85 protein-coding genes and 1 pseudogene (1 of these 86 cut by a window edge) are annotated in these 115,343 nt (G+C 73.7%); 31 read left to right on the forward strand and 55 right to left on the reverse strand.

The annotated features are described in order from the left end of the window. Positions 1–79: 79 nt before the first annotated feature. The 3 genes from ACFVGO_RS02610 to hrcA all read right to left on the reverse strand — a co-directional run bounded on the left by ACFVGO_RS02610 (position 80) and on the right by hrcA (position 3,155). Entirely contained in the window at positions 80–829 is a 750-nt protein-coding gene (locus ACFVGO_RS02610) for a 16S rRNA (uracil(1498)-N(3))-methyltransferase (RefSeq protein WP_359903047.1), read from the reverse strand. A 75-nt stretch (positions 830–904) separates the two neighbouring features. Continuing rightward, positions 905–2,044: a molecular chaperone DnaJ gene (dnaJ, locus tag ACFVGO_RS02615; protein ID WP_359903050.1), complete on the reverse strand. Its 1,140-nt coding sequence runs from the start codon at positions 2,042–2,044 to the stop codon at positions 905–907. A 76-nt stretch (positions 2,045–2,120) separates the two neighbouring features. Continuing rightward, complete coding sequence (hrcA, locus tag ACFVGO_RS02620; protein WP_359903053.1) at positions 2,121–3,155, reverse strand: heat-inducible transcriptional repressor HrcA; 1,035 nt, start codon at positions 3,153–3,155, stop codon at positions 2,121–2,123. A gap of 289 nt (positions 3,156–3,444) precedes the next feature. Here hrcA and htpX point away from each other — a divergent pair, with 289 nt between their 5' ends. Genes htpX through ACFVGO_RS02635 form a run of 3 tightly spaced genes read left to right on the forward strand, consistent with a single transcriptional unit; the run spans position 3,445 to position 5,847 of the window. Next, positions 3,445–4,365 carry a zinc metalloprotease HtpX gene (gene htpX / locus ACFVGO_RS02625; RefSeq protein WP_359903055.1) on the forward strand — a complete coding sequence of 307 codons (921 nt, stop codon included), beginning with the start codon at positions 3,445–3,447 and terminating at the stop codon, positions 4,363–4,365. A gap of 32 nt (positions 4,366–4,397) precedes the next feature. After that, positions 4,398–4,982 carry a hypothetical protein gene (locus ACFVGO_RS02630; RefSeq protein WP_380630672.1) on the forward strand — a complete coding sequence of 195 codons (585 nt, stop codon included), beginning with the start codon at positions 4,398–4,400 and terminating at the stop codon, positions 4,980–4,982. A gap of 31 nt (positions 4,983–5,013) precedes the next feature. Beyond that, entirely contained in the window at positions 5,014–5,847 is an 834-nt protein-coding gene (locus ACFVGO_RS02635; protein ID WP_359903061.1) for a DUF3097 domain-containing protein, read from the forward strand. Here ACFVGO_RS02635 and ACFVGO_RS02640 read toward each other — a convergent pair. Genes ACFVGO_RS02640 through ACFVGO_RS02650 form a run of 3 tightly spaced genes read right to left on the reverse strand, consistent with a single transcriptional unit; the run spans position 5,838 to position 9,645 of the window. Next, on the reverse strand, positions 5,838–6,395 hold the full coding sequence (locus ACFVGO_RS02640) for a Uma2 family endonuclease (protein WP_359903064.1): 558 nt from the start codon (positions 6,393–6,395) through the stop codon (positions 5,838–5,840). The two genes, ACFVGO_RS02635 and ACFVGO_RS02640, sit on opposite strands and share 10 nt — an antisense overlap. 40 nt (positions 6,396–6,435) lie before the next feature. Continuing rightward, positions 6,436–7,665: a radical SAM family heme chaperone HemW gene (gene hemW, locus ACFVGO_RS02645; protein ID WP_359903067.1), complete on the reverse strand. Its 1,230-nt coding sequence runs from the start codon at positions 7,663–7,665 to the stop codon at positions 6,436–6,438. Positions 7,666–7,722: 57 nt separating this feature from the next. After that, positions 7,723–9,645 carry an AMP-dependent synthetase/ligase gene (locus ACFVGO_RS02650; RefSeq protein WP_380630673.1) on the reverse strand — a complete coding sequence of 641 codons (1,923 nt, stop codon included), beginning with the start codon at positions 9,643–9,645 and terminating at the stop codon, positions 7,723–7,725. A 306-nt stretch (positions 9,646–9,951) separates the two neighbouring features. On the opposite strand from ACFVGO_RS02650, the gene ACFVGO_RS02655 reads away from it, so the two are divergent. The 4 genes from ACFVGO_RS02655 (at position 9,952) to ACFVGO_RS02670 (ending at position 16,012) form a co-directional block, all read left to right on the forward strand. Beyond that, positions 9,952–11,685, forward strand: a complete 1,734-nt coding sequence (locus tag ACFVGO_RS02655) for an ABC transporter ATP-binding protein (RefSeq protein ID WP_359903072.1) — start codon at positions 9,952–9,954, stop codon at positions 11,683–11,685. Between the two features lie 170 nt (positions 11,686–11,855). Beyond that, positions 11,856–13,754 (forward strand): ABC transporter ATP-binding protein, encoded by a 1,899-nt coding sequence (locus ACFVGO_RS02660; protein ID WP_359903103.1) that lies wholly within the window; start codon positions 11,856–11,858, stop codon positions 13,752–13,754. A gap of 82 nt (positions 13,755–13,836) precedes the next feature. Next, positions 13,837–14,844: an RNA polymerase sigma factor SigJ gene (gene sigJ, locus ACFVGO_RS02665; protein ID WP_359903075.1), complete on the forward strand. Its 1,008-nt coding sequence runs from the start codon at positions 13,837–13,839 to the stop codon at positions 14,842–14,844. An 88-nt stretch (positions 14,845–14,932) separates the two neighbouring features. After that, a complete protein-coding gene (locus ACFVGO_RS02670) occupies positions 14,933–16,012 on the forward strand; it encodes an NAD(P)/FAD-dependent oxidoreductase (protein ID WP_380630674.1) in 1,080 nt (359 codons plus the stop codon). Between the two features lie 135 nt (positions 16,013–16,147). On the opposite strand, the gene lepA is transcribed toward ACFVGO_RS02670, so the two are convergent. Further along, positions 16,148–18,016, reverse strand: a complete 1,869-nt coding sequence (gene lepA / locus ACFVGO_RS02675; protein WP_380630675.1) for a translation elongation factor 4 — start codon at positions 18,014–18,016, stop codon at positions 16,148–16,150. 419 nt (positions 18,017–18,435) lie between these two features. Here lepA and rpsT point away from each other — a divergent pair, with 419 nt between their 5' ends. Together rpsT and ACFVGO_RS02685 are read left to right on the forward strand one after the other, a co-directional pair. Beyond that, complete coding sequence (gene rpsT, locus ACFVGO_RS02680; RefSeq protein WP_030309778.1) at positions 18,436–18,705, forward strand: 30S ribosomal protein S20; 270 nt, start codon at positions 18,436–18,438, stop codon at positions 18,703–18,705. Between the two features lie 277 nt (positions 18,706–18,982). Then, positions 18,983–19,798, forward strand: coding sequence for a hypothetical protein (locus ACFVGO_RS02685; protein ID WP_380348025.1), 816 nt, complete (start codon positions 18,983–18,985; stop codon positions 19,796–19,798). Between the two features lie 153 nt (positions 19,799–19,951). Here ACFVGO_RS02685 and holA read toward each other — a convergent pair whose 3' ends face one another. Then, on the reverse strand, positions 19,952–20,950 hold the full coding sequence (holA, locus tag ACFVGO_RS02690) for a DNA polymerase III subunit delta (RefSeq protein ID WP_380630676.1): 999 nt from the start codon (positions 20,948–20,950) through the stop codon (positions 19,952–19,954). A 74-nt stretch (positions 20,951–21,024) separates the two neighbouring features. Between holA and ACFVGO_RS02695 the strand changes: the two genes are divergently transcribed. After that, a complete protein-coding gene (locus ACFVGO_RS02695; RefSeq protein WP_359903089.1) occupies positions 21,025–21,318 on the forward strand; it encodes a hypothetical protein in 294 nt (97 codons plus the stop codon). A 619-nt stretch (positions 21,319–21,937) separates the two neighbouring features. Here the strand turns inward: ACFVGO_RS02695 and ACFVGO_RS02700 are convergent. The 4 genes from ACFVGO_RS02700 to ACFVGO_RS02715 all read right to left on the reverse strand — a co-directional run bounded on the left by ACFVGO_RS02700 (position 21,938) and on the right by ACFVGO_RS02715 (position 24,405). Continuing rightward, entirely contained in the window at positions 21,938–22,888 is a 951-nt protein-coding gene (locus ACFVGO_RS02700) for an ankyrin repeat domain-containing protein (protein ID WP_359915612.1), read from the reverse strand. Positions 22,889–22,971: 83 nt separating this feature from the next. Further along, positions 22,972–23,496, reverse strand: a complete 525-nt coding sequence (locus ACFVGO_RS02705) for a SitI3 family protein (RefSeq protein ID WP_380630677.1) — start codon at positions 23,494–23,496, stop codon at positions 22,972–22,974. After that, positions 23,474–24,103 (reverse strand): ArsR/SmtB family transcription factor, encoded by a 630-nt coding sequence (locus ACFVGO_RS02710; RefSeq protein WP_380630678.1) that lies wholly within the window; start codon positions 24,101–24,103, stop codon positions 23,474–23,476. Before ACFVGO_RS02710 ends, ACFVGO_RS02705 begins: the two co-directional genes overlap by 23 nt. 77 nt (positions 24,104–24,180) lie before the next feature. Further along, on the reverse strand, positions 24,181–24,405 hold the full coding sequence (locus ACFVGO_RS02715) for a hypothetical protein (protein WP_380630679.1): 225 nt from the start codon (positions 24,403–24,405) through the stop codon (positions 24,181–24,183). Between the two features lie 9 nt (positions 24,406–24,414). On the opposite strand from ACFVGO_RS02715, the gene ACFVGO_RS02720 reads away from it, so the two are divergent. Then, the gene (locus ACFVGO_RS02720; RefSeq protein ID WP_380630680.1) at positions 24,415–24,792 is read left to right on the forward strand and encodes a S41 family peptidase; all 378 of its coding nucleotides are present in this window, start codon (positions 24,415–24,417) and stop codon (positions 24,790–24,792) included. Positions 24,793–24,948: 156 nt separating this feature from the next. Then, positions 24,949–25,356 carry a hypothetical protein gene (locus ACFVGO_RS02725; RefSeq protein WP_380354133.1) on the forward strand — a complete coding sequence of 136 codons (408 nt, stop codon included), beginning with the start codon at positions 24,949–24,951 and terminating at the stop codon, positions 25,354–25,356. A gap of 102 nt (positions 25,357–25,458) precedes the next feature. Here ACFVGO_RS02725 and lspA read toward each other — a convergent pair whose 3' ends face one another. The 7 genes from lspA to ACFVGO_RS02760 form a co-directional block, all read right to left on the reverse strand. Continuing rightward, positions 25,459–25,974 carry a signal peptidase II gene (lspA, locus tag ACFVGO_RS02730; RefSeq protein ID WP_380630681.1) on the reverse strand — a complete coding sequence of 172 codons (516 nt, stop codon included), beginning with the start codon at positions 25,972–25,974 and terminating at the stop codon, positions 25,459–25,461. A 242-nt stretch (positions 25,975–26,216) separates the two neighbouring features. After that, on the reverse strand, positions 26,217–27,914 hold the full coding sequence (locus tag ACFVGO_RS02735; protein ID WP_380630715.1) for an ABC transporter ATP-binding protein: 1,698 nt from the start codon (positions 27,912–27,914) through the stop codon (positions 26,217–26,219). 101 nt (positions 27,915–28,015) lie between these two features. Further along, complete coding sequence (locus ACFVGO_RS02740; protein WP_359908179.1) at positions 28,016–29,005, reverse strand: ABC transporter permease; 990 nt, start codon at positions 29,003–29,005, stop codon at positions 28,016–28,018. Then, a complete protein-coding gene (locus ACFVGO_RS02745) occupies positions 29,002–30,069 on the reverse strand; it encodes an ABC transporter permease (protein ID WP_359908182.1) in 1,068 nt (355 codons plus the stop codon). Before ACFVGO_RS02745 ends, ACFVGO_RS02740 begins: the two co-directional genes overlap by 4 nt. 32 nt (positions 30,070–30,101) lie before the next feature. Next, complete coding sequence (locus ACFVGO_RS02750; protein ID WP_380354138.1) at positions 30,102–31,820, reverse strand: ABC transporter substrate-binding protein; 1,719 nt, start codon at positions 31,818–31,820, stop codon at positions 30,102–30,104. A gap of 146 nt (positions 31,821–31,966) precedes the next feature. Continuing rightward, the gene (locus tag ACFVGO_RS02755; RefSeq protein WP_317620150.1) at positions 31,967–32,059 is read right to left on the reverse strand and encodes an Ms4533A family Cys-rich leader peptide; all 93 of its coding nucleotides are present in this window, start codon (positions 32,057–32,059) and stop codon (positions 31,967–31,969) included. Positions 32,060–32,241: 182 nt separating this feature from the next. After that, a complete protein-coding gene (locus ACFVGO_RS02760) occupies positions 32,242–32,787 on the reverse strand; it encodes a GNAT family N-acetyltransferase (RefSeq protein WP_380630682.1) in 546 nt (181 codons plus the stop codon). A 292-nt stretch (positions 32,788–33,079) separates the two neighbouring features. Between ACFVGO_RS02760 and ACFVGO_RS02765 the strand changes: the two genes are divergently transcribed. Further along, positions 33,080–36,727, forward strand: a complete 3,648-nt coding sequence (locus ACFVGO_RS02765; protein WP_380630683.1) for a hypothetical protein — start codon at positions 33,080–33,082, stop codon at positions 36,725–36,727. A 301-nt stretch (positions 36,728–37,028) separates the two neighbouring features. Beyond that, on the forward strand, positions 37,029–37,397 hold the full coding sequence (locus ACFVGO_RS02770) for a hypothetical protein (protein WP_380354145.1): 369 nt from the start codon (positions 37,029–37,031) through the stop codon (positions 37,395–37,397). A gap of 138 nt (positions 37,398–37,535) precedes the next feature. On the opposite strand, the gene ACFVGO_RS02775 is transcribed toward ACFVGO_RS02770, so the two are convergent. Further along, positions 37,536–40,358 carry a hypothetical protein gene (locus ACFVGO_RS02775; protein WP_359908194.1) on the reverse strand — a complete coding sequence of 941 codons (2,823 nt, stop codon included), beginning with the start codon at positions 40,356–40,358 and terminating at the stop codon, positions 37,536–37,538. Positions 40,359–40,542: 184 nt separating this feature from the next. After that, a complete protein-coding gene (locus ACFVGO_RS02780; RefSeq protein ID WP_359908196.1) occupies positions 40,543–41,892 on the reverse strand; it encodes a hypothetical protein in 1,350 nt (449 codons plus the stop codon). Positions 41,893–42,712: 820 nt separating this feature from the next. Here ACFVGO_RS02780 and ACFVGO_RS02785 point away from each other — a divergent pair. From ACFVGO_RS02785 to ACFVGO_RS02795, 3 genes are all read left to right on the forward strand, one after another. Continuing rightward, complete coding sequence (locus ACFVGO_RS02785; protein ID WP_359908198.1) at positions 42,713–42,895, forward strand: thiazolylpeptide-type bacteriocin; 183 nt, start codon at positions 42,713–42,715, stop codon at positions 42,893–42,895. Between the two features lie 177 nt (positions 42,896–43,072). After that, positions 43,073–45,757, forward strand: coding sequence for a lantibiotic dehydratase (locus ACFVGO_RS02790; protein WP_380630685.1), 2,685 nt, complete (start codon positions 43,073–43,075; stop codon positions 45,755–45,757). Then, positions 45,754–46,965, forward strand: a complete 1,212-nt coding sequence (locus ACFVGO_RS02795; RefSeq protein ID WP_380630686.1) for a lantibiotic dehydratase C-terminal domain-containing protein — start codon at positions 45,754–45,756, stop codon at positions 46,963–46,965. Before ACFVGO_RS02790 ends, ACFVGO_RS02795 begins: the two co-directional genes overlap by 4 nt. A gap of 71 nt (positions 46,966–47,036) precedes the next feature. Here ACFVGO_RS02795 and ACFVGO_RS02800 read toward each other — a convergent pair whose 3' ends face one another. Then, positions 47,037–47,282, reverse strand: a complete 246-nt coding sequence (locus tag ACFVGO_RS02800) for a hypothetical protein (RefSeq protein ID WP_359908206.1) — start codon at positions 47,280–47,282, stop codon at positions 47,037–47,039. Next, positions 47,279–48,445, reverse strand: a complete 1,167-nt coding sequence (locus ACFVGO_RS02805) for an inorganic phosphate transporter (protein ID WP_359908209.1) — start codon at positions 48,443–48,445, stop codon at positions 47,279–47,281. Before ACFVGO_RS02805 ends, ACFVGO_RS02800 begins: the two co-directional genes overlap by 4 nt. 189 nt (positions 48,446–48,634) lie before the next feature. On the opposite strand from ACFVGO_RS02805, the gene ACFVGO_RS02810 reads away from it, so the two are divergent. Further along, positions 48,635–49,366 carry a hypothetical protein gene (locus ACFVGO_RS02810; protein ID WP_380630687.1) on the forward strand — a complete coding sequence of 244 codons (732 nt, stop codon included), beginning with the start codon at positions 48,635–48,637 and terminating at the stop codon, positions 49,364–49,366. Between the two features lie 468 nt (positions 49,367–49,834). On the opposite strand, the gene ACFVGO_RS02815 is transcribed toward ACFVGO_RS02810, so the two are convergent. Continuing rightward, a complete protein-coding gene (locus ACFVGO_RS02815) occupies positions 49,835–50,062 on the reverse strand; it encodes a hypothetical protein (protein WP_359908212.1) in 228 nt (75 codons plus the stop codon). 117 nt (positions 50,063–50,179) lie between these two features. Here ACFVGO_RS02815 and ACFVGO_RS02820 point away from each other — a divergent pair, with 117 nt between their 5' ends. After that, positions 50,180–51,271 (forward strand): DUF5937 family protein, encoded by a 1,092-nt coding sequence (locus tag ACFVGO_RS02820; protein WP_359908215.1) that lies wholly within the window; start codon positions 50,180–50,182, stop codon positions 51,269–51,271. Between the two features lie 104 nt (positions 51,272–51,375). Here the strand turns inward: ACFVGO_RS02820 and ACFVGO_RS02825 are convergent, their stop codons facing one another. Then, positions 51,376–52,047 (reverse strand): hypothetical protein, encoded by a 672-nt coding sequence (locus ACFVGO_RS02825; protein WP_380630688.1) that lies wholly within the window; start codon positions 52,045–52,047, stop codon positions 51,376–51,378. Positions 52,048–52,553: 506 nt separating this feature from the next. On the opposite strand from ACFVGO_RS02825, the gene ACFVGO_RS02830 reads away from it, so the two are divergent. The 3 genes from ACFVGO_RS02830 (at position 52,554) to ACFVGO_RS02840 (ending at position 53,881) form a co-directional block, all read left to right on the forward strand. After that, positions 52,554–52,748, forward strand: a complete 195-nt coding sequence (locus tag ACFVGO_RS02830) for a hypothetical protein (RefSeq protein WP_380630689.1) — start codon at positions 52,554–52,556, stop codon at positions 52,746–52,748. An 11-nt stretch (positions 52,749–52,759) separates the two neighbouring features. Beyond that, positions 52,760–52,918 (forward strand): hypothetical protein, encoded by a 159-nt coding sequence (locus tag ACFVGO_RS02835; protein WP_380630690.1) that lies wholly within the window; start codon positions 52,760–52,762, stop codon positions 52,916–52,918. Positions 52,919–53,056: 138 nt separating this feature from the next. After that, positions 53,057–53,881 carry a hypothetical protein gene (locus ACFVGO_RS02840; protein ID WP_380630691.1) on the forward strand — a complete coding sequence of 275 codons (825 nt, stop codon included), beginning with the start codon at positions 53,057–53,059 and terminating at the stop codon, positions 53,879–53,881. 68 nt (positions 53,882–53,949) lie between these two features. On the opposite strand, the gene hypE is transcribed toward ACFVGO_RS02840, so the two are convergent. From hypE to ACFVGO_RS02915, 15 genes are all read right to left on the reverse strand, one after another. Further along, on the reverse strand, positions 53,950–54,969 hold the full coding sequence (hypE, locus tag ACFVGO_RS02845) for a hydrogenase expression/formation protein HypE (RefSeq protein WP_359908271.1): 1,020 nt from the start codon (positions 54,967–54,969) through the stop codon (positions 53,950–53,952). Positions 54,970–55,090: 121 nt separating this feature from the next. Then, positions 55,091–56,245 (reverse strand): hydrogenase formation protein HypD, encoded by a 1,155-nt coding sequence (gene hypD, locus ACFVGO_RS02850; RefSeq protein WP_359908226.1) that lies wholly within the window; start codon positions 56,243–56,245, stop codon positions 55,091–55,093. Further along, positions 56,242–56,556, reverse strand: coding sequence for a HypC/HybG/HupF family hydrogenase formation chaperone (locus tag ACFVGO_RS02855; protein WP_359908229.1), 315 nt, complete (start codon positions 56,554–56,556; stop codon positions 56,242–56,244). The genes hypD and ACFVGO_RS02855 overlap by 4 nt, the downstream gene beginning before the upstream one ends. Before the next feature lie 6 nt (positions 56,557–56,562). Beyond that, positions 56,563–58,926, reverse strand: a complete 2,364-nt coding sequence (hypF, locus tag ACFVGO_RS02860) for a carbamoyltransferase HypF (RefSeq protein ID WP_380630692.1) — start codon at positions 58,924–58,926, stop codon at positions 56,563–56,565. Beyond that, complete coding sequence (gene hypB, locus ACFVGO_RS02865; RefSeq protein WP_380630693.1) at positions 58,923–59,699, reverse strand: hydrogenase nickel incorporation protein HypB; 777 nt, start codon at positions 59,697–59,699, stop codon at positions 58,923–58,925. The genes hypF and hypB overlap by 4 nt, the downstream gene beginning before the upstream one ends. Before the next feature lie 5 nt (positions 59,700–59,704). Further along, complete coding sequence (locus tag ACFVGO_RS02870) at positions 59,705–60,106, reverse strand: hydrogenase maturation nickel metallochaperone HypA (RefSeq protein WP_380542572.1); 402 nt, start codon at positions 60,104–60,106, stop codon at positions 59,705–59,707. Between the two features lie 164 nt (positions 60,107–60,270). Then, positions 60,271–60,375: a DUF6893 family small protein gene (locus tag ACFVGO_RS02875; RefSeq protein WP_380630694.1), complete on the reverse strand. Its 105-nt coding sequence runs from the start codon at positions 60,373–60,375 to the stop codon at positions 60,271–60,273. Then, entirely contained in the window at positions 60,369–60,881 is a 513-nt protein-coding gene (locus tag ACFVGO_RS02880; RefSeq protein WP_380630695.1) for a hydrogenase maturation protease, read from the reverse strand. The genes ACFVGO_RS02875 and ACFVGO_RS02880 overlap by 7 nt, the downstream gene beginning before the upstream one ends. Continuing rightward, a complete protein-coding gene (locus ACFVGO_RS02885) occupies positions 60,878–62,251 on the reverse strand; it encodes a hypothetical protein (protein WP_359908244.1) in 1,374 nt (457 codons plus the stop codon). Before ACFVGO_RS02885 ends, ACFVGO_RS02880 begins: the two co-directional genes overlap by 4 nt. Continuing rightward, the gene (locus ACFVGO_RS02890; protein ID WP_380630696.1) at positions 62,248–62,892 is read right to left on the reverse strand and encodes a DUF6084 family protein; all 645 of its coding nucleotides are present in this window, start codon (positions 62,890–62,892) and stop codon (positions 62,248–62,250) included. Before ACFVGO_RS02890 ends, ACFVGO_RS02885 begins: the two co-directional genes overlap by 4 nt. Further along, entirely contained in the window at positions 62,889–63,536 is a 648-nt protein-coding gene (locus tag ACFVGO_RS02895) for a DUF5947 family protein (RefSeq protein WP_359908250.1), read from the reverse strand. Before ACFVGO_RS02895 ends, ACFVGO_RS02890 begins: the two co-directional genes overlap by 4 nt. Continuing rightward, positions 63,533–64,000, reverse strand: a complete 468-nt coding sequence (locus ACFVGO_RS02900; RefSeq protein WP_380542589.1) for a thioredoxin — start codon at positions 63,998–64,000, stop codon at positions 63,533–63,535. Before ACFVGO_RS02900 ends, ACFVGO_RS02895 begins: the two co-directional genes overlap by 4 nt. Continuing rightward, positions 63,997–65,784, reverse strand: a complete 1,788-nt coding sequence (locus tag ACFVGO_RS02905; protein ID WP_359908256.1) for a nickel-dependent hydrogenase large subunit — start codon at positions 65,782–65,784, stop codon at positions 63,997–63,999. Before ACFVGO_RS02905 ends, ACFVGO_RS02900 begins: the two co-directional genes overlap by 4 nt. Positions 65,785–65,900: 116 nt before the next feature. Beyond that, complete coding sequence (locus ACFVGO_RS02910; protein WP_380630697.1) at positions 65,901–66,983, reverse strand: hydrogenase expression protein HypE; 1,083 nt, start codon at positions 66,981–66,983, stop codon at positions 65,901–65,903. A gap of 132 nt (positions 66,984–67,115) precedes the next feature. Continuing rightward, a complete protein-coding gene (locus tag ACFVGO_RS02915) occupies positions 67,116–68,804 on the reverse strand; it encodes an enoyl-CoA hydratase-related protein (protein WP_380630699.1) in 1,689 nt (562 codons plus the stop codon). Between the two features lie 146 nt (positions 68,805–68,950). Between ACFVGO_RS02915 and ACFVGO_RS02920 the strand changes: the two genes are divergently transcribed. Continuing rightward, positions 68,951–69,382, forward strand: coding sequence for a GNAT family N-acetyltransferase (locus ACFVGO_RS02920; protein WP_380630700.1), 432 nt, complete (start codon positions 68,951–68,953; stop codon positions 69,380–69,382). A gap of 76 nt (positions 69,383–69,458) precedes the next feature. Here ACFVGO_RS02920 and ACFVGO_RS02925 read toward each other — a convergent pair whose 3' ends face one another. From ACFVGO_RS02925 to ACFVGO_RS02940, 4 genes are all read right to left on the reverse strand, one after another. After that, positions 69,459–71,414: a PIG-L family deacetylase gene (locus tag ACFVGO_RS02925; RefSeq protein WP_380630701.1), complete on the reverse strand. Its 1,956-nt coding sequence runs from the start codon at positions 71,412–71,414 to the stop codon at positions 69,459–69,461. A gap of 126 nt (positions 71,415–71,540) precedes the next feature. Then, entirely contained in the window at positions 71,541–72,116 is a 576-nt protein-coding gene (locus ACFVGO_RS02930; RefSeq protein ID WP_359908266.1) for a TetR/AcrR family transcriptional regulator, read from the reverse strand. A gap of 88 nt (positions 72,117–72,204) precedes the next feature. After that, the gene (locus tag ACFVGO_RS02935) at positions 72,205–73,596 is read right to left on the reverse strand and encodes an amidase (protein WP_380630702.1); all 1,392 of its coding nucleotides are present in this window, start codon (positions 73,594–73,596) and stop codon (positions 72,205–72,207) included. After that, on the reverse strand, positions 73,583–73,810 hold the full coding sequence (locus tag ACFVGO_RS02940; RefSeq protein WP_359897817.1) for a hypothetical protein: 228 nt from the start codon (positions 73,808–73,810) through the stop codon (positions 73,583–73,585). Before ACFVGO_RS02940 ends, ACFVGO_RS02935 begins: the two co-directional genes overlap by 14 nt. Positions 73,811–73,958: 148 nt before the next feature. On the opposite strand from ACFVGO_RS02940, the gene ACFVGO_RS02945 reads away from it, so the two are divergent. Beyond that, positions 73,959–74,849 carry an MBL fold metallo-hydrolase gene (locus ACFVGO_RS02945; RefSeq protein WP_380630703.1) on the forward strand — a complete coding sequence of 297 codons (891 nt, stop codon included), beginning with the start codon at positions 73,959–73,961 and terminating at the stop codon, positions 74,847–74,849. 295 nt (positions 74,850–75,144) lie between these two features. Here the strand turns inward: ACFVGO_RS02945 and ACFVGO_RS02950 are convergent, their stop codons facing one another. Further along, complete coding sequence (locus tag ACFVGO_RS02950) at positions 75,145–76,266, reverse strand: PP2C family protein-serine/threonine phosphatase (RefSeq protein ID WP_359897819.1); 1,122 nt, start codon at positions 76,264–76,266, stop codon at positions 75,145–75,147. Between the two features lie 421 nt (positions 76,267–76,687). On the opposite strand from ACFVGO_RS02950, the gene ACFVGO_RS02955 reads away from it, so the two are divergent. Then, positions 76,688–77,179 (forward strand): signal peptide protein, encoded by a 492-nt coding sequence (locus tag ACFVGO_RS02955; RefSeq protein ID WP_359897820.1) that lies wholly within the window; start codon positions 76,688–76,690, stop codon positions 77,177–77,179. Positions 77,180–77,237: 58 nt separating this feature from the next. Here the strand turns inward: ACFVGO_RS02955 and ACFVGO_RS02960 are convergent. Beyond that, a pseudogene (locus ACFVGO_RS02960) lies at positions 77,238–77,417 on the reverse strand (cryptochrome/photolyase family protein); the annotation flags it as partial. 147 nt (positions 77,418–77,564) lie between these two features. Here ACFVGO_RS02960 and ACFVGO_RS02965 point away from each other — a divergent pair. The 4 genes from ACFVGO_RS02965 (at position 77,565) to ACFVGO_RS02980 (ending at position 81,829) form a co-directional block, all read left to right on the forward strand. Then, entirely contained in the window at positions 77,565–78,065 is a 501-nt protein-coding gene (locus ACFVGO_RS02965) for a hypothetical protein (protein WP_380630704.1), read from the forward strand. A gap of 689 nt (positions 78,066–78,754) precedes the next feature. Further along, positions 78,755–80,035, forward strand: coding sequence for a hypothetical protein (locus tag ACFVGO_RS02970; protein ID WP_380355447.1), 1,281 nt, complete (start codon positions 78,755–78,757; stop codon positions 80,033–80,035). A gap of 94 nt (positions 80,036–80,129) precedes the next feature. Then, complete coding sequence (locus tag ACFVGO_RS02975) at positions 80,130–81,314, forward strand: macrolide family glycosyltransferase (protein ID WP_380630705.1); 1,185 nt, start codon at positions 80,130–80,132, stop codon at positions 81,312–81,314. A gap of 86 nt (positions 81,315–81,400) precedes the next feature. After that, positions 81,401–81,829: a VOC family protein gene (locus ACFVGO_RS02980; RefSeq protein ID WP_359897824.1), complete on the forward strand. Its 429-nt coding sequence runs from the start codon at positions 81,401–81,403 to the stop codon at positions 81,827–81,829. Between the two features lie 398 nt (positions 81,830–82,227). On the opposite strand, the gene ACFVGO_RS02985 is transcribed toward ACFVGO_RS02980, so the two are convergent. Further along, the gene (locus ACFVGO_RS02985; RefSeq protein ID WP_380542633.1) at positions 82,228–82,452 is read right to left on the reverse strand and encodes a hypothetical protein; all 225 of its coding nucleotides are present in this window, start codon (positions 82,450–82,452) and stop codon (positions 82,228–82,230) included. A gap of 157 nt (positions 82,453–82,609) precedes the next feature. Further along, on the reverse strand, positions 82,610–83,371 hold the full coding sequence (locus tag ACFVGO_RS02990; protein ID WP_380630706.1) for a thioesterase II family protein: 762 nt from the start codon (positions 83,369–83,371) through the stop codon (positions 82,610–82,612). A gap of 694 nt (positions 83,372–84,065) precedes the next feature. Between ACFVGO_RS02990 and ACFVGO_RS02995 the strand changes: the two genes are divergently transcribed. Together ACFVGO_RS02995 and ACFVGO_RS03000 are read left to right on the forward strand one after the other, a co-directional pair. Then, positions 84,066–85,964 (forward strand): BTAD domain-containing putative transcriptional regulator, encoded by a 1,899-nt coding sequence (locus ACFVGO_RS02995; RefSeq protein WP_359897827.1) that lies wholly within the window; start codon positions 84,066–84,068, stop codon positions 85,962–85,964. A 110-nt stretch (positions 85,965–86,074) separates the two neighbouring features. Next, positions 86,075–86,737: a class I SAM-dependent methyltransferase gene (locus ACFVGO_RS03000; RefSeq protein WP_359897828.1), complete on the forward strand. Its 663-nt coding sequence runs from the start codon at positions 86,075–86,077 to the stop codon at positions 86,735–86,737. A gap of 45 nt (positions 86,738–86,782) precedes the next feature. Here ACFVGO_RS03000 and ACFVGO_RS03005 read toward each other — a convergent pair whose 3' ends face one another. The 7 genes from ACFVGO_RS03005 to ACFVGO_RS03035 all read right to left on the reverse strand — a co-directional run. Then, a complete protein-coding gene (locus tag ACFVGO_RS03005) occupies positions 86,783–87,883 on the reverse strand; it encodes an HAD-IIIC family phosphatase (RefSeq protein ID WP_359897829.1) in 1,101 nt (366 codons plus the stop codon). Between the two features lie 35 nt (positions 87,884–87,918). Further along, positions 87,919–89,034: an acyl-CoA dehydrogenase family protein gene (locus ACFVGO_RS03010; RefSeq protein WP_380630708.1), complete on the reverse strand. Its 1,116-nt coding sequence runs from the start codon at positions 89,032–89,034 to the stop codon at positions 87,919–87,921. Further along, a complete protein-coding gene (locus ACFVGO_RS03015) occupies positions 89,027–89,308 on the reverse strand; it encodes an acyl carrier protein (RefSeq protein WP_359897831.1) in 282 nt (93 codons plus the stop codon). The genes ACFVGO_RS03010 and ACFVGO_RS03015 overlap by 8 nt, the downstream gene beginning before the upstream one ends. Positions 89,309–89,330: 22 nt before the next feature. Then, a complete protein-coding gene (locus tag ACFVGO_RS03020; protein ID WP_359897832.1) occupies positions 89,331–90,200 on the reverse strand; it encodes a 3-hydroxyacyl-CoA dehydrogenase family protein in 870 nt (289 codons plus the stop codon). 17 nt (positions 90,201–90,217) lie between these two features. Beyond that, positions 90,218–96,517, reverse strand: a complete 6,300-nt coding sequence (locus ACFVGO_RS03025) for a type I polyketide synthase (protein WP_380630710.1) — start codon at positions 96,515–96,517, stop codon at positions 90,218–90,220. Between the two features lie 31 nt (positions 96,518–96,548). Beyond that, positions 96,549–106,739, reverse strand: a complete 10,191-nt coding sequence (locus tag ACFVGO_RS03030; protein WP_380630711.1) for a type I polyketide synthase — start codon at positions 106,737–106,739, stop codon at positions 96,549–96,551. Between the two features lie 94 nt (positions 106,740–106,833). Further along, positions 106,834–115,343: the 3' portion of an SDR family NAD(P)-dependent oxidoreductase gene (locus ACFVGO_RS03035; protein WP_380630712.1), read on the reverse strand. Its footprint extends 3,304 nt past the window's final position; 8,510 of the gene's 11,814 nt are visible here — the last part of the coding sequence; its start codon lies off the right edge, out of view — the gene reads right to left on this strand; it ends in the stop codon at positions 106,834–106,836.

Raw genomic sequence — 115,343 nt, forward strand, 5'->3', positions numbered from 1 at the left:
CCGGCGCCGCCCGCGGAGGGCTGTTACGCCCTCCCGGGAACCGCCCCGCGGGCCGCCCCGACCGCCTGCACGGCAGCCGTCACGACCAGCGGCCGGTGCGCCCGAGCAGCAGCGCGCCGGCGGCCACCCCGGCGGTCGAGGTGCGCAGCACCGAGGAGCCCAGCCGGTACGGCTTGGCGCCCGCCTCGGCGAAGGCGGCCAGCTCCTCCGGGGAGACCCCGCCCTCGGGGCCGACCACCAGCACGATGTCCCCGCCCTCCGGCAGCCCGGCGTGCGCCAGCGGCTCGGCGCCCTCCTCGTGCAGCACGGCGGCGAACGCGGCCCGCGCCAGCACCGGCGCCAGCTGCCGGGTGGTCATCGGCTCGCGGACCTCGGGGAAGCGCAGCCGGCGGGACTGCTTGCCCGCCTCCCGGGCGGTGGCCCGCCACTTGGCGAGCGCCTTGGCGCCGCGCTCGCCCTTCCACTGGGTGATGCAGCGCGAGGCGGACCACGGGATCACCACGTCCACGCCGACCTCGGTCATCGTCTCCACGGCCAGCTCGCCGCGGTCGCCCTTGGGCAGCGCCTGGACGACCACGATCCGCGGCGCGGGCTCCGGCTCCCGGCGCACGGCGGCGACCGTCACGTCGATCGCGTCCTTGCCGAGCACCTCGGCGACCGTGCCGTCCACCCCGAGTCCCAGCCCGTCGGCCAGGGTGACCGCCTCGCCCGGCTCCAGCCGCTTCACCGCGGCCGCGTGCCGCCCCTCCGGGCCGTCCAGGCGCACCACGGCCCCGGGCACGGCGGCGGCGATCCGCTCGGTCTCGACGACGAAGACGGGCGCGGTCATGACGGGGGAACCTCCAGGAGTGGGACGGGAACACGGAAGGGGTGCCGGGATCCCCCGGCACCCCTCCGCGGACGACTACCGGCCGTTGAAGGCGTCCTTCAGGCGGGAGAACAGGCCCTGCTGGCCCGGCGCGAACTGGCCGGACGGCTGTTCCTCGCCGCGCAGCACCGCGAGGCGGCGCAGCAGCTCCTCCTGCTCGGCGTCGAGCTTGGTGGGCGTCTTCACCTCGACGTGCACTATCAGGTCGCCCCGGCCGCCGCCGCGCAGGTGGGTGATGCCCCGGCCGTGCAGCGGGATCGACTGGCCGGACTGGGTGCCGGGCCGGATGTCGACCTCCTCCAGGCCGTCCAGGGTCTGCAGCGGCACCCGGGTGCCGAGCGAGGCCGCCGTCATCGGGATGGTGACGGTGCAGTGCAGGTCGTCCCCGCGCCGCTGGAAGATGGTGTGGGTGGTCTCGGCGATCTCGACGTACAGGTCGCCGGCCGGGCCGCCGCCGGGGCCGACCTCGCCCTCGCCGGCCAGCTGGATCCGGGTGCCGTTGTCGACGCCGGCCGGGATCTTGACGGTCAGGGTGCGGCGGGCGCGCACGCGGCCGTCGCCGGCGCACTCCGGGCACGGGGTCGGCACGACGGTGCCGAAGCCCTGGCACTGCGGGCAGGGGCGGGAGGTCATGACCTGGCCCAGGAAGGACCGGGTGACCTGGGAGACCTCGCCCTTGCCGCGACACATGTCACAGGTCTGCGCCGAGGTGCCGGGGGCCGCGCCCTCGCCGCTGCAGGTGGTGCAGGTGACGGCGGTGTCGACCTGGAGTTCCTTGGTGGTGCCGAACGCGGCCTCCTCCAGGGTGATCTCCAGCCGGATCATGGCGTCCTGGCCGCGGCGGGTGCGCGAGCGCGGGCCGCGCTGGCCGGCCGCGGCGCCGAAGAAGGCGTCCATGATGTCGGAGAAGCCGAAGCCCGCCGCGCCGGCGCCGAAGCCGCCGGCACCGCCGCCGCCCGGGGACAGCGGGTCCCCGCCGAGGTCGTAGACCTGACGCTTCTGCGGGTCGGAGAGCACCTCGTAGGCGGCGTTGATCTCCTTGAACCGCTCCTGCGTCTTCGGGTCCGGGTTGACGTCCGGGTGCAGTTCGCGTGCCAGGCGCCGGAACGCCTTCTTGATCTCGTCCTGCCCCGCATCCCGTCGGACGCCGAGTACCGCGTAGTAGTCCGTGGCCACCAAATGCTCCGCTTGTTCCGCCTGTAGTAGTGCTGCGACTGGACGCCACCGTTAAAAATTCTAACGGTGGCCCTTGCTAGGACTCGGCCAGGATCTGGCCCACGTACCGTGCCACCGCTCGCACCGCCCCCATTGTGCCGGGGTAGTCCATCCGGGTCGGACCGATCACACCCAGTTTCGCCACGCTCTCGTCGCCCGAACCGTAGCCGACCGAAACGATCGAGGTGGAATTCAGCCCTTCATAGGCGTTCTCCCGCCCGATCCGGACCGTCATCGCGGCGTCCGCGGTCTCACCCAGGAGGCGGAGCAGGATGACCTGCTCCTCCAGGGCCTCCAGCACCGGCTGGATGGTGAGCGGGAAGTCGTGCCCGAAGCGGGTCAGGTTGGCCGTGCCGGCCAGCATGATCCGCTCCTCGTTCTGCTCGGCGAGCGTCTCGAACAGGGTCGCCAGGACCGTGCTGACCGTCGGCCGGTCGGCCTGCTCGAACAGCGCCGGCAGTTCCTCCAGCAGCCCCGGGACCTCCGGGAGGCGCCGGCCGGCGGCTCTCGCGTTGATCCGGGCCCGCAGGTCCGCCAGCACCGTCTCGCCGACCGAGCCCGGGCAGTCGACCATCCGCTGCTCGACCCGGCCGGTGTTGGTGATCAGTACCAGCATCACCTTGGCCGGGGCCAGCGCCACCAGCTCGATGTGCCGGACGGTGGAGCGCGTCAGCGAGGGGTACTGCACCACCGCGACCTGCCGGGTCAGCTGGGCGAGCAGCCGCACGGTGCGGGCGACCACGTCGTCCAGGTCGACCGCGCCGTCCAGGAAGTGCCGGATGGCCCGGCGCTCGGGGGCGCTCATCGGCTTGATCTCGGCGAGCTTGTCGACGAAGAGGCGGTACCCCTTGTCGGTCGGGATGCGGCCGGCGCTGGTGTGCGGCTGGTGGATGTAGCCCTCCTCCTCCAGCGCCGCCATGTCGTTGCGGACGGTCGCCGGCGAGACCCCGAGGTTGTGCCGTTCCACCAGGGCCTTGGAGCCGACCGGCTCCTCGGTGCCCACGTAGTCCTGCACGATCGCGCGGAGTACGGCGAGCTTGCGTTCGTCCAGCTGGCGGACCTCACCGGCCATGGGGCACGCACCTCCGTCTTCGCACGTTGTCCGACTGTGTCCCTCACTGCTGCGGGCCGCTCCGGGAGGCCCCCGGTCTTGGCACTCTGAACGTACGAGTGCCAGAACCGTACCTGCCAGTGTAAGGCCCGGGTCCTACGGCAGGAACGGCCCGAGGGGCGTGATCCTCCCCGCAGTTCCGGACACGGCCCGCGGGGCCCCGGCGGTTCGATCCTCCCGGCACCGGGGTGGTGCCGGGAGGCCGTCCGGGTGGCAGCATCGAAAGCGACGGCGAACGGAGGAGCAAGCGATGTCGAGCTCGGGCCAGCACACCCGTTTCGCGCCCGACCGCGGCCTGACCGGCCGCATGGTCGCGACGATGTTCGTGATCGGGTTGCTGTACGTCGGTTTCACCGGCCTGCTGATCGCGCTGCTGCGCGGCGCCTGGCCACTGATCGTCCTGATCTCCGGCGGGCTGTTCGTGGCCCAGTTCTGGTTCAGCGACAAGATCACCGAACGGGCGATGGGTGCCCGCCAGGTGTCCCCGGAACAGTTCCCCCAACTCCACGGCACCGTCGACCGGCTCTGCGCCCTGGCCGACATGCCCAAACCGCGGGTGGCGGTCGCCGACAACGACATGCCGAACGCCTTCGCCACCGGCCGCAACCCGCAGAACGCGGTGATCTGCGTGACCACCGGGCTGCTGCGCCGGCTGGAACCGGAGGAGCTGGAGGGAGTCCTCGCGCACGAGCTGTCGCACGTCGCCCACCGGGACGTCGCGGTGATGACGATCGCCGGGTTCCTCGGCGTCCTCGCCGGGGCGATGACCCGGATCGCCGTGTACGGCGGGTTCATGGGCGGCGGGCGCAACAACAACGACCAGAACGCCGCCATCCTGGCGCTGATCATCCCGCTGGTGTCGATCGTCGTCTACGCGATCAGCTTCCTGCTCACCCGGCTGCTCTCCCGCTACCGCGAACTGGCCGCCGACCGGGCCGCCGCCCAGCTCACCGGCCGGCCCAGCGCCCTGGCCTCGGCGCTCACCAAGGTGACCGGGCAGATCGCGGCCATCCCCAGCAAGGACCTGCGCCAGGCGCAGCCGTACAACGCCTTCTACTTCGCCCCCGCGCTGAGCGCCCGGGAGGCCGCCTCGCAGCTGTTCTCCACCCACCCCAGCCTGGAGAAGCGGCTGGAGCAGCTGGCGAGGATCTCCGAGCAGCTCGGCCACTGAACCCGCCGAGCCCCTGACGCGAAAGGACCGCCGTGGGAATCCTGGACACCCTGTTCGGCCGCACCAAGCCCGTCAAGCCCGACCTCGACCAGCTGTTCGGCGTGCCGTCCGCCGCGCTCACCCTGGAGGCCGGGGCCGGGTTCACCCCCACCGGGCTCGGCTCGGTCTGCTTCGCGGCCGTCGAGGGCGCGGCCTTCGTCCAGGTCGAGCAGCAGGTCCGGGCCCTGCTGGACGCCGACACCGAGCGCGGCGGCGTCCCGGTGGAGGCCTCCAAGGACGACTACGGCTACTCCTGGCTGCTCGCCCGGCACCGGCCCGACGAACTGCCGGAGCTGGTCAACGACCTGCACGCGGTCAACAGCGAGCTGGAGGCGAACGGCTTCGGGCCGCAGCTGCTCTGCTCGCTGGTCGCCTTCCGCGATCCGCAGGGGCGGTCGCTGGCCCTGGTCTACCTCTACAAGCGCGGGACGTTCTATCCCTTCGCCCCGATGACCGGCGGCGGGGAGAAGCGCAACAGCCCGCTGGAGCTGCAGGTCAACGCGATGCTGGGGAACGACCTGCGGCTGGAGAAGGACCTGAGCCGCTGGTTCCCGGTCTGGGGCGCGCCGGGCCTCTGACACACCGTCCGCCGTCCCTATGATCACCCGTATGCGCAGCCGCCAGTACGGACCCGACCTGACCCCGCCGTGGAAGAAACAGCGGCCCGCCCCGGAGGTGCCCGCCGAGCGGGACCTGGTGGTCGAGGAGGCGGCGACCGGCTTCTGCGGGGCGGTGGTGCGCTGCGAGAAGACCGCCGAGGGGTTCACCGTCACCCTGGAGGACCGGTTCGGCAAGCACCGGGTGTTCCCGCTGGTGCCGCGCGGCTTCCTGCTGGAGGGCCGGGCCGTCACCCTGGTCCGCCCGGCCGGCCCGGCTCCCGCCCGGACGCCGGGCCGCACCGCCTCCGGCTCCGTCGCCGTCCCGAACGCCCGCGCCCGGGTCGCCCGCGAGTCCCGGATCTACGTCGAGGGCCGGCACGACGCCGAGCTGGTCGAGCGGGTCTGGGGCGACGACCTGCGGATCGAGGGCGTCGTCGTCGAGTACCTGCGCGGCATCGACGACCTGCCCGCGATCGTCGCCGACTTCGCGCCCGGCCCCGGCCGCCGCCTCGGCGTCCTGGTCGACCACCTGCTGCCGGGGACGAAGGAGCACCGCATCGCCGCCCGGGTCACCGGCGACTCGGTGCTGGTCGTCGGCCACCCCTACATCGACATCTGGCAGGCCGTGAAGCCCTCCAGCGTGGGCATCCCCGGCTGGCCCGCCGTCCCGCGGGGCGAGGACTGGAAGGAGGGCACCTGCCGCCGCCTCGGCTGGCCGGTGGACACCCCGGCGGCCTGGAAGCACATCCTGTCGAAGGTGGACAGCTACAAGGACCTGGAGCCCGAACTGCTGGGCCGGGTGGAGGAACTGATCGACTTTACGGCCCTGCCGGGTCAGGAGTAGGTCCGGAACTCCGAGGTGTCCAACGTGATGTCGAGCAGATCCAGCGGAATCGACTCGCCGAACTTCGCGGTCCGCTCGACCGCGTAGTCCGGCAGCCCGGAGGCCGCCGCTCGACTCGGCTCGGTGAGCAGCACACAGACACCCTTGATCGGGTCGACAATCAGATATGCGGGAATCTGGCCCTCTGCATAGAGCTCCCGTTTGGTCCGGTAGTCGCGAAGCACGCTGGTCTTCGAAACCACCTCGACCGCCAGGGTGACCGCAAGCGCGGGCAACAGCCGACCGCTCTCCTCCGCAGCCCCCCGCTCAAACACGACCAGGTCCGGCTGCGGCTCACTGGCCTCGCGGGGAAAGGCCACATCCTGCGTGGTCAGTGCATTCCACCGGGTGTACGGCGTCTGGTGCTGGATGGCCCGGATGATGAGGTTGTGGACCATGTCCGGCCCGGCCATCATCACGATTTCCCCCCTGATGAGCTCGGCTTTGAAGCCTTCGGGGACCTCCAGATTCTCGAAGATCCCCGTCACCCGGTCATCAATGGCGGTCATTGCGCGCTCCCTACGACGGCTGACACCACGTTAACGACACTCAGTCCACCAAGTCACGAACAACCGCGTCCGCCAGGAGGCGGCCCTGGAGGGTCAGTGCGGCGCGGCCCTGCTCGTAGGGCCCGGCGGCGAGGAGGCCGTCGGCGAGGTGCCGGTCCGCCGCCTTGCGGCCGGTGTCGGTGAGCAGGTCCAGGGGGATGCCGTCGACCAGGCGCAGCTCCAGGAGGATCCGCTCGACGCGGCGGTCCTCCTCGGCCAGCACCTCGCGGGCCAGCGCCGGGGTGCGCTGCTCGGCGAGGGCCTGCGCGTAGGCGGCGGGGTGCTTGGCGTTCCACCAGCGGACGCCGCCGACGTGGCTGTGGGCGCCGGGGCCCGCGCCCCACCAGTCGGCGCCGGTCCAGTACAGCTCGTTGTGGCGGCAGCGGCCCTCGGGGGCGGTGGCCCAGTTGGAGACCTCGTACCAGGAGTAGCCGGCGGCGGCGAGCGCCTCCTCGGCGATCAGGTAGCGGTCGGCGTGCACGTCGTCGTCGATCATCGGCAGTTCGCCGCGCTTGACCCGGGCGGCGAGCCGGGTGCCCTCCTCGACGATCAGCGAGTACGCGGAGACGTGGTCGGGCCCGGCGCCGATGGCGGCGTCCAGGGAGGCCCGCCAGTCGTCGTCGGACTCGCCGGGGGTGCCGTAGATGAGGTCGAGGTTGACGTGCTCGAAGCCGGCCGCGCGGGCCTCGGCCACGCAGGCCTCGGGGCGGCCCGGGGTGTGGTGGCGGTCGAGCAGCTTCAGGACGTGCGGGCGGGCGCTCTGCATGCCGAAGGAGAGCCGGTTGTAGCCGCCCTCGCGCAGTTCGGCCAGGTACGCCGGGTCGACCGACTCCGGGTTGGCCTCGGTGGTGACCTCGGCGTCCTCGGCGAGCCCGAACTCCTCGCGGATCGCGGCGAGCATCTTCACCAGGTCGCGGGCGGGCAGCAGGGTCGGGGTGCCGCCGCCGAGGAAGACGGTCCGCACCGGGAGGTCCGTGTCCCCCAGCACCTTCCGGGCGAGGCGGATCTCGGCGACCACGTTGTCCGCGTACGTGTCCTGCGAGGCGACCGCCCCGGAGGAGCGCAGCTCGGTGGCGGTGTAGGTGTTGAAGTCGCAGTAGCCGCAGCGGCTGGCGCAGTACGGCACGTGCAGGTAGAAGCCGAACGGCCGGTCGCCCAGCCCGTCGAGGGCGTGCGCGGGCAGGGAACCGTCGGACGGCACCGGATCGCCGTCGGGGAGTGCGGAGGGCATGAGCCCATTGTCCCGTACGGCGCACCCGTTCGGGTGAGCCGTACGGGGCGGGACGGCTCAGGCCTCGTTGGCGCCCGCGTACATGGCCGCCACGGCGTCCGCGTAGGTCCGCTCGACCACCGGCCGCTTGATCTTCAGGCTCGGGGTGAGCTCGCCGTGCTCGATGTCCAGGTCGCGCGGCAGCAGGTGGAACTTCTTGATCGTCTGCCAGCGCTGGAGGTCGGCGTTGACCCGCTTGACGAAGCCCTCGATCAGCTGGTGCACGGCCGGCTCGGCGGCCAGTTCGGCGTAGCTCCTGCCGGCCAGGCCGCGCTCGGCGGCCCACGGCAGGAGGACCGCCTCGTCCAGGCCGATCAGCGCGGTGCAGAAGTTGCGGCCGTTGCCGATCACGAGGATGTTGCTGACGAACGGGCAGACCGCCTTGAACTTGCCCTCGACCTCGCTGGGCGCCACGTACTTGCCGCCGGAGGTCTTGAACAGGTCCTTCTTGCGGTCGGTGATCCGCAGGAAGCCGTCCGGGGTGAGCTCGCCGATGTCCTCGGTGTGGAACCAGCCGTCCGGCTCCAGCACCTCGGCGGTCTTCTCCGGCAGGTTGTGGTAGCCGCGCATGACGCCCGGGCCGCGCAGCAGGATCTCGCCGTCCTCGGCGATCCGCACCTCGGTGCCGGGCAGCGGGCGGCCCACCGTGCCGATCCGCACGTCCTCCGCGCGGTTGACGCAGGAGCCGGCGCTGGTCTCGCTCAGGCCGTAGCCCTCCAGGATCGGCACCCCGGCGCCGATGAAGAAGTAGCCGATCTCCGGGGCGAGCGCGGCGCTGCCGGAGACCGCACCGCGCAGCCGGCCGCCGAAGGCCGCCCGGATCTTCGCGTACACCAGCTTGTCGGCGAGCGCGTGCTGCGCCCGCAGGCCCAGCGGGGCCGTCTCGGTGCCGGTGGCCACCCGGCTCTCCTGGACCGCCCGGGCGTGCTCGCGGGCGACCTTGGCCGCCCACAGGAAGATCTTGTACTTGGCGCCGCCCTCGGCCCGGGCCTTGCCCGCGATGCCGTTGTAGACCTTCTCGAAGATGCGCGGGGCCGAGGCCATGATGGTCGGCCGGATCACCGGCAGGTTGTGGATGATCCGGTCCACCCGGCCGTCCACCGCCATCACGTGCCCGGTGGCGATCTGCCCGGAGATCAGCGTCTTGCCGAACACGTGCGACAGCGGCAGCCACATGAACTGCACGTCGTCGGGGCCCAGCAGTCCGCTGGCCTCCTGCGCCCGGCCCTCGTACGCCCAGCAGTCGTGCACCAGGCGCACGCCCTTGGGGCGGCCGGTGGTGCCGGAGGTGTAGATGAGGGTGGCCAGCTGCTCCTTGTCGAGCCCGTCGACGGCCTTCTCCACCGCGTCCGGGTGCTCCGCCAGGTACCGGGCGCCGCGCTCCTCCAGCTCCGCGAGGGTGAGCAGCTCCAGGCCGGCGCTCTCGGGGGCCTCGGCGGGCGCGTCGAAGAGGATCACGGTGCGCAGCTCGGGCAGCTGGTCGAGCTGCTCGACGGCCTTGGCCAGCTGGGCCGCGTTCTCGGCGAACAACGCCCGGGAACCGGAGTCGGAGAGGATGAACGCCGTCTCGTCCGCGTTGGTGCTCGGGTAGACGGTGGTGATCGCGGCGCCCGCGCACATGGCGCCGAGGTCGGCGACGATCCATTCCAGCCGGGTCGAGGAGGCCAGGGCCACCCGGTCCTCGGGGTGGATGCCGAGTGCCATCAGGCCGGCGGCCACGGCCTTGACCCGGGTCGCGGTCTGCGCCCAGGTGAGCGAGCGCCACTGCTCGGCGCCGGGCGCGCCGTCGGCGGCCTGCTCGTCCACGGGCGAGGGGTAGCGGTAGGCCTCGGCGTTCGGGGTCAGGGCGACCCGCTCCAGGAACAGGTGGGCGACGGAGGCCGGACGCCCGGCGACGAGGTCGGACCTGCCGGAGCCGATCAGGGACTGCGCGGAACTCAACGAGGACCTCCGGGGGCGGGTGGCCGTCTGGATTGTCGCGGCGTCCGTGGGGGCGGTCGCCGGGCCCCGGTTCACCTGAACGGTACCGGTCAGTAACAAAGGGGCAATCAGCAGCCTAGGGGGAAACCGGTCATTCCGTAAGAGGGCAGCGCCCGACGGCACGCCCCCGCGCCACCGGTGCCGGACCCGTCCGTTCGGCAAAGGCCCGGCAAACCTCCGGCTCCCGCACGCCGAATGACCTGTACGACGCTACAGAACACGGAGAATTGGGGTGCGAACCCGACCGGCGACGACAAGAGTGTGCTAGTGCTGATCAGATTGCTGAGGGCGTACCTGCGCCCGTACTCCCGACCGATCACCCTGCTGGTACTGCTCCAGCTGGTGTCCACCCTCGCGGCGCTCTACCTGCCGACGCTCAACGCCGACATCATCGACGACGGCGTGGTCAAGGGCGACACCGGCTACATCCTGCGCGTCGGCGGGGTGATGATCGCCGTCACCGTCCTCCAGGCCCTGTGCTCGGTCGGCGCCGTCTTCATCGGCGCGCGCACCGCCATGGCCTTCGGCCGGGACGTCCGCGCCGCCGTCTTCGACCGGGTGCAGAGCTTCTCCGCCCGCGAGGTCGGCCAGTTCGGCGCCCCTTCGCTGATCACCCGGACCACCAACGACGTCCAGCAGGTCCAGATGCTCGCCCTGATGAGCTTCACGCTCATGGTCGCCGCGCCGATCATGTGCGTCGGCGGCATCATCATGGCGCTCAACCAGGACGTCCCGCTCTCCGGCCTGCTGCTCGCCGTCATCCCCGCGCTCGGCGTCGTCGTGGTCCTCCTGGTCCGCGCGCTGCGCCCCCGGTTCCGCAGCATGCAGGAACGGATCGACACCGTGAACCGGGTCCTGCGCGAGCAGATCACCGGCATCCGGGTCATCCGCGCCTTCGTCAAGGACGACCAGGAGCAGGCCCGCTTCGCCGACGCCAACGAGGACCTCACCCAGGTCGCCCGCCAGGTCGGCCGGCTGATGTCCATCATGTTCCCCGCCGTCATGCTGGTGGTGAACGTCTCCAGCGTCGCCGTGCTCTGGTTCGGCGCCCACCGCATCGACAGCGGCGCCATGGAGATCGGCGCGCTCACCGCGTTCCTCTCCTACCTGATGCAGATCCTGATGAGCGTCATGATGGCCACCTTCATGTTCATGATGGTGCCGCGCGCCGAGGTCTGCGCCGAGCGCATCGAGGAGGTCCTCGGCACCCACAGCAGCGTCGTCCCGCCCACCGACCCCGTCCGGAAGGTGCTGCGCCGCGGCAACCTGGAACTGCGCGACGTCGACTTCCGCTACCCCGGCGCCGAGGCCTCGGTGCTGCGCGCCATCGACCTCACCGCCCGCCCCGGCGAGACCACCGCGATCATCGGCTCCACCGGCAGCGGCAAGTCCACCCTGCTCGGCCTCGTCCCCCGGCTCTTCGACGCCACCTCCGGCCAGGTCCTGCTCGACGGCGTCGACGTCCGCGAACTCGCCCCCGCCGCGCTCGCCGAGAACGTCGGCATCGTCCCGCAGAAGCCCTACCTCTTCTCCGGCACCATCGCCAGCAACCTCCGCTACGGCCGGCCCGACGCCACCGACGAGGAGCTCTGGCACGCCCTGGAGATCGCCCAGGCCAAGGAGTTCGTCGAGAAGCTGCCCGAAGGCCTCGACGCCCCCATCGCCCAGGGCGGCGGCAACGTCTCCGGCGGCCAGCGCCAACGCCTGGCCATCGCCCGGACCCTGGTCCGCCGGCCATCCGTCTACCTCTTCGACGACTCCTTCTCCGCGCTCGACTACGCCACCGACGCCAAGCTCCGCAAGGCCCTCGCCCGCGAGACCTCCGACGCCACCGTCCTGATCGTCGCCCAGCGCGTGTCCACCATCCGCGACGCCGACCGGATCGTCGTCCTCGACGAGGGCGCCGTCGTCGGCACCGGAACCCACCACGAGCTGATGGCCGACAACCCGACGTACCGGGAGATCGTGCTCTCCCAGCTCACCGAGCAGGAGGCGGCGTGACCACGCCCGGAAAGCCCGACCTGGACAAGGGGCAGGCCCCCGGCGGCGCCCCCACGGACACCCTGAAGAAGAACGCCCCGCCGAAGGACACCCCGCCGAAGGACGCCGGACTGCCCAGCGACTCCCAGGCCGCCGCCGCCCGCCGCGGCCCCGCCGGCCCCGGCCGCTTCATGGGCGGCCAGGGCACCGAGAAGTCCATGGACTTCAAGGGCTCCGGCAAGCGCGTCCTCGGCCTGCTGCGCCCCGAACGCAACACCCTGATCGGCGTCCTGATCCTCGGCGTCATCGGCATCGGCTGCGCCGTCATCGGCCCCAAGATCCTCGGCGACGCCACCGACCTGATCTTCGCCGGCGTCGTCGGCGCCCGCTTCCAGGCCGGCACCTCCAAGGAACAGGTCGTCGACGGGCTGCGCGCCCACGGCGAGGGCGGCGTCGCCGACCTGCTCTCCTCCGTCGACTTCACCCCCGGCCAGGGCATGGACTTCGGCGCCATCGGCACCGTCCTGCTCTGGGTCCTCGGCATCTACGTCGCCTCCGCCGTCTTCGGGATCTTCCAGGGCCGGCTGGCCACCCGGGCCATCCAGGCCGCCGGCTACCGGCTGCGCCAGGACGTCGAGGCCAAGCTCTCCCGGCTGCCGCTCAGCTACTTCGACAAGCAGCCGCGCGGCGAGGTGCTCAGCCGGGTCACCAACGACATCGACAACATCGGCCAGTCCATGCAGCAGACCCTCGGACAGGTCGTCAACTCGCTGCTCACCGTGGTCGGCGTGCTCGCGATGATGTTCTGGATCTCCCCGCTGCTCGCCGTGATCGCACTGGTCTCGGTGCCCGCCTCGGTGGTCGTCGCCACCAAGGTCGGCAAGCGGGCCCAGCCGCAGTTCGTCCAGCAGTGGAAGTCCACCGGCCAGCTCAACGCCCACATCGAGGAGATGTACACCGGCCACACCCTGGTCAAGGTGTTCGGGCGCCAGCAGGAGTCCGCGGAGACCTTCCGCGAGCACAACGACGCGCTCTACCAGGCCAGCTACAAGGCCCAGTTCATCTCCGGCACCATCCAGCCCGCGATGATGCTGATCGGCAACCTCCAGTACGTGCTGGTCGCCGTCGTCGGCGGCCTGCGGGTGGCCAGCGGCTCGCTGTCCATCGGCGACGTCCAGGCGTTCATCCAGTACTCGCGGCAGTTCAGCCAGCCGCTCACCCAGGTCGCCAGCATGGCCAACCTGGTGCAGTCCGGCGTCGCCTCCGCCGAGCGCGTCTTCGAGCTGCTGGACGCGCCCGAGCAGAGCCCCGAACCGGCCATGCCCGAACGGCCCGACGTACTGCACGGCCGGGTCGCCTTCCAGGACGTGGCCTTCCGCTACGACCCCGAGAAGCCGCTCATCGAGGACCTCTCGCTCAAGGTCGAACCCGGGCAGACCGTCGCCATCGTCGGCCCCACCGGCGCCGGCAAGACCACCCTGGTCAACCTGCTGATGCGGTTCTACGAGGTCAGCTCCGGACGGATCACCCTCGACGGCGTGGACATCGCCGCGATGTCCCGCGAGGAACTGCGCTCCGGCATCGGCATGGTGCTCCAGGACACCTGGCTGTTCGGCGGCACCATCGCCGACAACATCGCCTACGGCGCCGAGTCGGCCACCCGCGAGCAGGTCGTCGAGGCCGCCAGGGCCGCCCACGTCGACCGCTTCGTGCGCACCCTGCCGGACGGCTACGACACCGTCATCGACGACGAGGGCACCAACGTCAGCACCGGCGAGAAGCAGCTGATCACCATCGCCCGGGCGTTCCTCGCCCAGCCGTCCATCCTGGTCCTGGACGAGGCGACCAGCTCCGTCGACACCCGCACCGAGGTGCTGATCCAGCGGGCCATGGCCCGGCTGCGCACCGGCCGCACCAGCTTCGTGATCGCCCACCGGCTCTCCACCATCCGGGACGCCGACGTGATCCTGGTGATGGAGAACGGCTCGATCGTCGAGCAGGGCTCGCACGACGAGCTGATCGCCGCCGACGGCGCCTACGCCCGGCTCTACCAGGCACAGTTCGCCGAGGCCGCGGTCGAGATGGACTGACGTCCGGCCGACCGGAGGGCCGGGGCGGGGACTTCCCGCCCCGGCCCTTCGCTTCGCGGACACCGCGCGCTACGTTGGGCCCGTGATCGACGACCAGGCCCCGGACCGCCCGGACACCCCTGCCGCGCCCGGCACCCCCGGAACCCCCGCTGCCTCCGGGACCCCCGCTGCCTCCGGAACCCCGCGGACGCCGGACGCCTTCGAGGCGAACCGCCGCTACCTGGGCTCGGTCGCCTACCGGCTGCTCGGCTCGTTCACCGACGCCGAGGACGTCCTCCAGGACGCCTGGCTGCGCTGGCGGGCCGCCGACCGCTCCGCCGTCGCCGACCCGCGCGCCTTCCTCACCACCGTCGTCACCCGGCTCTGCTACGACCAGCTGGGCTCCGCCCGGGCCCGCCGCGAGGCCTACTACGGCGAGTGGCTGCCCGAGCCCGCCGTCACCTACGCCGCCGGCCCCGACTCCCCCGCCGAACTGGCCGAACGCGGCGAGTCCGTCTCGCTCGCCCTGCTGGCCGTACTGGAACAGCTCACCCCCGCCGAACGGGCCGCCTTCGTACTGCACGACGTCTTCGCGGTCGGCTTCGAGGAGATCGCCGCCTCCCTGGAACGCACCCCCGACGCCGCCCGCCAGCTCGCCTCCCGGGCCCGCCGCCGGGTCCGCGACGGCAACCACGCACAGGACGCCGCCCGGCGCACCGGCGGGACCGACCGGGCCGAGCACCGCCAGGCCGTCGAGGCCTTCGCCGCCGCCAGCACCCGCGGCGACATCCTCGCCCTGATGGAGGTCCTCGACCCCGACGTGGTCTGGCACTCCGACGGCGGCGGCATCGTCCGCGCCGGAGTCCGCCCGATCCACGGCGCCGACCGGGTGGCCCGGATGGTGGCCGGCCTGGTCGCCAAGTGGTTCACCCCCGACACCGCCACCACCACCGCGGTGGTCAACGGCGAACCCGGACTGGTCTGGTACGACCGGGCCACCGGCACGGTCGGCGGCGTCCTCGCCTTCACCGTGGCCGACGGGCGGATCACCGAGGCGCACGTCGTGGTCAACCCCGAGAAGCTCGCCCGGGTCCCCGCCGTGGAGCTGTGACACGGGTCACCGTCACACCCCGGCCGGCCGCGTCGTCCCCTTCCCGAACAGCGCTCCACCGGAGCGCCCTCGCGAGGAGGCGGACGAGATGAGCAGCAGCACCACCGGGCAACGGATCGTCGTACTGGGCGCCGGGTACGCCGGGCTCACCGCGGCCAAGGGCGCCGGCCGGCACCACGACGTCACCCTGGTCGCCCCCGAGGAGCGGATCCTGCACCGCATCCGCCAGCACGAGACCGCGGCCGGCCGCGGCCGCGACTGGCCCACCATCGGCGAGCTCACCCGCGGCGGCCGGATCACCCACCGCCGGGCCCGGGCCGTCGGACTCGACCCGGCCGCGCGCGAGGTCCGGCTCGACGACGGCACCACCCTCGGGTACGACACCCTGGTCCACGCCCTCGGCAGCCGCACCGCCTGGCACGCCGTCCCCGGCGCCGAACAGCTCGCCTACCCGGCGGAACGCGCCGCCGAACTGCGCCGCCGGATCGACACGGCCGACCGGCCCGGCACCCTGGCCGTGGTCGGCGGCGGCGCCACCGGCATCGAGCTGGCCACCGAACTCGCCGAGGCCCACCCCTCCTGGCAGGTGCGGATCGTCGCCTCCGGCCTGGTCGGCGGCGTCTACTCGGCCAAGGGCCGGGCCCACGTCCGGCGCGTCCTCGCCCGGCTCGGCGCGAGCGTCCACGAGAACACCACCGTCACCGAGGTCACCCCGGACGGGCTGCGCACCACCGCCGGCCCGATCGAGGCCGACCTCGTCGTCTGGGCCGCCTCGCTGGAGCCGCACCCGCTGGCCGCCGAGGCCGGACTGGCCGTGGACGGGCGCGGCCGGGCCGTGGTGGACGACCACCTGCGGTCGGTCTCCCACCCTGACGTCCATGTGATCGGCGACGCCGCCGCGGTCACCGTCCCCGGCATCGGCACCCTGCGGATGGGCTGCGCCACCGCCCTGCCGCAGGGCCAGTACCTCGGCAGGCTGCTGGACGGGCGCACCGAGGGGCCGTTCTCGTTCCGGTACCAGGTGCAGTGCGTGAGCCTCGGCCGGCGGGACGGGCTGCTCCAGGTGGTCCGCCCGGACGACTCGATGCGGCCCACCGTGTTCACCGGCACCGCGGGGCGGCTGGCGAAGGCGGCGATCGTCGCCGTGGTCCTCAACAGCCTGAAGTAAGCCAGCCGTCCCCGCCGGCCGCTGCAGGAAGCGCCGGACGCGCCGGGGGCGGGGGCGAGGGGCGGGGGCTCCGGAAACGCCGGAAGGGCCCGGGCGGGTGCCCGGGCCCTTCCGGCGTTTGTCGCCGCCGTGCCGCTACTTCTTGTCCTTCGGCGTCTCGGCGTCGGTGGACAGCGCGGCGATGAAGGCCTCCTGCGGGACCTCCACGCTGCCGACCATCTTCATCCGCTTCTTGCCTTCCTTCTGCTTCTCCAGCAGCTTCCGCTTGCGGGAGATGTCACCGCCGTAGCACTTGGCGAGGACGTCCTTGCGGATCGCGCGGACCGTCTCACGGGCGATCACCCGGGAGCCGATGGCCGCCTGGATCGGCACCTCGAACTGCTGGCGGGGGATGAGCTTCTGGAGCTTGCCCGCCATCATCACGCCGTAGCTGTAGGCCTTGTCCTTGTGCACGATCGCGGAGAACGCGTCCACCGGGTCGCCGTGCAGCAGGATGTCGACCTTCACCAGCTGGGCGGCCTGCTCGCCGATGGGCTCGTAGTCCAGCGAGGCGTAGCCGCGGGTCTTGGACTTCAGCTGGTCGAAGAAGTCGAAGACGATCTCCGCGAGCGGCAGGGTGTAGCGCAGCTCGACGCGGTCCTCGGAGAGGTAGTCCATGCCCTGGAGGTTGCCGCGGCGGGACTGGCAGAGCTCCATGATCGCGCCGACGAACTCGTTGGGCGCCAGGATGGTGCCGCGCACGACCGGCTCGAACACCTCGGAGATCTTGCCGGTCGGGAACTCGCTCGGGTTGGTGACGGTGTGCTCGGTGCCGTCCTCCATCACCACCCGGTAGACCACGTTCGGGGCGGTGGAGATCAGGTCGAGGTTGAACTCGCGCTCCAGGCGCTCCCGGATGATCTCCAGGTGCAGCAGGCCGAGGAAGCCGCAGCGGTAGCCGAAGCCGAGCGCGACCGAGGTCTCCGGCTCGTACACCAGCGCGGCGTCGTTGAGGCGCAGCTTGTCCAGGGCGTCGCGCAGCAGCGGGTAGTCCGAGCCGTCCAACGGGTACAGGCCGGAGAACACCATCGGGCGCGGGTCCTTGTAGCCGCCGAGCGGCTCGGTGGCGCCCTTGTGCATCGAGGTGATCGTGTCACCGACCTTGGACTGCCGGACGTCCTTCACACCGGTGATGATGTAGCCCACCTCGCCGACGCCGAGGCCGTCCGCGACCTTCGGCTCGGGCGAGATGACGCCGATCTCCAGCAGCTCGTGGGTGGCGCCGGTGGACATCATCGCGATGCGCTCGCGCTTGGTGAGCTGGCCGTCCACGACACGGACGTAGGTGACCACGCCGCGGTAGGAGTCGTACACCGAGTCGAAGATCATCGCGCGGGCCGGGGCGTCCTTGACGCCGACCGGGGCCGGGACGGTGTTGACGATGTGGTCCAGCAGGTCCTCGACGCCCAGGCCGGTCTTGGCGCTGACCTGGAGCACGTCGGACGGGTCGCAGCCGATGATGTGGGCGATCTCGGCGGCGTACTTCTCCGGCTGGGCGGCCGGGAGGTCGATCTTGTTGAGGACCGGGACGATCGTGAGGTCGTTCTCCAGCGCCAGGTACAGGTTGGCGAGGGTCTGCGCCTCGATGCCCTGGGCCGCGTCGACCACCAGGATGGTGCCCTCGCACGCGGCGAGGGAACGGGACACCTCGTACGTGAAGTCCACGTGGCCGGGGGTGTCGATCATGTTGAGGATGTGGGTCGCCCCGGCGTTCGGGCCGGTCTTCGGCGCCCACGGGAGGCGGACCGCCTGCGACTTGATGGTGATGCCGCGCTCACGCTCGATGTCCATGCGGTCGAGGTACTGGGCACGCATCTGCCGGGGGTCGACGACGCCGGTGATCTGCAGCATCCGGTCTGCGAGCGTCGACTTGCCGTGGTCGATGTGGGCGATGATGCAGAAGTTGCGGATCATCGCCGGGTCGGTACGGCTGGGCTCTGGCACATTGCTGGGGGTCGCGGGCACCTTGGTCCGATTCTCCGTTGGTCCGGGGCCGGGGGTGTCCGGATCATCGCTGACCGGTTTCCCGGGGACCGGACAGTCTCGTCCGATCGAAATAGTTCCTCCCATCTTCCCACGACTGCGGCCCGGGGCACCGTCCGGGAGTCTCCCGGGCACCCGGGGCGGTCCCCGTGGGCGCCGGGGAAGCTCCTCGCGGGCGTCGGGGCGGCGCTCGCGAGCGTCCGGGCGCGGTCCTCGCACGGGCCCGGGGGCGGTCCTCGCGGGCGCCCGGGTGCGGTCCTCGCGAGCGCCCGGTTTGGGGCGGGCAGCGGGCCCCTGGTAACGTGGGCTGCTGCACCCGGCCTCGGCATGCCCTCTCAGCTGGACCGAAGGCCGCCGGTTGCAACCCCGTTCACAATCTTTAGACAGACTGAGGCTCCTTCGTGGCGAACATCAAGTCCCAGATCAAGCGCAACAAGACCAACGAGAAGGCGCGCCTGCGCAACAAGGCCGTCAAGTCCTCGCTGAAGACCGCTCTGCGCAAGGCCCGTGAGGCCGCTGCCGCCGGCGAGACCGAGAAGGCCACCGAGCTGGCCCGCGCCGCCTCCAAGGCGCTGGACAAGGCCGTGAGCAAGGGCGTCATCCACGCCAACCAGGCCGCCAACAAGAAGTCGGCCATCACCAAGCGCGTCAACACGGCCGTCCAGGCCTGACGCCCCCGGGGGCGGTGACCCCCATCGCTTCGGGACGACCCGGCCCTCTACCCGGACCCCCGAGGCGCGCGAGACTCGCACCGTACGCGGCCTGCGTTCGCCACGCGGGTGCGGTGCAACCAAGCAGTACGACAGGCGTCGCAGTCGGCCTCCTCCCCGGAGACCACTGCGGCGCCTGTCGCGTTCCGCGGTCCGGCCGCTATGGTCGGTCGGGTCCGTTCGACGTGCGGTTCGAGGTGCGGGGAGCACCCCGGCACCAGGTCCAGGGGGAACTTCCATGACGACGCCACCGCCGCCACCGGCACCGAACGGACCGGGGTACGGCTTCCCGCAGCAACCGGGCGGGGGCGCGCAGCCGGTACCGGGCGCCCCGGGGCCCGCGGGCGCGGGCGGCTTCGGACCGCCGCCGGGGCTGCCCACCGCGCCCGGCCTGCCCGCCGCCCCGGGCCCCGGACGGAGCGGGAACCTGCGGCGCAACGCCGTCTGGGCGTTCGTCGGAGCGGTGATCGTCTCGGTCGGCTGGGCCGCCGCCGTGATGACCGTCCCCGGCCTGGTCACCAGCCAGTCCTCCCCGCGCGACCTGCGCGGCTACCGGCTCTCCGACGACTTCTGCACCACCGGGAAGCCCACGAAGATCCTCCAGACGTACTCCGTCTCGGACACCTCCAAGTCGACCCACCACACCGACCGGCACCCGGCGCTGGACAGCATGAACTGCTCGATGTCGCTCAAGCGCACCGGCGGCACCAGCGACAGCGAGTACGCCAACCTCTACATGCGCGTCGACCTGCACAAGGCGGTCAACCCGGCGCCCGAGCTGGAGGCCAACAAGGAGCTCTACCGGGCGCGCGGCTACCAGGTCACCGACATCGCGGGGCTCGGCGAGGAGGCGTACTTCCTGTACAAGGACGACGGCTCGGACCAGTACCACAGCGTCTACGCCGAGCTGGACATCCGCGACGGCGGGATGACGTACTACGTCACCTACTCGGCCAGCTACACCGAGGGCAAGGGCAAGCCGCCGTCCAAGGACGAGCTGCGCGGCGCCCTCCAGTCCGACGGGCAGGACGCCCTCCGGGCCATGAAGAAGTAGGCCGGACCGCTCGCACCGCCGCCCCGCGCCGCCAGTGGACGGACCATCGGTGGGCGGGCCGTCAGTAGGCGGGCCATCGGTGGGCGGGCCGCCAGTAGGCGGGCCATCGGTGGACGGGCCCGTCCGTAGGCGGGCCCGTCGGTAGGCGGGCCGTCAGTAGGCGGGCCGGGAGCCGGCCCGGGATGCCCGGGCGACGGCGACCACCGCGCGCTCCAGGGCGAAGGCCGGGTCGTCCGATCCGCCCTTGACGGCGGCGTCGGCCTGGGCGATCGCGGTCAAAGCGGTGGCCACCCCGTCGCCCGTCCAGCCGCGCATCTGCTGGCGGACCCGGTCGACCTTCCACGGCGGCATGCCCAGCTCGCGGGCCAGGTCACCCGGGCGCATGTTCCGCCCGGCGCTCGCCAGCCGGCCGATGCTGCGCACCCCGGAGGCCAGCGCGTAGGTGATGCCGGTCGGCGGCTGGCCGACGGCCAGCGCCCAGCGCAGCCGCTCCAGCGCCTCCGCGGCCCGGCCGGTGACCGCCAGGTCCGCCACCTCGAAGCCGGTCGCCTCGGCCCGGCCGCTGTAGTAGCGGGCCACCACCGTCTCGTCGATCGCGCCCTCGACGTCCGAGGTCAGCTGGTGGCAGGCGGCGGCCAGCTCGCGCAGGTCGCTGCCGAGCGCGTCCAGCAGCGCCTGGCAGGCCTCCGGGGTCGCCGAGCGGCCCAGGGTGCGGAACTCGCCCTTGACGAAGGCCAGCCGCTCGCTCGCCTTGGCCAGCTTGGCGCAGGCCACCTCACGCCCGCCGGCCTTGCGCCCGGCGTCCAGCAGGCCCTTGCCCTTGGCGCCGCCGGCGTGCACCAGCACCATGATCACTTCCTCGGCCGGCGCCTCGATGTACGCCTTGACCTCCTTCACCGAGTCGGCGGAGAGGTCCTGTGCGGCCCGGACCACGATCACCTTGCGCTCGGCGAACAGCGACGGCGTGGTCAGCTCGGCAAGGCTGCCGGGCTGCAGGCCGCCGGGCGGCAGGTCCCGCACGTCGGCGTCCGGGTCCGCCGCCTTCGCCGCCGCCACCACCTGGGCGACCGCACGGTCCAGCAGCAGCTCCTCCTGGCCGACCGCGAGGGTCAGCGGGGCGAGCAGATCGTCGGGTGCACTCTTCCTGGCCATCGCCTACCAGCATCCCACGGGCCGCGGACACTCCCGCCCGACGGAGCGGGCGGCCCGACCTGGACAATGGCCCGGTGAGCGAGAACCAGACCACCGACCTCCCGGACGTCGACGACCCGTACGCCCGGCAGCTGCTCGTCCTGCCCGACCGCGACACCGCCCAGGAGGCGGCCGAGGAACTCGGCGCCACCCAGCCCGACCTCGGCGAGCTCGAAGTCGTCCGCGACGCGCTCGCGGGCGAGGACGACGCCGAGGACGCCCAGTGGCTGGTCGTCGCCGAGGCCCCGGAGAGCGGCTGGACCCCCGCCCTGCTGCACGCCCTCGACACCCTCGCGACCGGCTACGAGGGCTGGCGCGAGGAGGCCTGAGCCCTGAGGCCGGCACCCGGCACCCGGCACCCGGCACCCGGACATCTTCCGGGCCGGCTCGACCACTGCGGCGAGCCGGCCCCTGCCGTCGGCGCCCCTGCCCGCCCGGACCGGCCCGGCCGGATCAGAAGTGCGGGGAGCCGGAGGCGCCCCCCGGGCCGGAGGTCGCCGACGCCATCGAGGACCTTCTCCACCGAGGCGACGTGCCGGCCCGCGGTGATGACGTCGCGCAGCAGCGGTCGAGCGGGGTGCGCCCGGTGTAGATCGCGGCCGATCCCACGGCGCCGTACAGGAGTTGGACCGCCTCCCGGCAGGCCCGGTGCGCGGACCGGCGGGCCGGCGCGGCCGTGCCGCGCTCCGGCTTGCCCGGTGCGCGCCGCAACCCGCATTTCCAGGCCTTTGCGCGTTCCTGTGGCACCTTGCCGCGGGCCGCCCTCGCCTCCCCCTGAGCTTGTGGCATTTCTCCGGCGCGGTCCCCGTCCCGGCCCTGGCACGTCCAGACAGCTTTCCCTTCTCCCCTCCACCTCTCCCCCCCCCCCCCCCTCTTCCCTTTCCCCCCTCCCCCCTCCCCCTGCCGCGGCCCCCCGGGCAGGCGGCAGGCGGACGGCCTGCGGGCCGGTCAGTGCTCCCGCCGGCCGGGGTCGGGCAGCCGGATCCACGTGTCGGCGGGCCCGGTGACGGCGCGGGCGTCGACGGGTCGCAGGCCGGCGAAGGCACAGGCATGGGCGACGGCGTGGTGGTGGTAGAGGTAGCCGGCCAGCACCTCCTCGGGGGTGTCGCCCTGCCGGGGGCCGCCGCCGGGGTGGAGGTCCCATCCTTCGACGGCGCCGTCGCGGACGATGCCGCCCTGGTTGCCGCTCTTGGGGTTGGCGTAGAGGCCGTAGCCGACGGTGCCGGCGGTCAGACGGGTCATCGCATCGAGAGCGGACGGGGCGTGACCCCAGGGCTGGGTGACGACGCATCCGCCGGGAACGGTCGTGACGCCGGCGACGAGCAGCCTCTCGGCCATGCCGTACTCGTACGGGCAGTCGAGGAAGCGCTCCATGAACTCCTCGTCCGCGGGCGTCGCGTCCAGGCGGCGGATCGCCTCGGCGGCGTCGATGCCGGCGATGCAGGCGAGGCCGGTGCCCTCGTAGTGGAAGCGCCCCAGGGCCCGGAGGAGTTGCCGGCCGCGCTGGACGGCGGCCCGCTCGGCGGCCGTCAGGCCGGGTTCCCCGTCCGGGACGGGGAACAGGTCGGGGGTCGGGCCGGCCAGCGCGAGGCGGCCCGGCGACCAGCCGCCGAGCAGTGGCCGCCAGGGATCGGCACCCGCGGCCACGAGGGCCCGGGCATTGTCCGGCCGGTTGTCCATGACGGCCTCCCACAGCGCGGTCGTCCCGTCCTCCAACGCGTCCACGTCCGAGACGCGGCCCGCCAGTTCGGCCACCACCTCGGGGGATCCGCTCCCTGCCGCCCGGTGCAGCGGGCGCCCCGAGCCCCACGCATCCGGGTCGGCGCCCGCGTCGAACCGCTCGCGGATCTCGCCGTGGTCCCGCCGGCCCTCCCGGCTCACACCGGCCCAGCCCGTCATCGTGCCCCTCCGTCCTCCGCGCGCCGGCGCGGGCGTCAGTCCCTTCGCAGACGATCGCACGAGGGTCGGACAACCCGGTTCGGTCAGTCCTCGTGGACGAACTCGTACGTCCGGCGGCGGTAGGACCCCGAGACGGTGGCGAGGCGGTCCGGCGGCCAGCTGTCGGACCGCTCGCCGAGGATCAACTCGCCGTCCCGGCGCACCATCCAGACGTCCTCCTGGTCGAGGTGCAGAACCGCGTCACCGGGCACCCGCGCGAGGAGGGCGTCGGACAGCCGGATCATGTCGTCCTGCTGGCCGGAGACGTCGGTGGTCTTGCCGAGCCGGAAGGCGACCGAGACGGTCGGGGTGAAGACCCGGCCGCCGATCCGGGGATCTCCCCAGGGGGTGGGCTTGAGCGGGGTCACCCGGATCCAGGTGCCGTGCACCGTGAGCGCGCCGTCCGCGAGCAGCGTGTCGGCGGTCGCGGGGACGGTCGCGGGGGCGGTCGCGGGGGCGGTCGCGGGGACGACGAAGAGCCGCATCGGTCGGGCGACGTCGACGAGCCTCCGGGCGACCCGGACCGGGGCCCACGGGGTCACCAGCTCAAGACTGTAGGAAATCGCCATGGAATCCGTCCTTCTCCTCCACCACGGGTGGCGGAGGAGCATGGGCGCCGCGAGGCCGGGCGGCATCGGAGGTGCTGGTGGTGTCAACCGGCAGCGCCTGCTGATAGAGCGCCACCAGCACGCCGTGCAGGGGCTGGTCCTCCGCGTCCTCCTCGGCCTCGTCGACCAGTTCGGTGAGGGCCTCGCCGAGTTCTCTCGCCTTCGCGGGACCGAGACGCAGGTGGCGCAGTGTCAGGTGGGTCTCGGCGGGAGAGAGGTCCAGCTCCTGGGCGACCGCGGCGAACATCGCGGCGGTGCCCACCGCTTGAGGTTCGACGACGACCATGTGGCGGGCCGTGCGCTGGTAGTACTGCTCGGTGCCGCCGCGGACCTGGCGGGTCTCGACGACGCGGACCAGCCCGGCGTCGCGGAGCACCTTGAGGTGGTGGGCCACGTTGCCCTTCTTGGCGTCGAGCTGCGCCGCAAGCTGCCTGATGGTGGCAGGCCGGTGGCCCAGGGCGAAGAGCAGCCGCTGACGCAACGGGTGGGAGAGCGCCGCGAACTGCTCGGGCGCACCGATCTCCAGAACTTCCTCGGAAGGCGGCGGGCAGGACGGCTGATCACGCATACCGAAAGTGTCTGAACTCTTTGACGCTTTCGCAAGGGCAGTGCTCTACTCCCTGCCATGACGACTACGACGAAGCTTCAGCCGCCCCTGTCATCGACGAGACGGCCCGGCTGCTGACCGAGCACTACGTTTTCCCCGACATAGCCGAACAGCTCGCCGGCCTGCTGCGACGACGCCTCACCGAGGGCGCCCACGACGTCGACGGCGCCTAGGAGCTGGCCCGGCTGGTCACCGCGGACCTGCGATCCGTCAACGGCGACCGGCACCTGAGGCTGAAGCACCACGCCGAACCGGTCACCCACCTCAACACCATGCACTGGCACGGCGGCGGGCGCAGCGAGCAGTCCTGGAGCCTGCCGCACGTTCCCGGCGCGCGCTTCGGCGGCAGCAAGCCGTTGTACGTACTGTCCAGCGACAGCACCTTCTCCGCCGCCGAGGAGCTGGCGTACGACCTCCAGCAGCTCGGCCGCGCCGTGGTCGTCGGCAAGCGCACCCGCGGCGGCGCACATCCGTGCCAGGGCTGGACCGTGCACCCGCACCTGGAGGCCACCGTCCCCGTCGGCCGCGCCGTCAACCCCGTCTCCCGCACGAACTGGGAGGGCATCGGCGTGCAGCCGGACGTCCCTTGCGCCGCCGGCGACTCCCTCGACCGCGCTCACGCCCTGGCCCTCGCCCACCTGGCAGGCTGACCCGGCCCGGCGCATCGGCAGCACCACGCGCAGCGCCTCCCCTGGCCACGTCGGCGGGGGCGCCCGGATGAATACCGCTCCAACTTCGTCGGCGGGCCTGGCCGGTGCGCACCGCCGTTCGTAGCATGACAGGTAACCGACAACGAAGGGACCCTCATGAACGGCAGGATCGCGACCTGGCTCGGCGTCCCCGCACTGGCCGTGGGGATGCTGCTCGGCGCAGCTCCGGCGCACGCCGGCACCGGGGTGCGGATCGACGGCGCGACCGTCTCCGGCAGTTCTTCGACGACGGTGAACATCACCATCGCGTACTCCTGCGACCCCGGCGGCTTCGTCAGGTCCGCGACCGTGACCGCCGAGGACCGGCGCTCCGGTGCCCTCGGCGCCACCCGGTTCGCCCCCAGCTGCACGGGCGCGACCGTGAAGGCGGTCGTCCCGGTCACGACTCTGAACCGGAACAACTTCGCCGCGGGCAACCCGGCGGCCGCCCACCTCTCACTGCTCGACCTCGACGACACCGAGGAGCTCGGGACCATCGCCCAACTCACCATCGGCAACGGTTAGGAGGGCCCGGCGCCCCGGCCTGCCGGGCCCGGGCCATCGCGGCGCCGGGCCCGCGCCCAGGCCCGTACGGCAGCGGTACGGCTGGGCCGGAAGGCCCATTGCCTACCGGTCCCTCCCCTCGGCAGTCCGCTCCATTGCGCCCGCCTCGGCCGGCGCGTCGGACTCGCGCGTGCCGTTCAGGCGGATGCCTCGCATCGAGGCCCACATCACCAGGGCGCTGCCGCACACCACGCCACAGTCGGCGAGGTTGAAGACCGGCCAGTGCGGCAGTTGGATCCAGTCCACGACGCGCCCCTGCAACGGGGAGGGGGCCCGGAACAACCGGTCGACGAGATTTCCGGCTGCCCCGGCGATGACCAGCCCGAAGGAGACCGCCCAGACGGGGGTACGGATTCGCGGCGACACCACCAGCATGGCGACGACGACCACGATCTTCACCGTGGTGAAGAACCATGCCTCCCCCTCGCCGATGGAGAATGCTCCACCCGAGTTGAAGACCAGCGTGAATCTCAGAAGCCCACCGAGGGCCTCTGTCGGATCGCTCCCCGAGAAATGTGTCAGCGCTATCTGTTTGGTGACGAAATCCGCCGCCAGCAGCACGAGTGCTACGGCTGTCATGATTCCCGACCGTCGAGGCATGTCACCGGGCGAGGAAGCTCCTCGCGCAACCCATAGACGTAGTAAGCCAGTCATGGCCGCAGTGTAGGTGACGGCGGCCGGCGCCCCGGCGGGCCCGGGTTCCGCCGGAGCGTCCGTCCCGCCGCACCCGCACGGGCGGTGTCGTGGTGTGCGCCGGGTGCTCCGGCAACAAAGCCGGCCCGCACCCCGTGGGGTGCGGGCCGGGCCGGGGCCGGGGTCGGTCAGACGCCGGCGGTTGCCAGTCGGGCGTGGCGCCGGGCGGTCGCCTCGACCGGATCGAGCACGGGTACGGCGGCCAGCAGGCCCTTGGTGTAGGCGTGCTGGGGCGAGTCGTACACGGCGTCGGCGTCGCCCTGCTCCACGATCCTTCCGGCCCGCATCACGGCGACCCGGTCGCTGACCTGCCGGACCACGGCGAGGTCGTGGGCGATGAAGACCAGCGCGAGGCCGAGGTCGCGTTGCAACTCGCCCAGCAGCTCGACCACTTGGGCCTGGGTGGTGACGTCCAGCGCGGAGACCGGTTCGTCGCAGACGATCAGTCGCGGCTGGGGCGCGAGCGCCCGGGCGATGCCGACCCGCTGCCGCTGCCCGCCGGAGAACTCGTGCGGATAGCGGTGGTACCAGTCGGGGTCGAGCCCCACGCGTTCGAGGAGTTCGCCGACCCGGGCGCGGATGCGGCGCTCGTCGTTCTCGCCGGCGATGCGCAGCGGGTCGGCGACGGACTCCCCGATGGAGCGGCGCGGGTTGAGCGAGGACACCGGGTCCTGGAAGACCATCTGCAGTTCCCGCCGGAGCGGGCGCAGTTCCTTCTCCCCCAGCGCGCCGATGTCGCGGCCGCGGTAGTGGAGCCGGCCGCCGGTCGGTTCCAGCAGCCGGACGAGCATCCGTCCGAGCGTGGTCTTTCCGGAGCCGGACTCGCCGACGATGCCCAGGGTCTCGCCGGCCCGTACGGTGAGCGAGACGCCGTCCACGGCGGTGACGGGGGCGGCGCGCCGGGTGAGGCCGCCCCGGGTGGCGAACTCCCGGCGCAGGTCGGTGGCTTCGAGCAGGACCTCTCCCCCGACCGACTCGGCCGTCCCGGTCGGAGCGGTCGAGACGGTCGGAACGGTCGATGCGGTCGACACGTCCGGAGCGCCGGGCGCGTCGACCCGGGGCACCGCCGACAGCAGCGCGCGGGTGTACGGCTCGCGCGGAGCGCCCAGCACCTCGGTGACCGGGCCGTGTTCCACCGCCCGGCCGTCCTTCATCACCAGCACCCGGTCGACGCTTCCGGCGACCACGCCCAGGTCGTGGGTGACCAGGACCAGCCCGGCCCCGGTCTCCGCGCGCAACTCGTGGAGCAGGTCGAGGATCTGGGCCTGGACGGTGACGTCCAGCGCGGTCGTCGGCTCGTCGGCGACCAGCAGTCGCGGCTCGCAGGCGAGGGCCATCGCGATCAGCACCCGCTGGCGCATTCCGCCGCTGAACTCGTGCGGACGCGAGCGCGAGCGGCGGGCCGCGTCGGCGATGCCGACGCGGTCGAGCACCTCGACGGCCCGGGCCCTGGCGTCCCGGCGGGAGACGTCCCGGTGGACCCGGACGACCTCGGCGATCTGGTCGCCCACCGCGTAGTACGGGTCGAGCGCGGAGAGCGGGTCCTGGAACACCATGGCGGCCAGTCCGCCGCGCAGGCGCCGGAGTTCCGCGCCCTCGGCGGTGACGGCGTCCACGCCGGCGACCCGGACGGTGCCGCCGATCCGGGCTCCGGTCCCGCGGTGCAGGCCGAGCAGTCCGTAGGCGACGGTGCTCTTGCCGGAGCCGGACTCGCCGACGATGCCGAGTGCCTGTCCGGCCTCCAGGGTGAAGCCCACGCCGTCGACGGCGCGCACGTGGCCGTCGCCGACCGGGAAGTCGACGACCAGGTCCCGGACGTCGACCAGGGGTTCGGCACCCGGAGACTCGACACCCCGTGACTCGGCAGCCGGAGACTCGGCACCCGGAGACTTGGCGACCAGGCGCTCGGCGCCCAGCGGTTCGGCGCTCACGTCAGGACCACCCTTCGGTCGGACACCGCGTAGAGCACGTCCGCGATGACGTTGGCGAGGACCACGCAGAACCCGGTGACGAGGGTGAGGCCGACGACGGTCGGCAGGTCGATCAGGCCGACCGAGGTGACCAGCAGCTTGCCGAGCCCCGGGAGGCCGAAGAGCGACTCGGTCAGCACGGCGGACCCGAACATCGTCCCGAGGTCGATGGCGGTGAGCGCGATCACCGGGGTGAGCGCGCCGCGCAGCGCGTGCCGGGTCACCAGGCGCCGCTCGCTGACGCCGTACGCCCGGAAGGTCCGGATGTGGTCGTCGGCGAGGGCCTCCAGCATGGACGAGCGGGTCAGCCGGGCGTACTTGGCGGACTCGATCAGGGCGAGCGAGACCCAGGGCAGCAGCAGGCCCCAGAACCACTGCTGGGGGTCGTCGGTGAGCGGTACGTAGCTCGGGAACGGCAGCCACTGGAGCTGGGCGCACAGGACGATGAGCAGCACCAGGCCGATGATGAACACCGGGATGGAGCTGCCGGCCAGGGTCAGGCCGGTCAGCAGGCGCTCGCTGAGCCGGCCCCGGCGCAGCGCGGAGACCAGCCCGGTGCCGACCCCGAGGACGAGCCAGAGCACCATCGCGCCGAGCGCGAGCGAGGCCGTGACCGGCAGCCGGGCGGTGATCATGTCGGTGACCTGCTCGCCGCTGCGGTAGGAGACGCCCAGGCAGGGCGCCGGGCAGTGCAGCAGGCCCGTGCCGGCGCTGAAGTCGCGTCCGGCGACGATGCCCTGGAGGAAGTGGGCGTACTGCAGGTGGACGGGGGCGTCGAGGCCGAGCCGTTCGCGCACCTGGGCGACCTGGGCGGGGCTGCACTTCTCGCCGCAGGCCAGCTGGGCGGGGTCGCCGGGGGCGATGTAGAAGACCGCGTAGACGATCAGGGAGAGGGCGAGCAGGACGCCGAGCATGCCGACGGCCTTGCGGAGCAGGAAGCGGGTCATGCGGTGGCCTCCTCGGCGCCGCTCGAAGAACCGGCAGTCGAAGAACCGGCACTTGAGGAACCGGCAGTCGAGAGACCGCCGCTCGCCTCACCGGCGCCGCCCCGCGCCGTTCCGACCCGCAGCCGGGAGGCCGCGCGGGGGTCGAGCTCGGTGCGGACGGCGTCGCCGAGCACGGTGAAGGCGAGCACGGTGACGAACAGCAGCGCCGACGGCAGCAGCACGTACGTCGGGTCCGCGCGGAACCAGGTGGTCGCGCCGGAGAGCATCTGGCCCCAGGAGGAGGTCGGCGGCTTGACGCCGACGCCGAGGAAGGAGAGCCCGGCCTCGGCGATCACATTGGACGGGAGCAGCACCGCCGCGTAGGTGATGACCGGCGCCGCCAGGGAGGGCAGCAGTTCCCGGCGGGCGATGCGCCACCGGGTGGCGCCGGCGAGCCGGGCCGCGGCGACGTAGTCGAGCTGCCGGAGGCTGAGTGTCTGCGCCCGGACGATCCGCGAGGTGCCGGCCCAGCCCAGCAGCCCGATGACCAGGGTCAGCAGGAGCGGGCGGGGGAATCCGGAGGGCACGACCGCCATCAGCGAGATGGCGAAGACCAGCGAGGGCAGCGCGAGCATCACCTCGGTGGTGTTGCCGATCAGCTGGTCGAGCAGCCGGTTGCCGAGGCCTGCGGTGAGGCCGAGCAGGACGCCGATCGCGACCTGGACGAGGGTGGCGCCGACGGCGACGAGCAGCGAGATCCGGGCGCCGTGGACGAGCCGGGCGAACACGTCGCGCCCGGTGCCCGGTTCGACGCCCAGCCAGTGCTCGGCGCTGACGCCGCCGAAGGAGCCGGTGGGCACCCCGCCGGCCGCCGAGTCGAGCAGGTCGTTGTGGTAGCTGGTGGGGTCCTGGCCTTCGAGCGCGCTGAGCAGCGGTGCCGCCGCCGCGACGAGGGCGAGCAGGACGATGACGAGGCCGGCGGCGAGGGCGGCGCGGCGCGCGAGCAGCCGCCGCCAGACCTGCCGTCCCCCGGCGGCCGGGGAGGCCGCGCGGGCCTCCCCGGCGCTGGGTTCCTGTGGAGCCATGGTTGTCTGACCGATCCGTCCGTTCCCGACCGCTACTTGACCGCAACCTGGGAGATGTCGAGCACGCCGGTCCAGTCGCTGATGACGATGTTGCGGACGTCCTTGCCGGACAGCCGCTTGTAGACGGGGTGGAACAGCGGGACGGTGAGGGCCTGGTCACCGATGCGCTGGTCCAGGGCGCCCCAGCGCTTGGCTGCCTCGGCGTGGTCGGTGATCTTGTTGATCTGGTCGATCTCGTCGTTCACCGACGGGTCGTCCAGCTGTGCGGAGTTGAAGTTGTAGCCGTCGGTGACGATCTGCCGGCCGTCGAAGATGGGTGCGAGGAACGGGCCGCCGGACGGCCAGTCGGCGCCCCATCCGGAGAGGAAGAGGCCGGGCTCGGTGCTGACGGTGTGGATCGTCTTGGAGTACCTGGTGGAGTCCAGGGCCTCCAGCTGGACGGTGATCCCGGCGGCCTTCAGGCCGTCCTGGACGGCGGTGGCCAGGTCCGGGCCGTAGCCCTTGCCCACGGCGCTGGAGTGGGTGAGCGTGATGGTCAGGCCGTCCGGGTAACCGGCCTCCTTCAGCAGTTCCTTGGCCTTCTCCGGGTTGCCGGTGGCACCGGCCGGGAACGGGTCGTAGGGGGTGTACCCGAAGGTCTCCTGGGTGGGCAGGTAGGTGGTGGCGGCCTCGGCGAGCGAGGAGCCGCCGGCGGCGTTGACGACCGAGGTGCGGTTGATCGCGTAGGCGACGGCCTGCCGGACCTTGGGGTTGTCGAAGGGCTTGACCTTGGGGTTGAACGCCAGGTAGTTGACGTAGCCGAAGTGGCCGGTGCCGACGCGTGCGGCGAGGGCCTTGTCGTCCTTCACCTGGGCGAGTTCGGAGGGGCCGAGGTTGGTGTCGGTGGTGACGGCGGCCGCGTCGGCGCCGGTGCCGGCGGAGAGCCGCTGGTTGATCACCGCCGGGTCGAGACCGGACTGCACGTCGACGGTGTCGGGGTACGCCTTGCGCTGGTCGTCCGTCGCCGCCGACCAGTTGGGGTTGCGCTTGAGGACGAGGTGCGCGCCGTCGTTCTCGTTCTTGACCACCTGGTAGGGGCCGGAGGAGACGGGGTGGTCCTGGTACTTCGCCCCGGTGTCCTTGGCCTTCGGGACGGGTGCGAACTGCGTCTGGGTGGCCAGGTACGGGAAGTCGCCCTCGGGCTTGTTGAGGCGGAAGACGATGGTCTTCTCGTCCGGCGTCTCGATGGCATCCAGGGTGCGGCCGTCCTTGTACGGGCCCTGGTAGTCGGCGGCGCCGACCAGCCAGTCCCTCAGGAACGGTGCGCCACCGGAGAGTTCGGGGGCGAATGACCTTTCGATGCCGTACTTGATATCGGCGGTGGTGATCGGCGAGCCGTCCTCGAACTTCAGGCCGTCCTTGAGGTGGTACGTCCAGACGGTGGCGCCCTCGGAGGGGGTGCCGGTGTCGGTGGCGAGGTCCGGGACCACCTTGGTGCCGGCCGCGCCGTCGGCCCGGTTGCGGGTGGTGAGGGTGCGGAAGACGAGCGAGGGGACGTTGCCGCCGCCGGAGGTGTAGAGCCGTGCGGGGTCGAACTGGTCCTGCGGGTTCTGGTTGAGGACGGTGAGGGTGCCGCCCTGCTGCGGCGCGGCGTCCTTGCCGGTGCCACCACCGCCGTCGGCCTTCGGTCCGCACGCCGCCAGTCCGACGACGAGCGCGACGGTGACGGTCGCCGTGGCGAGGCGGCGAGGGGTGAAGGTGGTTCGAGACATCGGAAAGGGAGCCTTTCGCTACCGATGGTGTACGGAGGAAGGCGGGCGACAGTGAGGCTTCGGGAAGAGTGAGCGGCACCGCGCCCGCAGGGAGGGGCGACACCCCGATGCGGCGATCACCGCAAAACGCGTCGGGGCAGGCGGATTCAGCGACAGAGATTGTCGGAAACGCAGTGCGCGGCCACGCCGATCAGCGCCAGCTCGATGGCGGCGCACTCGATCGGGTGACGGTCAGACATGCCGAGAAGACTGTAGGAAGTTAAGCGGAATGTCAAAACTCCACTTATGACCTGCCCACCAGGTGGACACCGAAATGGATACCCCCGGACTTCCGGGGATTCCGGAGGCTCCCCGGCCCCGCACGGAGACCGACCGGGGTCGCACCGCACCGCCGCCCGGCGGGGCCCGAACGCCTCGGCGGTCAGAGCGGCGCGAGGATCATGAGGACCTCGTCGCGGGTGTCGTGGGGAGCGAGCCGGAGGGCTTCGGGCCAGCGTCCGATCTCGCGCCAGCCGAGCCGCCCGTAGAAGCCCTCCAGGCCCTCGCCGCCGCGCGCCGCCAGGCGCAGCTGTTCCAGGCCGAGCTCGTCGCGGGCGATCCTCCGGAGCTCGCGGACGAGGGCGGATCCGACTCCGCGGCCGCGGACGGCCGGGTGGGTCTGGAGGTGGTGGACGGTGCCCCAGTGCCCGACGAGCCGGTAGGGGTCGCGGTCGAGGACGACCCATCCGGCCAGGCCGCCGTCCAAGCGGGCGGTGAGGAGTCGACTCCGCCGCGGATCGAGACGGGCGAGGAGCCCGTCCGCGGCGGGCACGACGTCGTCGTGCCCCACCGGAGGGAACGGGAATCCCGCGGCGCCGCCGGTGTTGGTGACCGCGATCCAGCAGTCGATCAGCTGCTGCCGGAGTTCGGCGGTGACGTCCTGCGGGTCGGTCGTCTGGACGAGGTGGAGGGCGGCGTCGTACGGCATGGGGCGAAGGATGCCAGAGGGCTCCGACATCCCTCCCGGATGCAGGGAGTCTCCGCACGGGGCCGGGCCGAGCGATGAACACCCGTCAGGCCGGTTTCCGCCGCGCACGCCTGGGTGAATGCGTCCCCGTTCGGCGGCATTGACGCTATTTATCCGATTTTCAGACGCGATACTTCATTCGTACGGTCACCAAAGGTAGCGACCCCATTACCGCATTCACGGGCTCCGCCCCGTCACCACCACCGTCCGGCGCACCGTCAGACACCGGACCGTCCGATCGAAGGGAATCGTCATGAGGCGCTGTCCACCCACCAACGGACGCGAGCGAAGACGCCATGGACCGGTCGGGCTCCGCGGCCGCCTCACCCGGGCCGCGCTGCCCCTCCTCCTCGCGGCCGCGACGGCGTCCGCCTCCTTCGCCGCGCCCGCAGTGGCACACGCCACCCACCGCACCGCGCACGCCACGACCGCCGACGGCCCGGCCGGCGGCGCCCCGGTCGGCGGCGGCCAGAGCCGGCAAGGCGGCCGTCAGCAGCCCGTCACCCTCGCGAAGACCGGCACCGACCTCGCCACCGGCAGCACCACCCGGACCGCCCACGGCGACACCGTCCGCTGGGTGGTCTCCGCCACCAACCCGGACGGCACACCGGTCAGCACCACCGTCACCGACAAGATCCAGGGCGGCCCGGGCAGCACGCCGCAGACCCAGTCCTACGTGCCCGGGTCCCTCCAGGTGCCCCCCGGCTTCAACAGGCAGTGGTCCACCGACGGCGGGACGACCTTCTCGGGCACCGACGCGGGCGCGGCCACCAACGCCGTCCAGGCGACCAACCCGATGCTCGCCTCGCCGGCGACCGGTCAGGTGGTCCAGATCCCGCCGCCGTTCACCCCGATCAACACCGCCACCGGCGGCGACGGCTTCACCCCCATCCTCTACACCGCCACGATCAACGGCGTCCCCACGCCCGAGATCTGGAACATCTACCACCACGGGTTCTCCAACACGGCCAGCGTGGTCTGCACCGACCAGCTCACCAACGGGCCGTGTCCGACGCCGAACGGGGCCCCCGCCACCTGGCCCCAGCCGCTGAACTCCTCGGTGGCCGGAGCGACCACCGGCGACCTCGGCAGCACCCGCACCCCGACCTACGTCCTGCTCGGCTCCAAGCTGTACTACGCCGCGATCAGCCGGACCACCCTCGGGCTGATCGGCGTCGGCTGCATCGACCTCCAGGCCCAGTCCAGCTGCGGCTTCACCGCCCTCCAGACCGGCACCGGGCTGGTCGTGGGCGGTGTCGTCCAGGCACCGAACCAGCTGATCCACGCCGTCTCCGGCACCGGCGAGATCCTCTGCTACGACCCCGTCGCCAACGCCTCCTGCGGGACGTTCGGCATCGGCCTGCCGCCCAACGAGGGACAGGTCGCCTTCAGCGGCGACTACGCCGGCATCATGCGGGTCGTCAACGGCAAGATCTACGTCACCGACAACACCCCGGCCCCGCAGCCGACGGTGATGTCCTGCTTCGACCCGTCGACGAACGCCGCCTGCACCGGTTGGGCCACCCCCAGGACCGTGGTCACTCCCGTCGGCGGCGCCCCCGCCCGGGCCGACAACGTCTTCGAGATGTACGACCCGGCGGGCACCGTCACCGGCGTCTGCACGGTGGTCGGCGGCGTCTACCAGGAGGTCACCCCGCCGGTCGGCACCGTCGTCTGCTTCGACCTGACGGGCAACCCCGTCGCCGCGCCCCCCGGCCTCCAGGCCCTGGTCAGCACCAACGTCGCCCCCGGCGAGGCCAACTTCCAGGTGCCGCTGACCATCACCGCCCCCAACGGGCACCTGGAGACCGAGTTCCCGCTCTGGATCTACCAGGGCACCACGCCGACCCTCAACAGCACCGAGTACTGCTACGACTGGACCGTCCAGGGCCCCTGCACCCAGTACGGCACCAACGGCGTCGTCAACGGCCCGCCCGACGTCAACGGCGGCAACACCAGCCCGTACGGCTTCGCCTACGACGGCCAGTGCAAGTACAGCCTCGGCGACACCGGCTACCTGTTCTCGATCGACCCGGTCACCGGAGCCTCGCCCTGCCTGAAGACCAAGGCCCAGGGCACCATCAACCCCTCCGCGTACTACTGCGACGGAGCCACCGGGCACATCAGGTCCTACGGAACGGTCAGCCTCCTCGGCATCGATCCCACGACCGTCGACTTCGCCCACTCCTCGGTGACCGTGCTCGCGGCCGACGGAACCACCATCGGCACCTTCCCGTTCAACCCCGCCACCGGAACAGCGGACATCTCGTCCGTCCCGACCGGCGACTCGCCGATCCAGGTGATCGCCAACCTCACCCTGATCAACGGATCGTCCTTCACCCCCGACAATCACCCGCGGATGCAGGTGACCTTCGTCGGCGACGCACCGCAGATCTGCTTCGAGACCACGGTGGCGACCGACTGCTCCGTCACCGCCGTCTCCAACCAGGCGTCCGCCGTCACCAACGGCCAGCCGCCCGTCACCTCCAACACCGTCACCCTCCAGGTGACCCCCGGCGCCCAGTGCACACCGATGCTGACGATCAACAAGGAGGTCTGCACCTCCACGAGCGCTGCCGACTGCGTGGACGGCGGTAGCGGGCCGTGGGCGAAGAACGCGACGATTCCGTCCGGAAGCACGGCCTACTGGCGGATCACCGTGACCAACACCGGCACGGTCCCGGTCACCGGGATCACCCTGACCGACAGCGTGTCCCCGTCCTGCGTCACCGCAGCAGGGACGTTCGACCTGGCAGCCGGCGCATCCCATCAGGTCTTCTGCGACCTGACCGACGTCACCCAGCACACCGTGAACTCCGTGACCGCCACCTTCCCCGGCCCAGGCGGCACTCCGATCACCACGCCCCCCTCCGAGGCGACGGTGGACGTGACCCCGCCGGTCGTGCCGTCACTCAGCATCAACAAGGAGGTCTGCACCTCGACCAACCCGGCCGACTGCGGCCAGAACGGCCCCGGCCCGTGGGCCAAAACCGCCACCGTCGCCCAGGGTGCCACCGCCTACTGGCGCATCACCGTCACCAACACCGGCACCGTCGGCATCACCGGAATCACCCTCACCGACCCCGTCACACCCTCCTGCGCCACCACCGCCGGCACCTTCGACCTCGCGGCCGGCGCCACCCAGCACTTCTCCTGCAACCTCCCCGGCATCACCCGAACCACCACCAACGTCGTCACCGCCACCTTCCCCGGCCCCGGCGGCACCCCCGTCACCACACCCCCCTCCGAGGCCACGGTGAACGTCAGCGGCACCGGTGTCCCGTCGCTGAGCGTGGACAAGGAGGTCTGCCAGTCCGACAACGCCGCCGACTGCGGCGCGGGCGGCGCCGGGCCGTGGGGCAAGGAGGCGACCCTGCACAAGGGGAACACACCCGAGGAACTCTGCGCTCCGGACAAGTGCCAGGCCTTCTGGCGGATCACGGTCACCAACACCGGCACCGTGGACCTGACCGGCATCACCCTGAACGACTCCCAGGAGCCGGCCTGCGTGGTGGCGGCCGGCACGTTCGACCTGGCGGCGGGGCAGACCAGGACATTCTACTGCTTCAGCCTGATCAGCGAGGACACCGTCAACACGGTCACCGCCTCCTACGTGCCGCCGGGCTCCCCGCCGGGGACCGCACCGGTGACCACTCCTCCGTCCTCCGCCCTCGCCCGCTGCGAACCGCCGTGCGAGACGGACAAGTGCCACCACCCCAAGCCCGGCCACGGCCACGGCCACGGGTCGCACGGCGGCAAGCCCGGGACCGGCAACCCGTACCTCCAGCCCGACATCGGGACCTGGCCGTCCGCCCTCCCCTACCTCACCACCGATCCGTCGATGACCGACCTCGACTGGCTGCTGCCCATCCTGGTCGAGGCGGGCGGGGCGATGCGGTGACCCCGAACCGGCCCTGACGGGCCGAAAGGGCGGTGGGCGGGGGAGGACCTCTTCCCCGGCCACCACCGTGCCGGTCCTCAGGCGGGTGCTCGGCGACGGAGTCGGCGATGGCGTCCTTCACCCCCCGGAGGCCGGGGCGCAGCCGCCGTACCGGCCCGGCGCACGCCGGTACTGTGAGCTCCGGAGAGTGCTCGTCTCGGCGCACCGCCGCCGGCACCGGAACGACCGCGTGAACCGGGACCTCCCGCGCCCGCCGACCGGGGACCCGAAGCCCGCACCACCGAGAGGAACGAGCACCCCCGTGGGATCCAGCTTCGAGACGGAGGGCTGGGCCGACCGGCAGACCGCGACGCTTCGCGCCGCCGGGTACGAACCCGCCGCCCGGGACGGGGACACCAACCGCCTGGACGACTACCGCGAGGTATTCGGCGACGCCGGCGACGAGATCTGGCACGTGGAACGCGGCCGGGGCGCGATCCACATCAGCGACAACGGGTGCGGGATGACCGGCTGGCTCGTCGTCGTCGGCCCTCGCCGCGGGGAGCTCCGCGACCGGGACGGTGCGGTCGACCCGCCCTTCGATCCGTGCGTCGACGCGCGGGGGAACCGCCACACCTTCGCCACCTGGTACCTCGACTGGCTGGAGCGACGCGAAGCGGCAACCCGGTGAACGGGCGCGGCGACGCGGACCCCGGGCGCGGCGCTTCTCCGCCGCCCGCCCCGGGTCGCCCGCCGCTGGGGCGTCCGGATCGAGCTGCGGGTGCCGGCGCCGGGGGCCGGCCGTCCCGTCAGCCGCCGCGCGTCGCGCTCACAACTGCTGCCCGGTGCGGGGGTCGTAGCGGACCGCGACGGCCGCCACCTGGTCGGTGGGCATGACCTCGATCCACTGGTCGAAGATCTGGTACGGGTCGTCCGGCCGGCGGAACCCGCCCTCCAGCGGGTCGAACCCCGTCTCGAAGACCTTCTCCGAGGCCAGCGTGTTGTCCACCGCCGTGTTGGCGGCCTGGAGCTTGGCCGCGAGGAGCTGCAGGACGTCGCCGTACGTCTTGTTCTGGTACTCCGGCGGGTCGCCGGCCTGGACGGGGTAGGGCAGGCCGAGCCCCGCCACGCCTTCGACGCCCAGGAGCCAGGCGAGCGCGGCGACCTCCTGTCCGGACCTGACGGGCATGACGGCCTTGGCCCAGGCGGCGTTGAGGAACTCGTTGCGGCGCTCGTCGCCGTCGATCTGGATCAGCCAGCCCAGCGAGCTGCCGAGCGGCGCCGGCTGGGTCTCCTCGGTGATGAGGTAGTCGACCCGCCATTCGGGGGCGGGCGCGCCCGCCGCGCCCGAGGTGCGGTACTCGTCCGCGCGGGAGTACCAGCCGGCCACCGTCTGCCCGGCGAGCGGCAGTTCGACGGTGCCGGCGGGGAGGGGCGGCTGCTTCTCGGGCGGCAGCGGGTAGCGGCCGGCGCTGTTCCGGTCGGGGGCGGGCGGGGCCACCGGGCCGGGCCGCCAGAAGTCCGGGGCGACGAAGTAGAGCATCTCCTCGACGTCGAAGAGCTGGTTGATCTGCTCCGACTCCGCGAACGGGGGGTGGTCCGGGTCCTGGGGGTAGTGACCGTTGTTCTCCAGGCGCCGCAGGATGTCGCGGAACACCACGCGCCGTTCCTCGCTGCGCAGCACCTCCGGCCGGCGTGGGGTCAACGCGCTGACCAGGCGCAGCCGTTCGCGCACCGCCTTGCCGTAGGCCTCGTGCTCCAGCCGGTCGACCGCCGCCTGGTACTCGGCCTGCGCGGCGTCCCGCCGCTTCTGGAGGTCGGCCTTGGCGGCGTCGGTGGGCGTGTAGGTCAGTACGGCGTCGAACGGCATGGACTTGCGGCCCTGCCAGTTGGCGTAGACGAGGCGGATCTTGAGCGTGTTCTTGACCGGATCGGGGTCGGGTACCAGGTCGGTCGAGTCGAGCGGGGCGAAGTCGGCCTGGGCGCCGTGGCGGTCGATCGAGGCGACCCCGGTCAGGCGGTAGCCCGGTGGGGCGGGCGGGAGCGGGAAGTCGAAGCAGAACTGGACGATGTCGTCGTGTCCGGTGGTGCTGCTGTTGATGCCGCGGCAGGCGTTGCCGCTCTCCGGCAGGTAGGTCAGCTTGGCGTCGTCGTCCGGGCCCTGGTCGTGCAGGAACGGCACCTCGAAGTGGAAGGGCACCTGTTTGTCGTCGAGGTCGGGGATGTCCGCGGGCTTGGGGATCGCCGTGAGGTCGGGCGCGTCGACGACGTGGACCATGTCGCCGAGCCCCAGGTCCCGGCCCGGGTCGGGGAGGTAGACCTGCCAGCACAGTCGGGTGCCGATGTGCTGCAGTTGCACGCCGACCTTGCGCATCTTGCGCCGGAACTCGTAGTTGACCAGGTCGGTGGTGCTGGCGTTCTGCAGCACGTAGCGGCGGCTGGAGGTGTCGGTGGTCTCGGTCACCGTCTTGAAGGTCGTCTTGAAGTTGCGCCTGATCTCCGTGTTGACCTTGGAGGTCTGCGTACGGGTGTGCTTGTGGGTCTCCTCCGCCCCCCGCTTGACGGTGTTCTGGGTGGCGAAGCTGGCGCTGACGTCGGCGTGGTAGATCGTGGCGTTCACTCCGCCGGTGGCGCTCACGCCGAGCTTGGTGTCGGTGGAGTTGTCCTCCTTGACGGCGTCGGCCACGTCGTCCTGGTCGGTCTGACTCTCCTCGGTCTTGCGGGTGGTCTCCTCCGCGACCGTGGTCGTCTTCTCGACCAGGGTGCGCCGGGTGCTGGTCTCGACGACCTCGACGGTTCCGCCGGGGCTCACCCAGATGTGCCCGGACGGCGCGCCGAGGAAGGTGTCGAACTCGAAGAAGTACTGGCGGAAGAGGTTCACCAGCCCGACGGGCGTGAGCGGGGCCGTGCCGGAGGCCGACGCGGCGGCGAGGCCGGCGACGTAGTCGGGCGGCGCGCCGGTGGCGGACGCCGGGTCGAGCGTGGACGGGGTGCGGTAGTACTCGGCCAGCGCGGCCAGGGCCGGGTCGCGCAGCACCCGGGCGTTGTCGCCGCGGAAGCTTTCGGAGGCGAGCGCCGCGAACCGGGATCCGGGGTGCACGGCGGCGGCCGCGGTGCCGGCCTGCGAGCCGAGCCATCCGAGCAGGGGCTGGTAGACGCCGAAGACCTCGGTGGCGTACGGGAGGGCCCCTTCGAAGTCGGTGACCGGGCGCCCGGTGAACGTCGGGACGCCGCGGGCGGGCAGGACCATGGTCTGCCCGTCGGCGGCCGCGCCGCTGCCGGCGACGGTGAACACGACCGCGCTCCACGGCGCGCCGCTCGGGGACTTGAACAGGCGCACCGACGCGGTGGCGGTGCGGGCCGGCGCGACGAAGGTGATCGTCACCGTGGTCGGCGAGGTCGCGGTGCGCCCGGCGAAGTTGAGCCCGGTGACCGGGTCGCGCCACAGGAACGTGCCGTCCAGCGCGGTGACGTCCGGGTAGGCGCTGGGGTCTTGCACACTGACGCCGTCCGGCAGGGCGAGGGCCACCCGCAGGCCGGCGGGGATGTCGGCGCCCGTGCCGTCGACGCGGTACGACCAGAGCTTGAAGGCGGTTCCGGACCCCGCCGTGGGGATGGGGGCCGTGCCGAGGAAGGTGACGGCGAATGCCATGGCGGACTCCTGGAGGGCGGGGAGGGTCCCCTTGGTGTCCCACCGCGGTCCGGCTCGCTCACCACGGCCGCGGGCGTGCCGCCCGAAGGATGCACACGTTCGTTCGAACGATGCACGTCCTGTGGCGCCTGCCGCCGGCGCGGGGAACGCCACCGCACCGGCGGACCCGCCCGTACCGGCGGGCTCAGTTCCGCGTGGGCCTGGGCTGGACCACCGGCCCCGCCGCCTTGAAGCGGCGCTGCTCTCCGAACCACTCGGGCGTGGCGTTGGACAGGGCGTGGGACAGCAGGGTGCGCAGGAACCAGCCGTGGCCGTGGCCGTTGTCCCGGGCGCTCTGGTCCCAGCCGGCCGGGTTGTCCAGCGGGGGCTCCAGCCAGTGCCGGAAGAAGGACGGCGGCAGGTGGACCACCCCCACACTGCGGTCGTGGTTGTACGCCTCGACGCCGGTGCCCCTGGGGTGCGCGCCCGGTGTCCTGCGCAGGGCGGCCTTCGCGGACGGGCCGCCCTCCCACTCCACGGTGTCCAGGTTGACGGTGGTGGGGCTCTGCAGCCCCAGGCCGCTGCCGAGCAGCGCCCGCTGATGGTCGTCGTAGGAGGTGTAGACGAAGACGCGGGCGTCGCGGTTGACCCGGCTTTTCCAGAACGACGCCCTCTCCAGCAGTGCCTGGAAGCGCTCCAGACGGGCCTTCGCGTCCCCCACGACGAGGTTCGGGTCGAAGAGGTTGATCTGGGACAGGTGGCGGCGGAAGAACGGCGTGTCCGTCACCGTCCTGATCAGCTTCTCGACGCGGTCGCCGCTGTGGCTGTAGCCGGAGAGCATCACCTGCCCGAACTCGGGGTAGCCGTCCTGGACGGGGCGGCCCGTGATCATCCCGGTGGCGAAGAGGAGCACCTCCTGGACCGCCCGGGTCAGGCCCTGCTCCGTCAGCAGGTCGTCGAAGTTGCCTCCTGCGACGGATGCCACCGGGACGACGTAGAGGACGTTCGGCTCGAACCGGTCCGAGGCCAGCAGGTGCTGGGCGACCGCCCGGAAGTCCGTGCACAGGTAGCGCTCGCCGAGTTTGACGTAGGGCTGCTGGCCCTTGAGTCCGGCGGTGACGCAGCCGCGGTCCTTGCCGTCGATGCCGCAGGTGCCCGTCCAGTAGGTGGTGTCGGCGTAGCAGTCCCGGTCGGTCGGGGGGTGGAAGAGGAAGTGGACGTTGACGTTCTGGGTGGCCTCGGCCTTCAGGTGAAGCGCCGCGGTCCTGGACACCCACATCAGGAACAGCTGCGTGGCCTGGTCCCGCTCCGCGACGAGGACGGTCCCGTGCTCGTCCGCCAGGCCGCCGGCGACGTCCGTGTACTGGAGCATCCGGACGTTGAGGCCGTCCGGTCGGGTGGCGTCCAGGACCCGGCGCCCCGGCACGTCGATCCCGCGGTCGCGGTGCAGCACCAGCGGGAGCAGCAGATCGGTGTCGGCGCTGCGGTCGCTCCGGAGGAGTTTGAGGCCGGGGTCCTGGAGCGACTGGAACCGGCTGAAAACGTCGGTCATCATGGGTCGGCACCTCGTTCGCCGCACGGCATGGGGCACTCCGGGACTTCCCGGTGCTCCCCGGCACTCCTCGGAGCGGCCATCCTCGTGCACCGCGGCGCCGAGGCCCGCCGCGACGGGCCGGACGCGGGCGCCCTCGGCCGGCCCACCACCCGAACGGAGCGCCCGGAAGCCCTGCCCTGGCCGGATCCCGATGGTCGCGCTCCGGTCTCTCCCCCGCCGGGGCGCGGGCACGACGGGCGGAGTGGGCGGGGCAGGCGGCGTGAAGGCCGGGTGAAGGACCCGTCGGCAGTCGCAGGGGGCGTGGAGCTGCCCTCTTCACGGGGGTGGGGACGAACCGTTCCCCCGCCGCACCGCACCGCGGACGGCGCGCCCGCCGGGCCGGGCGGGGTTTCAGGGGTGTACGCATGGGGCGAACCGGGCACCGCGGTGCCCCGCCGGGGTGCGGCCGGCGCCGCGGGCCGCGGCGGAATACCGGCCAATGTGACCGGAGCGCCCTCTCGGCGGAGCGGGCCTCGACCTAGACTCGGCAAAACGGTGGCGCCCGGCCGGTATCGATCCGGTCCGAGCCGCGCGCCCACGGGGGGCCAGGCGCATCCGCACCATCCCGCTTGAGCACGCGTGTGCGCTCAGGCACGCATGTGGCACCTCTGCGCGACACCGTCGCACTGCGCGCGGCACCGTCGCGCTGCCGGAGGACGGCGGCTCCCGGGGATCGTGTTCCTGCCAAGAGTCGTCGTCGGGCTTCCGGCCCACGTTCCGGCACGGACCCGGTCCGGCGATCCACCGGGCCGACCCCTTCGACACTCCTCGGGAGACCGCCATGTCCGACCACCTGCAGGACGTCCTCGCGCTCGACGACCTCGACCTCGACCTGGGCGAACTGACCGTCACCGCGCTGCGCGACAGCATCGCGCTGCCGGAGGGCGGCGCGTCCACCAACTCCACTTCCTGCAACTCCTCCTCCAACTCCAGCATCGTGCACCCCACGACGACGTGGTTCTGACGCTCCGCGCTGCCGGGCGTCCTGAACGGCGCCGAGCCCTGCCGAGCCCTGCTGAGCCCTGCTGAGCTGTAGCAAGCCCTGCTGAGCGGCGCCGAAGCACCACGGAACCCGGCGCGTTCCACTGCGAACCCGCCGGGTTCCCCCGCCGTCCCGCCCGCCCTTCGGAGGTCGCCCGCCGTGCCCGACCCTGCCCCGGCCCGGGCCCCGTCCCCGGCCGCACCGGCGCCCGCGCCCGCGCCGCCCGTCCGCACCGCCACGTCCACAGCGGCGTCCACTTCGGCGTCCACTTCGGCGTCCACCGCGGCCTACGCGCTGGTACGCGCCGCCGTGCTCGCCCGGGCCGCGCAGTCCTCCCCCTCCGCCCTCGCCCGGGACCTGCTGGCGCGGCTCACCGCCACGGAGGCCGCCGACGCCGCCCTGCGCCCCGCGCTCGGCGACGACCTGTACGCCAGCCGGGCCGGACACGACGAGGAGTTCCACCGGCGGATCGTCCTGCCCCTGCGCAGGGACCTCCACAACGGCCGCACGCCCCGCGCCGCACAGCTCGCCCGGCTGGGCGACCTGCCCGCCCGGCTCCCCCGGCTCGCGCGGTGGCTGGAGCTGCGGGAGCGGCACGCCCGGCTGCTGGCCGAGCTGGCCCGGGCCGTGCCGCCGGCGCTCGCGGCGGAACGGGCCGCTCTCGCCGCGGTGTGCCGGGAGCCCGCGTTCCGGCGCGCCGTCGCCCTGGGCAGCGCCGACCTGCTGCGCGCGGTGGTCACCGCCTCGGACGTGAGCGCCGAGCGGGGCGGCCGGGCCCGCAAGGAGGAGGCCAAGGTGCTGCGCCACGCGCTGCGGGCGACCGGCAAGGCCAGCCCCCTGTCCTGGTTCACCGCGGTCGGCTGGGCCTCGGACGGCCCGCGCCCGGCCGATGCGGGGACGGCCCCGCGCGCGGTCGTCCGCGCGAACCGGACCCTGGTCGGGGCGCTGGTCCAGGCCCTGCTCGACGAACCCCGGCGCGGCCGGAGCCTGCCGCACCGGATGACCAGCGCCGCCCGCGTCCACGCCGGACGGGCCCACTACCGGCGCACCCGGGTGGAGTTCGTCGGGGGCCGCTACCTCGCCGCGCGCGAGGAGGAGGTCGAGGTCGGCGCCCGGCCGGAGCTTGCGCTGCTCGCCTCCCTGGCCGCGACCCCCGACCCGCCGGAGCGGCTCGCCGCGCGGCTCGCCGAGGCCCTCGGACGCCCCGGCGAGGACCCGGCGGTACGGCGCTTCGTCGAACAGCTCCTCGCCGCCGGGCTCCTGGTGCCCACCGAACCCGTCGACCCGCAGAGCCCCGATCCGCTGGAACAGCTCGCCGCATGGCTCCGGGCCTGGCCCGAGGACGCCGGGCTGGCCCGCAGGATCCGCGGACTCGCCGACGACACGGCCGGGTACGCGTCCGCGCCGGCCGAACGCCGACCGGGCCTGCTCGCCGGCCTGAAGGCCGACTGGCGCCGGGTCCTCGCCGACGCCGGGCGCCCCCTGCCCGACCGGACCACGCCGTTCGACGTGCTCAGCGAGGACGTCCACGCGCCCGCCCCGCCGCAGTCCCGACCGGGCGCCGCCGACCGGGCCGTGCTCGCCGAACTCACGGCGCTGGCCGAGCTGTTCGACCAGGGCCACCTGATCCGCAGGACCGCCCGGGACCGCTTCGTCGCCCGCTACGGCGCCGGCGGCGTCTGCTCCACTCCGTGGGAGTTCGGCGCCGCCATCGACAACGCCTGGGCCGACGTCCCGGTCCCCGACGACATCGCCTCCCTACGGCGGGAGTTCCTCGACCTGCCCGAGGCGGACGGGGAGGTCGTGCTGCCGGCCGACCGGGTGCGCGCCCTGGCCGCCCGGCTGCCCACCTGGACGGCGGGCCGGCCGCTCAGCTACTCCTGGTTCGTCCAACGCGAGCCGTCCGAGGGCCTGTTGTGCGTCAACCACGTCTACTGCGGCTGGGGTCGCTTCACCAGCCGGTTCCTCGACGCCACCGCGCCGCAGGCCGCCGCCGAGGTCGCCCGGCAGATCCGCGCCGGGCTCGGCGAGGACGCGCGCGCCGCCCAGATCCGCCCGGTGGGCGGCTTCAACGCCAACCTGCACCCGCTCCTGCTCGCCGAGGACATCGGGCCCGACCGCCGGTGGACCGCCCTCGCCGAGGCCGACCTCGACCTCGTGCACGACGTCGCCGGCGACCAGCTCCGGTTCCGGCTGCGCTCCACCGGCGAGCACCTCGACGTCCTCTACCTGGGCTTCCTCTCCCCGATCATGCTGCCGCAGCGGCTGGCGCCCCTCCTCGCCGACCACCCGACCGGCATCGTCGCCTTCCCGTCACTGCTGCCCCGCACGACGCTGACCGCCCCCGGCGGCACCGTCACCCGCACACCGCGGCTGCGCCACCGGCATGTCGTCCTCGCCCGCCGCCGCTGGCACCTCCCGGCCGGGGTCCTCGACGCCCTGCGCGCCGACCTCGCCGCCGATCCCGGCCCGGACGGCGTCCCCGCCGCCGCCGTCGCCCGCTGGCGTGCCCGCCTCGGCCTGCCCGAGCAGCTCTTCCTCCACCCCGTGACCGGGCCCGCCGAGGACGCTCCGGCCGTCGACAGCTTCCTCGACCGGCTCCGAGCACCCAAGCCCCAGCCCGTCGACCTCGGCAACCCGCTCCACCTCCGGCACCTGGGCCGGTGGCTCGCCCGCCACCCGCACGGCGCCCTGCTGGAGGAGGCCCTGCCCCTCGTCGGCGGGCAGTCGGAACCGGCGCGGACGGTCGAACTCGTCCTGGAGACCTACCGCCCGGCGCGGCCAGCTGCCCGCCCCCTGCCCGCACCGCCGGTACCGGTGCCGCACCGAGGAGTCGCCCGATGAGCGAGCCGACGACCGAGCCGACGGGTGAGTTGACGGGTGAGCCGATGAGCGGTCCGGCCGGCCGCCCCGCGCCCGGGACCGCCCTCGACGTGATCCTCTACCACTACCAGCCCGTCAAGGCGCGCGCCCTGCGCGAGGCCGTCCTGCCGCTCGCGCGCCGGGCGACGGAGCAGGGGCTGCGCGCCCACGTCGAACGGCACTGGCGGTTCGGGCCGCACCTGCGGCTGCGACTGGAGGGGCCGGCCGATCGGGTGGCCGCCGTGGCGGAGGAGTCCGCCCGGGCGCTGCGGACGTGGGCGGCCGCGCACCCGTCCGTCGCCGACCGCACGCGGGAACAGCTGCTCGCCGAGGCCGCCGTCGCCGGGCGGGCCGAGCTGATCGGCCCGCCGTACGGCCCGCTGGTGCCGGACAACACCGTCCGGGTGGTGCCCGTCGACCCGGCCGCGACGGCCGACCTGCACGCGCTTCTCGGGGCCGAACCCGCCGCGCTGCGCGACGAGTTGATGCGCGCCGGGCTGCCCGCGATCACCTCGGCCTGCTCGTTCCTCGGGGAGCACGGCGACACCGCGCAGGCCCGGGTGCGCCTGGTGCTGACGGCACTGGCGGCGCACGCGAGCACCCATCCGGACGGACTGATCGGCGGGCACTACTCCTTCCTCTCCCATCTGGAGGACTTCCTCGTCCACGAGGACCCGGAGGGCCGGGTCCGAGCGGCCTTCGATCAGCGCTGGGAGCGCAGCGGCCCCGCCGCCACGGAGCTGGTCCGCCGGGTGGCGGCCGGGGACACCCGGGGCTGGGAGCAGGACTGGGCGCGCTGGTCGGCCACGGCCTGGGACCGGGCCGAGCGGCTGCTGGCGGCCGGGGCCGACCTCTCCGGCCGCGGCGAGGAGTACCGGGCCCGCGCGACCGCCCTCGGCGACCCGGCCACCGCCGAACGCTGGGACTTCGAACTGCGCACCCGCTACAGCGAGTTCCACCGGATGCTGACCCGCAGCGACCCCGACGGCACGCTGTTCGACCGCACCCACTACCTGATCTACCGGACCGGCACCAACGCCCTGTACCGGCTCTTCGCGATCTGCGACGTCCGGCCGGTGGAGCGCTACCTGGCCGCCCACCTCCTCGTGCGCAGCGTCCCCGAACTCACCGGACACCGGTGGCGGGACTACATCGCCCGGGTGATCGCCATGGTCGAGGGACCGGCGTGACGGCCCCTCGACCTCGCAGTCGCCGCCCGCGCCCCGCCGGCGCGCCACCGCGGCTACCACCGCCTCCGCACTCAGCTGTGGTTGACGATGATGAAGATGCCCCAGCCGATCGCGGCGAGGACCACCGCGAAGCACACCACGGCAACGGTCCAGCCGAGCGCCCCGGCGGCGCGGCGGGAGACCCCGGCCCCGTCGATCCCGACCGGTGGGTAGAGGGCGCGCACGCCGATGGCGAACAGTGCGGGCAGACCGGCGCCGGCGAGGAATCCGACCACGACGATCTTCCAGAGCGCGTCCAGATCGATCCAGGAGTTCACGGGGCCACCTCGTCCGTGGCGGGAACGGGCTCCGGGTCCGGGATGACCGACCCGGTCCACGCGGCGTTGACGTTCGCCGGGGTGACCGCCGGGTGGCGGGACGCGACGAAGAAGGCGATCGAGGCCAGCACCAGAACGGCGAAGATGGTCACGACGCCCCCGGTGCCGCCGATCCCGTCGGCGACCCAGTAGGCGAGCGCCCCGACCAGTGCCGCCGCCGGGAGGGTGAGCACCCAGGCCACCACCATGCGGCGGGCGATGTTCCACCGTACGACCGCGCCCTTCTTGCCGACTCCCGATCCGAGGATCGACCCGGTGGCGACGTGGGTGGTGGAGAGCGAGTAGCCGAAGTCCGTGGAGGAGAGGATGACCGCGGCCGAGGCCGACTCGCTGGCCATCCCCTGCGGCGGTTCGATCTCCACCAGCCCCTTGCCCAGCGCCCTGATGACCCGCCAGCCGCCGATGTAGGTGCCCAGCGCGATGGCGGTGGCGCAGGAGGCGATCACCCAGTCCGGCGCCTTCGCCCCGGCGCTCAGGGTGCCGCTGGCGATCAGGGCCAGCGTGATGACGCCCATGGTCTTCTGGGCGTCGTTGGTGCCGTGGGCGAGCGAGACCATGCAGGCCGACCCGACCTGACCGCTCCGGAAGCCCCGCGTGCGCGGGCCCTCGGAGACGTCGCGGGTGACGCGGTAGACGAGGTAGGTGCCGAGTGCGGCGACCGACCCCGCGATGAACGGCGACAGGGCGGCCGGCACGATCACCTTGGCGACCAGGCCCTGCCACTTGACGGCGGAGGCCCCGGCCGCCGCCATGGTCGCCCCGACCACACCGCCGATCAGCGCGTGCGAGGAGCTCGACGGGATCCCGACGTACCAGGTCGTCAGGTTCCACAGGATGCTGCCCGTCAGGCCCGCCATGACCACGGTCAGCGTCACGTCCTGGCTCTGCACCAGACCGCTGGCGATCGTCGCGGCGACCGCGGTCGACAGGAAGGCGCCCACCAGGTTCAGCACCGCCGAGACGCCGACCGCGACACGCGGCGGGAGGGCGCCGGTGACGATCGAGGTCGCCATGGCGTTGCCGGTGTCGTGAAACCCGTTGGTGAAGTCGAAACCGAGCGCGGTGACCACCACCAGCGCCAGAACCACGTCATTGCCGGTCACGCGTCCGAACCTAACCCGCCGACCGCCGCCGCCCCGGTCCCCCGCCACCCGTACGGGGCCGGGCGGTGGAGGACACCATCCGATCGGACCAGCACGCCGTGGAGCCGGAGCGGAGCGCACAGGACAGAACCACTACTCGGTCAATAATTGAGTGTCGCCGACCACTTTGGGACTGGTAGCGTCCCGGACGTGGCAAAGCTGAACCAGATCATCGCCGTTGAAAAGGGCGTCAAGTCCAAGTCCTTCCAGGAGCTGACGCAGGCCCACCAGGACCTGCAGAAGCCCGCGCTGCTGGCCGGGATCTCCCGCACCTACCAGCCCAAGGACGAGGAGGGCGAGCAGCTGCCGCCGGAGTCGACCCGTGTGCAGCTGAAGGCCGAGGACATCCTGCGGTCCACCGCGCAGACCCTCACCCGGCTCTTCGACGTGACGGCCACCAAGGACTGGGCCAACATCGGTGCCAGCGCCGACGTGGTGGTCGACGGCCAGGTGCTCCTCGCCCGGGTGCCGGTGCCGTACCTGCTCTTCCTGGAGAAGCAGCTCACCGACCTGTTCACCTTCGTGAAGAAGCTCCCGGTGCTGGACGCCTCCGAGTCCTGGAACCTCGACCCGTCCACCGACGCCTGGAAGACCGAGCCGGTGCGCACCATCCGGACCAAGAAGGTGCCGCGCAACCACGTCAAGGCCGAGGCCACCGAGAAGCACCCGGCCCAGGTCGAGGTCTACTACGAGGACATCGCGGTCGGCTACTGGACCACGGTCAAGTTCTCCGGCGCGCTGCCGGCCCGCCGGGTGAACGAGCTCGCCGAGCGGGTGGAGAAGCTCCAGCAGGCGGTCAAGTTCGCCCGTGAGGAGGCCAACGCGGTCGAGGTCACCGACCAGCGGGTCGGCGAGGCCGTCTTCGGCTACCTCTTCCGGTAGCCCCATGATCGCCCGCCCGGGGAGCCGGGCGGGTGCACCGAGCGCGTCGAACACCCTGTCCGGGAGACCGGGCGGATGCGCTGCACGGTGCGAAAAGCTGACACTGACGTTGAAGCTGACCAGAGGTCTCAGTGGAGGTTCGAGTCCTCCCCCCGGCACCACCGGCCGGGGTAGCCCAAGCAGGCAGAGGCAGACCCCTTGAATCTCAGACTCTCGCTCCAGTCTCAGCATTCGCCGCCGAACACCGGATCGACCGAGTGCGGACGAATATCGACGAATGCAGGTTCAAGTCCTGTCTGTGCCGCTCCGTGGCACGGTAGTTCAAAGGTAGAACGCGTCGATTTCAACCTGATCCGCGACCCTTAAACGTGCCGGTGTGCGCAATTGGGCGGCAAACAGGGGCCCGGGAGCTGGCTACGCTCCCGGGTCCTCTCGCGTTCCCGGGGCGCCGCCCCGGCAGGACCACCCCTACGGCCGGCACACCCCGGCCCGCCGCCGGCGGCGGAGGAGGGCCGCGCGGAGGGCCAGGCGGAGGCGGCCGGTGGTCGGGCGGCCGGCGAGGACGGCCTCGAAGCGGCGGTGATCACGGACCGCACGGAGCACCGCGACATCGTGGGCACCGGGGGCCGGCGGGGCCGGCTCGGCGTGCTGGGCGGCCCGGTAGCTGTCGAAGAGATGCTGCTGCAGTGCGTTCATGCGCCCACCGTGCACCCCGGCGGCCCCACAAGTCCCGTCGATTGACGGCCCCCGTCAAATGACGGCCCGGCTCCCCCCGCCCGACCCGGCGCCGAGGCGGCCAGGCACCATGGAGGGGTGAGCGTGACCATTGACATCACCGGACTGCCGCACGAGCGGATCACCTTCTGCCCCTCGCCCCTGGCCGAACTGAGCAACGCGCTGCACGCGCTGGCCGAGCCCGCTCACCACTCCCGGCTGCACGCGTGGACGACGACGACCGCCGCCGCGCTCAAGCCGGAACTGGCCGACCGGCTGCTCGAAGCCGACTTCATGTGGCGGTCGACGCGCTCCGACTTCCTGATGCCGGCCCGGCCCCGGGAGACCCTCACCGAGGAACTGGACGACCTCGACCGCATGGAGGACGAGAAGTTCGTCGGCGCGGCGCTGGAGATCTCGTGCAGCATCAGCCACTACCCCAAGGGCCTGCCGTCGCCCCTGGTCGACGCGTGGTCGCGGCGCCGCGCGCTCGACCTGGCGGCGGCGCGCGGCCCGCGCCAGGCGGCCTTCGTCGAGCGGATGCTCGCCGAACCCACCGCCACGCGCGCGTGGATCCGGCGCCTCCTGGAGGACTGCGACCAGGCGTTCTTCGCCGACACCTGGCGCCGGGTCCGCGTCCAGCTCGCCGCCGACGCCCAGCACAAGACCGAGCTGCTGCGCCGCAAGGGCCTGGCGGAGGCGCTCACGGCCGCGTCACCGGCGCTGAGCCTGGAGGAGGACGAGCACGGCAGCCGCATCGTCGTCGACAAGCTCGTCCACGGCCGCACCGAGGCCCGCGGCGCCTCCCTCACCCTGATACCGACCGTCTTCGGCTGGCCGCACCTCTTCACCCTGTACGGGCCGGGCTGGCAGCCCGTGATCCAGTACCCGGCGGCCGCCCACGAGGTCGGCGGCGCCGAGCCGGTGGAGACGGTCAAGCTGCGCCTGGACGCGCTGACCCACCCCCTGCGGATGAGCCTGTGCCGCAACCTCGCGCGCGGCGCGTACTCGACCAGCGAGCTGGCCGACGCCTACGGCATCACCGCCCCGGAGGTCTCCCGCCATCTCACCGTGCTGAAGAAGGCCGGGCTGGTCATCACCCGGCGCCGGGGCCGCTACGTCCTCCACCAGCTCGACATCTCGGTCGTGGCCCGGCTCGGCAGCGACTTCCTGGAGTCCGTGCTGCGGTGAGGACGGCCGGGCGGCCGGACGCCAGGCGGGGGCGGGGGGGCGGGCCGCCGCGACGGGCGGATCGGCCCGGCAGCCCGTACCGCCACCACCCGCCCGCCCGCGCGTCAGGACCAGGGCTCCCCCGGACGGGGTCCACCGCCGAGGACGAGCAGCGCCTCTCCCGTGGACGGGTCGCCCGGCCGCCGTACGGACCTGCCGTAGGCACTCGCCGCGTTGCCGAGCGCGAGGAGGGCCTCCGCACTCGGCAGCGCGGCCCGGTCGGGACGGAGGCGGTCGGCCGCCAGCCGGGAGAGCCGGGCGATCGTCTCGCACGCGCGGACCGACATGTTGCGAAGGAACTCCGCGACGCGCCGGTCGCCGAGGAGACGGCCCGCGGACTCGCCGGCCCGCTCGGCGAGCGTGTCCCAGACCCGGGAGACGGCGTCACGAACGGTGCGAAGCTGCTGCCACTCGGGGACGGCGCGAAGGGCGAGGGCGTGCCGGTCGACGGCGCGGAGTGCGGCGTTCACCGCCATCGCTCCGCTCCTCGTACCCACGTGCCCCGTCCCGTCGGCGGCCGGCGCTTCCGATGCGTCGGGGAGCGCGGCGACGTGCTGCCAGTGGACCTGGAGCGCCTCCACATCGGCCTCAAGAACCGCTCTCAGATCCCCGGCGGTGCTCCGCCCCTCGGGCACGGCCTCCTTCCAGGCCTCCGCCACCTCGTACAGCTGCGCTCTGAGGTCCGGCAGGTCGGCGCCTTCCGCGGCCTGCCGGCCCTCCGTCCGTGTCAGGGGCAACTCCGGTCCCCACAGGGGGAGTTCATCTCCGGCCGGCGTTTCGTCGACGGCTTCGACCGAGCCCTGGACCGCACTGGCGACTGACTCGCTGCGACCCGCTCCAGGACCGGCAGCGGCGTTCTCCGGTGAATTCACTGAGCGCATTCTCCAACTTCCGGACGACGAAGGGTCATGGCTGCCTCTCTGCCCTCGCGCAGGAAGGAGTGTTCGACACGAGCAGCACTCCCGAGGCGCTGAACTCACCTGGTGTAACAGCTCTGTTGAGGGTTGTCGACCGATGCGACCGACGTGTCTCCGACTCCCGGTCCAAACCGCCCGCGGGGGTGTGATTCCGGCTTTTCCAGCCAAGTGGTTGCCGCCGTGACGCTTTACCGACCATATGCCCGGGTGGATCCCGTGACCGTGGGTGATGACCCTACTCGGCTCAGCGGGGATTGCCGGGCACCACCGGGCCCGGAAGGCTGGGAGCCCGGGGGAAGCATCCGGAACACCAGGAGTCTTCGCGCATGTCCCCGAAAGCGATCGCCGCCCTCGCCGTGGGCCTCGCCGGCACCATCGCCCTCACCGACGCCGCCGGCCACTACGTGCGGGTCTCCAACCTCGAAGGCAGCCTCTCCGGCGCCAGCACGTTCGTCGTGCGGACCAGCAGTGACCCGGCGGGCGCCCGCATCCGGTGTACAACATCCCCGCCCGGCCCCTGATCAGCCCCGACGTGCAGTCCGTGGTTCCGCCCCGGGTCCACCTCGCGCTCTCCGACATCCGGATGAGCGTCCTGCCCGAGTTCGCCACGGTCATGAACCAGACGTTCGGCGACGGCACCATCCAGCCCGGCGACCGGCTCGGCACCTGCACCGCCGAGACCACCTCCTGAGTTCCCTCGCGCCTGCCGCCGTCCGGACGGTGGGTGGGGTGGGCCGGGCGGCTGTGCGACGGCCCCGATGGACGCGCGGGGCCGAGCCGGGGCGGGCCCGGTAGATTCACTCCCCCACCACCGACCGAGGGAGCACCCGTGCCCGACCGGCCCAGCCTGCTGTACGTGACCGACCTGGCCTACCCGGCCCGCGGGCGGCGGTACGGCGACGAGGACGTCTTCCTCACCTCCCGGCTGCGGGAGTGGTTCGACCTGGCCCTGTGCCACCCGCTGGACGCCCGGGCCCTGATGGGGCGCTTCGACGCGGTCGTGGTGCGCAACAGCGGTCCGGTGCTGCGCTACCGGGAGGAGTACGCCCGCTTCCGCGACCGGGCCCTGGCCGACGGCGTGCGGGTCTACAACCCGCTGACCGGGCGGGGTGACATGGCCGGGAAGGGGTACCTGCTGGACCTGACCGAGGCGGGCCGCCCCGTCATCCCCACCGTCGACCGGCCGCAGGACCTCGACCGGCTGCCCGCCGCCGACCGCTACGCGGTCAAGCCCAGGGAGGGCGCGGACAGCATAGGCCTGCGCTTCCTCACCCGCGAGGAGCTGGACGGGCTCGACGCGTGGGGCGAGGTGCTGGTCCAGCCGCGGATCGACTTCCGCTACGAGGTCTCGTTCTACTTCGTGGACGACGCCTTCCAGTACGCCCTCCACGCGCCGGATCCGGCCCGGCGCTGGGTGCTGGAGCCGTACGAGCCGAACGCGGCCGACCTCGCGTTCGCGCGGAGCTTCGTCGACTGGAACACGCTCGCCCACGGGATCCAGCGGGTGGACGCCTGCCGCGCGCCGGACGGGAGCCTGCTCCTGGTCGAGCTGGAGGACCTCAACCCGTACCTGTCCCTCGACCTGGTAGCCGAGGAGGTCCGGGAGGGCTTCGTCGAGGCCCTGGCGGATTCACTGCACCACTTCCTGGGCTGACCGGCCGGGGCGGAACGACGGACCGCCGCCCCGGGAGGCGTCTCCCGGGGCGGCGGCAGCGCGCGCCGTCAGCAGATCCGCGGCAGCTGCTCGCCCATCGGCAGGTCGACCACCCGGGTGCCACCGAAGCCCGTGCGGGCCACGACCATCCCCGGGTGCTCGTCCACGCACTCGCCGATCACCGCCGCCTCCGCGCCGAGCGGGTGGGCGCGCATGGCGGCGAGCACGGCGTCCGCCGTGCCGCGCGGGACGAAGGCGACGAGCCGGCCCTCGTTGGCGATGTACATCGGGTCCAGGCCCAGCACCGCGCAGGCGTTGGCCACCGGCTCCGGGACGGGGACGGCGGCCTCGCTGAGCACGACGCCCACCCCGGCTGCGGTCGCGATCTCGTTGAGCGCCGCCGCCAGGCCGCCCCGGGTGGGGTCGCGCAGCACGTGCAGGTCGGCGGTGGCCGCGAGCATGGCCTCGACCAGGCCGCCGAGCGCCGCGCTGTCGCTGCGCACGTCGACGCCGAACTCCAGTCCCTCCCGGACGCTCATGATCGCCACGCCGTGCAGCCCGATCGGCCCGCTGACGATCACCACGTCGCCGGGCCGGGCGCGCTGCGGGCGGATGTCGACCCCGGCCGGGACGATCCCGATGCCCGCGGTGTTCAGGTAGACGCCGTCCCCGTGCCCGGCCTCGACCACCTTGGTGTCCCCGGTGGCGATCTCGACCCCGGCGGTGCGGGCGGCGGCGCCGATCGCCCTGGCGACCCGGTCCACCACGGCCATCTCCACCCCCTCCTCCAGGATGAAGCCGCAGGACAGGTAGGCGGCCCGGGCCCCGCTCATGGCGAGGTCGTTGACCGTGCCGTTGACGGCGAGGTCGCCGATGCAGCCGCCGGGGAAGAACAGCGGCCGCACCACGTAGGAGTCGGTGGAGAAGGCGAGCCGGGCACCGCCGAGCTCCAGCACGGCGGAGTCGCCGAGCCCGGCGAGCACCGGGCCGCCGAAGGCCGGCGCGAAGAGGTTCTGCACCAGTTCCGCGGACAGCGCGCCGCCGCCGCCGTGGCCCATCACCACCCGGGGGTGGTCGCGCAGCGGCAGCGGGCAGCTCCAGCCGGAGAAGTCGGGCCGCCCGGCGTCCGGTTCGACGGACGGTTCGGCATCCGGTGCGGCGGACGGTTCGGCGGGGGGTCCGGCGAGCGCTTCGGTGAGCAGTTCGGTGTCAGCCAACGCGGCTCGCCTCCTGGGTCTCCTGACGGTCCTGAAGCCGGACGGACGTCGCACCCGGCACACCGAGCCGCCGGTACAGGTAGTACGCCGCGCACGCCCCCTCGCTGGACACCATCGTGGCGCCGAGCGGCGTGCGCGGTGTGCAGACGGTGCCGAAGGCCTCGCACTGGTGGGGCTTCAGCAGGCCCTGCAGCACCTCGCCGCTGCGGCACTCGGCGGGTTCGCGGGTGGTGATCCCCGAGACGTCGAAGCGGTGCTCGGCGTCGTGGTCCCGGTAGCGGGGCGAGAGCCGCCAGCCGCTGCGCGGGATCACCCCGATGCCCCGCCAGGCGCGGTCGGCCACCTCGAAGACGTCCTCCAGCATGGCGCGGGCCGCCGGGTTGCCCTCGGGGCGGACGGCCCGCGGGTAGGCGTTGTCGACGGTGTGCTCCCCGCGCTCCAGCTGCCGTACGGTGCGCCGGATGCCTTCCAGGATGTCCAGGGGTTCGAAGCCGGTGACGACGATCGGCACCCGGTGGCGCTCCGCGAGCGCCGGGTACTCGGCGGTGCCCATCACGCTGCAGACGTGCCCGGCGGCGAGGAAGCCCTGGACCCGGCAGTCCGGCGAGTCCATGATCGCCTCGATCGCGGGGGGCACCCGGACGTGGGAGACCAGCATGCTGAAGTTGCGCAGCCCCTGCTTCCTGGCCAGGTGGACGGCCATGGCGTTCGGCGGGGCGGTGGTCTCGAAGCCGATGCCGAAGAAGACCACCTCCTTGTCCGGGTTCTCCCGGGCGATCCGCAGGGCGTCGAGCGGTGAGTACACGACCCTGACGTCGCCGCCCTCACCGCGCACCCGGAACAGGTCCCGGTCGGTGCCGGGCACCCGCAGCATGTCCCCGAAGGAGCAGAAGACCACCCCCGGCCGGGCGGCGATCGCCAGTGCCCGGTCGATCATCTCCAACGGGGTGACGCACACCGGGCAGCCCGGCCCGTGGATCAACTCGACCTCGTCCGGCAGGAGTTGGTCGATGGCGTGCCGGATGATGCTGTGCGTCTGGCCGCCGCAGACCTCCATCAGCGCCCACGGCCGGGTGACCGTCGCCCTGATGTCGGCGAGCAGCCCGGCCGCCAGCTCGGGGTTGCGGAACTCCTCCAGGTACTTCACCGTCCGGCCTCCTCGGTCATGTCCGCCGCTCCGGCCGCACCCGCCGCCGCCCCGGCGGCCTCCCACGGGTCGCCGAACTCCTCCTGCAACAGCCCGAGCTCCTCGAAGAGGGCGAGGGTGCGCCGGGCCGACTCCTCGTCCAGGCGCTGCAGCGCGAAGCCCACGTGGACGATCGCGTACTCCCCCACCGCCAGGTCGGGCAGGTACTCCAGGCAGACGTCCTTGATCACGCCGCCGAAGTCCATCACCGCCATCCTGGTCCCGTCCCGCTCCCCGATCTCCGTCACCCTGCCGGGCACCGCCAGGCACATCCGCGCTCACTCCTCCCGGGTGGCCGCCGACCGGGCGGCCACCATCAGCTGGCCCAGCGCCAGCCCTCCGTCGTTGGGCGGCACCCGGCGGTGCCGCAGTACGGTGAAGCCGTCCTCCCCGAGCCCGCTCGCGCAGGCGGAGGAGAGCAGCGCATTGGCGAAGACCCCGCCGCTGAGCGCCACGGTGGTGGTGCCGTGCCGTTCCCGGACGGCGGCGCAGATCCGCCGGACCAGCTCGGCCACCGCGCCGTGGAAGCGGGCGGCGACCAGCCCCGCGGGCGCGCCCGCGGTGACGTCGGCCACCACCGCGGCCAGCACCGGCCCGGGGTCGGCGATCCAGCCGTCCGCCCGCGCCGACAGGCCGAACGCGTAGCCGCCCGCCCGCTGCGCCGCCCCGCACACAGGGCCGTCCTCGCGGCCGAACCCGCAGGCCGCCGCCTCCAGTTCGATCGCCGCCTGGGCCTCGTACCCGGCCCGCTGGCAGATCCCGGCGAGCGAGGAGACCGCGTCGAACAGCCGGCCCATGCTGGAGGTCGGCGCACAGTTCAGCCCCCGCTCCAACTGGCGCTCCAGCAGCCGTAGTTCCTCGCCCTCGCAGGCCCGGACCGGCGGCAGCTGCGGCAGCCGGGGCAGCCCGGCCGCGCGCAGGTGGGCGAGCGCCGTCCGGTAGGGGCGCTCGACGGCCGCGTCCCCGCCGGGCAGCGGCACGTACCGGAGGTGGGCGAGGCGGCGGAACCCGTCGTAGTCCGCCAGCAGCACCTCGCCGCCCCAGATCGCGCCGTCCTCGCCGTAGCCGGTGCCGTCGAAGGCCACCCCGAGCACCGGCCGGCCACCGTCCAGGCCGTGTTCGGCCATCACCGCGGCGATGTGGGCGTGGTGGTGCTGGACCCGGTGCACCGGCCGGCCGGCGGCGGTCCGCTCGGCGTGCCGCAGCGAGCGGTAGCCGGGGTGGCGGTCGGCGGCCAGCAGTTCCGGCCGTACGCCGCTGACCGTGCCGAGCTGCTCGACCGCCCGCTCGAAGGCCCGCAGGGTGGCCAGGTCGTCCATGTCGCCGATGTGGCCGGACAGCCAGGCGTAGCCGTCCCGGGCCAGCGCGAAGGTGTTCTTGAGGTCGCCGCCGACGGCCAGGACGGGGCGGACGGGCACCGGCAGCGGGATCGGGAGCGGCGCGTACCCGCGCGAACGGCGCAGCGGCAGCTGTTCGCCGTCCACCACCCGCACCACGGAGTCCTCGCAGGGGACGTGGATCGGCCGGTCGTGGGTGAGCCAGCCGTCGACCAGCGGGGCGAGGCGCTCCAGCGCCTCCCGGTCCTCGGTGACGATCGGCTCGCCGGAGCGGTTGGCGCTGGTCATCACCAGCAGGTCCGGCCCGGGGGCGGCGAGCAGCAGGTGGTGCAGCGGCGTGTACGGGAGCATCACCCCGAGGTCGGGGCTGCCCGGGGCCACCGCCTCGGGCACCGGCAGGCCCGTGCGGCGGAGCAGGACGATCGGCCGCACGGGCCCGGTGAGCAGCTCCCGCTCGACCGGGTCGACGGGCAGCAGGCGTTCGACGGTGGCGAGGTCGCGGGCCATCACGGCGAAGGGCTTGTCGCCGCGCCGCTTGCGCCGGCGCAGCAGGGCGACGGCCGCGGTGTCGCGCGCGTCGCAGGCGAGGTGGTAGCCGCCGATGCCCTTGACGGCGAGGATCGCGCCCTCGGCGAGCAGCCGTCGGGCCTCCGTGAGGGCCTGTTCCCCGGCGAGTCCGGGGCGTCCGGGGCGTCCGGGGCGTCCGGGCACGGTCAGCGCGAGTGCGGGCCCGCAGGCGTGGCAGGCGACGGGCTGGGCGTGGAAGCGGCGGTCGGCGGGGTCGGTGTACTCCCGGGCGCAGTCCGGGCACATCGGGAAGCCGGCCATGGTGGTGTTGGCCCGGTCGTACGGGAGGCCGGTGACGATGGTGTGCCGGGGGCCGCAGTTGGTGCAGCTGATGAAGGGGTGCCGGTGGCGGCGGTCGGCCGGGTCGGCGAGTTCGGCCAGGCAGTCGGCGCAGACGGCGGTGTCGGGCGGGATCAGGGTGGTGCGGGGGCCGTCGGGGCTGGACGGGACGATGCGGAAGCCGGTGGCGCCGGTGGTGGCGAGCGGCGCGTGTTCCACCGAGTGCACCTGGGCGAGCGGCGGCGCGTCGCCGGCCACGCGCCGGCAGAAGGCGTCCAGGGCGTCCGGGCTGCCCTCGACCTCGGCCAGGACGCCCTCGCCGGTGTTGGTGACGGTGCCGGCCAGGCCGAGTTCACCGGCCAGCGTGTGGACGAACGGGCGGAAGCCGACCCCCTGCACCAGGCCGCGGACGGCGACCCGCCGCCGCTCGCGGTCGAGCCCGGGGTGACCGGCCGTCACGCGCGCTCCCCCACGGCGGAGCGGCCGTGGTGGTGCCCGTGGTCGTGTTCGTGCCCGTCGTCGTGCGCGTGCCCGTGGTCGTGCGGCGCCGCCGACATCACCGGCCGGTGCGGCTCGGCTCCCTCCAGCACGGCCAGCGCCCGGTCCAGCAGCGCCCCGATGCCCTCGCCCGTCCGGGCGGAGGTGTTCAGCACCGTCACCCCGGGGTTGACCCGCTGGACGTTGGCCAGGAACGCCGCCTCGTCGAACTCGGCCGCCGCGGCGAGGTCCGTCTTGGTCACCAGCACCAGGTTGGCCAGCCCGAAGGCCGTCGGGTACTTGAGCGGCTTGTCCTCCCCCTCGGTCACCGAGGCCAGCACCACCCTCAGCGTCTCGCCGAGGTCGTAGGAGGCCGGGCAGACCAGGTTGCCGACGTTCTCCACGAACAGCAGCCGGCACTCGGCCGGCAGCCAGCCGTCCAGGTGCCCGGCGAGCATCCGCGCCTCCAGGTGGCAGAGCCCGTCGGTGAGCACCTGCTTCACCGGGGCGCCCGAGCGGGCCAGCCGGCGGGCGTCGTTCTCGGTGGCGAGGTCGGCGGTCAGCGCGGCGACCTCCACCCCGCGCCGCCGGGCCAGCCCCAGCTCGGCCTCCAGCAGCGCGGTCTTTCCGCTGCCCGGGCTGGACAGCAGGTTCACCGCGACCGTCCCCCGCGCCTCCAGCGCCTCCCGCAGCCGGCGGGCGCTGTCGTCGTTGCGGGCGAGGACCGCCTGACGGAGGTCGACCGTGCGGCACATCGGCATCAGCCTTTCTGTTCGGCCCGGACGTCCCGGACCTCGGCCCGGACGTCCCGGGCTTCGGCCCACTGGACGTCGAGGATCTGCAGTTCACGGCCGGACAGCAGCTCGACGCCGCCACCGCCGGAGCAGCTCGGGCAGCCGAGGTCCGGCGGCATGCCGACCGCCCACTCGACCGCGCAGGGGGTGCAGCGGGCCCGGGCCGCGACGGATTCGGTGTCCAGCACGGCGCCCGCCACCAGCGTTCCGGTGCAGGCGAGTTCGAAGCAGAAGTCGAGGGCCTCGGGCACCACGCCGGCCAGCTCCCCGACCCGCAGGCGCACCCGCGCCACCCCGGGGGCCCCGTGTTCGCGCGCGGCCGTGTCCACCTGCTCGACGACGGCTTCGGCGATCGACATCTCGTGCATGGGTCCCTTCCCGGAGCGGGCGGCAACGCGCCCCATTACAGGGCGCGGTGGCGGCGTCGGCCCGCAGCCGCGCCGCCACCGCACGCGGGGCTGCGCCGTTCGCAGCAATCCGCTCCCCACCTCGGATCACATCCGGTCACATCGGCTCACACGGCTCGCACGGCTCACATCCGGGAGATGTGCAGGTACCGCTTGATGTCCGGCAGGCTCTGCCAGACCAGTGCGCCGATGGCCGCCAGCAGGGCGACGCAGAACAGTTTCCTCAGCATGGTGTTGTCTCCTTCTCCGGCTGCGCGGCCTCGTCCACGACCCGCAGGACCACTCGGACCGCCTCCTCCACGGCGGCGGCGACGGGCTCGCTCAGCCCGATGCCCTCCTCCAGCGACGCCGGCTCGCAGCCGACCACCAGCACCCGTTCCGGCGGCTCGCCGCCGGTGCTGGGGGGGAAGGGGGCCAGCAGCGCCAGTACGGCGTCCGGCCCCATCCGGTGCCCGTCCAGGACCGGCGCCTCCAGCGGCTCTCCGGTGTCCGCCTCGATCAGGTAGACGGTGCCGGGCGCCCCGCCCCGGCAGGTGGCGTCCACCAGAACGGCGGTGCGGTGGCCGTCGAGCAGCCGGTAGGCGAGGTCCACGCCGCGCACGCCGACGTCGGCCAGCTCGACGCCGGCCGGCAGCGGGTGGGCGGACAGCCGCCGGACGGTCTCGACCCCGAAGCCGTCGTCGCCGAGGAAGATGTTGCCCACCCCGGCGACCAGCACCGTCGAGCCCGCCGTCACGATCCCTCCAGCGGTGTGACCTCGTCGGGCTGGAAGTAGCGGAACCGCCCCTGGGCCCGCCACAGGTCGGCGCCCGGGTCGTCCTCCACGGTGACGGCCAGGTGCACCGAGCCGTCAAGGTCGTGCAGCACGGCCTCCACGACGCCGGTCCGCCCGTCCAGGAAGAGGTCCTGGGCGTCGGTGCGCCGCCGGCCGGGCCGCAGCAGGACCCGGCTGCCGGCGCCGACCTCGTGGCCGTCGACCAGCACCCGGTCCCGCTCGGGGTCGACCGCCGGGTCGTCGCCCGGATCCCACCAGGGCTGTTCGCCGCCGTCGACGGCGCCGCCGCCGGTGACCTCGCGCAGCCCGCGGATGGCCCCGTGCAGCCGCTCCAGCACCTCGGGGGGCATGGACTCGGCCAGGTCGATCACCGCGCCGGCCCGCTCGTCGGTGCCGCGGGCCTCCCGCTTCTCCTCCTCGGTCAGGGCGGCCGTCCGCAGCGCCAGGATCTCGTCGATCTCGGTGGCGTCGTACAGCGTGCCGAGGCTCTCCGGGGCGATCCGCGGGTGGTCCTCCAGGATGATCGGCGAGGACAGCACCACCGAGCGGTCGCCGTCCGGCCCGGCCAGCACCGGCCAGGTGCGCTCGTTGCGGCACCGCTCGACGGCCGGGCGGGCCCACTCGGGCGGGTCGGTGACGGACAGGAAGCGTCCGTGCTCCAGCCCGAGCAGCAGGTGCGCGGAGACCAGCGAGTGCGGCAGGGCCTGGTCGCGGGTGGCCCCCCGCGGCGGCCTCCAGGGGGAGGTGTTCTCCACCTCCACGGTCAGCCGCTGCGCCCGGTACGGGCCGGGCAGTTCCTCGGCCCGCAGCCAGACCAGGCCGTCGACCTGTTCGCGCCGTCGCACCACCCGGCCGACGACGGCGCCGTCCTCGTGCACCAGACCGGTCTCGCCGACGCCCGGCAGCCGGAACGGCCGCTGCACCCCTTCGCCGTCCACCTCCTCGACCGGGACCAGGAGTTCGACCCTTTCCTCGGCGCCCTCGTCCCACTCGACGAGGTCCCGGTCGGCCAGCTCCAGGCGCTCCACCGACTCGAAGCCGGCGGCGGTGGCCCGTTCGACGGTGCGCCGCTGGACCCGCAGGAAGCGCAGCTCGACCGCCAGCAGGTCCCCGCCGCGCGCCTCCATCAGGCACTCGGTGCGCTGGTGGGAGTGCTCGCCGCCGACCGCGGTGTACTCGGGCGGCACCAGGACGCCGAACTGCCAGCGCAGCCGGTTCTTGGCCGCCGAGGCGCGGTACGGGTAGAGCACGTAGCCTTCCAGCAGCACCGCGTCGGCGACCTGCCGGGCGGCCGCGAAGCCGCGCTCGATCCGCTCCGGGAAGCCGCTCACCGGACCGTCCCCCCGATCGCGGCCGCCGTGAGCAGCTCGCGCACCGTCGCCTCCCAGGAGGGCAGGGCCCGCCGGGAGCGGTAGGCCAGCAGCTCGTCCATGACGTCCTCCGGCAGCCGCAGCCAGCCGCTGCCGGGGAAGTGCCGGTCGATCGCCTCCTGCCAGACCCGCACCGGCATCCGCACCCGGGCCTCCCGGTCCCAGGGCACCGGGCTGACCTGGAAGCCGCCGGGGCCGGAGAAGGCGGTGCCGGAGAAGAGCAGCAGCAGCGGCACCTCGCCGCCGTCCAGCGCCCGGAAGTAGCGGGCCGAGGCGACCTCCTGGTCGTAGGTGCAGGGCACCGAGAGGTCGATCTCCGTGCCGCCGGTGAAGCCGGGCACCAGGAGCGGCACGGTGGCGAACTGGACCGGGTTGAGCGTGGTGGCCCAGCGCTGCCGCTCGCCGAACAGGTCGGTCAGCCGCTCGCCCTCGGTGTCGCCGTACGGCCGGCGGCCCGGTTCGATCCGCAGCTGGCACTGGAGGGCGAGGGCGTGCACCCGGGTGTCGGCCGGGGCCGTGATGCGCAGCCGGAACACCAGGGTCGGCCCGGCCGCGTACGGGTCGGACCGCACGCCGGTGCAGGCGAAGGCGAGGGCCGTCACGCCGTCACCTCCGCGGGCAGCGGGCGGGCCCGGTCGGCCAGCCGCGCGAAGAACGCGTCGAGTTCGGCCCGTGCCTCGGCGCCGCCGTCGAAGCCGTGCCAGCACCGCCGCAGCCGGCCGACCAGCTCGTAGCAGACGTCGATCGGCACCAGGAGGCACGTCACGCGTTCCTCGGTGCGGCGCAGCAGCAGCGCCTCCACGTCCGGTTCCAGGGCGTCGGCCAGCCGGCTGCCGCCGAGGGCGCGCTGCCAGGTCGCCTCGTCCAGCTCGCTCTCGGTGGCGCCGGCCGGGCCGGGGTAGAAGGCGAGCAGCTGGTCCATCACCGTGTTGCGGAACAGGAAGGCGGTGCCGACCGGGATGCCCAGCACCGACCAGGCCTGCTGGTCCAACTCGTGGGCCGGGTCGGCGAGGTAGCGGTCCGGCACGGTGCGGTAGCGGCCGCCGGCCGCGCCCGGCTGCTGGAACAGCAGGCCGCAGGCGGTGCAGGCGCACGCCAGGGCGCGCTCCTCGACGTCCACCAGGTGGCGGTGGCCGGCGGGCAGGTCCCGGCCGCAGAACGCGCACTGCTCGGGGCGCGGCGGGGCCGGTTCGCGCAGCCGGTGCAGCAGGGCGGTCCCGTCGCGGGAGATCCGGCGGGTGTTCATCGGGCCTCCGCGGGCTGCGGCGGGCGGGTGCCGATCTGGAGCAGTTGCGGGGCGCGCTCCAGTTCCACGGCGGTCACCTCGGGCGCGTGGCAGGCGAGCACGGCCTCCACCTCCTGTTCGCCGCAGCCGCAGCCGGTGGCCGTGCGGCGCAGCCGCAGGACGCCGGTGGCCGGGTCGAAGCCGGCCACCTCGACCCGCTCGGACAGGGCGGCCAGCGCCCGGTCGATCCGGGCGGGGAGGTCCTCGGGGTGCAGGTCGTGCAGGAGCAGCACCCCGGCGACGGCCGGGTCGTCCAGCATCCGGTCCAGCGCGGGCGGGGGCAGCGCCGGGACCATCCTGGCCAGGCCCTGGCCGTAGAACTCCATGAGCTCCCGGACCAGTTGCTCGCCCGCCTGCTCGGCGCCGCTGCCGGCCAGGGCGTCCAGGGCCTCGTGGATCCGCTGCCCGGTCCGCTCGGCCGTCATGCGGTGAGCCCGCTCAGGCCGGTGGGCACGTGCATGGTCTGCACGGTGCGCCCGCCGCCGACGTACATGTGCACGCCGCAGGGCAGACAGGGGTCGAAGCTGCGCACCGCGCGCATGATGTCGATGCCCTTGAAGGTGTCCGGGGGGTTCTCCTCGAAGATCGGGGTGTTCTGCACCGCGTCCTCGTACGGGCCGGGCGTGCCGTAGCTGTCCCGGACGCTGGCGTTCCACGGGGTGGGCGGGTACGGGTGGTAGTTGGCGATCTTGCCGTCGCGGATCACCATGTGGTGCGAGAGCACGCCGCGCACGGCCTCGGTGAAGCCGCAGCCGATCGACTCGTCCGGCACCTCGAAGCGCTCCCAGGTCTGGCTGCGCCCGGCGCGGACCTCGTCGAGCGCCTTCTCGGCGAAGTGGAGGGCGGCGGCGGCCGCGTACGCCTGGAAGTAGGTGCGGGCGCGGTTGCGCTCGATGGCGTTGCTCCACTGCGGGATCTTCCACTCGAAGGTGACCTCGGGCTTGGTCATCGAGCGGGGCAGGTTGATCTGCACGCTGTGGCCGGTGGCCTTGATGTAGCCGATGTCGACCAGCCCGGACAGGGCGGTGGACCACAGCCGGGCGATCGGGCCGCCGCCGGTGTCGAGGGCGAGGTGGTCCTTGCCGTCGAACCAGCGCGGGGACATCACCCAGCTGTACTTGTCGTCGAAGTTCCGCTTCTGCGGGGCGGGGATGGTGTGCTGGTTCCACGGGTGGCGGGGGTCGACGGGGTTGCCCAGCGGGTCGTGGGTGACGAACAGGTCCTTGCCCTGCCAGTCCTCGTAGTAGGAGCTGCCGAGCAGGATGCGGATGCCCAGGTTGATCTGCGTCAGGTCGTTGGTGACGAGCTTGCCGTCCACCACGACGCCGGGGGTGACGAACATCCGCCGGCCCCAGTCCGTCATGTTGCGGTAGGTGAAGTCGCAGTGGTCCGGGTCGTTGAGGCTGCCCCAGCAGCCGAGCAGGACCCGGCGCCGGCCGACCTCCTCGTAGCCGGGCAGGGCCTGGTAGAAGAAGTCGAAGAGGTCGTCGTGCAGCGGCACGACCTTCTTCATGAACTCGACGTAGCGCATCAGCCGGGTCAGGTAGTCGGTGAACAGCTGCACCGTGGCGACGGTGCCGACGCCGCCCGGGTAGAGCGTGGAGGGGTGCACGTGGCGGCCCTCCATCAGGCAGAACATCTCCCGGGTGTAGCGGCTGACCTGGAGCGCCTCGCGGTAGAACTCGCCCTCGATGGGGTTGAGCGAACGCATGATGTCGGCGATCGTCCGGTAGCCGTGGTCGCCGGCGTGCGGGGCCTCGGTGCGCTCGGCCTGCTCCAGGACGCCGGGGTTGGTCTCGCGGACCATCTTCTCGCAGTAATCGACCCCGACCAGGTTCTCCTGGAAGATGTTGTGGTCGAACATGTACTCGGCGGCCTCACCGAGGTTGATGATCCACTCGCCCAGGTGCGGGGGCTTCACCCCGTACGCCATGTTCTGCGTGTAGACGGAGCAGGTGGCGTGGTTGTCGCCGCAGATCCCGCAGATCCGGCTGGTGATGAAGTGGGCGTCGCGCGGGTCCTTGCCGCGCATGAAGACGCTGTAGCCGCGGAAGACCGAGGAGGTGCTGTAGCACTCGGCGACCCGCTTCTGCTTGAAGTCGATCTTCGTGTGGATGCCCAGGCTGCCCACGATGCGGGTGATCGGGTCCCAGGACATCTCGGTCAGGCCGCTGCCGTCGCCGGCCGCCCTGGTGGTCGGTGTTGCCATCGTTGCTGTCGTGTCCTTGTCTCTGGGAGCGGGCCCCGGCGAGCGGGCGGGGGGGTCGTCGAACGGGTGGGGGCCGTCGGCGGCCGCACACCGGACGGTGTGCGGCCCTGCGGCGGTCACCAGGGCGGGCGGTAGCCCGTGGTCAGGTGGCGGCCGGAGTGACGCCACTTCGGTTCCTTGTCCAGGGTGTTGAGCGTGATCGCGCGCAGCCGCCGGATCAGCGCGCCGTACGCGCTGCTGGCGTTGGTGGAGACCCGTGAGCCGGGCGGCGGGTCCATGAAGGGCATGAACTTGTCCGGGAAGCCCGGCATGGTGCAGGCGATGCAGATGCCGCCCACGTTCGGGCAGCCGCCGATGCCGTTGGTCCAGCCGCGCTTGGCGACGTTGCACTTCACGACCGGGCCCCAGCAGCCGAGCCGCACCAGGCACTCGGGCGTGCCGTAGTCGGTGGCGAACTGCCCCTGCTCGTAGTAGCCGCCGCGGTCGCAGCCCTCGTGCACGGTGGCTCCGAACAGCCAGGCGGGCCGCAGCTTGTCGTCCAGCGGGATCATCGGCGCGGAGCCGGCCAGCTGGTACAGCAGGTAGGTGAGCGTCTCGGCGAAGTTGTCGGGCTGGATCGGGCAGCCCGGCACGCAGACGATGGGCAGTCCGGCCTTGGACTTCCAGTCCCAGCCGAGGTAGTCCGGCACGCCCATGGCGCCGGTCGGGTTGCCGGCCATCGCGTGGATGCCGCCGTACGTGGCGCAGGTGCCGATCGCCACCACGGCGGTCGCCTTCGGGGCGAGTCGGTCCAGCCACTCGCTGGTGGTGATGGGCTGACCGGTGGCGGGGTCGTCGCCGAAGCCGCACCAGTAGCCCTCCTTCTTGATCTTCTCGTTGGGGATGGACCCCTCGACGACCAGCACGAACGGCTCGATCTCGCCGCGGTCGGCCTTGAAGAACCACTCGACGAAGTTGTCCGCGCCCTGGACCGGGCCGCACTCGAAGTCGATCAGCGGCCAGTGCACCGCGACCTTGGGCAGGCCGGGCAGTGCGCCGGTGACGATCTCCTCGATGCTGGGCTGCATCGCGGCGGTCAGCGAGACGGAGTCGCCGTCGCAGCTGAGGCCCGCGTTGATCCAGAGAATGTGCACCACGTCGGTGTCGGTGGTTGCAGCTGTTGCAGTCGTTGCAGCTGTTGCAGCTGTTGCAGCACCCATGAGGATGCCTCCTCGGGGATGGGAGCCTGAGGGAATGGCTCGAAGCCAGTCATAGCAACGGTCCGGGCCGGGCGCCGGTCCGCGCGGCGCGCGCCGGGGCCCGGGGAGGCAAGCCGGGCGGGGCCGTTCGGGTCACGGTCGCGCCGCGGGCCCCGTCGGCACCGGGCGCTTGTGGACGAACGCGGAACGCAGCGCGTGATACGGCGATTCGGGTGTGAAGAACTGCCGGTGCATGACCGCGAGCTCCTCCTCCCGGTAGGCGTCGAGCGGTTTCGTCCGCTCGTCGGCCTCGCGCGCGGCCTTCTTCGCCGCGATCCGCTGGTGGGCGGTGGGCGAGGCGGCGAGCAGCCCGGCCAGGTGGGCCGTGGACGGCCCGAACTCCTCCGGCCCGCAGGCGAGCACCCGGTCGACCAGGCCGATCCGCTCGGCGGTGGCCGCGGAGACGGGCAGCGCCTGGCGGGTCAGCCGCTCGGCCGCCGCCGCGCCGAGGCGGCGCGGGAGGCTGTACGTCCAGTACTCCGACCCGTACAGCCCCATCAGCCGGTAGTGCGGGTTGAGGACGGAGCCGGCGCGGCACCACACCTCGTCCGCCGCCAGCGCCAGCATCACCCCGCCGGCCGCCGCGTTGCCGCCGACGGCGGCGACCACCAGCCGGTCGGTGGTGGTGAGCACCGCGTCGACCAGTTCGTCCATCGCGGTGATGTTGTCCCAGGACTCGACGGCCGGGTCCGCCGCGGCCTCGATCACGTTGAGGTGGATGCCGTTGGAGAAGAAGTCCCGGCCGCCGCCGAGCACCAGCACCGAGGTCGGGCGGGCGACGGCGAAGCGGTAGGCCGCCAGCAGGCGGCGGCAGTGGCCGGTGGACATCGCGCCGCCCGGGAAGGAGAAGCGCAGGAAGCCCACCGGGCCGTCCTCCCGGTAGCGGACGTCCGACCAGACGGGGCCGTCCTGCTCGCCCGGCATCAGGGGCGCCGCCAGCTCCGGCAGGGCGGGGAGCAGGCCGCCGAGCGCCGTCACGGCGGGGAGCTTGACGCCCGCGGGGCCGCCGGGGGTGCGGCGGCGCAGTTCGGGGATCCACACGGCACCGTCCGTGGTGGCCCGGCACAGGGCCCCGGCCCGGGTGGCGAGCAGGTCGCCCGGGCAGCCGCGCAGCACCGGTTCGCGGTGCCCGCCGTGCAGGTACCAGGTGCCGCCGCACAGTTCGTCGAGCACTCCGGGCCGGGAGTCCGCGGCGCGGAGCCTGCGCAGCACCGCCTCGGTGCTGTCGGCCGCCCAGTCGATCCGGCGCTCCTCCTGGCGCAGGACGGGCCGGGTGCGCACGGCGCCGCTCCAGCCGGGGCCGGACTGCGGCTGCGGCGCGTACGTGCCCGAGGCGACGCGCTCCACGGCGAGCAGCGCGGCCGCCACCGCCGCGTCGGCGACCTCGTTGCGGTAGAGGTCGCTCTTGCCGTACTCCGGCAGCCGGCAGGGCGCCGAGGCCCAGACCGGCCCGGCGTCCATCTCCGCCTCGGCCTGGAGCACGGTGACGGCCCATTCGGTGCGGCCGTCCTGGATCGCCCGGTCGAGGGATGAGGGGCCGCGGTCGCCCGGCGGGCCGGGGTGGACGATCAGGCAGGTGAGCTGCGACCAGAGCTCCCGCGGGATCGCGGTGCGCAGCATCGGGGCGAGCACCAGGTCGGGCTTGAGTCGGCGCACCGCGTCGAGCAACTCCTCGTCTACACCGGCCAGTTGGAGGTCCACGATGTGGCGCCGGTCGCGCAGTTCGGCGTGCAGCCGCTGGCTGAGGCTGTTGAACGCGCTGGCGAGGAGAAGAATCCGCATGTCCGCCTCCGACGGGGGGTGCTCCGGGAACCCGGTGATCATCGCTTCCGCCCTCGCGGCCCCCCGCCGCGTCCGGCATGTCGCGCCGCGCGTTCACCCGAGCGGCCGGAGCCGGGCGACGGCGCCGAGCGGGTAGCATGTAAGCTATGAATCCAGTGAGTGACCCTTACGAGCTTCGTCCCGGCGTGCCCGCCGTCGAGGTCTTCCGCCGCCTGCGCACCGACGCCGGCCTCTCCGACAAGGCCCCCGAGGCGGTCGCGCTCGCCCTCCCCAACACCTGGTACGGCGTGGTCCTCCACCACGAGGGCGAGCCCGTCGGGATGGGGCGGATCATCGGCGACGGCGGCACCGCGTTCCAGATCACCGACATCTGCGTCCACCCCGCACACCAGGGCCACGGCCTCGGCAAGCGCATCATGGCGGCCCTCACCGAGGAACTGGAGCGCCGGGCCCCCGCCACCGCGTACGTCTCGCTGATCGCGGACGGGCCCGCGCGCTTCCTCTACGAGAAGTTCGGCTTCGCGGACACCGCCACCCACGACTCGATCGGCATGTACCGGCTGATGAGCGGCCGCTGACGGCCCCTCGGCCGGTTCGACGGCCCGAGCCCGGCGGCCGACGGGGTGTGTCCCCGGTCGGCCGCCGGGCGGGGGGTCACAGCGGCAGGACCTGCCAGTCGCCGAAGGCGGCGGCCGTCGTGCCCGTGCGGAAGCGGACGCGGCCGTCCGTACCGATGGCGAACACGTGGAGCACCCCGCCGCCGTCGACGATCGCGGTCGGGAAGTCGAGGACGGTGCCGCCGAGGTCCTGCCAGCTGTCGTAGCCGGAGTTCGGGGCGGTCTGCGCGGTGGTGCTCACCCCGCCGCCGCCGTTGCGCTCGAACAGCACGACCCGTCCGCCGAGGGTGGCCGCGGCCGGCTCGCCCACTCCCCCGTGCCCGCCGAGGGAGGCCGGTGTCCGGCTCCACGAACCGCCACCGGGCCGGGTCTGGTAGCTGACCAGCATCGCGCCGGTGCCCGCCTCCCGGTAGGCGAGTTCGATGCGGCCGTCCTGGTCGAGCGCGGCCTTGGGCGGGCTCGCCGGCCGGGCGTCCGGGATCGGGGCCGGGCCGTTGAGGATTCCGTTCGGGGCGCTCTGCCACCAGCCGAGGATGCCGGTGCGGGTGGCGGCGAACACCTCGATCGCCCCGGCGCCGTTGCGGATCGCGGTGACCGGGTCCTGGAGGTCGGTGCCGCCCAGGTCCGCCCAGTCGCGCGTCCACACGCCGCCCGGGGTGGTCTGCCAGATGCTGCTGAGGCCGCCGCCGCCGTTCTTGACGAAGATCTCCAGCCGCCCGTCCTGGGAGTTGGCGACCACGGGCACGCCGACCTGGGCCTCGTTGCCGAGCCCGGTGTTGGGGTTGCCGTGGTCGGCCCAGGAGTTCCACCACCAGCCGTTGGGCGTGCCCTGCGGCAGCGAGACGATGTGGTGGTCGGTGAGGCGGCGGGCGAAGACCTCCAGCCGACCGTCGGCGTTGGTACCGACCGCGATGCCCGGCGCCAGCCGCCCGCCCGGGTCGGCCATCCGCACCGGACCGCCCCAGCTGCCGTCCGCCTGGCGCCAGTACGTGACGAGGGCGCCGGCCCGGACGACGAAGACCTGCGGCCGGCCGTCCTGGTTCAGCCCGGCCCAGGAGGTGCCCCGCGACCAGCGGTAGTACATCCGGGAGAACCAGTCGGCGGAGTAGTTCGGCGAGTGGTCGTGGCTCGCGTACTCGGAGACGAACACGCCCTTGGCGCCGGTCGTCGCCGGGTCGAGGTTCACCGGGGAGTCGCTGATGTTGTAGTCCCGGTAGTTCACCTGGATCAGCGAGCCGCCGTACAGCCGGGCCGCCTCGCCGGCGAACTTCGCGGCGGTGACGTGGTCCGCGTGGTCGCCCGAGTAGCGGCTGTCCGGCAGTTCGTCCTGGGCCCGGAGCACCGTCGGCCGGTACGTCACCATCACCTGCCGCAGCACCTCGACGACGTCCGCGGCCGTGTAGGTCGACGGCCCGGACAGCTTGCTGCCGACCGGGACGACCGTGGTGTCGGTGCCACCGGCCAGGACGCCGGCGAGCCCGCCGTCGTGCAGGTTGAGGAAGATCAGGTGCACCGGCCGGCCCTTGAGGACGTACCGTTCGACCTGCTTGCCCGCGACCGTCCACGCCTCGGCCGTCCAGTGCCCGACCTCGTCGGTCCCCGGGTCGGTGTCGCCGACCCCGGTCATCCGGGAGTAGGCGTTGACGGCGCCCATCTGCCGGTTCCAGGTGCGCAGCGGATCGCCGTCGGCGTCCCAGCAGGCCGTGGCGCACGGGTCGCCGGTGATGTTCCCCGCGGTGACGAACACCGTGACGGACGGCGTGCCGTTGGCGAGCGCGTTGGACAGGTCCGGGTTCATGAACAGGATGTCGTCGTCCTCGTGCGCGACGACCTGCAGGAACAGCGGCCCGTCGCCGGCGGCCGCCGGTGTGCCCGCGGCCGCGCCCGTGCCCTCGGCCGCGACCGCGCGGGTCGCGCTCCCCCTGGCCAGGACGGGTGCGGCGAGGGCGGTGAGCGCGACGGAGGCGAGTAGTTGCCGTCGTCCGATTGCCATGCGATTCCCCCCACTTCGAGACCGGCATGTGATCACGCCACGAGGAGGCTAACCCATGATCGGACGGACGGCGCCATCAGCCGCATTCCGCGCATTTGCCCCGGGGGAAAGGTGATTGACGGACCGTCAGTCCGACTCGGGGGACGGGTTGCCGAGCAGGTCGGCGACCAGGCGGCGGGCGTAGTCGGGGCCGAGGCCGGCGGGGCGGAACAGGATCCGGTACATCAGGGGGGCGACGAGGCGGTCCATGGCGGCCTCGACCCCGGGGGCCTCCTCGCCGCGCGCACGGGCGCGGGCGAGGACCAGGGCGAGCTGCTCGGCGGCGTAGGCCGAGCACTGGCCGGCGTTGCCGCCGTCCGGGTCGCCGAGGAGGGCGTCGCGGACGTAGGCGCGGCCGGAGGCGGAGGCCATCTCGTCGAGGAACTGCTCGGCCCAGGCGGTGAGGTCGGCGCGCAGGCCGCCGCGGTCCGCGGGCTCGGTGTCGGGGCGCAGCCGCTCCACCGCGACGTCGGACAGCAGCTCGGCCAGGTCGCCCCAGCGGCGGTACACCGTGGACGGGGTGACACCGGCCCGCTGGGCGACCATCGGCACGGTGAGCGCCTCGCGGCCCACCTCCGCGAGCAGCTCGCGCACCGCGGTGTGCACCGCCTCCTGGACCCGGGCGCTGCGCCCGCCCGGGCGGACCATCTGCCGAGGACTCATACCGCCATCCTAAAGCGACGCCTTTGCGTCAAGGCGGGCCCGGGCGGGCCGGGACCCCGGGCGCGGGCCCGGCACGCCCGCGGCCGGCTCAGACCACCGGCGCGAGCTCCCGCGCAGGCTGCGTCCGCTCGAAGGCGTGGCCGACCCGCAGCAGCGTCCGTTCGCCGAGCGGCCGCCCGAGCAGCTGCAGGCCGATCGGCAGGCCCGCCGCGTCGTGGCCGGCCGGGACGGACAGCGCGGGCACCCCGGTGACGTTGGCCGGGGCGGAGAGCCGGACGTAGGCGTCCGAGACGCTCTCGGTGGTGCCGTCCGGCCAGCCGACCGCCTTCTGGCCGACCCGCACCGCCGTCGTCGGCACGGTCGGGGCGGCGATCACGTCGACCTCCGCCAGGACCCGCGCCCACGCGTCCCGGATCAGCGTCCGGGCGCGCTGGGCGCGCAGGTAGTCGCCCGCGCCGATCAGTTCGCCGGCCTCCAGCAGGACCCGGACGTCGGCCTGGTACAGCTCGGGGACGGTGCGCAGCGTGCGCGCGTGGTAGGCGGCGGCCTCGGGCGCGGTCAGGCCCCACAGGGTGGGCACCAGGTAGCGGGCCATCGGGATCTCCACCTCGACGGGCCGGGCGCCGAGCACCTCCAGCTGTTCGACGGCACGGTGGACGGCGGCGGCGACCTCCTCGTCGACGTGGTCGACGTAGTAGGCGTTCGGCACGCCGACCCGCACGCCGGTCAGGTCCGGCTCCCGCTCGGGCCGGTAGTCGACGGCGGGGGCGGCCAGCGAGGCGGGGTCGCGCGGGTCGTGCCCGGCGAGGGCGGCCAGGACCAGGGCCGCGTCCTCGACGGTGCGGGTGATCGGGCCCACGTGGTCGAGCGACCAGGACAGCGAGGTGACACCGTGGCGGGGCACCAGCCCGTAGGTGGGTTTGAGGCCGACCACCCCGTTCAGCGCGGCGGGCACCCGGATCGAGCCGCCGGTGTCGGTGCCGATGGCGAAGGTCGCCGCCCCGGCGGCCACCGCGGCGGCGGACCCGCCGCTGGATCCTCCGGCGACCCGGTCGCGGTCCCAGGCGTTGCAGGTCTGCGGGGTGGTCAGGCCGTAGGCGAACTCGTGGGTGTGGGTCTTGCCGGCCAGGACCGCGCCGGCGGCCCGCAGCCGGGCGGCGACCGCGCTGTCGGCGGTCGCGCGGTGGCCGTCCCGGACCCGGGAGCCGGCACCGGTGGGCGTGCCGGCGACGTCGATCAGGTCCTTGAGTCCGACCGGGATGCCGTGCAGCGGCCCCCGGTACCGGCCCTGGGCGATCTCCCGCTCGGCCCGGCGCGCCGCGTCGCGGGCCTGTTCGGCGGCGACGGTGGCGTAGGCGCCGAGGTGCGGCTCCACCCGGTCGATGCGGCCGAGGACGGAGTCGACCAGTTCCACGGGGGACAGCCGCCGCTCCCGGATCCGTGTCGCGGCGGCGGCGAGGCTCAGTTCATACGGCTGCATCGGGCCGCTCCCCCGCGTCGTGGTGCTCCGCTTCGGCGCGGTAGGCGGCGCCGGGCGGGGTGTCCCCGAAGTCCAGTTCCCGCAGGACGGCGACGACGGACTGGATGTGTTCGGCGGTGGCCGCCACCGCGGCGTGGCGCTCGGGCGGCAGGTCGAGTCCGGCCCGGGCGGCCCGGTGGGCGGCCTCGGACGGGGTGAGTTCGGCGGAGGACATGGGCGCGCTCCTGATCGTGGGCGGCGGGGCGGGTTCGCGCAGGCGAGGCACCCCGCAGCAAAAGCTAAGGGTTTGCGTTAACGCGACTGTAGGCTCTAGGGTGCCACTAACGCAAACGAATGGCTTTTACAGCGGAGGAGCCGGCCCCGTGCCCACTACCCCTACCCCCTCCTGGACGGTCGGCGACGTCACCGTCCACCGCATCGACGAAATCCCGCTGCCACCCGCGACCGGACGGTGGCTGCTGCCCGACGCCACCCCCGCGACGGTGGCCGGCCAGGACTGGCTGCACCCCGACTTCGCCGACGCCGACGGCGCGCTGCGCCTGGACAGCCACAGCTTCGCCTTCGACCTGGACGGGCTGCGGGTGCTCGTCGACACCGGCATCGGCAACGGCAAGCAGCGCGCCAACCCGGCCTGGCACGACCTGCGCACCGACTACCCGCGGCGCCTCGCCGCCGCCGGATTCCCGCCGGACTCCGTCGACCTGGTGGTCCTCACCCACCTGCACGCCGACCACGTCGGCTGGAACACCCGGAAGGTGGACGGCGCCTGGGTGCCCACCTTCCCCCGCGCGCGCTACCTCACCACCCGCGCCGAACGGGAGTTCTGGGCCGGGTACGCCATGGACGAGGCGCGCGCCCTGATGTTCAGCGACTCCGTGCTGCCAGTCGAGCGGGCCGGCCGGCTGGACCTCGTCGACGTCCCGGCCGGGGGCCTGGCGATCGCCCCGGGCCTGCGCCTGCTCCCCACCCCCGGCCACACCCCGGGGCACGTCGCCGTCGAACTGACCAGCCGGGGCCGCACGGCGGTGATCACCGGGGACTGCCTCCACCACCCGGTCCAGCTCGCCCACCCCGCCATCGGCGCCTGCGTCGACATCGACCCGCAGCGCTCCGAGGCCACCCGCCGCGCACTGCTCGGCTCCCTCGCCGGCACCGACACCCTGCTGCTCGGCACCCACTTCGCCCCGCCCACCGCCGGCCACGTCGTCGCCCACGGGGACGCCTACCGGCTGCGGCCCGTCCCCCCGGCCTGAGCCGACGGAACGCGACGGCCGGGGTGCGGCGGGACGATGCGACGGCAGGAGGAGCTGAGGACACTGGGAACGGTCGACGATCCTTTCGGACAAGGGTGGTCGCACCTCGCCCTTCCCGGATGGCCGCCCAGATCGTCTCCGGACTGGGCTTCAATCGACCGGGCCGCGCCACCGGGCGAGGACGGCGGCGGCGACGAGCGGGTCACGGAGGTGTCCATCAGCCTGCACGGCCGGGGGAACCCGTCTGTCCTCACCGCCGAACTGGCCCGGATCCCCGGCGTCCTGGCCTGCGCGATCAGCCACGCCGAGGACTGAGGCCGGCTCCGTCCGCCGCCTCCACCGGGGGCGTCCTGACGGCGAGCAGGGCGGTGTCGTCCGTCAGCCGGCCGCCGGTGTGCCGGACCACCGCGGCGGCCACCTCGTCGACCAGGCGCCCGGGATCGACCACTCCCGGGGCGTCGGCCAGCCGGTCCAGGTGGGCGCGCAGCGAGAAGAAGGCGCCCGTGCGGTCACGGGCCTCGGTCACCCCGTCCGAGACGATCAGGACCGTCTCGCCCGGGCCCAGCCGCAGCCGCCGCACCCGCGGCAGCCCGCCGGCCAGCTGGGCCAGCCCGATCGGCGCCCCGTCGCCCGGCGGCAGCTGCCGCACGCCCGCGGGGCCGAGGACGTGGGGGCTGTCGTGGCCGAAGTTCACCACCTCCACCTCCCCCGGCGCGTCGGAGGGGAACCAGAGGACCACCGCCGTGGCGAACCGCTCCTCCCGCTCCCCCAGCCGCTCCGCCAGCGCGTTCTGCCGGTACAGCCGCTCCTCCATCCAGCCCGCCACGGTGGCCAGGTCGCGCTCGTGGAAGGCGGCCTCCCTGAAGCAGCCCACCAGGGCCGCCGCCGCGGAGACGGCCGGCAGGCCCTTGCCCTGGACGTCACCGAGGATGACCCGCGCCCCGAACGGGGTGGCCAGCACGTCGTAGAAGTCGCCGCCCACCCGGGCCTCGACGTCCGCGGCCAGGTAGCGCGCCGCCGAGTCCACGCCGCCCCACCCCGGGGGCACCGGGCGCAGCACCACCTGCCGGGTGGTCTCCGCCGCGCCCTGCAGATGGCGGACGTAGGCGGCGGCCCGGGCGCGGAAGACGCTGATCGGCACCGAGAAGACGGCCCCCGCGATCACCAGCAGGAAGTCCTCGATCCCCTGGGACTTGCCCCAGATGCTGTCCAGGGCGGGGTAGGCGGCGATCGCGAGGAGGGCGAACAGCCCGGTGACCACCGGCCCGCAGAGCCCGGCGGCCACCACGGGGACCATCACCAGCCAGCTCACGGACGCGAAGGTCGCGGGCGTGGCCGCGTCCACGCCCACCACGAACGCGAAGACCGCCAGGGGCACCAGCCAGGAGCGGTGGCCGTACCGGATCAGGATCGGCATCCGCTGCCCCGGCTCCTCCACCGAACGTGCCCGCAAGCCGCCCTCCCCTTCTCGGGACCTCCCCCCGACCTTCGGGCACTCCACCCGGCGCGCGGGCGCCGGGCGGGAGGTTGCGCCCAAGGTAAGGGGCCCGGTCCCGGCGCGGGCGGTGCCCCGGCCCCGCGGCCGCGGCGGTCGCACGTTCGGCCCAGTCCCGGCACCGCTCCCGGCCCTCCGGTCGGGCCCGGCACCGGCTCACGGCGGGCGGCTCACCGCGGGCGGGTCGCACCGGGCGGGTCGCCCGGGCGGCTCACCGGTCGCGGCTGCCGGGTGCGGCTTCGGCGTGCGGCTTTCCGGGTGAAGGGGCAGGGTGGTGCCGTACGGACCTGCCCGGACCAGTCGGCGCACCCGCGTGCCCTGGCCACCGGCCGAAGGAGGCGCCATGCGCACCCGGAAGATCCCCCGTCGGAGCCTGGCGCTGGCCGCGGCCCTCGCCGCCGTGCCGACCGCCCTGCTCACCGCCCCGTCCCAGGCGGCGACCGGCACCCCGACCGCGGCCGGCACCCCGCCGACCGGCTTCGTCGAGCTGCCCTCCTCCTCGCTGTCGCCCGGCCACGCGCAGCGGGTGATCACCGTCTCCTACCGCAACGACTCCTCGGCCGACCGCACGGTGGCCCCGCAGGTCCTCATCGAGTCCCCCGCCAACGGGCCCTTCCTCGATCCGGCGAGCATCCGGCTCGAAGTGCTCTCCTCCGACGGCCACTGGCGCACCCTGCCGCTCGCCAGCCAGACCGGCACCCTGTACACCCGGCTCGCCTCGGCCAAGCTCGTCCTGCACGGCCACCACACCCTGACCGAGCGCTACCGGGTCACCGTCGTCGGGACGGCCCCGGCCCAGGGGACGGTCGAGCCCCGGGTGGCGCTCTACGGCTGACGCACGGGCAACGGGCCGCCGGGCACTGGGCACCGGCGGCCCGTTGCCGCGGGCCCGCCATCAGGCCGAGGGCCGCGCGCGAGGTCGGGTGGCAGACGGTGACCCGGCGGCGGCCGACCGCCCGGGCCAGGCCCTCGCGGTAGGTGTCGGCCCGCGTGTCCGGGTCGGGCCCGTCCTCACCGGGGGTGCGGAAGTGCGGCCCGAGCCGGTCGCCGAAGAGCCGGTGCGGGCGGGGCCCGCTCGCACCGCTCGTCCGGGGAGCACCGCCGGCCGGGTTCCGGGCGGAGCGCGGCGGCCAGGCCGAGACAGCCGAGGACGAGCAGGGCCGCGACGGACGCCGGGCCCAGCCTCAGCTGTGGCGCATCCGTTCCGTGTCGCACCGTCCGTGCTGACCGCTGCCGCTGCCGCGTCCGGGTGCGGACCGTACGATCGCCGGACGATCGGGCGGGGGAGGACGCGGCGCGCCTTCCGCGCGGTCGCGGACGTCCTGCCCGACGCGGACCGGCGACTGCGCGCGCTCGCGGAGGCCGTCGTCCACGACAAGGGCTTCTTCGCCCTGCACGCCGACCCGCGCTCCCTGCTGATGTACGACTACCTGTTCTGGCTCTTCACCAGCGCCGACCGGGTCGACTCCTTCGAACGGTACGTCAGAACCCCGCCGCAGCACGAGCGTTCCTATGCGCTCCCGGACTACGAGCTGATGATCGCCTTCGACCTCGGGTCCGAACCGTACGGCTTCCGCACCGGCGGCTACGCCCCCGGATTCCTCGAAGACTGGTGGAGCTCCCGCACCGCCTCGGGCCACCTCGTCGAGACCACCGTCGGCCACCGGCTGACCCCCGCCGCCGTCACCACCCTGCTCGCCGAACTCGCCACCTTGGCCTGATGACCGGGAATCCTCCGGGACGACCTTGCGGCCTTCGCGTGATCCTGGACTCCGCCGAGCGGGCGAGGACGTGACGCGAAGGCCGCACCGCGGGATCGCGCCCTTCTCGTTCCCGGCGGCGTCGTACTCGGCCACGATCCACAGTGCGGACTCGGGAGCCGAACCTGCGGCGCTCCGGCCTCGGGGCCGGGCCGGACCCGGGCGGCTCGATCACTGGTCATGGGGGTGGAACTGCCCCTCGTGTCCTTGCGGGCCGGCCCGGCCGGCAGGACGGTCCCGCCCGGGGCCGGCCGCGGGCGCCGGTGGATCCGGGGCCGGGCCCGGTCGCCCGACGATCACCGACTCCGCCGCTGCCACGAACGACACCCGGGTGACGGGTCCAAACATGCGGAACAGCGGTGCCCCGATTCTGGCTCGTTTCCCGCACCCGGCGCCCCGTGGCCCCAGGTAGTGCTTGTGGCGGGAGGGATGCGCACCTAGATTCACGACGTGTCGATCCAGTAGCTGAGAGTGGCGGCGGCGTCCCGCCGTGAACTCGGTGCCCGGCGGTCCGATCGTGGTGGACAGCGCCCTCTTCCCCGGTCGGGTGGAGATCCCGCCGCCGGCGATGACCGACGGCGTCACCCCGGCCTGGACGAAGCCCCGATCCGTTCCCCGTCCTCTCGACTCCCTCGTGGAAAGGCTCACGCATGACCGCCCTCACCGGACAGCACGAGAACGGCCGGCACGTGAACAGCCCGTCGGACCACGACTCGGACCCGCACGAGACCGACCTGCGCCGGATCCGCGCCCTGATCCTGGCGGCGGACGGGCCCGAGGAGCAGCTTGCGGCGGTGATCAGGTCGGCGGGCGCCGAGCAGACGGCCGCCGACCTGGTGGACGAACTGGTCAGCCGGGCCGACCTGAGCGAGCAACTCGCCGCCGCGGCGGTGGTGGTGCAGTTCGAGCTCGCCTTCGACGGCCAGGTGCTCCGGCACCACCTGCTGGCCGGCCCCAAGGCCGAGCACCGCACCGGGCCGGCCGACGAGCCCAGCGCCACCGTCGAGCTGGACCTGCTCGACCTGGCCCGCGCCGTCTTCGGCGCCCGGCACACCGCAGGCCACCGCACGCCCGGGATCACCTGGCACGGCATCGAGGACCCGGCTCGGCTGATGCCCGCACTGGCGGCCTTCCCGGTCGTCCAGCAGCTGCTCCGCGGCTTGGCGGAACAGCCGCTCGACCTGGCCGAGTTGTCGCTGCGCCACGGTTCGGACAAGTGGGGGCTGCACTACTACACCGATCACTACGCCCGGCACTTCGCCCCGCTGCGGGACCGGCCGCTCACCATCCTGGAGCTGGGGATCGGCGGCTACGCCGACCCGGCGGCGGGCGGCGGCTCGCTGCGGATGTGGAAGCGCTTCTTCCGGCGGGGCCTCGTCTACGGGGTCGACGTCTACGACAAGACGGCACTGCGCGAGCAGCGGATCCACACCGTCCGGGGCGACCAGGCGGACCCGGCCTTCCTCACCGCACTGGCCGAGCGGATCGGGCCGATCGACATCGTCATCGACGACGGCAGCCACTACTGCCCGGACGTCATCGCCGCCTTCGGCGCGCTCTTCCCGCACGTGGTCCCGGGCGGGCTCTATGTGATCGAGGACCTGCAGACCTCCTACTGGCCGGGCTACGGCGGCAGTTCGGAGCGGCTCGGCGACCCGACCACCAGCATGGGCTTCCTCAAGCAGCTGCTCGACGGCCTCAACCACGAGGAGCTCGAGCCGCCGACCGCGCACCGCCCGAGCGGGACCGACCGGACGCTGGCCGGCGCGCACTTCTACCACAACCTGGCGATCCTGGACAAGGGCCGCAACGAGGAGGGCACCGTCCCCGCCTGGATCCCGCGCCGGCAGCTGAGCGCCGAGGAGATCGCGGGCGGCCAGTGGGCCGCCGAGCCGCAGCCCGAGGCCGGCCCGGACCAGGACCCCAGCTGAGCCGCGCGGCCTGCCGCGCCCCTTCTCCCGTCCCGAATCGCGCTTCTTGCTCCCCCTTTCCCTCGTTCCTCCTCCCGATACCGACGGAGCAGCAGTGAGCCACATCCTGATGGTCAACATCCCGGCCCACGGCCATGTCTTCCCCACTCTGGCGGTCGTCGGTGAACTGGTACGCCGCGGGCACCGGGTCACCTACGCGGCCGTCGACGACTTCGCCCAGGCCCTGGCCGAGGTCGGCGCCGAACACCTGCGCTACGACTCCACCCAGCCGCTGGACAGCGTGGGCGGTCCCGAGAACGGGCGCACCCCGCTGATCTTCCTGGACGAGAACATCGCCATCCTGCGCGCGGTCCAGGAGTGGTTCGGCGACGCCAGGCCCGACGCGGTGGTCTACGACGCCGTGGCCTTCCAGGCCGGCCGGATACTGGCCCACACCTGGGGGGTCCCGGCCGTCCAGTCGACGCCGTTCTTCGCCTCCAACGACACCTACTCCTTCGTGCAGCAGATGATGGAGGCGGACGGCGCGGTCCCGCTCACCGAGGAGGTGGTCGTCGAATTAGGCGTCCGGATGGCCGAGTTGCTGGCCTCGCACGGCATCGACGAGCCGGCGCACGAGTTCCTGATGCGCACCGAGGACCTCAACCTCGTCCACGTGCCGCGGTTCTTCCAGCCGCACGGCGAGAGCTTCGACGAGCGCTTCGCCTTCGTCGGGCCGTGCCTCACGGACCGCTCCTTCCTGGGAGAGTGGCAGCCCCCGGCGAGCGGCCTGCCGGTGGCGCTGGTCTCGATGGGGACCGTGCACAACAAGCATCCGGAGTTCTTCCGGCTGTGCGTGGACGCCTTCGCCGAGCTGCCCTGGCACGCCGTCATCTCGGTCGGCGGGGGGATGGACCCGGCCGACCTCGGTCCGCTGCCGGACAACATCGAGGTCCACCGCTGGGTCTCGCACCTGGCGGTGCTCCGGCACGCCCGGCTGGTGATCACCCACGGCGGCATGGGCGGCGTGCTGGAGTCCCTGGACGCCGGCTGCCCGATCCTCGGAGTGCCGTCCTGGCCGGACGTCGCGGCCAACACCGCGCGGGTGGCCGAGCTGGGCCTCGGCCGGGTACTGCTGCCGGCGGAGGCCGACGTGAGCCTGCTGCGGGCCGCGATCACCGAGGTGGCCGCCGACGCGGCCGTGCAGGAGCGGGGCATCGAGGCGCAGCGGCTCACCCGGGAAGCGGGCGGTGCCACCCGCGCCGCCGACGAGATCGAGGCCTACCTGAAGCGCACGACCTGATCCCACCACAGGGCCCGGCGTCCCCGACGAGAAGCGGAACGGTCAACGGCCGCCAGGGGTCGCGGTGTCGCCACTATGGTGGGCCGATGTCATCGATCAAGCAGTTCCAGGTCACCTTCGACTGCGCGGAACCCGAGCGCCTCGCCCGTTTCTGGTGCGAGGTGCTCGGGTACGTCGTGCCGCCGCCACCGGAGGGCTTCGCCACCTGGGAGGACTACTGGAGCGCGCAGCCGGCCGAGCGGCGGGACGCGTGGTTCGCCTGCGTCGATCCGTCGGGCGTGGGGCCGCGGTTGTACTTCCAGCGCGTTCCCGAGGGCAAGGCCGCCAAGAACCGGCTGCATCTCGACGTGCGGGTCGGTACCGGCCTGGTGGGTGAGGAGCGGCTGGCCGCGCTCGAGGCCGAATGCGCACGGCTGGTCCCGCTCGGCGCGGTACACGTGCGGACGCTGTACGACGGCAACGACGCGTGCATCCCGATGCGGGACATCGAGGGCAACGAGTTCTGCATCGACTGAGGAGAGGCCAAGGCGTGCCGCAGCCGCTCCATCGGGGCCTCCGGGTGCCGGGCGCTTGGCTCCAGGCCGTGCGGCTCGGTCCCGACGCCGCCGCCGAACAGGTACCCCGAACTCATGACCACTCCTGTGAATCAGTGTGACAGGAGGGGACGGTGGTGCGGCCCAGGCGTAGTGCCGCAGACGTGGGCCCGACAGCACAATGCCGCAGAATCCGGCATTCGACCGGACGCTCGGGAACCCGTCCTGCGGCACGATATCCGTACGGTATCCGGATCCGGGAAAATATCTGTCAGCATACCGGCGGAGTGCATTCCCCGCCTTCGGAACGGAATTTTTCGACCCGCCCTCCGGCGGGGAACTCACGGGGGAGATCAGGGAACAGTGCGCCCCGCCCGCTTCTAGGACTCAAGGAATTCCGGGAGAACGCGAGGTGGCCATGTCCCGACGCTCAACACACCGAGGGAGTGCGCCCGGGAGACCAGAGCGGGCCGGTTAGCGGCCTGGAAATGGCGCATCATCAGCCCGATGCGGTACTCGATGCCCTGCGGGCTCAGATAGAGCGATGCCGCCAGCCGGGCGGTCGAGATGCCGACCGCGACGCCTTCCAGGATGCGGACGTCCACGGCGGTCAGCCGCCGGACGCCCGCGCCGCGGGCAGGGCCCCCGTCCGCCGGACGGGCGGCGGACTCGGACCGCGGCGGCCGCCGCGCGGGCTTGATCTCCTCAGAGGTCGCTGACGGTGTCACTTCTCGGTCCCCCCCTTCCCTGTCGTCCGTGCTCTCAGGTGCGCAGCGTGCCGGCGAGGTGGTCGCGGAGCATGCCGGTCACCTCGTTCGCCCGGCTGCTGAGGTAGAAGTGCCCGCCGGGGAAGACCCTGAGGTCGAAGGCACCCATCGTGCGGTCGCGCCAGTGCCCGGCCTCGGGGACCGGCGTCCAGGAGTCCTGGTCCCCCACCAGGGCGGTGACCGGGCAGGTGACCGCGGCGTCACGGTCGGCCCGGTAGGCCCCCACGGCCTGGTAGTCGCCGCGCAGCGCGGGCAGCACCATCCCCAGCAGTTCCTCGTCCTCCAGGAGCCGAGCGTCGGTGCCGCCCATGGCTTTGGCCTCGGCCACGATGCCCTCGTCGTCGAGTGGGTGGGAGTGCTCGGGCCGGTCCGCGGACGGCCCCTTGCGACCGGAGACGAAGAGGTGGTCGATCCGGCCGCCCGCGCGCTCGATCCGCCGGGCCACCTCGAAAGCGACGAGCGCGCCCATGCTGTGCCCGAAGAGAGTCAGGGGGAGGTCGTCCCGGCGGCGCAGCGCTTCGGACACTTCGTCGGCCATGCGGTGCAGGTCCTGGCCCCCGGCTTCCTTCCGGCGGTCCTGCCTGCCGGGGTACTGCACGGCCAGGAGGTCGACCGGGCCGCACAGTGCGGCGGACAACGGGAGGTAGAAACTCGCCGAGCCGCCGGCGTGCGGAAAGCAGACCAGTCGGCGCGTGGCCATGGGCGAGGGATGGAAGCGACGGCACCACAGGTCGCTGTCCAAAGCGAGGGAGGTCATAGCGGCCTTTCATTCCCTTCGAAATCCGCGCAGTGCCGACGGACGGGCGGGGTGTGGTGATCGCGTGGGACATCATCCGCACCGGCAGACCGTCTGGTGCGCGCTTATACGGGGAGCCCCGATCGACGGCGACCGGCGAGCGAGTCACGGACACCGCATATGACAGCCTGCCATACTCCTCGGAATGTCAGCAAGTACGCATCGGATCGCGTCCGTACGCTCATGTCCGGGTTCAATTCCGGCCATCTCTTCGTGAATGGTGAGAACTCTGCGGTGCGGGGCAATCCTGTGGGATTTACCTGGCTCCGACTCGGCAGCAACGGTCCGGCCGGACCGCGCACCGCGGATCCGGCCGAGGAGGCGAGGGCACCTCATGGCAAGGCTGCACGCCGTCAGTGACGTCCGCCGCATCGACGCGGAGCCGGAGGGGCCGCCGCCGGAGGGGGTGTTCCAGGCCGCGCCGGCGGTGCCGGGTCACCCCCGGTCGACGGCGGTGCGGCAGCGATCGGTTCCACCGGCCGGTGGGCCGTGGTGGGCGGGCCCGGTCCTGACCGCCGTGACGGTGCCGCGCAACGTAAACCCGACATGAGCGCAAGACCTGCACTCTAGGAATACATCTAGATACGACAGGACCGCGTTGACCCGTACACAGCCACCCAAGACGCTGGAGGCAGTCTTGCCCACCGGTCGTGTGATGAAGAGGACTCCCTTGAACTTCCTGTTACTGGGTCCGCTTTCCGTCCGGCTGAACGCGCGTGAGGTGCACGTGTCGGCTCCGAGGCAGCGCGTGGTCATGGCAGCGCTCCTCCTCAACGCCAACCGGGTGATCTCGGTCGACCGGATCGCCGAGTACGTCTGGGACGGCGCCCCGCCGCCGAGTGCCGCCGCGACCGTCCGCACCTATGTGATGCGCCTGCGGCAGTCGCTGGGCGAGCACGCCTCCGCCCGGATCCTCACCCGGGCGCCCGGCTACCTCCTCGAACTCGGCGAGCACGAGAGCGATCTCGGGCAGTTCACGGCCCACCGCCGGCGCGCGGCGGAGCTGGCCGAGCGCGGAGACCTGGAAGGCTCCTCCGCCGAGCTGGCCGAGGCGCTCGCCCTGTGGCGCGAGGAGCCGCTGGCGGACATCCCGTCGCAGACGCTGCGCGATGTGGAGGGCCGCTACCTCCAGGAGCTTCGCCTGCAGACCCTGGAGCTGCGGTTCGACGCGGAGCTGGCGCTGCTGCGGCACGCCGAGGTCGTGCCGGAGCTGGTGCGGCTGGCGCGGAAGCACCCCTTACGGGAGGCCCTGGTGGGCAAGCTGATGCTGGCGCTGGGCCGCTCGGGACGGCAGTCGGAGGCCCTGGACCTCTACCAGCGCACCCGGGCGCTGCTCGTCGAGCAGCTCGGCGCCGAGCCGAGCACCGATCTGCGCGAGGTCCACCGGCACATCCTCTCGGCCCACGACCGGCCCCGCGCGCCCGACCCACTGGAGCAGCCCGAAAAGGCCCCGGAGGCGGCCGTCGCGCCGGCGCCGGCCACTGCCCGGGAATGGTCCTGCTGGCCGAGCCCGGCGCAGCTGCCCTCGGTGCCGCTGCCACTGTCGGCCCGCTCCGGTGCGCTGGCGCGGCTGCAGCACTTCCTCACGACCGGCACGATGCCCGCGGGCATGGTGGCGACGGCGGTGGTGACCGGCCGGGGCGGTGTCGGCAAGAGCGCGCTGGCCCTGCAAGCGGCGCACGCCGTGCGCGGCTCCTCGGTGCACGGCCAGCTCTACGCGGATCTCGGCGGAGCCGCGCGGCCGCTGACCGCCCGGGCGGTGCTGCCGCGGTTCCTGGCGGACCTCGGTGTGCCCCGGGACGAGATACCCGAGGAGGAGTCGGAACGGGAGAGCCTCTACCGCTCGCTCACCGCGGGCCGCCGTCTGCTGGTGGTACTCGACAACGTCTCCAGCACGGCGCAGGTGCGGCCACTGATACCGGGCAGCGGGGGCAGCAGGCTGCTGGTGACCAGCCGACGGCGGCTGGCCGATCTGGAGGGGGCGTGCCCCATTCCGCTCGGCCCGCTGGACGAGGCCGGGTCGCTGGAGCTGCTGGGCAGCATCGTCGGCCCGGCCAGGGTGGGTGCCGAACCGCGGTCGGCCCGTTCGGTGCTGACGGTCTGCGCGGGCCTGCCGCTGGCGATCCGGATCGCGGGGACCCGGCTGCTGGAGCGCCCGCACTGGACCATCGGGCACTTCGCCCGGCGGCTCACGGACGCCCCGCGACTGCTGGACGAACTGTGCGCGGGCGACCTCGGTGTCCGGCCCTGCCTCGACGCCGACCACGCCGGGCTCCGGCGGACGGCTCCGGCCGGGGTCGACCCGGCCGAGGTGTTCACCGCGCTGGGGACTGCCGGAGCGTCTTCGGTCTCCAGCAGTAGGGTCGCGGTGATGGTCGGCTGCTCCGAGGCGCAGGCCGAGGAGGCCCTGGACGCCCTGGTCGAGGCGAATCTGCTGGGTGAGCCGGCGGGGGGCCGCTACCGGCTGGACGCGCTGCTGCGGGCGTACGCCCGCGAGCGGGCGCAGGCGGTCGCCGTACGGCAGCACGGTCACCCGTACATGCGCGCCGGGTGACCGTCCCGGCGGCCCGGCGACGGGCACCCGGCGGCCCGGTCCCCCCTTCCCCCGATGCTTTTCGACCCGATCTCCTTCAACCTGATCTCCTTCGAGAGGACCCCCGCGCCATGGCCCACCAGACAGAAGCCACCCACGACCTGCTCGCCTACGTCCGGGAGGTCTCCCTCCGTGACGACGATCTGCTCAGGGAGCTGCGGGAGGCCACCGCGGACCTGCCGGGCGGGACCGCCATGCAGGTGATGGCGGAGGAGGGCCAACTGCTCTCCCTGCTGGTCGGGTTGACGGGGGCGCGGGCGGTGCTGGAGATCGGCACCTTCACCGGCTACAGCACCCTGTGCATGGCCCGCGCGCTCCCGGCCGACGGGGTGCTGGTGTCCTGCGACATCGACGACCGGTGGCCGGCCATCGGCGCCGACTTCTGGAAGCGGGACGGGGTCGACTCGCGGATCGACCTGCGGATCGGCGATGCCACCGCGACCCTGGACGCGCTGCTGGCGGAGCGCGGGCCGGAAAGCTTCGACCTGGTGTTCATCGACGCGGACAAGAGCAACTACGTCCGCTACTACGAGACTTCGCTGGCGCTGCTGCGCGCCGGCGGTCTGATCGTGGTCGACAACACCCTCTTCTTCGGCCGGGTCGCCGATCCGGCCGCCGTGGACCCGGACACCGCCGGGGTCCGGGCTTTGAACCGGCTGCTGCACGAGGACCCCCGGGTGGAGCTGTCGCTGCTGGTGATGGCCGACGGGATCACTCTCGTCCGCAAGCGCTGAGGGCGGCGGACCGGAGCCCGGGAGCGCCGGCCGCCGCCGCCGCGGTCACGACGTTCCCGGGCCCCCTTCCGGCACGTTCAGGTCGGGTGCGTCCACGCTCATGACGGTGGACACCACGCGCGGGCCTGGAACCAGGTGCAGGCGCTGGAGTCCGGTGCTCTCCGGAGCCGGTGCGAGGACGGCGGCGCACGGGCACGGGGCTTCGTCCAGGCCCTCGAAGCCCGCGAACCGGTAGGCGATCTCCATCATCCGGTTGCGTTCGGTCGCCCGGAAGTCCGCGACCAGGTGGACTCCGGACCGGGCGGCGGCGTCGGCCAGCCAGTTCAGCAGGGTCGCACCGGCGCCGTAGGCGACGACCCGGCAGGAGGTGGCGAGCAGCTTGAGGTGCCACAGGCCGGGGTGCCGCTCCAGCAGCAGGACGCCGACCGCGCCGTGCGGGCCGAACCGGTCGGTGAGGGTGACCACCAGGACCTCGTGCCGGGGGTCGGTGATCAGGCCGCGCAGCACCGCGTCCGGGTAGTGGACCCCGGTCGCGTTCATCTGGCTGGTGCGCAGGGTGAGTTCCTCTACCCGGGACAGCTCCTCGCCGGTGGCCCGGCCGATGCGCATCCGCAGGTCCAGGGAGCGCAGGAACTCCTCGTCGGGGCCGGGGGCGGCCGCCCGCTCGGCCTCGCGGCGGAAGCCCGCCTGGTACATCTGGCGCCGCCGCCGGGAGTCGACGGTGCTGGTCGCGGGGGTGAACTCGGCGAGTTCGGGAAGGGCGAGGACCTGCTCGGCCGGGTAGCACCGTACGTCGGGCAGGTGGAAGGCCACTTCGGCGCGTTCGGCGGGCCGGTCGTCGACGAAGGCGATGGCCGTGAGCGCGAAGTTCAGCCGATCGGCGATCCGGCGCACCGACTCGGACTTGGCGCCCCACCCGATCTCCGGCAGGACGAAGTACTCGGCCACGCCGAATGCCTCCAACCGGGCCCAGGCGTGCTCGTGGTCGTTGCGGCTGGCGACGGACTGGAGGATGCCGCGGGAGTCGAGCTCGATCACCACCTTGCGCACCTCGTCCGGCAGGTGCACCTCGCCGTCCTCCAGCAGGGTGCCCTGCCAGAGGGTGTCGTCCAGGTCCCAGACCAGGCACTTGACGGTCTCGGCCATGTCGTCCTTCCTCGTCTCGTCGGCTGCGGGCCCGCTCACGGTGCCCCCGGAGCGGAGAGCGCGTGCTGTGCCAGCATCAGCCGGCACAGCTCGTTGCTGCCCTCGATGATCTCCATCAGCTTGGCGTCCCGGTACGCCCGGGCCACCGCGTGGCCGTCCCGGGACCCGGCCGAGGCCAGTACCTGGACGGCCGTCGCCGCGCCCCGGGCGGCCTGGGTCGCGGCGACGTGCTTGGCCAGTACGGTCGCCACCACCTGGTCCGGCGACCCTTCGTCCCAGCAGCGGCTGGCGTGCTCGCAGACCCGCGCGGCCACCTGCTCGGCCGTGTAGAGGTCGGCGAGGTGTCCGGCGACGAGCTGGTGCTCCGCGAGCGGCCTGCCGAACTGCTCCCGTCCGGCGGCGTGCGCGGTGGCCGCCGCCAGACAGGCCCGCAGGATTCCCACGCACCCCCAGGCGACGGACATCCGCCCGTAGGCCAGCGCGGTCGTCACCAGCAGGGCGGGCGGCAGTCCGTGACCGCCCAGGACGCTGTCGGCCGGCAGTCGCACCCCGTCGAGGTGGACGTCGGCGTGTCCGGCCGCGCGGCAGCCGAGCGGGTCGGCGATCCGCTCGATCCGGACGCCGGGCGTGTCGGCGGGCACCACGACGGCCACCGCGCCGTCCTCGTGGCGGCCGACGATGACCAGCAGGTCGGCGTAGTGGGCGGCGGTCACCCACTTCTTGTGTCCGTCGACGACGACCGCGTCACCCTCGCGGCGGACGGTCGTCGTCATCGCCGCGAGGTCGCTGCCGGCGCCGGGCTCGCTGAAGCCGACCGCCGCCAGTGCGCCGCCGGTCAGCCGGGGGAGGTGGGCGGCCGACTGCTCGGCGGTGCCCAGGCGCTGGATGGTCCATGCCGCCATGCCCTGGGAGGTCATCACACTGCGCAGCGAACTGCACAGGCCTCCCACGTGGGCGGTGTACGCGCCGCTGTGCATGCTGCTGAGCCCCCAGCCGCCGTACTGCTCCGGGACTTCGGCGCACAGTCGGCCCTCGGCGCCCAGTTCGCGGAGCAGGTCCAGCGGGATGAGGCCGGTCCGGTCCCACTCCCCCGCCAGGTCGCCGACCCGCAGGGTGACGGAGGTCGTCGCGCTGCTCAGGTCCTCACCCATGCTGGCCCCCGGCGGCGGGAACCCGGAGCCGGTCCACCAGCTCCGCCATCCGCCGTACGGTGCGGAAGTTGTCGAGCCGCAGGTCCGCGCCGCGGACGGCGATGGCGTAGGTCTTCTCCAGGTGCACCACCACCTGCATGGCGAAGAGGGACGACAGGCCGCCGGCGCCGAACAGGTCGGTGTCGGCGTCCCAGGCGGTTCCGGTGCGTCCTTCCAGGAATCCCAGCAGTTCCTTCTCCAGGTCGTGGGTGTTGGGCGTGTTCGCTGCGGTCATGGCTGTCTCCTCGTCGGGGTGATCAGGTGTAGTCGTAGAAGCCGCGCCCGGACTTGCGGCCCAGCCGGCCCTCGCGGACCAGCCGGAGCAGCAGTTCCGCGGGGCGGCAGCCGTCGTCGCCGGTGCGCTCGTGGAGCACGGTGAGGGAGTCGACGAGGTTGTCGATGCCGATCAGGTCCGCGGTCCGCAGCGGGCCGGTGGGGTGTCCCAGACAGCCCTGCATCAGGGCGTCGACGTCCTCGGCGCTCGCCGTGCCCTCGCCCACGACCCGGGCCGCGTCGTTGATCATCGGGTGCAGGATGCGGCTGGTCACGAAGCCGGGTGCGTCCCGGACGACCACCGCCCGCCGCCGCAGCGCCGTGAGCAGGGCCGCCACGGCGGCCATCGCGGCGTCCCCGGTCCTGGCGCCGCGGACCACTTCGGTGGTTCCGATCAGGTAGGGCGGGTTCATGAAGTGGGTGCCGACCAGTTCCTCCGGCCGTTCCAGGGCCCCGGCCAGTTCGTCGACGGGGATGGAGGAGGTGTTGGTGATCAGCAGGGTTCCGGGCCGGACCAGTCCGGAGACCTCGGACAGGACGGCGGCCTTGATCGCGGCGTTCTCGGTGACCGCCTCGACGACGGCGGTGGCTCCGGCGGCGGCCTTGAGCGAGGTGCCGGTGGCCAGGGCGCCGAGGGGCGTCCCGTCGGGCAGGGCGCCCATCAGTTCGGCCAGCCGGAGTTCGCCGTCGATCAGGTCCGCGGCCCGGTCGAGCCGTTCCCGGTCGATGTCGACCAGGTGGACCGGCAGGCCGTGTCCGAGGGCGAGGACGGTGATTCCGACGCCCATCACCCCGGCTCCCAGCACGGTGAGGGCCTGTCGCGGGGGGGAATCGTCGTACGGGGCTGTGGTCAACGGGTTCTCCTTCGTTTTCACCGGGCACCGGGGGTGCGGAGGGTGCTGTCGAGCCAGTCGGCGACGGCGTCGCCGGTGGTCGCGACATGCTGTTCCATGATCGAGAAGTGGTCTCCGGGGACGTCGACGACGGTGTCGGCGCCGGCCCAGGTCGAGCGCCAGTCGCCGGCTTCGGCGGACGGGCGGCCGAGCGGGGTGGAGGCGCGGACCAGCAGCAGCGGGGCGCGGACCGCCGGGGGCTTCCAGTCGTCGAGCAGACGGAAGTAGCCGCCCATCGCGGTCAGCCGGGCCCCGTCCATCGGGGCCGCCCGGTCCTCGCGGGCGAACATGCCGCCCAGCAGGACGTCGTTGAACTGGGTGATGCCCTGGTTGTCGGAGAGGTAGGTGTCCAGCAGCACCACGGCCGCCGGGCCCTCGCCGCGCTGTTCCAGCGCGGCGGCCACGCCGTGGGCGAGCGTGCCGCCGGAGGAGGAGCCGGCCAGCACGAGCGTCCGTCCGGGCAGTTCCCGGAGCAGTGTCGTCGCCTGGAAGTCCAGCAGGGCCGACATGTCGGCGGGCAGTTCCTCCTCGGGGACGAATCCGGGGGCGTCGAGCGCGGCGACGGCGTAGCGGTCCCGGAAGCGGGCGGCGAAGCGGGCGTACTGGTGGGCACCGCCGAGCGCGACGATGGAGCCGAAGCAGACGAGCACGGGGGCGTCGGCGCGCTCGTTCAGGCGCAGCAGCCGAGGGCCTGCGCCGGCGGCCGCGAGGTCACTGCCGCTGTGGAAGGCCGGGCGCAGGGCGGAGGCGTTCTTGAGCAGGGCGATGCCCTCGTCGATCCGGCCGAGTGTGCAGGCCTGGCGGAACAGCACGCTCACCGGGTCGGCGTCGGCGGCGTCGGACGCAGCTGCTCCGGTTCCGGCCGCGGGTGCCGTTTCGGGCCGGGGGGTGTCTTCCGCCCGGGCCTCGGCGGCGAGGCGCGCCGCGAGCGCGGCGGGGGTGCCGCTGTCGAAGACGGCGGAGGGCCGTAGCCGCAGTCCGGTGGCGGCGGCCAGCCGGTTGCGGAGTTCGACCGCGGTCAACGAGTCGAATCCGACGGAGAGGAAGGGGACCGTCGCGGACAGCGCCCCGGAGTCGGTGTGGCCGAGGACTTCGGCGGCCTCGGCGAGGACGAGTTCGCGCAGGACCAGCTCGCGTCCCTGTTCGTCGGCGGCGGCGTCGAGCCGGTGCCGGAGCGCTGCGGCGGCGGTCGGGGACCCCTTCGCCCCGGTCGCCGCGGTCGGGCTGCGCCGGACCAGGGAGCGCAGCATCGGGTGCACCGGGCCGTCGCCGCGCACGGTCAGGTCGAGGTGGGCCAGGACGACGGGACTCCCGTCTCCCGGCGGGGCGGCGTCCGGGGCGCACACGGTGTCCAGCAGGGCCATGGCCTCCTGGTCGGAGAGGCCGCGGGCGCCGCGCCGGTCGATGCGCTGCCGTTCGGCGCCGCCGAGCTCCGCCGTCATTCCGCTCACCCGCTCCCAGGGCCCCCAGGCGAGGGACAGGCCGGGGAGCCCGAGCCGTCGGCGTTCCGCGGCGAGGGCGTCGAGCGCGGCGTTGGCGGCCGAGTAGGACGCCTGGCCGGGGCTGCCCAGCACGCCCGCGGCGGAGGAGAAGACGACGAACGCGGCGAGGTCCGCTCCGCGCGTCAGCCGGTCGAGGTGGTGGGCGGCGTCGACCTTGGGCCGCAGGACGGCGGTCATCCGCTCCCCCGTCAGCCCGTCCAGCAGACCGTCGTCGAGCACTCCGGCGGTGTGGACCACGGCACACAGCGGATGGCGTTCGGGGATGCCTGCCAGGGCGGCGGCCAGGGCCTGACGGTCGGACACGTCACAGCTGAGGGCGGCCAGTTCGGCTCCCGCCTCGGCCAGCTCCGCCGTCAGCTCCGGCATGCCGGGGGCGTCGGCGCCGCGGCGGCTCAGCACGAGGAGGTGGCGCACCCCGTGCGCGGCGACCAGATGGCGCGCCAGGACGGCCGCGAGGGCGCCGCCGCCGCTCAGCAGGACCGTCCCCTCGGCCGGCCCGAACGCGCCGGCCGGCCGGGTGTCGGTCGCGGTGGCGGTGGCCGTGGTGGCGGTGGTGGCCGGCGGCCGTACCAGTCGGGGCGCGTACAGGACGCCGCCGCGCAGGGCCGCCTGTGGTTCGCCCGTGGCGAGCAGGTCGGCGAGCGCGTCGCCGAGACCGTCCGGGGCCGGCCCTTCGACGTCCAGCAGCACGAACCGGTCGGGGTGTTCGAGCTGAGCGGCCCTGAGCATGCCCCACACGGCCGCCGCGCCGAGGTCCGCCGGCTGCGGCTGCGCGCCGAACGGGCCGGTCGCACCCCGGGTGAGCACCACCAGGGGTGTCCGGGCGGTGGTGTCGTCGGCCAGGTGGGCCTGGACGCGGTCCAGGACCCCGGACGCGACCGCGTGCACCGCCGCGGGGTCCGCGTCCCGGGCGGGGGCGTCCGCGGTCACGGTGCCGGCGGACGGGGGGCAGGTCAGCAGCATCGCGTCGGGTGTCGCGGACGGGGGTTCGGTGGGGAAGCCGGCCGGCAGCAGCCGCTCGTCCTGCGGGCCGAGGAGGCCCCAGCGGGTGACCGGGCGCGGGCCGGGCCCGGCGGTGACCGGCGTCCAGCCGACGTGGAGGACGGAGCCGGAGGACGCCCGCAGTGCGGCGGTGGACGCCGTGCGCAGAGTGAGCGAGCCGACCGTCGCCACCGTGCGCCCCGAGGGATCGGTGATCCGCGCGGTGACGGCGTCCGGGCCGTCGGGGCGCAGCCGGACGCGCAGGACCGGCGCGTCGGAGGTCTCGATCGCGACGCGCTGCCAGGAGAACGGCAGGGGGACGCCGTCGGCGGGCTCCGCGGTCGCGGCGCCTTCGCGCAGACCGGTCGTCTGGAGGGCCGCGTCCAGGAGGGCCGGGTGCACGCCGAAGCCGCCCGCTCCGCCGGCGGGGAGGCCGTCGGGCAGGGCCACTTCGGCGTGGATCGCGTCCGCGGTGCGCCATGCGGCGCGCAGGCCCCGGAACGCCGGGCCGTAGGCGACGCCCCGGGTTTCGAGCAGCCCGTACAGTTCGTCCACGTCGAGGGGGACCGCGTCGGGCGGGGGCCAGGTGCCGGCCGGTTCGGTCGTGTCGTCCCGGTCGGCCGAGGGGTCCCGGGGGCCGACCGCGCCGGTCGCGTGCCGGGTCCAGGGCCGGTCGGCGGAGCCGGGGGCGGCCTCGGGCCGGGAGTGGAACTCCACCGGGCGCCGTCCCGTGCCGTCCTCGGCGCCCACCCGTACGCGCAGTTGCACGGCCTGATCGTCGGGCAGCAGCAGCGGGGCGGCGAGGGTCAGCTCCTCCACGAGGGCGCAGCCGAGGCGGCGGCCCGCGTGCGCGGCCAGCTCCACGAGGGCCGCGCCGGGCAGGATCACGGCTCCGGCCACGGCGTGGTCGGCGAGCCAGGGGTGGGTGGCCGAGGAGAGCCGGCCGGTGAAGAGGGTGCCCGCGTCGTCGGGCAGTTCGACCTCGGCGCCGAGCAGCGGGTGGTCCGCGGCGGACTGGCCGGTGGCCGCCTGGTCCCGGTCGGCCGGCAGGGCGTCCAGCCAGTAGCGGCGTCGTTGGAAGGCGTAGGTGGGCAGGTCCACCCGCTGGGCACCGGTTCCCGCGAACAGTCGCTCCCAGTCGACGCGCAGGCCCCGGACGTGTGCCTCGGCGAGCGCGAGCTGGAGTCGGCGGAGCCCTCCGGCCCCGCGCCGCAGGGTGTCGAGCACCAGCGTCTCCGGGGCGCCCGCGTCGGCGGCCGTGTCCTCGATCGCGTACATCAGGGCGGGCTGGGGGCTCGACTCGATGAAGACGCGGTGCCCGGCCGCGAGGAGCGAGCGGGTCGCCCGCTCGAACTCGACGGTCTGCCGGAGGTTGCGGTACCAGTACTCGGCGCCCAGGGACTTCGTGTCCAGCAGGCCGCCGGTCACGCTGGAGTAGTACGGCACCGTACCCGCGAGGGGGGTGATCCCGTCCAGGTCGGAGAGCAGGCGCTCGCGGATCTCCTCCACGTGCGAGGAGTGCGACGCGAAGCCGGTTTCGATGCGAGTCGCCCACACCCCTTCCTCCAGGAGTTCCTCCACCAGGGCCGTGACCGCGTCGGCGTCGCCCGACACCGCCGCCGACGACGGGCCGTTCACCGCCGCCACCGAGAGCCGGCCCGCCCACGGGGCGATGCGCTCCCGTGCCACGTCCACCGGCAGGGGAACCGACGCCATACCGCCACGGCCCGCCAACGCACCCACCGCACGGGAACGCAACGCGACCACCCGCGCCCCGTCGTCGATGCTCAGACCACCCGCCACCACCGCGGCGGCGATCTCGCCCTGCGAGTGGCCCACCACCGCGTCCGGAACGACGCCGAACGAGCGCCACACCTCCGCCAGCGACACCATCACCGACCACAGCACCGGCTGCACCACGTCGACCCGGGCGAGCAACCGCTCCGAGCCCAGCGCCTCCGCCAACGACCAGTCCACGTAAGGCGCCAGCGCCCGCTCGCACTCGGCCATCCGTTCCGCGAACACAGCCGATTCGGCCAGCAGCTCCGCGGCCATCCCCACCCACTGCGAACCCTGACCCGGGAACACCAGCACCGAACGGCCCGGGGGCAGCCCGCTGCCGACCGTCACGCCCGCCGCACGCACGCCCCGCGACAGGGCGGCGACACCGGCCAGCAGTTCGCCCCGGTCCGCCCCCACCACCACCGCGCGCTCCGCGAACCGCGAACGCCCCGCCGCCAGCGAATGGCCGACGTCCGTCACGCTCAGGCCCGGTTCCGCCACCACCCGCTCGTACAGCGCCGTCGCCTGGGCGCGCAGCGCATCCGGAGTACGCGCCGACAGGATCCAGGGGACGGCGGCGGGCACCGGTTCCGGCGTGGCGGGCCCGTCGGAAGCCGCCGGGTCGGCCGGGGCCTGTTCGAGGATGACGTGGGCGTTGGTGCCGCTGGCGCCGAAGGAGGACACCCCGGCCCGGCGCGGGCGGCCCGTCTCCGGCCAGGGGGCGGCCTCGGTGAGCAGGGAGACGGCTCCCTCGGTCCAGTCGATCCGGGGCGAGGGACGGTCGACGTGCAGGGTGCGCGGCATCACGCCGTGCCGCATCGCGAGCACCGACTTGATCACCCCGCCGACGCCCGCGGCGGCCTGGGTGTGGGACAGGTTGGACTTCAGCGAGCCCAGCCGCAACGGCCGCCCGGCGGGCCGGTCCTGCCCGTACGTGGCCATCAGCGCCTGCGCCTCGATGGGGTCGCCGAGGACGGTGCCGGTGCCGTGCGCCTCCACCATGTCGACCTCGGACGGGTCGAGTCCGGCACGGGCGAGCGCCCCGTTGATGACGCGCTGCTGCGCGGGCCCGTTGGGGGCGGTCAGCCCGTTGCTGGCGCCGTCCTGGTTGACGGCCGAGCCGCGGATGACGGCCAGGACGGGGTGCCCCGCGCGCCGGGCGTCCGAGAGCCGTTCCAGCAGGAGCAGGCCCAGGCCCTCCCCGAACCCGGCTCCGTCCGCCGCGGACGAGAAGGACTTGCTGCGTCCGTCGGGTGCCAGGCCGCGCTGGCGGCTGAATCCGACGTACAGGCCGGGGGTGGACATCACGGTCACCCCACCGGCCAGGGCGAGGGTGGTGTCGCCGGAGCGCAGCCCCTGGCAGGCGAGGTGGACGGCGACCAGGGAGGACGAGCAGGCGGTGTCCAGGGTGACCGCCGGGCCTTCCAGGCCCAGGGTGTAGGCGATCCGGCCCGAGGCGACGCTGGGGATGGTGCCGGTGCCGAGGAAGCCTTCCACTTCGTCGGGCACCCGGCCGAGCCGGGACCCGTATTCGCTGTAGATCACTCCGGTGTAGACGCCGGTGCGGCTGCCGCGCAGGGTCGCCGGGTCGATGCCCGCGCGTTCCACCGCTTCCCAGGACGCTTCCAGCAGCAGCCGCTGCTGCGGGTCCATGGCCAGGGCCTCGCGCGGCGAGATGCCGAAGAAGCCGGGGTCGAAGCCGGTCGCGTCGTGGAGGAAGCCGCCTTCCCGGACGTAGAAGGTGCCGGGGGCGTCGGGGTCGGCGTCGAAGCCGCCCTCGACGTCCCAGCCGCGGTCGGTGGGGAACGGCGAGACCGCGTCGCGTTCCTTGACCAGCAGGTCCCACAGGTCTTCCGGGGTGCGTACGCCGCCGGGGTAGCGGCAGCTCATCGCCACGATGGCGATGGGCTCGGCGGAGTCGTCGCGGAGCCGTCGGTTCTCCTGCCGCAGGCGCTGGTTGTCCACCAGCGAGGCGCGCAGGGCGGCGACCACCTGGTCCGTGTCGGCGGGCATGGGGGTGGGCTTCTCCTTCTGCGGCTGTCGGTCAGTCACGTTCGCCGCCCAGGGCCATCCGGACGAGTTCGTCGACGGCCATGGCGTTGATGTCGGCGGCGGGAGCCGGCGTGTCCGGTGTCTCCGGCCGGTCGGCGAGGTGCGCCCCGGCGGCCCTCCCGGTGCGGGCGGGGTCGCCCGGCCCGTCGGGTACCAGGCGCCCGGTGAGGTGGGCGGCGACGGCGGCCGGGGTGGGGTGGTCGAAGACCAGGGTGGCGGGCAGCCGGCGGCCGGTGGCGGCGCCGAGCCGGTTGCGGAGTTCGACCGCGGTGAGCGAGTCGAAGCCGAGGTCCTTGAACGCCTGGTCCGGGTCGACGGCCTCGGGTCCGCCGTGGCCGAGGATGTCGGCGACCCGGCTCCGTACCAGGTCGAGCAGGGTGGCGACGCGTTCCTCCGGGGTGAGGCCGGTCAGCCGGCGGCGCAGCGAGTCCGCTTCGGCGGCGTCCGCCCCGGAGGCGGGGCGGCGTGCGGTACCGGGGACCAGGGCGGCGAGCAGGGCCGGGACGGGTCCGGTCCGGGCTGCCGTCCGGAGCCGGCCGAGGTCGATCTTGACCGGGACGAGCAGCGGTTCGTCCAGGGTGAGCGCCGCGTCGAACAGGGCCAGGCCCTCTTCGCTGCCGATGGCCGCGGTGCCTCCCCGGGACATCCGCCGCAGGTCGGCGGCGGTGAGCGTGCCGGTCATGGTGCTGCGGCGCGCCCACAGGCCCCAGGCGAGCGACTGGGCGGGCAGTTTCAGGGCACGGCGGTGCTGGGCGAGCGCGTCGAGGAAGGCGTTGGCGGCCGCGTAGTTGCCCTGCCCGGCGTTGCCGACCGTGGCGGACGCGGAGGAGAACAGGACGAAGGCCGACAGCGGCAGGTCACGGGTGAGGTTGTGCAGGTTGAGGGCCGCGTCGACCTTGGGCCGCAGGACGTGGCGCATCCGCCCGGGGGTCAGCGACTCGATCGTCCCGTCGTCCAGGACGCCGGCCGCGTGGACGACCGCGCTCAGCGGGCGGTCGGCGGGGATGCCGGCGAGCAGCGCGGCGAGCGCGTCCCGGTCGGCGACGTCACAGGCCTCCACGTCCACCCGGGCGCCGAGGCCGCGCAGTTCGGCTGCGAGGTCGGCCAGGCCCGGGGCGTCCGTGCCGCGCCTGCCGACGAGCAGCAGGTTCCGTACGCCGTGCGCGGTCACGAGGTGCTCTGCCACCAGGCCGCCGAGCGCGCCGCCGGCCCCGGTGACGAGGACGGTTCCCCCGGCCGCGGCGATACCGGATGGTGTGTCCGGGTCCGGGTTCCGGTCCGGGTCCGTGGCGACGGTGGCCCTGGTGAGGCGGGCGGCGAGGAGCTCTCCGCCGCGTATCGCCAGTTGGGGTTCCGTTCCGGCCAGTGCCCGGGGCAGCAGGCCGGCCACGGCGGCCGGGTCGTCGGTGTCGATCAGCAGGAAGCGGTCCGGGTGCTCGGACTGGGCGGAGCGGACGAGGCCGCGGACCGCGGCGCCGGTGAGGTCGGTGACCTCCTCGCCGGCTGCCGTGGAGACCGCACCCCGGGTGACGAGCACGAGCCGGGTGCCGTCGTCCCACCGCGGGTCGGCCAGCCAGTCCTGGACGAGCCGCAGGGCGTCGTCCAGTGCGGTGTGCACGGATCCGGCGTCGGGCGGGGACGAAAGGTCCGGGGTGTGGTCGCACCAGGCCAGCACGGCGGCGGGCGACGGCGCTCCCCCGTCCAGCGCGGCACCGAGCGCGGCCAGGTCCGGATGGCTGTCCGGGAAGAGTTCCCGGCCGCCGAGGACAGCCCAGCGTCCGAGGGGGTCGGCGGGTGCGGTGGCGGGCACCGCCGACCACTGCACCCGGTAGAGGGATTCCGGGCCGCCGCCCGGGCGGAGGGTGTCGAGGTCGATCGGGCGGACGGCGAGCGCCTCGACCGACGCGACCGGGAGGCCGTTCGGGTCGGTCGCGTCGATCGACACCGATCCGTCCGGCCGGAAGCCGAGCCGTACCCTGAGCGCGGTGGCTCCGGAGGCGTGCAGCCCGACTCCGCTCCAGGAGAACGGCAGTCCGGCGGACGGCCGGTCCGCGCCCGATTCGCTGTCCGGCCGGGCCCGCAGGAACAGCCCCTGGAGGGCGGCGTCCAGGAGGGCGGGGTGCACGCCGAAGGCGGAGGCGGACCGGTGCTGGTCCTCGGGCAGACGTACCTCGGTGAAGATCTCGTCGCCCCGGCGCCAGGCAGCGGTGAGCCCGCGGAAGGCGGGTCCGTAGCCGTAACCGGAGGAACGGAACCGCTCGTACAGGTCGTCGACGGGGATCGGGACGGCGCCGGGCGGGGGCCAGGAGCCGGCGTCGTCCGGTACGGCCGAGGACGACGGCTCGCGGGTCGTGGCGTCGGCGGTGAGCGTGCCGGTCGCGTGCGCGGTCCAGTGCGGGGTCGCCGCGTCCTCGCGGCAGGAGAACAGGTCCAGGGAGCGGCTGCCGTGCGCGTCCGTGGCGCCGACCCGAACCTGCAGGCGGACGGCGGTGTCGGCGGGTATCAACAGCGGTGACTGGAGCGTCAGTTCCTCCACCGTGTGGCAGCCGGCCTCGTCCGCGGCGCGTACCGCGAGTTCCGCGAAGGCCGCGCCGGGCAGCAGGACCGTACCGGCCACCGCATGGTCGGCGAGCCAGGGGTGGGTACGCAGCGAGATCCGGCCCGTGAGCAGCAGTTCACCCGTGTCGGCCAGTTCGATGGCCGCTCCGAGGACGGGGTGGTCGGCCGGATCGAGCCCGGCCGCGCCCACATCGGCCGCCGCGGTGGGTGCCGGCTCGGGCCAGTAGCGGCTGCGCTGGAAGGCGTAGGTCGGCAGGTCCACCCGCCGCGCCCCCGGGAACGCACCCGAGAAGTCCACTCCCAGCCCGCACTCCCACGCACGACCCACCGCACGCAGCACCTGAGCCGGGCCGCCCTCCCCCCGGCGCAGCGTCCCCAGCACCGCGGCCTCCACACCCGCGGCCTCCACCGACTCCCCCACCGCCACACCCAGCACCGCATGCGGGCTGGCCTCGACGAAGAACCGGAAACCCTCCCCCAGCAACGCCGCCGTGGCCTGCCCGAACTCCACCGTCTCCCGCAGATTCCGGTACCAGTACTCGGCGTCCAGGACCTCCGTGTCCAACCAACCACCCGTCACCGTCGAGAAGAACGGCACCGAACCCGAGACCGGAACGATCCCGTCCAGGTCGGCGAGCAGGCGCTCACGGACCTCCTCCACATGCGCGGAGTGCGACGCGTAGTCGACCTCGATCAGACGCGCCCGCACCCCCTCCCCCACCAGCGCATCGACCAGCGCCGCCACCGCGTCCGCGTCACCCGACACCACCGTCGACGACGGACCGTTCACCGCCGCCACCGACAACCGGCCCGCGATCCGCTCCCGCACCGCCTCCACCGGCAGCGGCACCGACGCCATCCCGCCACGGCCCGCCAACGCACCCACCGCACGGGAACGCAACGCCACCACCCGCGCCCCGTCGTCGATACTCAGACCACCCGCCACCACGGCCGCGGCGATCTCGCCCTGCGAGTGGCCCACCACCGCGTCCGGAACCACCCCGAACGCGCGCCACACCTCCGCCAGCGACACCATCACCGCCCACAGCACCGGCTGCACCACATCGACCCGCGCCAACAGCGCCTCCGAACCCAGCACCTCCGCCAACGACCAATCCACGTAAGGCGCCAGAGCCCGCTCGCACTCCGCCATCCGCCCCGCGAACACAGCCGATTCGGCCAACAGCTCCGCGGCCATCCCCACCCACTGCGAACCCTGACCCGGGAACACCAGCACCGAACGACCGTCGACCGGGCGACCGCCGTCCCACGCTCCCGAGTCGTCGTCGGCCATCCGGCCCAGCAGGGTGTGGAGTTGGTCCCGGTCCCCGACCAGTGCCTTCCGGTACTCGAAGGCGGTGCGCGTGTGCAGGGCGGATCCGATGTCGCGCGGGTCGGCCCCGGGGTTGCCGTCCAGGTGGCGGCGCAGCCGGTCGGCCTGGAGGCGCAGTGCCTGCGGGCTCTTCGCCGACAGCAGCCAGGGCACCGCCGGCAGGGGGGTGCGCTCGGCCGGCGGGCCGTCGTCCTCCAGGGGGGTGTGTTCGAGGATGGTGTGGACGTTGGTGCCGCTCAGGCCGAAGGAGGACACTCCGGCCCGGAAGGGGCGGCCGTGGGACGGCCAGGGCTGCTGCTCGGTCGCGAGGGCCAGCGCTCCGCGCGTCCAGTCGACGTGGCCGGAGGGCCTGCTGACGTGCAGGGTGCGGGGCACCTGCCCGTGCTGCATGGACAGCACCGTCTTGATGACCCCCGCCACACCCGATGCCGCCTGGGCGTGGCCGAGGTTGGACTTGAGGGAGCCGACCAGCAGGGGCCGTCCGGCGGGCCGGTCCTGGCCGTAGGTGGCCAGCAGGGCCTGCGCCTCGATCGGGTCGCCGAGGGTGGTGCCGGTGCCGTGCGCCTCCACCACGTCCACCTCGGACGTCGTCAGGCCCGCGTCCGCGAGCGCCGCCCGGATCACCCGCTGCTGCGACGGACCGTTGGGGGCGGAGAGTCCGTTGCTGGCGCCGTCCTGGTTGACGGCGGAGCCGCGTACCACCGCCAGTACCGGGTGTCCGTTGCGGCGGGCGTCCGACAGCCGCTCCAGCAGCAGGACGCCGACGCCTTCGCCCATGCCCATGCCGTCCGCGTCGTCCGAGAAGGCCTTGCAGCGGCCGTCCTCGGCGAGTCCCCGTTGCCGGGAGAAGCTGATCAGGGCGCCGGGGGTCGCCATCAGGGCGACACCGCCGACCAGGGCGAGGGAGCAGTCGCCGCCGCGCAGGGCCCGGCCGGCGTAGTGCATGGCGACGAGTGAGGAGGAGCAGGCCGTGTCGATGGTCACGGCGGGGCCTTCGAGGCCCAGGGTGTAGGCGACCCGGCCGGATACGACGCTGGGTGCGCTGCCGGTGAGCAGGTGGCCCTCTCCTTCCTCCGACTGGGCGACGACGGCCGCGTAGTCGGCGTAGTTGACGCCGGTGAACACTCCGGTGCGGCTGCCGCGCAGGGCGGCCGGGTCGATGGCGGCGCGTTCGATCGCCTCCCAGGTGGTTTCCAGGAGCAGCCGCTGCTGGGGGTCCATGGCCAGGGCCTCGCGCGGCGAGATGCCGAAGAACTCCGCGTCGAAGTCGGCGGCGTCGTGCAGGAAGCCGCCCCGCCGGGTGGTCGAGGTGCCGGGGCGGTCGGGGTCGGGGTCGTAGAGGGCTTCGACGTCCCAGCCGCGGTCGGTGGGGAAGTCCGAGACGGCGTCGCCGCCGTCGGCGAGCAGGCGCCACAGGTCTTCGGGGGTGCCGATGCCACCGGGGAAGCGGCAGGCCATGGACACGATCGCGATCGGCTCGTCGTCGGGCGCGGGCGGGTGCGCGGCGGTGTCCGGGGCGGCCGGGTCCGGGTCGGTGGCCTGCCGGCCGAGCAGTTCGGCGCGGATCTCCCGGGCGAGCGCGGTGGACGACGGGTGGTCGAAGATCAGCGTGGACGGCAGCCGCAGTCCGGTGGCGGTGTTGAGCCGGTTGCGGAGTTCGACCGCGGTGAGGGAGGCGAAGCCCATGTCCTGGAACGCCGTGCCGGGCCGGATCGCGTCCACCGAGGGATGGCCGAGGACGGCTGCCGCGTGGGTGCGGACCAGGTCGAGCAGCAGGCGGTGCTGTTCGGATTCGGCGAGGGCGGCGAGCCGTTGGCGCAGCAGTGCGGCGGCGGGTGCCTCCGTGTCGCCGGTCGCGGCTTCCAGGGCGCGGCGGGCTTCGGGGATGCCGGTGAGCAGCGGGCTGCGGCGGGTGGAGGTGAAGACGGCGGCGAACCGCTCCCAGTCGACGTCGGCGACGGCGAGTACGGTCTCGTCGTCGTCGAGTGCCTGTTGCAGGGCGTGGACCGCGAGGTCGGGGGCGATCCGGGGCAGGCCGTGCTGCTCCAGTTTGAACAGGTCGGCGTCCGCTCCGGCGATGCGGTCCTGAAAGGGGTTCTCGGCCTGCCAGATGCCCCAGTCGACGGTGGTGGCGGTGAGGCCGCGGGCCCGGCGGTGCTGGGCCAGGGCGTCGAGGTAGGCGTTGGCGGCGGCGTAGGCGCCGTGGTCGCCGCTGCCCCAGACTCCGGCGATCGAGGAGAACAGGACGAAGGCGTCGAGTTCGCGGTCGAGCAGGGCGTCGAGGTGTTCGGCGCCGGCGGCCTTGGCGGCGACGATCTGTTCGAACGCGGACATCGGTGTGCCGTCCAGGGGGGCGAGCGCGACGAACGCGGCCGCGTGGACGACCGCGGTGACCGGGTCGCCCGCCGTGTCCAGGCCGGTGAGCAGTTCCGCCACGGCCCGACGGTCCGCCAGGTCGCAGACGGGCAGGGTCAGTCGTACGCCGAGGGCGGCCAGTTCCGCGGCGAGTTCGGCCGCGCCGGGTGCCTGGGGGCCGCGGCGGCCGGGCAGGACGAGGTGGGTGGCGCCGCTGCGGGCCAGCCAGCGGACGAGGTGCGGGCCGACGGCTCCGGTGCCGCCGGTCAGCAGGACGGTGCCGCGGGGCTTCCAGTGCGTCGTACGGCCGTCGTTCCGGGGGGCGCGCCGGAGGCGGCGGGCCAGCAGGCCGGTGGGGCGCAGGGCGAGCTGGTCCTCGCGGCCGAGGCCGTCCGGGCCGGTGCCGGGGGCCGTCAGGACGGCGGCGAGGCGGGTCCTGGCACGGGCGTCGAGGTCCGGCGGCAGGTCGATGAGTCCGCCCCAGCGGGCGGACAGTTCCAGCGCGGCGACCAGTCCGGTGCCCCAGACCAGTGCCTGGCGGGGGTGGGTGACCGGGTCGTCCGGGCCCGTGGACACGGCCCCTGCGGTGGCGCACCACAGGGGTGCGGTGAGGGCGAGGTCGCCCAGGGCCTGCACCAGGGCGACGGTGAGTGCCGTCCCGGTGGGCAGGGCCGGGTGGTCGGGGTGGGGCCGGTCGTCGGCGGCCAGCAGCGACAGCACGCCCGTCGGGACGCGGTCGCCGAGGGCGGTGGCGAGCGTGTCCGCGAGGTCCGTGCGGCGGACGGCGTCGGCGGTGGGTTCGGCCGTGACGACGGTGGCGCCCGCTTCGGTGAGGGCGAGCAGCGGGCCGCGTACCCGTGCGTCGTCGTCGTGTCCGGCGGGCAGGACGACGAGCCAGGTGCCGGCGGCGGGGGTGGCGGCCGGCGGGTCGGGCAGGGGCTGCCAGCCGATGCGGTAGCGCCAGGAGTCGATGACGCTCTCGTCGCGCCGCTGTTTGCGCCAGCCTCGCAGGGCGGGCAGGACGGGGGCGAGGGCGTCCTCGTCGACGGCGAGGTGGGCGGCGATCTCGGCCGGGGCGTCGTGGTCGACCATGTGCCAGAAGGCCGTGTCGTGCGGGTCGGCGGCGGCCGGTCCGGTGCCGGGCGCCGCCTCCGGCTCCAGCCAGTAGCGCCGCAGCTGGAAGGGGTATCCGGGCAGGGCGGTCGGGCGGGCGCCGGTGCCGGCGTACACCGCGGACCAGTCGACGGCCGCGCCGGCCACCCACAGTTCGGCGGCCGAGCGCAGGGCCCGGCGCGCTCCGCCGTCGTCGCGGCGCAGGGTGCCGACGACCACGGGCGGCTCCTCGGCGCCGGTGGCCTCGGCGGTGTCCTGGAGGGCCATGGTCAGCACCGGGTGCGGCGACACCTCGACGAAGACCTCGTGGCCCTGTTCGATCAGGGAGCGGACGGCGGCCTCGAAGCGGACGGTCCCGCGGAGGTTGCGGTACCAGTAGTCGGCGTCCATGACCGTGGTGTCGAGCCGGTCGCCGGTGACGGTGGAGAACAGCGGGATCCGGGCCGGGAGCGGGCGTACGCCGGCCAGCGCGGCCAGCACCTCGGACCTGATCCCTTCGACCTGGGCCGAGTGCGAGGCGTAGTCCACGGGTACGGACCGGGCCCGTACGCCCTGTGCGGCGCAGTGGGCGAGCAGTTCGGCCAGGGCCCGGGTCTCGCCCGAGACCACCACGGCGGCGGGTCCGTTGACGGCGGCCACCGACAGCTTCTCGGCCCAGGGGGCGATCTCGGCGCGGACCCGGTCCTCGGGCAGGGACACCGCGACCATGCCGCCGAGTCCGGCCAGCGCCCGGATGGCCCGGCTGCGCAGGGCGACGACCTTCGCCCCGTCCTCCAGGCTCAGCGCTCCCGCCACCACGGCGGCGGCGATCTCGCCCTGGCTGTGCCCGACCACGGCGTCGGGCCGGACGCCCCAGGACTCCCAGTGCGCGGCCAGTGACACCATCACCGCCCACAGCACCGGCTGCACCACGTCCACCCGTTCCAGGGAGGGTGCCCCGGGCGCGCCCTCCAGGACGGCGGGGAGCCGCCAGTCGACATGGGCGGAGAGGGCGGCGTCGCAGGCGGCGAGGCGGTCCCGGAAGGCGGGGCTGGTGGCGAGCAGGTCCTGCGCCATGCCGGCCCACTGGGAGCCCTGGCCGGGGAACACCAGGGCCGTCCGGCCCTCGACGACCCGGCCGGTGCCCGCGACGACGTCGGCGGGCGTGGCCGGGGCGGTGGAGAGGTCCGTGCCCGGCCCGGACAGGGCGGCGAGGCCGTCCAGCAGTGCGGGGTACCCGTCGCCGATCACCACGGCCCGGTGTTCGAAGGCGGACCGGGTGGTCGCCAGCGAGAACCCGATGTCGGCCGGCCGTGCGGGCGCGTCCGTGGCGAGCCGGGCGCGCAGCCGGGCCGCCTGGTCCCCGAGCGCGGACGCGGTGCGGCCGGACAGCACCCAGGGCAGCACGGCCCCGGGCGCGCCCGCCCCGGCTGCGGTGTCCGGGCCGTCGGTCACGGCTTCCGGTCCGTCTGCCGGTTCCGGCTCCGGCGCCTGTTCGAGGACGACGTGCGCATTGGTGCCGCTCATGCCGAACGAGGACACCCCGGCCCGGCGCGGCCGGTCGACGGCGGGCCAGTCGCGGGCCTCGGTGAGGAGTTCGACGGCGCCCGAGGACCAGTCGGCGTGCGGGGTGGGCGCGTCCACGTGCAGGGTGCGGGGCAGGACGCCGTGCCGCAGTGCGAGCACCGTCTTGATGACCCCGGCGACCCCGGCGGCGGCCTGGGTGTGCCCGATGTTGGACTTCAGCGACCCCAGCCACAGCGGGCGGTCGGCGGGCCGGTCCTGGCCGTAGGTGGCCAGCAGCGCGTCGGCCTCGATCGGGTCGCCGAGGGTGGTACCGGTGCCGTGCGCCTCCACCGCGTCCACGTCGGACGCCGTCAGCCCCGCGTCCGCGAGCGCCGCCCGGATCACCCGCTGCTGGGAGGGGCCGTTGGGGGCGGTCAGGCCGTTGCTGGCGCCGTCCTGGTTGATCGCCGAACCGCGCAGCACGGCCAGCACCGTACGGCCGTTGCGGCGCGCGTCAGACAGCCGCTCCAGCAGCAGCATCCCCACGCCCTCGCCCCAGCCGGTGCCGTCCGCGGCCGCCGCGAACGGCTTGCAGCGGCCGTCGGCGGACATCGCGCCCTGCCGACTGAACTCGACGAACACCGCCGGCAGCGCCATCACGCTGACCCCGCCGGCGAGCGCGAGCGAGCACTCCCCGGCCCGCAGGGCGCGCGCCGCGAGGTGCAGCGCCACCAGCGAGGCCGAACAGGCGGTGTCCACGGTGACGGCGGGGCCTTCGAGGCCGAGCGCGTAGGACACCCGCCCGGACATCACGCTCATCGAGTTCCCCGTCATCAGGAACCCCTGGACGGCTTCGGCGGCGCCGGAGCCCAGCGTCGCGTACCCCTGGTCGATGGCTGCGGCGAACACCCCGGTGCGGCTGCCCCGCAGGGTGAGCGGGTCGATGCCGGCCTGCTCGACGGCCTCCCAGGACGCCATCAGCAGCAGCCGCTGCTGCGGGTCCATCGCGACCGCCTCGCGGGGCGAGATGCCGAAGAACGCCGGGTCGAAGTCCGCCGCGCCGTCCAGGAACGCCCCCCGCCCGGGGACGGTGCCGCCGGACGGCCAAACGGTCTCCCAGCCCCGGTCGCCGGGGACGGGCGCGACGGTGTCGCGGCCTTCGGCGAGCAGTTCCCACAGGTCCTCGGGGGTGCGGACACCGCCGGGGAAGCGGCAGCTCATCGCCACGATCGCGATCGGCTCGCTCGTGCGGGCCTCGGCCTCCCGGAGCCGCTGCCGGGTGTCCCGAAGGTCGATGGTCACCCGGTTGAGGTAGTCGCGCATCCTCTGGTCGCTCACTGGACACCGCTGCTTTCGTCTCGGGCTGCTCGGGTCTCGTCTCGGACTGCGCGGGACGCGCAGGGTGCGCAGGGTGCGCGGAACGGTGCCCTGGTCATGCGGATCCCAGCTGCCGGTCGATGTAGTCGAACATCTCGTCGTCGCTGGCCGCCTCGATCAGGTCGGGGGCCAGGTCGTCCACGTCGCCCGTGGGGCGGGCGGTGGTGGCCGTTGTCCCGCCGGACAGCGGGCGGGACAGCACTTCCCGTATCCGGGCGGCGAGTTCGTCGCTGACGCCGTCCGGCGGCAGGGCGTCGAGCAGGGTCTCCAGGGTGTCGAGCCCGGCCCGGACCGCCGCGTCGCCGGTCGGGCGGGCGGCGGTGACCCGCTCGGCGAGGTGGCGTGCCAGTGCCTCCGGGGTGGGGTGGTCGAAGACCAGCGCGGCCGGCAGCCGCAGCCCGGTCGAGGACACCAGCCGGTTGCGCAGTTCGACCCCGGTGAGGGAGTCGAAGCCGACCTCCTTGAACGGGCGGGCCGGGCGGATCAGGTTCGGCGAACTGTGGCCGAGCACCGCCGCCGCGTTGCCGCGCACCAGGTCGAGCAGGGTCCGGTGCAGCTCGGCCTCGGGCAGCTCGGCGAGCTGCTGCGCCATCGAGCGGGCCGGTGCCGCGGCGGAGGCGGCGGCAGTACGGGCGGGGCGGGCCAGGCCGCGGAGCACGGCGGGCAGCCGGTCGTCCGCCCGCAGCACCGACGGGGCGATCCTGGCCGCGAGCCGGTAGGCGTACGGGGAGTCCAGCGCCGCGTCGAACAGGGCGAGGCCCTCCGCCGAGGTCAGCGCGCCCGCCCCGGCGCCCCGGCCCGCGGTGACCGCGGCGGTCATCCCGCTGCGCTCCTCCCACAGGCCCCAGCCGATGGACAGGCCGGGCAGCCCCTCGGCCCGGCGTTCGGCGGCGAGGGCGTCGAGGACCGCGTTGGCGGCGGCGTAGTTCGCCTGCCCGGCCGCGCCGAACTGGGCGGCGCCCGAGGAGAACAGGACCAGCGCAGCGAGGTCGAGGTCCCGGGTGAGTTCGTGCAGGGCCAGCGCCGCGTCCGCCTTGGGCCGCAGGACGCGGTCGAGCCGGTCCGGCGTCAGCCCGGCGATCGTGGCGTCGTCCAGGACACCGGCCGCGTGGACGACGGCGGTCAGCGGGTGCGCGGCGGGCACCGACCCGAGCAGGGCGGTGAGCGCGGCGTGGTCGGCGACGTCGCAGGCGGCGACGGTCACCGACGCCCCGAGTCCGGTCAGTTCCCGCACCAGCTCCGGCATCCCGTCGGCGGATCCGCCCCGGCGGCCCGCCAGCAGCAGGTGCCGGGTGCCGTGCGCGACGACCAGGTGCCGGGCCAGGAGCCGTCCCAGGGTGCCGGTGGCCCCGGTGACCAGGACGGTCCCTTCGGGGTCCGGCGCAGCGGGCAGCAGCAGGACGTTCTTGCCGACGCCCCGGGCCTGGCTGAGCGAGCGCAGGGCGGCCGGGGCCTGCCGGACGTCCCAGCCGGTGACGGGCAGGGGACGCAGCACCCCCTGCTCGAACAGGGCCAGGACGTCGGCGAGCATCTCACCGATCCGCTCCGGACCGGCCTCCATCAGGTCGAACGCCCGGTAGCGCACCCCGGGGTGCTGCCGGGCGACCGTCCCGGGGTCGCGGACGTCGGTCTTGCCCATCTCCACGAAGCGGCCGCCGTTCGGCAGCAGTCGCAGACCGGCGTCGACGAACTCCCGCGCCAGGCTGTCGAGTACGACGTCGACGCCCCGCCCGCCGGTGGCCGTCAGGAACTTCTCGGCGAAGTCGGTGGAACGGGTCGAGGCGATGTGCTCGGTGTCCAGTCCGCCGGCCTCCAGGACGTCCCACTTGGCGGGGGAGGCGGTCGCGAACACCCGCGCACCGGCGTGCCGGGCGAGCTGTACCGCCGCCATGCCGACACCGCCGGCCGCGGCGTGGACCAGCACCGATTCCCCGCGCCGCAGTCCGCCGAGATCGAACAGACCGTAGTAGGCGGTGAGGAACACCACCGGCACCGATGCGGCGCGGGCGAAGGACCAGCCCGCCGGTATCCGGGCGACGGTGCGGCGGTCGGCGACGGCGGTCGGGCCGAACGCGCCCCCGAAGATCCCCATCACCCGGTCCCCGGGCACCAGGTCGTCCACACCCGGGCCGACCTCGATGACGGTTCCGGCGCCCTCGCTGCCCAGGCCCTGCTGTTCGGGGTCGGGGTCCAGGCCGAGCGCGGCGATGACGTCGTGGAAGTTCAGCCCGGCGGCGCGCACCGCGATCCGCACCTCGCCCTTGCCCAGCGGGGCGAGGGCCGCGGGCGCGGGCCCCGCCACGATGTCCTCCACGGAGCCCCGGCCGTCGGTGGTGAGCCGCCAGGCCGCGCCGTCCGGCAGGGACAGCGTGCCGTCCGGCCGTCCGCCGCGGACCAGCCGCGGCAGCAGCGGCAGGCCGGTCCGCAACGCCAGCTCGGGTTCCCCGGTGGCGAGCGCCGCAGGCAGGGCGTCCGCCCGCTCGCCCGTCCCGGCCGCGTCGATGAGGACGAAGCGCCCGGGGTGCTCGGCCCGCGCGCTGCGCACCAGGCCCCACAGGGCGGCCTGGGCGGGATCGACGGGACGGTCGAGCGGTCCGGTGCGGACCGCGTCCCTGGTGAGCAGGGCCAGCCTGGCCTCGGCGAACCGCTCGTCGGCCAGCCACTGCTGTACCAGGGCCAGGCCCCGGTGCGCGGTGCCGCGGACCCGGTCGGCGGGGTCGGGCAGGTCGGCGGTGGCGACGGCCGCCACGATCACCTCGGGGAGGGCGGCGCCCGCTTCGAGCGCGGCTCCCAGGGCGTCGAGGTCCGGCAACGTCGCCGCGCCGGGGACGGCACCGCCGAGGGCGGCCCAGGTGGGCACGGCACTGTCGGCCGGGTCGGCGGCCGGGGTCCAGTCGAGACGGTACAGCAGGTCGGCGTGGGCGTTCGCGGAGAGCGGCCCGCCCGCGGCCGGGGGCCGCAGCAGCAGGCCCTCCACGCCGAGCACCTGCCGTCCCGACAGGTCGTGGGCGTGCAGGGTCACGGAGTCCGGCGCGCCGGCGGCGAGCCGCACCCGCAGCGTGGTGGCCCCGGTGATCCCGCCGGTCACACCGTTCCAGCTGAAGGGCAGCCGGGCCCCGCCGTCCTGGTCGGGCAGCAGTGCGGCGGTCTGGAGGGCCGCGTCCAGCAGCGCGGGGTGCAGCACGCACCCGGCGGCGTCGGCGTGCTGCGACTCCGGCAGCACCACCTCGGCGAACACCTCGCCGTCGCGGAGCCACGCGGCACGGATGCCGCGGAAGGCGGGGCCGTAGTGGTAGCCGGCCTCGGCGAAGCGCTCGTAGAGGTCGCCGGTGTCCACGGGTTCGGCACCGGACGGCGGCCAGCTCAGCAGACCGGCCGCGGCTCCGGCCGGGTCCCCGGCGGGCCGGGGCACCAGGGTGCCGGTGGCGTGCTCCGTCCAGGGCGCGTCGGCGTCCCGGGTCGTGCGGGCGAACACGCCGAGCCTCCGCCGACCGTCGCCGTCGGGCGCGGCGACCCGGAGCTGCAGGTGGACGGCTCCCTCCTCCGGGAGCACGAGGGCCGATCCGAGGGTGAGTTCCTCGACCACCGGGCAGTCCGCCTCGGCCCCGGCGCGCAGCGCGAGTTCGAGGAAGGCCGTACCGGGGAGGAGGACGACGCCCGACACCGCGTGATCGGCGAGCCAGGGGTGGGTACGCAGCGAGATCCGGCCGCTGAGCAGCAGTTCGTCGGAGTCCGCGACCTGCGTCACCGCACCGAGCAGCGGGTGCCCGGTCGTGGCGAGACCCGCCGAGGCGACGTCCCAGCTCGTGGTCGGGACGTCGAGCCAGTAGCGGCTGCGCTGGAAGGCGTACGTCGGCAGGTCCACCCGCCGCGCGCCCGGGAACGCACCCGAGAAGTCCACTCCCAGCCCGCACTCCCACGCACGGCCCACCGCACGCAGCACCTGAGCCGGGCCACCCTCCCCGCGACGCAGCGTCCCCAGCACCGCGGCATCCACACCCGCGGCCTCCACCGACTCCCCCACCGCAACCGACAACACCGCGTGCGGACTGGACTCGACGAAGAACCGGAAACCCTCCCCCAGCAGCGCCGCCGTGGCCTGCTCGAACTCGACGGTCTCCCGGAGGTTGCGGTACCAGTACTCGGCGTCCAGGGACTTCGTGTCCAGCCAGCCGCCCGTCACCGTCGAAAGGAACGGCACCGTGCCGGACAGGGGTGCGATGCCGTCCAGGTCGGACAGCAGGCGCTCGCGGACCTCCTCGACGTGCGCGGAGTGCGACGCGTAGTCGACCTCGATCAACCGCGCCCGCACACCCTCCCCGACCAAGGCCTCGACCAGTGCCGCCACCGCGTCCGCGTCACCCGACACCACCGTCGACGACGGACCGTTCACCGCCGCCACCGACAACCGGCCCGCGATCCGCTCCCGCACCGCCTCCACCGGCAGCGGCACCGACGCCATCCCGCCACGGCCCGCCAACGCCCCCACCGCACGGGAACGCAACGCCACCACCCGCGCCCCGTCCTCCAGGCTCAGACCACCCGCCACCACGGCCGCGGCGATCTCGCCCTGCGAGTGGCCCACCACCGCGTCCGGAACGACCCCGAACGAGCGCCACACCTCCGCCAGCGACACCATCACCGACCACAGCACCGGCTGCACCACATCGACCCGCGCCAACAGCGCCTCCGAACCCAGCACCTCCGCCAACGACCAATCCACATAAGGCGCCAGCGCCCGCTCGCACTCCGCCATCCGCCCCGCGAACACAGCCGATTCGGCCAACAGCTCCGCGGCCATCCCCACCCACTGCGAACCCTGACCCGGGAACACCAGCACCGAACGACCGGAAACCAACCCTCCGCCGGACACCGCGGCACCCTGCGACAGCGCGGTCAGGTGCTCGGCGAGGTTCTCCTCCGTGCCCACCAGCAGCGCGCGGTGTGCCAGCGCGCTGCGGCCCGTGGCCAGAGAGAAGGCCACGTCCGTGGCGCGGACGCCCGAACCGTCGCCGATCCGGGCCGACAGCGCGGCGGCCTGGGCGCGCAGCGCCTCCGGAGTGCGCGCCGAGAGGAGCAGGGGGACGACCGCGGGTGCCGTCTCCGGTGTCCCGGGCTGGTCGACGAGCGTGTCCGCGGAAGCTGTCGGGTCGTCCGGGGCCTGTTCGAGGATGACGTGGGCGTTGGTGCCGCTGACGCCGAAGGAGGACACGCCGGCCCGCCGCAGGCGGCCCGTGTCGTCCCACGCACGGGCCTCCGTCAGCAGTCGGCCGGCGCCCGCCGACCAGTCCACCTCGGGCGTGGGGCCGTCCACGTGCAGCGTCTTGGGCATCACGCCGTGCCGCAAGGCGAGCACCGACTTGATGACCCCCGCCACACCGGCGGCAGCCGAGGCGTGTCCGATGTTCGACTTCAGCGAGCCGATCCACACCGGACGGTCCGCCGGACGGTCCTGCCCGTACGTCGCCAGCAGGGCCTGCGCCTCGATCGGGTCGCCCAGCCGCGTCCCCGTACCGTGCGCCTCCACCACATCCACTGCGGACGCCGACAACCCCGCATCCGCGAGCGCCGCACGGATCACCCGCTGCTGCGACGGGCCGTTCGGCGCCGTCAGACCGTTGCTCGCACCGTCCTGATTCACCGCCGAACCACGGATCACCGCCAGCACCGGATGCCCGTTGCGCCGCGCGTCCGACAGCCGCTCCACCAGCAGCATGCCGACGCCCTCGCCGAAGGCGGTCCCGTCGGCCGCCGCGGCGAAGGACTTGCAGCGGCCGTCCGGGGCGAGTCCGCCCTGACGGCTGAACTCGACGAACAGTTCGGGGCTGCACATCACGTTGACGCCGCCGGCCAGCGCCAGCGAGCACTCGCCGGATCGCAACGCCCGTACCGCGAGGTGCAGGGCCACCAACGAGGACGAGCACGCCGTGTCGACGGTGACCGCGGGGCCTTCCAGGCCGAAGAAGTAGGCCAGGCGTCCGGAGACGATGCTTCCCGAGTTGCCGGTGCCGAGGAATCCTTCGACGTCCTCGGGGATGTAGGGCAGCAGCCGGGCGGCGTAGTCCTGCTGCATCAGGCCGACGTACGTGCCGACCGGGGCGCCGCGCAGGGCGGCCGGGTCGATGGCCGCGCGTTCGAAGAGTTCCCAGGTGGTCTCCAGGAGCAGCCGCTGCTGCGGGTCCATGGCCAGGGCCTCGCGCGGCGAGATGCCGAAGAACTCCGCGTCGAACTCGGCGGCGTCGTACAGGAAGCCGCCGTCGCGGGTGACGGAGGTGCCGATGCGGTCGGGATCGGGGTCGTAGAGGGCTTCGACGTCCCAGCCGCGGTCGGTGGGGAACCCGGAGACGCCGTCGCGGCCCTCGGCCAGCATCCGCCACAGGTCCTCGGGTGAGCGGACACCGCCGGGGAGGCGGCAGGCCGCGGCGACGATCGCGATCCGGTCGTCGTCCGCGTCCCGGTTCCGGTCGGCCGGCCCCGCGGGTGCGGCGGGCCGGACGGCCGTGGCCGTTTCCGGGTCCGTGAGTCCGGCGCGCAGGAAGTCCGCGAGCGCCGCCGGGGTGGGGTGGTCGAACACCAGGCTGGCGGGGAGCCGCAGGCCGGTGGCGGCGTTCAGGCGGTTGCGCAGGTTCACCGAGGCCAGTGAGTCGAATCCCAGTTCGCGGAAGGCCCGTCCGGGGTCGAGGGTGTCCGGGGAGGCGTGGCCGAGGACCGCTGCCGCGTGGGTGCGGACGAGTTCGACGAGCAGCCGGGTCCGTCCGGTGCCGTCGAGGGCCGCGAGGCGCAGGCGCAGGGCGTTGTCGTCGGCCGTCGCCTCCGCGGCCGTGGCCGCCCGGCGCGGCGGTGTGCGCACCAGGCCGCGCAGCAGCGGCGGCAGGGTGCCGTCCGCCGCCGCGGACCGCAGGGCCGCGGCGTCGAGGCGCATCGGGACCAGGACGGCCCGGTCCACGGTGAGGGCGGTGTCGAGGAGCGCGAGTCCTCGATCGGTGGAGATTGGCGGCATCCCGGACCGGGCGAGGCGTCGTACGTCGTCCTCGTCCAGGTGTCCGGTGAGGGCGCTGGGCTGCTCCCACAGGGTCCAGGCCAGGGACTGGCCGGCCAGCCCCGCCGCCCGGCGCCGGGTGGCCAGGGCGTCGAGGAAGGCGTTGGCGGCGGCGTAGTTGGCCTGTCCGGGGCCGCCGAAGGTGCCCGCGGCCGAGGAGAAGAGCACGAAGTGCGTGAGGTCGAGGTCGCGGGTCAGTTCGTGCAGGTGGAGGGCGGCGTCGACCTTGGGGCGCAGCACGGCGTCCACCCGTTCGGGGGTGAGCGCGGTGACGACGCCGTCGTCGAGGGTGCCCGCGGTGTGGACCACGGCGGTCAGCGGGTGCGCGGCCGGCAGGTCCGCGAGTACGGCGGCCAGGGCGGTCCGGTCGGCGGCGTCGCAGGCGACGACGGCGGTCTCGGCTCCCAGCGCGGCGAGTTCGGCCCGCAGTTCTTCGGCTCCGGCGGCGGCCGGGCCGCCGCGGGAGAGCAGCAGCAGGTGCCGGACGCCGTGCCCGGTGACCAGGCGGCGGGCGACGTGGGAGCCGAGCAGGCCGGTGCCGCCGGTGATGAGGACCGTGCCGTCCGGGTCGAAGGCCGGGAGGGGCCCTGCCGCGTCGTCCGAGGTGTCCGGGTCGTTCCTGAGGACTCGGACCAGGCGGGGTGTGCGGACGTCGCCGCCGCGGACCGCGGACTGCGGTTCTCCCGAGGCGAGGGCCGCGGCGACGCCCGCGGAGGTGCCGTGCTCGTCGTCGGCGTCGAGGTCGAGCAGGGCGAAGCGCCCGGGGTGTTCGGACCCGGCCGAGCGGACCAGGCCCCAGAGCGCGCTGTGCGCGGGGTTGCGGACGTCCTCCCCCTCGCCGGTGCTGACCGCGCCCCGGGTGGCGAACACCAGGCGCGAGCCGGCGAAGCGGTCGTCGGCGAGCCAGGTCCGGACGTCGGCCAGGGCCTGGTGGACGGCCGCGCGGACCGCCGCGGCCGGTCCGGCCGCGTCCGCGGGCTCCACGGGCTCCACGGGCTCCGCGCAGGCGAGCAGGACCGTCTCGGGCACCGGGGCTCCGGCGTCGACGGCGGCCAGCAGCGCGGCCAGGTCCGCGGTGCGGTGGACGGGTGCGCCGCTGCCGCGCGGGGGTTCGGTGACCCACTCCGTCGCGTAGAGGTCCTGGTGGCGGCGGCCGTGGGCGGCGCGGTCGGCGCCGAGGCCGGCGGTGCCCGCGGGCCGCAGGACCAGCGCGTCCACGGTCGCCACGGGGGCGCCGGTCGCGTCGGCGACGGCGAGCGTCACCGTGTCGGGTCCGGCCGGGGCGAGCCGGACGCGGATCGCGTCGGCACCGGCGGCGTGCAGGGTCACGCCGTTCCAGGAGAACGGCAGCCGTCCCTCGGGGTGGGCGTCCGCGCCGGGGGTGCCGGGCACGCCGGTGGCGTGCAGGGCCGCGTCCAGCAGGGCCGGGTGCAGGCCGAAGCGGGCGGCGTCGGGTGCGGGCCCGGCGGGCACGACGGCCTCCGCGAACAGCTCTTCGCCGCGGCGCCAGGCCGCGCGCAGGCCCT

This window comes from Kitasatospora sp. NPDC057738 (assembly GCF_042798815.1).
Taxonomy (GTDB): domain Bacteria; phylum Actinomycetota; class Actinomycetes; order Streptomycetales; family Streptomycetaceae; genus Kitasatospora; species Kitasatospora lactacystinica.

Excerpts from the sequence above, each read along its gene's own strand:
- ACFVGO_RS02610 (WP_359903047.1), bottom strand. The coding sequence starts at position 829 with ATGACCGCGCCCGTCTTCGTCGTCGAGACCGAGCGGATCGCCGCCGCC.
- hrcA (WP_359903053.1), bottom strand. The coding sequence starts at position 3,155 with ATGGCCGGTGAGGTCCGCCAGCTGGACGAACGCAAGCTCGCCGTACTC.
- htpX (WP_359903055.1), top strand. The coding sequence starts at position 3,445 with ATGTCGAGCTCGGGCCAGCACACCCGTTTCGCGCCCGACCGCGGCCTG.
- ACFVGO_RS02635 (WP_359903061.1), top strand. The coding sequence starts at position 5,014 with ATGCGCAGCCGCCAGTACGGACCCGACCTGACCCCGCCGTGGAAGAAA.
- ACFVGO_RS02640 (WP_359903064.1), bottom strand. The coding sequence starts at position 6,395 with ATGACCGCCATTGATGACCGGGTGACGGGGATCTTCGAGAATCTGGAG.
- hemW (WP_359903067.1), bottom strand. The coding sequence starts at position 7,665 with ATGCCCTCCGCACTCCCCGACGGCGATCCGGTGCCGTCCGACGGTTCC.
- ACFVGO_RS02660 (WP_359903103.1), top strand. The coding sequence starts at position 11,856 with ATGGGCGGCCAGGGCACCGAGAAGTCCATGGACTTCAAGGGCTCCGGC.
- ACFVGO_RS02670 (WP_380630674.1), top strand. The coding sequence starts at position 14,933 with ATGAGCAGCAGCACCACCGGGCAACGGATCGTCGTACTGGGCGCCGGG.
- ACFVGO_RS02685 (WP_380348025.1), top strand. The coding sequence starts at position 18,983 with ATGACGACGCCACCGCCGCCACCGGCACCGAACGGACCGGGGTACGGC.
- holA (WP_380630676.1), bottom strand. The coding sequence starts at position 20,950 with ATGGCCAGGAAGAGTGCACCCGACGATCTGCTCGCCCCGCTGACCCTC.
- ACFVGO_RS02700 (WP_359915612.1), bottom strand. The coding sequence starts at position 22,888 with ATGACGGGCTGGGCCGGTGTGAGCCGGGAGGGCCGGCGGGACCACGGC.
- ACFVGO_RS02705 (WP_380630677.1), bottom strand. The coding sequence starts at position 23,496 with ATGGCGATTTCCTACAGTCTTGAGCTGGTGACCCCGTGGGCCCCGGTC.
- ACFVGO_RS02710 (WP_380630678.1), bottom strand. The coding sequence starts at position 24,103 with ATGCGTGATCAGCCGTCCTGCCCGCCGCCTTCCGAGGAAGTTCTGGAG.
- ACFVGO_RS02720 (WP_380630680.1), top strand. The coding sequence starts at position 24,415 with ATGCACTGGCACGGCGGCGGGCGCAGCGAGCAGTCCTGGAGCCTGCCG.
- ACFVGO_RS02725 (WP_380354133.1), top strand. The coding sequence starts at position 24,949 with ATGAACGGCAGGATCGCGACCTGGCTCGGCGTCCCCGCACTGGCCGTG.
- lspA (WP_380630681.1), bottom strand. The coding sequence starts at position 25,974 with ATGACAGCCGTAGCACTCGTGCTGCTGGCGGCGGATTTCGTCACCAAA.
- ACFVGO_RS02740 (WP_359908179.1), bottom strand. The coding sequence starts at position 29,005 with ATGACCCGCTTCCTGCTCCGCAAGGCCGTCGGCATGCTCGGCGTCCTG.
- ACFVGO_RS02745 (WP_359908182.1), bottom strand. The coding sequence starts at position 30,069 with ATGGCTCCACAGGAACCCAGCGCCGGGGAGGCCCGCGCGGCCTCCCCG.
- ACFVGO_RS02750 (WP_380354138.1), bottom strand. The coding sequence starts at position 31,820 with ATGTCTCGAACCACCTTCACCCCTCGCCGCCTCGCCACGGCGACCGTC.
- ACFVGO_RS02755 (WP_317620150.1), bottom strand. The coding sequence starts at position 32,059 with ATGTCTGACCGTCACCCGATCGAGTGCGCCGCCATCGAGCTGGCGCTG.
- ACFVGO_RS02760 (WP_380630682.1), bottom strand. The coding sequence starts at position 32,787 with ATGCCGTACGACGCCGCCCTCCACCTCGTCCAGACGACCGACCCGCAG.
- ACFVGO_RS02765 (WP_380630683.1), top strand. The coding sequence starts at position 33,080 with ATGAGGCGCTGTCCACCCACCAACGGACGCGAGCGAAGACGCCATGGA.
- ACFVGO_RS02775 (WP_359908194.1), bottom strand. The coding sequence starts at position 40,358 with ATGGCATTCGCCGTCACCTTCCTCGGCACGGCCCCCATCCCCACGGCG.
- ACFVGO_RS02780 (WP_359908196.1), bottom strand. The coding sequence starts at position 41,892 with ATGATGACCGACGTTTTCAGCCGGTTCCAGTCGCTCCAGGACCCCGGC.
- ACFVGO_RS02785 (WP_359908198.1), top strand. The coding sequence starts at position 42,713 with ATGTCCGACCACCTGCAGGACGTCCTCGCGCTCGACGACCTCGACCTC.
- ACFVGO_RS02795 (WP_380630686.1), top strand. The coding sequence starts at position 45,754 with ATGAGCGAGCCGACGACCGAGCCGACGGGTGAGTTGACGGGTGAGCCG.
- ACFVGO_RS02815 (WP_359908212.1), bottom strand. The coding sequence starts at position 50,062 with ATGAACGCACTGCAGCAGCATCTCTTCGACAGCTACCGGGCCGCCCAG.
- ACFVGO_RS02830 (WP_380630689.1), top strand. The coding sequence starts at position 52,554 with ATGTCCCCGAAAGCGATCGCCGCCCTCGCCGTGGGCCTCGCCGGCACC.
- ACFVGO_RS02855 (WP_359908229.1), bottom strand. The coding sequence starts at position 56,556 with ATGTGCCTGGCGGTGCCCGGCAGGGTGACGGAGATCGGGGAGCGGGAC.
- hypB (WP_380630693.1), bottom strand. The coding sequence starts at position 59,699 with ATGTGCCGCACGGTCGACCTCCGTCAGGCGGTCCTCGCCCGCAACGAC.
- ACFVGO_RS02870 (WP_380542572.1), bottom strand. The coding sequence starts at position 60,106 with ATGCACGAGATGTCGATCGCCGAAGCCGTCGTCGAGCAGGTGGACACG.
- ACFVGO_RS02875 (WP_380630694.1), bottom strand. The coding sequence starts at position 60,375 with ATGCTGAGGAAACTGTTCTGCGTCGCCCTGCTGGCGGCCATCGGCGCA.
- ACFVGO_RS02895 (WP_359908250.1), bottom strand. The coding sequence starts at position 63,536 with ATGAACACCCGCCGGATCTCCCGCGACGGGACCGCCCTGCTGCACCGG.
- ACFVGO_RS02900 (WP_380542589.1), bottom strand. The coding sequence starts at position 64,000 with ATGACGGCCGAGCGGACCGGGCAGCGGATCCACGAGGCCCTGGACGCC.
- ACFVGO_RS02905 (WP_359908256.1), bottom strand. The coding sequence starts at position 65,784 with ATGGCAACACCGACCACCAGGGCGGCCGGCGACGGCAGCGGCCTGACC.
- ACFVGO_RS02910 (WP_380630697.1), bottom strand. The coding sequence starts at position 66,983 with ATGGGTGCTGCAACAGCTGCAACAGCTGCAACGACTGCAACAGCTGCA.
- ACFVGO_RS02915 (WP_380630699.1), bottom strand. The coding sequence starts at position 68,804 with ATGCGGATTCTTCTCCTCGCCAGCGCGTTCAACAGCCTCAGCCAGCGG.
- ACFVGO_RS02920 (WP_380630700.1), top strand. The coding sequence starts at position 68,951 with ATGAATCCAGTGAGTGACCCTTACGAGCTTCGTCCCGGCGTGCCCGCC.
- ACFVGO_RS02925 (WP_380630701.1), bottom strand. The coding sequence starts at position 71,414 with ATGGCAATCGGACGACGGCAACTACTCGCCTCCGTCGCGCTCACCGCC.
- ACFVGO_RS02930 (WP_359908266.1), bottom strand. The coding sequence starts at position 72,116 with ATGAGTCCTCGGCAGATGGTCCGCCCGGGCGGGCGCAGCGCCCGGGTC.
- ACFVGO_RS02935 (WP_380630702.1), bottom strand. The coding sequence starts at position 73,596 with ATGCAGCCGTATGAACTGAGCCTCGCCGCCGCCGCGACACGGATCCGG.
- ACFVGO_RS02940 (WP_359897817.1), bottom strand. The coding sequence starts at position 73,810 with ATGTCCTCCGCCGAACTCACCCCGTCCGAGGCCGCCCACCGGGCCGCC.
- ACFVGO_RS02950 (WP_359897819.1), bottom strand. The coding sequence starts at position 76,266 with ATGCCGATCCTGATCCGGTACGGCCACCGCTCCTGGCTGGTGCCCCTG.
- ACFVGO_RS02955 (WP_359897820.1), top strand. The coding sequence starts at position 76,688 with ATGCGCACCCGGAAGATCCCCCGTCGGAGCCTGGCGCTGGCCGCGGCC.
- ACFVGO_RS02970 (WP_380355447.1), top strand. The coding sequence starts at position 78,755 with ATGACCGCCCTCACCGGACAGCACGAGAACGGCCGGCACGTGAACAGC.
- ACFVGO_RS02980 (WP_359897824.1), top strand. The coding sequence starts at position 81,401 with ATGTCATCGATCAAGCAGTTCCAGGTCACCTTCGACTGCGCGGAACCC.
- ACFVGO_RS02990 (WP_380630706.1), bottom strand. The coding sequence starts at position 83,371 with ATGACCTCCCTCGCTTTGGACAGCGACCTGTGGTGCCGTCGCTTCCAT.
- ACFVGO_RS02995 (WP_359897827.1), top strand. The coding sequence starts at position 84,066 with ATGAAGAGGACTCCCTTGAACTTCCTGTTACTGGGTCCGCTTTCCGTC.
- ACFVGO_RS03000 (WP_359897828.1), top strand. The coding sequence starts at position 86,075 with ATGGCCCACCAGACAGAAGCCACCCACGACCTGCTCGCCTACGTCCGG.
- ACFVGO_RS03005 (WP_359897829.1), bottom strand. The coding sequence starts at position 87,883 with ATGGCCGAGACCGTCAAGTGCCTGGTCTGGGACCTGGACGACACCCTC.
- ACFVGO_RS03010 (WP_380630708.1), bottom strand. The coding sequence starts at position 89,034 with ATGGGTGAGGACCTGAGCAGCGCGACGACCTCCGTCACCCTGCGGGTC.
- ACFVGO_RS03015 (WP_359897831.1), bottom strand. The coding sequence starts at position 89,308 with ATGACCGCAGCGAACACGCCCAACACCCACGACCTGGAGAAGGAACTG.
- ACFVGO_RS03025 (WP_380630710.1), bottom strand. The coding sequence starts at position 96,517 with ATGCCCGCCGACACGGACCAGGTGGTCGCCGCCCTGCGCGCCTCGCTG.